This is a genomic window from Pseudovibrio sp. JE062 (genome assembly GCF_000156235.1).
Lineage (GTDB): Bacteria > Pseudomonadota > Alphaproteobacteria > Rhizobiales > Stappiaceae > Pseudovibrio.
Genome location: NZ_DS996807.1, coordinates 309,499 through 424,022, shown reverse-complemented (window position 1 = coordinate 424,022; position 114,524 = coordinate 309,499). Strand labels below are relative to the sequence as shown.

Sequence of the window (114,524 nt, the reverse complement as noted above, 5' to 3'; positions counted from 1 at the left end):
GAGCCAAGCGGGATACGGTTGTCGCCTCGCTGAGTTGGAACCGGTACGGCACGCTGCCTACTTCGACTGAGACCAACTCCATGCTGTTCCGCTATTTTGCACGGCAGGCAGCGCATCAGTTGGAGCAGACCAGCTCGCGGGTGCTGGAAGAGATCAAGATCCGGTCAAGGCGCTTGCAAGCTTATGCGGTTTTGTTGGTGGCAAACATGATTGCCATGTCGTCGTTTGCTTTGTTCATCAGCCTCTACAAGAGCACCTTTGATGACTATGGCTATGGCTTTATTGCCATGACGATTTACAGCCTGAGCCTGAACTTCATACTGGCTGCCATCCTGTTCTACATCATGAAAAACCTCTATCTACCACCGCGCATATTCGGGCTTGAATTCACGCATCTACCGAGCCAGTTCGGCTATGGGCTGGTGATGACCATTCCGATCATTCTGGTGATGGCAGGCGTCCGTTACATCGTTCACCCCTCAGAAGAGTCCTTTTCCTTTTACTTCCTCAGTCATCAGGTCCAAGGACCATTTATGGGATGGCCGGAGTTCGCCTTTGCGATTTTTTATGCGCTGGTGATGTGCCCAATCCAGCAATTCATCGTGCGGTGTGGTATGCAGGTTCCGGTGACTGCAGCGCTGGGTCCACATAAGATTTCTTCGGTCTTCTGGGGTAATTTTGCTGCTTCTGTTGCCTTCTCCATCATCCACCTACCCTACTCCAAGCTGGCCGTTCTGCTGACCTTTATGGTGAGTTTTTATTGGGGGCTGATGTTCCAGCGGCGGCGGTCCTGGATAGCTGTTTCAACCAGTCATGCCATTGCGGGGCTTGCTGCGTTTTACTGGTTTGCCCTGCTGCGCATCGCATAGAAAAGGCGCCCGAGGCGCCTTCTCCATTGTTACTATATTTTCAACCAGATCAGCTATCAGATGGCTTTTCTTCTTTGCCATCGCTTGCTGCCAGTTCGCCGCCAGTGCCTTTGGCTGCACGGCCTTCCTCGATGGTCCAACCAGCTTTTTCACGCATCCATTGGAAGCTGACATAAAGGGTTGGAATGAGGAAGATACCGATGGTTGCTGAGAACAGCATACCAGCCAGCACCGGAACGCCCACAGCAACCATTGCACCTGCACCCGGACCAGATGCGATCACCAGTGGCACCAGACCTGCGGAGAACGCCAGTGATGTCATCATCACCGGACGGAAACGCAGGCGGGCACCTTCAATGGCAGACTCATAGAGCCCCATGCCATCAATGCGTTTTTCAAGTGAGAACTCGTTCATCAAGATCGCATTCTTACCAGCCAGTGCAATCAGAATGACCATACCGATCTGCGCATAGAGATCGAAGGCTAATCCGAAGATCCAGAGACTGAGCAAGGCACCTGCCAAAGCCGGGGCCACAGAAAGCAGAACCGGTATTGGTGTGTTCCAGCTTTCATAGAGCGCCACGAGGAACAGGTAGGCGAACAGGAATGCCAGACCGAGCACCAACGCTGTTTGGCCTGCAGCTTCTTTCTGTTCCAGTGCCAGACCGGTCCATTCATAGGCATAGCCCTTCGGCAAGGCTTCGGCGGCCACGCCTTCCATTGCTGCAAGAGCTTCACCCAGGCCAGCTCCCGGAGCCGCGTTGCCGTTGAAGGACACTGCACGGTAGTTGTTGTAGCGGGTGATGGTGTTTGCACCTCGCGACAGCTCCGTGTGCACGACAGAAGATAGCTCCACCATCTCACCGGTGTCCGAGCGAACAAAGATGGTGCCGATATCTTCAACACCAGAGCGGTACTTCTGTTCAGCCTGCAGGCGGACGGTCCATGTCCGGCCATAGAGGTTGAAGTCGTTGATGTAGTAGCCGCCCAGCGTCGCCTGCAATGCGTTGTAGACGCTGGCGATGTTGAGGCCAAGCACCTGCGCACGTTCACGGTCCAGCTGTACATTCAGCTGAGGGGTGTTTGCGTTGAAGGTGGTGAAGAACGACGCGATATCAGGTGCTTCATTCGCTGCCACGATCAGTGAGCGGGAGATCTGCGCAAGGACTGTCGGGTCCTGACCTTCCAGCGCCTCCATGATGAATTCGAAACCACCTACGGTGCCAAGACCATCAATCGCCGCTGGGTTGACTGGGAAGAAAGTTGCTTCGGGAATACCTGCCAGCGATCCGTATGTTCGGTAGACGAAGGCGAAAGAAGACAGCTCACGAGACGGACGTTCTTCGTAATCTTTGAGTTTGACGAAGAAGACACCCGCGTTTGGTGAAGAACCGCCACCAGCCAACAGATCGAGACCAATGATCATGGTGGTGGAGTCCACCGCCGGATCCTTACGAATGATCTCATCAGCTTTGCGCATGACTGCTTCTGTCCGGTTGCGAGACGCTCCCGGAGGCAGGTTGACCAGCACCATGGCATAGCCTTTGTCTTCATCCGGCACGAAGCCATCTGGTGTGTTGGACACAATCAGGAAGCCAAAGAGTGCGAAGCCAACAACCGCAGGCAAAGAGTACAAAGACATCTTTGCGATGCGTTTGATGAGGTTCGCGTAGCCGTGACCGACATCATCAATCTTCTGAGAGATTTTGGCCATCACGCCCGTCAGGTTCTCTGACTTCATCAGGATAGCGCAAAGTGCCGGAGACAGGGACAGCGCGTTGATGGTGGAGATGACCATAGCTGCGGAGATGGAGACCGCGAACTCGCGGAAGAGCACGCCGGATGAGCCCGGCAGGAAGGCCACAGGCACAAACACCGAGAGCAGCACCAGCGTGGTGGCGAGTACGGGCGCTGCAATCTCACCCACGGCTTTGGACGTTGCCTGCGCCGGTGTCAGGTCTGGGTGCTCGTGCATAATGCGTTCAACGTTCTCAACGACGATGATCGCATCATCCACCACGATACCAATGGCAAGCACCAGGGCCAGCAATGAGATCGTGTTGGCCGAGTAGCCCATCATATAAGCTACTGCGACTGCGCCGATGATCGACACCGGCACCGCAATGAGTGGGATGAGCGTTGCCCGGAACTTGCCAAGGAAGACGTAGACCACAATGGTCACAAGCACGAAGGCTTCCAGCAGGGTGTGGATCACCTTCGAGATCATCTCATTCACGAAGAGAGAGGTATCGAAGACAGAGATGTAAGTGAGATCTTCTGGAAAGCGTTCTGCCAGATAAGCAATGCGCTCATTGACGGCTTCTGACACTGCCACCGCATTTGCGCCCGGTGACAAGTAAATGCCAATCATCGCTGTTGGCTGCTGATTGTATTCTGCCAGCACGTCAAAGGAGGCACTGCTGAGTTCTACACGGGCCACGTTGCTCAGGTGGACGACAGATCCATCCGGATTGGCGCGCAGAACGATATTCTGAAACTCCTCAACGGTGTTCAAGCGGCCTTTTGCCGTGACCGTAAGCTGGAGTTGCTGGTCCGCTGCCAAAGGTGCGGCACCAATACGGCCTACAGCTGCCTGCTTGTTTTGGGACTGAACAGCAGCGATGACGTCTTCTGCTGTCAGATTGAGAGCTCTGAGTTTGACCGGATCCAGCCAGATGCGCATGGAGTAATCCTGCGCACCAAATACGCTGGCATCCCCGACGCCCGGAATACGCTTCAGTTCGTCTACGATGTTGATGGTGACGTAGTTGGAAATGAAGAGGCCGTCGTGGGTTTGATCCGGAGAGTAAAAGGAGATCGCCTGCAGCAGGTCACCAGCCTTTTTGGTGACGTTGACACCCTGATCCCGCACTTCCTGTGGGAGCTTACTCTCGATGGTGCTTATTCGGTTCTGAACGTTCACCGCGTTGATGTCGGGATTGGTGGTCAGATCGAAATAAACCGTTAGGGAGTAGGTGCCATCGCTGGATGAAGACGACTTCATATAGCGCATGCCATCCACGCCGTTGACCGCCCCTTCGATGGGCTGGCCCACACTCTCTTCCACCGTCAACGCATCTGCACCAATGTAGGTGGCGCTCACCTGCACGGTTGGTGGGGCGATTGTTGGATACTGAGAGACCGGAATGGAGAAGATCGAGATCGCGCCGACCACGACGATCAGGATCGAAATCACCATCGCCAACCGCGGTCGGCGAATAAACATGTCATAGATCATGGTTTACTGACCTGCCAGCTGCGCGTTGACTTTAATTCCCGGACGGACTTTCTGAATGCCGGAGGTGATCACCAGATCGCCTTCTTCCAGACCACTGCCAACGATGACGAGGCCGTTGATCTGATCAACAACGGTGATACGCTGCTGCTCCACTACATCTTCGTTGTTCACCTTCAGCACGTATGGACCTTCCTGATCCAGCAGCAGTGCGGATTGGGAGACGACGAGCACGGGGGCTGCATCTTTTGGGTTGGCGACCACATCAACCAGCTGATGATCGAAGAGGACATGATCAGGGTTCTCGAACACAGCATAGGCGGTGACGGTGTCAGTGCCCGGATTGGCTTCCGCTTCCAGGAAGTCCAGCTTGCCGTCATGTTGATAGAACTTGCCGTCAGACAGGCGGATGCGAATGAGGATATTGTCTGTTTCCAGATTATCTGCCCGCTGCGCCTGCAGGATCAGCGCCTGAGGGACAGGGAAGGCAACGCGGATCGGATCCAGTGAGGTGATGGTTGCCAGTGTGCCGCTGTTGGCGTTGACGTAGGCGCCTTCTTTAAACGCAGAGGTTCCTATCTGGCCATCCAGTGGGGCACGGATTTCGGTGTAGCTCAGATCAAGCTCGGAGAGTTTGAGGTCTGCCTGACGGAGAGCGAGGGTGGCGTTGGCTTCTTTGAGGTTGGCGCGGGCGGTGTCCAGTTCTGAAACCGAGATCGTGTCCCGATTGACCAGCTGCTCCTTACGGTCGAAGTCGACCTTTGCCAGATCCACCTTGGCCTGAGCGCTTTCCAGATTGGCCTGCGACTGCTCAACGGCGAACTCGTACGGTTCCTGCTGAATTACGTAGAGAAGATCGCCTTGTTTGACAGTTTGGCCTTCCTTGAACTCCAGCGGCTCCAGAAACCCACCGACACGTGCGATGAGGGCGACCTGACTGATTGCCTCGGTACGCCCTGCAAAAACGCGTTCTTCTTCAATAACTTCTTTGCGCGCAGGTTCTACAAGCACACCCGGTGGCGGGGGTGCTGCCTCTTGCGCGTTGACCACTCCTGAAATGAGGAAACTGCCAAGAGACGCCACTAGAAATGAAGCGGCGACTTTACGAGCAGATGAAATCAAACTTCCATTCCGGCCGGCAGGGAATTCAATTTTATTTTTCATTTTTTACTCTTACACATTGAGAATTGCTGGCAGCACTTGCCTAACATTACCCTAGGGAAGTGACTCAATCCTTGATGGCTTGGGCACAGCTGGAGTCTTCGCTGCCGAGGTGCCCTGGCGACGTTGCATTCAAGTCGGATTGAGAAGTGAAGTTCTCCTCTCACTTTCGTGAGGGAAAGCCCGTGACCGCTGTCACAAAAAGCGGTTTCTAGGTGTTTTTACACTCACTCGCCTGTGCCAGTTGTACAAGCTGTTGGGTGTCTTCCCAGAACATGCGCCGCGTTTCAGCATCCAGAAAATGCTTGTCTGGTGGGTATTTGGTACCGCATTCGTAGAAGCCGCCGGTCTTCTCCGCAAAATCCTGCGAGAGCAGCATGTGCATGGCTGGCAGTGCTGCGTAAGGCGCGGACTTACCGACCAATGAGCTCTTCATGCCCAGCCAGAAGCGCCTTGCTGCGCTGTAGCCCTGTATCTGTTTGGTGAGGACAAGACCGGGGCCAAAGGCGTTGATGCAGATCTCGGTGTCTTTCAGCTGCTCTGCGATTTCTGCAAGGAAGAGAAGGTTGCAGTTGGTGTGGGCCTTGCGACGTTCCCAGTTGCTGAGGTTACAATCCGAATTGTTGAGCAACGTCATGTTGGGCAGCTCAAACCGGGTGGCAGGGCTGGCGAAAGAGACGACACGGGGTGCTTTCTGCTTCTTCAGCAGAGATGTGAGTTTGTTGAGGAGTTGGAACCGGCTGAGGTAGATGACAGCAAAGCCTGCCTCAATCCCCTCTTTTGTGATGCCGTGAAAGCCAGGGATTTCGCTGGCGCAGAGGACAACACGGCTCAGGTCTGGCAGCTTTTGCTGTATCTCGTTGGCGAGGCGATCCACCTCGGAGATGAGCGAGAGGTCTGCAACAAAGCTGCGATGGGAGCGATTAGGGCCAGCTTCGCCGACCTCCTTGAGGACGGATCTCAATTTATCCTTAGAACGACCTACGAGGACCAGACTTTGGCCAGCATCTGCCAGTCGGATTGCAAGTGCCCTGCCGATGCCATCCGTTGCGCCCGTTACCAGACAGGTGTTGTTGGTTGCCCGCCATTCCTCCAAATACCCGGGAGGTGGCGGCACCGGAATGGCCTTGGCTTTTTTCATGCCGGAAGTAGAGCAGAAACCCTTTAATCAGTTGCAGAATTTTTCGATAAACTCACTGAGGGAAAACGTAAGGGTTTACTTGCCACTTGGCCGCCAGCCTTAGCGGAACGTCTGCGGTTGCAGTTCACACGAAAGTTTTTGCGCCGGGATCTTGAGTGACTTTGCAGAAAACCCCAGATTTGCTAGTAGATTTTGATCGGGCATCACGTCGGGATTAGGGGATTTAGATTTATGCAGGAAGCAATAACCGATTTCAGGGGCGCTTTGCGACGTCTCTATTTCGGGCAGACCACCGCAGCGCGTTCCTGGCGCATCGGGCTGTTGATGTTCGATGTGGTGACGATCCTCTACTTCGTGCTTTCTGCCACGCTTCCACAGTTGGAAAGCTACCCACGACTGGACTGGGCTATCGGCTTCATTCTGCTGGTTGATTATGGCTTCCGCCTCGCGATTGCCCTGCGGCCCTTCAGAGCGGCGTTTGACAGCACGGCGCTTGCGGATCTGATTGTGATCCTTTCGCTGTTTGCAGAGGCATTTATCGAGAACCTTGGCTTCCTGCGGGTGATCCGCATGCTACGGTTGCTGCGCTCCTATCATGTGGTGAAGGATTTGCGGGAAACGTTCTCGTGGTTCAAAGAGCATGAAGAGATCATCAACTCAGCCCTGAACCTGATGGTTTTCGTGTTTATGGTGAGCGCGGTTGTTTATGTGATCGAGGCGCAGCTGAACCCGGACATCAACTCCTACATGGACGCGCTGTACTTTACCGTCACCACGCTGACGACGACTGGTTATGGCGACATCACCATGACGGATACGATGGGCCGCGGGATTACGATCGTTATTATGGTGTTTGGCGTGGCGCTGTTTTTACGGCTGATCCAGACCATTTTCCGTCCGTCGAAAGTCAAATACGCCTGTCCTGATTGTGGCCTTAATCGTCACGATAATGACGCCGTTCACTGCAAGCATTGCGGCAATACCTTGCACATTCCCACGGAAGGGGAATGGCAGTAGGCCCTTTCGCGGTAAGCCGTAAATGACGGCATCATTTTTGAGAGTAAGACCGCCCTTGAGGCGTATGTTAGCATAATCAAAATTAATCTCGGCAATTCGTGGATTTAGCCATGAATTTCAAAGAGTTCGATCCGAGAAACCGGCAAGAAGTGGAATGGGCATGAGCCTTATTACAAGTGCGATTACGTTTGCTACTGTGGTTATTTCAGGGTTGGTTCCCAATGCAAGTATGGCTGAGGAAGCGACCTGTGGCGTGACAGCGCCGTGTGAAGTTGAGAGCGGTGAATACTATATTGCACTTCCGGATTCTCCTGCCTCCGATGAACAGATTGGCGCCATAATCTACCTACACGGGTGGAAGGGCAAAGCTGATCGCGCCATTGAGAACAAGGCTCTGCGCAACCTTGCAAACGAGCTTGGCGTGGCTTTGATCGTGCCGCAGGGCGTTGGCGGTTCCTGGTCTTATCCGGGCTCCCCAAGTCAGGATCGCAACGAGTTCAAGTTCTTCGATGAGTTGTTGGCAGACGTTTCCGATCGTTTCCCGATTGATCGTGAGAAGATCCTGCTTTCCGGCTTTTCCATGGGCGGCTCCATGGTTTGGAATCTGGCCTGCTATAAAGGCGAAAACTATGCCGGTTTTGCTCCGATTGCCGGTGCCTTCTGGGATCCTATTCCAGAGAAATGTCCGTCTCCATTGACCAACCTGTACCACACGCACGGTGTTGAAGATAAAACCGTTCCGATGGTGGGCCGGGCCATTGGCGCGAACTGGCGTCAGTCTGATGTGTTTGACAGTCTGGATGTGTGGAAGCGGCAGGCTGGTCTTTATGGTACTGAGCCAACGTCCATCACTGCGGGTGAGCTGGAGTGTGATGTGTGGTCTGCTGAAGGTGAGAAGCTGGAGCTTTGCCTTCATGATGGTGGCCACTCCATGAAAGCCAACTGGATCCGCCGTGCATGGCTTGATCTTGCCAACACCAAGCACTGGTAAAACCCACAGGTCCATCACGCTGGAAACTGTAAATTTCACGGGTCATCACGATACTGTGTGATTTTCCAGTTTGTTGTGGTGGGCCTTTTCCGAGTGCTCTAACGTCTCTCCAAAATTTGCTGGATTGCTGCATGTGACAGGGTCAGTCACCCTCCATTTGCGGCCAATCTTGCCTCAATACCAATGGATTAGACGGTTTGAATTCTCAACGAGACGGTGAACAGCACCACTCTTCCAACAACGCCAAAGGGCCACTGGATGGCCTTGTGGTGCTTGACCTTTCCCGCATTCTGGCAGGCCCAACCTGCACCCAGCTGCTGGGTGACATGGGCGCTGAGATCATCAAGATTGAACACCCGCAGCGCGGTGATGATACCCGCAAGTGGGGCCCTCCTTTCCTGAAAGGCAAAGACGGGGCCGACACTGGCGAGAGCGCCTATTACCTCAGCTCCAACCGCAACAAGCATTCACTTGGCATCGACATGCGCTCCGAAGAAGGCGTGGAGATGCTGAAGGAGTTGGCGGCGACCGCCGATGTGGTTATCGAGAACTTCAAGGTTGGTGACCTTGCCCGCAAAGGGCTGGGTTATGATGATCTGCGCGCGAAAAATGATCGCCTGATTTATTGCTCCATCACCGGTTTTGGCCAGACAGGTCCTTATTCTCATCGTGCAGGCTATGATGCGCTGATCCAAGCCATGGGCGGGATTATGAGCATCACGGGCCTCCCTGAGGAGGAAGGTGGTAGCCCAACCAAGATTGGTGTTGGCATTGCTGATGTGATGTGTGGCATGTACGCCTGCAACGCTATTCTGGCGGCTCTGCATCACCGTGAGAAGACCGGTGAAGGTCAACACATCGACATTTCCTTGCTCGACTGTCAGGTGGCCTGGCTGATCAATCAGGGCCTTTCTTATCTGACGGATGGCAACATCCCAAAACGGCTTGGTAATGCACACCCGACCATCGTGCCTTATGAGACCTTCCCGGCCTCTGACAAGGACTTCATGGTGGCTGTTGGCAACGACGCGCAGTACCAGCGTTTCTGTGAGGTTCTGGGTTGTCCGGAACTGAGCACTGATCCACGCTTTGCAACCAATGCCGACCGTGTGCGCAACCGCTCAGAGTTGGTGCCGTTGCTGCGCCAGTTCACGATAAAGCAAGGCGCTCAGCATTGGACAGATGAGCTTGAAGCTGTTGGTGTTCCGTGTGGGCCGGTGAATGATCTGGCCGGTGTCTTTAGTGATCCGCAGATCCTGCATCGTGGCATGAAGATTTCTCTGCCACATAAGCAATCTGAAGATGGTCAGGTCAGCCTGATAGGTAACCCGATCAATTACAGCAAGACGCCGGTTACATACCGGAAAGCGCCGCCGACCCTTGGTGAGGACAGCCTTGAAGTGCTCACCAAATATCTGCAAAAAACTAGAGAAGAAATTGACGATCTCGCAGCTCGCGGTGTCGTGTCACTGGGAGATTCATAATTATGCGCGGTGCTGATCTTATTGCTCAAAAACTGCATCAGGCCGGTAGCCAGTATGCCTTCGGTATTCCGGGTGGCGAAGTTCTGGCCCTTATGGATGCGCTCAACCTTGCCGGATTGAAGTTCAATCTGGTGAAGCATGAAAACGCAGGTGGTTTCATGGCTGAAGGTGCATGGCATGGCCTTGCCCGCCAAGGCACAGATGCACCTGTTGTTCTGTTGGCAACGCTTGGCCCGGGTGTGACCAATGCGGTCAACGTGGTGGCCAATGCTTTTCAGGATCGTGTTCCGATGATCTTCCTGACAGGGTGTGTGGATGCAGCTGAGGCTGAGACCTACACCCACCAGGTGATGGACCATCAGCAGTTGCTGCGCCCAATCGTGAAGGCCAGCTTCAAAGCCTCCGCAGGTGCGTTGAACGCCATGATGGACAAGGCGATTTCCATTGCCATGTCCGGTCAGCCGGGCCCCGTGCACATTGACGTACCGATCTCTGTCGCAGAAAGCGAAAGCACTGAAACACAGAAGGCGCCGAACTACGGTGTTCGTGCTGCCCAACTGCCATTTGGTGATGTACTGGAGCAGGCACGTGATCTGCTGGGCTCAGCGCAGCGCCCTATTGCGATTGCTGGGGTTGATGCGGTCAACGTGGATGCTGGCAACGAGATCGAGGCTTTCTGTGAGGCCTATCAGATCCCGCTGATCACCAGCTACAAGGGCAAGGGACTCATCCCAGAGAACCATAAGCTTTCGCTTGGTGGAGCTGGCCTTTCGCCAAAAGCCGACAAGAGCCTGATGCCATTGCTGGCGGATGCTGATCTTGTTGTGCTGATCGGGTATGACCCAATTGAGATGCGTGTGAACTGGCGTAATCCATGGAGTGAAGACACTTCAGTGATTGAACTCACACCTGTGCTGCGCAGCCATGGCATGCACCATGTGAGCCATACGCTGGAAGGTGACATCAAGCCGACCCTGCTTTCACTCACACCAGAAGATGAGACTGGTGTTGTTCCTGAGGAGAGTGACTGGCTTCGTGACCGGATCGCACCTGCCAAAGACAAGCTGAAGGCAGACTTTGCTGCGGAAGAGAGTGGCTGGGGTCCGGCGACTGTGTTCCACGGCCTTCGTGAAGCCCTGCCGGATACCACTGTGGCCACAGCTGACAGCGGCGCGCATCGTATTCTGGTGAGCCAGATCTGGGAGAGCCTCTACCCACGCACCATGCTGCAGAGTTCTGCGCTTTGTACAATGGCTTGCGCGTTGCCGCTTGGCATCGGGCATAAGATGGCCAAGCCGGAAGATCCAGTTGTCGTGTTTGTTGGTGATGCTGGCCTTGAGATGGGGCTTGGTGACCTGGCCGTTTTGCGTGACATGCAGGTGCCGTTTATTGTCTGCGTGCTGGTTGATGAAAGCCTGTCTCTGATTGAGCTGAAACAGCGTGCCAACCAGAACCCTAATCTGGGCGTAGACTTTTCCGCCACCAACTTCCCTGCCCTTGCAGATGCTTACGGCGGTCATGGTGTTTGGGTGGATGATGCAGAGAGCCTGAAAAAGGAAGCGAAGGCAGCGCTGGAACGCGACACCTTCACTGTTCTTGCTTGCCGCATCGACCGCAGAGCCTACGACGGCAAGCTATAGAATATGCAGTTGATCGTGCCTCAGGTGTTGCCTGTGGCACGGTCTGCAATACGCTGGAAGACCACGTCCAGCTCCTCGCTCAGCGAGACCAAATCCTCAGATGCAGTGTCCCGATATGGCTGGAAGACGAAGCTTGGTGTCTTCCATGAGAGCGTTGCGGACCCATCTGGATTTTCCGTCAGATAAAACCGGATAGGGGCCTCAATGCCGGCCTGTACGCTGGCTGCCAGCATGCGGCGGGCGAAGTCATTGCGGAACACGCCGATGACGTAGTTGCCGGGGATTTCGAAGCCGTTGGCTTTGGCACCACGGGATGCACTCGCCATGCTGACCAGCAGCATGTCTTCCTCACGAATAGCTTTCTTGAGCGAATCCAGCAGTTCGTCGATTGCCTTGGTAGTTTCGATAACACGCCAGCCATTGCGCGGAAGGACCTTCCCCTGCTGCGCTTGTTCTGTTGTGATTTGAGCTTGTGATGGTTGAAAGGCGGCCATAACGAACATCAATGTTCCAACAAAGCCAAGCACACCCGTCAGAATTTTCATGGTTCAATCCTTCTCGTAATGAAATGAGTTTAAAAGCGGGAGTTGAACAGGCTGTTGTTCAGCCTCCCTCGATTTTAATAGGCCCAGTTTTAGTCGTATGCAGAGCTCAGCTGTCACTTTGCAGTAACGGGCGCCGGATCCATGCCGATCAAATGACGGACACGGGTTCCGACCATGGAGCCGGCGAAGGCAAAAACAAGCCATAACCAGCCATGTATGGAACCTGAGGTTATCCCCCCAAGGTAGGCCCCGATGTTGCACCCGTAAGCGAGGCGTGCGCCGTAACCGAGCATCAGGCCACCGACAATCGCGGTACCAGCATCTCTGAGGTTGATCTTCTTCACCGGATTGAACTTGCCAGCCAGTCCAGCAGCGATCAGAGCTCCCAGCACGATGCCGAAGTTCATGACCGATGTTGAATCTGCGAAAACCGATCTTTCAATTGCTGCGACCTGCCATTTCCAGTAGGGCCAAGTCTCTACCGGGATGCCAACTGCGTAGAAAAACTTTGCGCCCCAGAGTGCAAAGCCGGAGGTAACACCCCATGGTCGGCGCAGCACAATGAACGTAAGAACGCAAACCAACGCCAATATCAACGCACCCAGAACATAGCCCCACTGCCCCTGTAAAAAACCAGTCGTCTTGCGGGGTTTCTCTAACTCACCCCATTGTTTTTTCTCAATAAACACCGAGAATATCGCAAAGGCGATGAGCGGCAGAATCGTGATCATCAGCGCGGGGACCACCCCAAAACCGCGCACAAGCGAAAATGCCGGTAATCTTGGAAGAGAATTCCAGAACGGAAGGTGCGCTGTCGCGATCACACTGCCTAAAACGAAGAAGGCAAGGGTGATCACCATGCGGGATGAGCCACCTCCAACAGTGAACAAAGTGCCTGATCCACACCCACCACCAAGTTGCATTCCGATGCCGAAAATGAAGGCGCCAACGGCGGCTCCAACACCGAAGGGAAACACGAAGCCCCCGGTTGGTAAGCCGATGTCTGATCCGTATTGGAGAAGTGGGAAACTTATCAAGCAAACCAATGAGATAAGCAGGAATTGAGCGCGTAGCCCCTGCCCTCTTCGCTGGGTAACAATCCGGCGCCAGGCAGCGGTAAATCCAAAGCTGGTGTGGTACAAAGCAAGGCCTGCCAGTGCCCCTATCAGCGCAGCTCCGAAGACGCGCCAGCCGCTGTTTTCCAGTCCCAACACGGCAACCACCGCCAAAGCCATCAGCGCCCCAATGACGATTAATGTTTGTGGGGACTGAATCTGTTGATCGATATTAGTTTGTTGATAGCTACCGGTATCCGCCATGAATTCGCCACGTACTTAGTCTCTCTTGGGGCAATGACATTGCACAGTGGAGGCTAACTAGAAAATCAAGAAGCAGTGAACACTATTTTAACCAGCAAACAGAAGATTATCAAAGGGTAATAAAATACAGGTATAATAGAGCCAAATATCTAAAATCTTACTTATTATCACTATTAATAATAGTAGGATTTTACAAGAGAGCTTCTATTTGCCGCATATTTTTTCTTACTCATTAGAATGGTGTTTTCTATTTCTTCATGAGGTTGAACTATATTTTCTACATAAACAAAGCTTGCTGATATTAAACACCTTTTTGTGTGTTGAACGTCATCGCCAGTTTTGAAAGGGTTCTGATCAACAGATTTCCTGGCAGACCTGTGTCGTTAGCAATGTGAACCCAATGGCTTATCTCATGAGCATTTGCACATTGCACGAATTACCGGTCGCCCTAACCACGGGTCGCATCCATGCGCATTGATGACCAGTTCGAATACGCGGTAACACTCTCCGATAAGGGTGCATTAACACACTGGAACAACACTATTCTTGCGTTCCTCGCACATAGTGCAGCAACGCCGGAGCATCTTGCGAAAACACTGGAGGCTGATCCAGATTTTGCGCTGGCTCAGGCCGCTCGTGGCCTGTTCTGCCTTCTGCTTGGCAGACGCGAAATGACGGCAACTGCTTTTGAAGCTTACGCAATTGCAGACAAGTGCCGCAGAGATACTCAGATTACAGATCGTGAAGAAGCTGTTGTTGAAGCTTTGAACGATTGGCTTCAGGGCGCCCCAAGCAAAGCTGCTGATCGCCTTGACGAAATGCTTCTTAAATACCCACGCGATGCTCTTACTCTCAAGCTGGTACACGCCATTCGCTTTGTGCTTGGCCAGCCATCCCGTATGCGCTCCTCCATTGAAGGTGTGATTGGCGCTTACGAAGAAGACCACGTTGCCAAGGGTTACGTTCACGGCTGTTACTCCTTCGCGCTTGAAGAAAGCGGCGATTTTGAGAGAGCCGAACGCATTGGTAAAGAAGCTGTCGCGCTTCAAAATGACGATGCCTGGGGCCTGCACGCAGTCGCTCACGTGCTGGACATGACCGGCAAGACCGAAGAAGGCATCAGATGGCTCGACGACCAGCCACAGGCCTGGGAACACTGCAACAACTTTGGCTATCACGTCTGGTGGCACCTTGCCTTGTTGCATCTGGACCGTGGCAATGTGGAGCGCGTTTTCGAGCTCTATGACCAGAAATTCCGCAAGGATCACACTGACGATTACCGCGATATCTCCAACGCTGCTTCCATGCTGGTTCGCCTTGAGCTTGAGGGCATCAAGGTTGGGCACCGCTGGGAAGAACTGGCGAGTATCAGTGAGAAGCGTATCGACGATTCCTGCAATGTTTTCGCTGACTTGCACTACATGCTGGCTCTGCTGGGCGATAACCGCCGTCAGTCATCTGACCGTCTTTTGGCTCGCATGCGCACCTTTGGTGAAGAAGACATCAATGAGATGGGGCATGTGACCAAAGTCGCCGGTTCTCCAACAGCTTCCGGCCTGATGCAGTTCAAGAACGGCAACTACTTCAGCGCTTATCATCACCTTGCAGAGGCACGTCCGCTGCTTCGTACAGTTGGCGGCAGCCATGCTCAGCGCGATGTGTTTGAACGCATCACGATTGAAGCTGCCTTGCGTGCTGGCCTTTGTCAGGAAGCAAAACGCATGATTGATGAGCGCACCCGCCTGAGAGGTGGCTCAGACACCTATGGCGAAACCCGCATGGCTCAGGCGACCCGTATGATGGAAGCCACTGACCTTATGCAAAGTGAACACCTGCGATTCCGCATGGGATAATTGAAGGTGCAGCTTCGGGGGATTTCGGAGCTGCATTTTACGACTTATAGTTTTTAGTTTCAGAGACACCGTGAACAAACACAATATACCGCCGACACCTATGAAAACGGCAAGCCGCCAAAGAGATCCTCGCCTCGACTTCTTCCGAGGCATCGCAATGTTCATCATCTTTATAGCCCACCTGCCTGCAAACGGGTGGGCTCTTTGGATTCCGGCTCGTTTCGGCTTTTCCGATGCTACCGAGATATTTGTGTTCTGCTCCGGAATGGCCTCAGCTATCGCATTTGGTCGCGTGTTTGAACTGCATGGCCTTGCTATGGGAAGTGCTCGCGTGCTCTTCCGCGTCTGGCAAGTTTACTGGGCGCATATCTGCTTGTTCCTTGCAGTTGCAGGCATGCTTGCTTTCCTGCAAATCAACGGCTGGACCAGTGATGACTATGTAGGCAAGCTGAACCTCTGGCACTTCTTTGAAGATCCAATCTTCCAGCTTCCAGGCCTGCTGACGCTGACCTACGTGCCAAACTACTTTGATATTCTGCCGATGTATCTGGTGATCCTTGCGATGCTGCCAGTGATTATGGTTGCGTATTACAAGGTTGGCCGTGGAGCGGTTGCTGCGATCATTGCTGCTTTCTGGTTGATTGCAACTTTCAGGCTGGTCGACTTTCCAGCTGAGCCTTGGTCAGATCGTCGTTGGTTCTTTAATCCGTTTGCTTGGCAGCTGCTGTTCTTTACCGGCTTTGCTTTCATCAAAGGCTGGATTCCAGCACCACCAGTCAAGAAACGCCTGTTGTTCCTGAGTGCTTCGATTATCATTCTGACAATTCCGTTCGCTTACTTCCGCATTCTCAATGAAGTGCCTGAGCTTCGCCGAATTGCGAATGATATCAGTGATCTTACCGTGAAGTCTGAGATGGGTATCCTGCGCTACATCCACTTCCTCGCTCTTGCTTATGTGGCCTGGGTGGCTGTTGGTGAAGGCGGACACCGCCTGCTCATGGGTGGTTTTGGTGGCAAAGTTGTTCGCGTGATCAAGAAGGTTGGGCAGCAGTCTCTGGCTGTATTCCTCGCCAGCCTTATCCTCGCGCAGGGCCTTGCAATCTTCCGCGATGAGCTTGGCCTGAAGGGCACCATCTCTGGTGGTATTTTGGCGAACCTTCTTGGTTTCGCTGGTCTGATCGCCGTTGCTTACACAGTTGCGTGGTTCAAGGGTGAACCTTGGAGAAAGCCAAAGGAAAAGCCTGCTTCCTAATAGATCTTGCTTTTCAGCATAGAAAAAGAAGAGCCGATTGCGTGAGCTCATCAAACGCAATCGGCTTTTTTGTTGGAATGCCTGAGGTTCCTTACTCAGGCAGAGCTTTCATCGTGTAGCCGCCGCCCTGTTTGCTTTGGCTAGTTCCATCTCAACCCTACGCTGCTCCTTGCTGAGGCCTTGTAGCTCAAGCGGTGTTTTCTTCTCTTCTGGCAGAGCCCAAAGACCTGAATGTTTGAAGTACATGCCAAGCACTGGTTTTGACGTGATCATCGCAAACGGGACGGTCAGCAATGGCCCAAGGATTACTGGCAGCAAGAGCCATGTATCGGCCAATAAGTAGTCCATCATCCAAATGACGCCACACAGACCGAAAAGCGTTTGTGGCCAGAACTTCTTGGCTGCAAGAACCAACGGAATGCCGTGCGGCTGTCGTGCCTGCCCGCCCCATTGGGTTTTTCGGCCAGCAAACAGCTGGGCAATGAAGATGCTGTGCGCGATTGCCATAACAGGTGCCAGAAGCATGGAGTAAACCAGCTCAAAGAATGCACTGATGAACACTGAGAGAAAACCGCCATATTCCTTGCGTTCACTGCGAACTGTGAGCACGTGGGCCAGCGTTGCCAGTTTGGGCGCAAACACCATACTCATAACGGTTATGATCAGGATGGTGCCATAGAATGGATCAAACGGCATTGTCCCGGGTGCTGCGATAGATGCAGTAATAATCGCCATCGCTATGAAGGTAAGCCATGCAGGCGAGCCGATGAACATCAGGATCGCCAAGGCAAGCTGAATGCGGCCTAGCAGTTTAAAGCCCGGCTCACGAAGCAGCTTGAAGTACTGCAGGTTTCCGTGGCACCAGCGCAAGTCTCTGCGGATAAACTCAATCAGATGCGGCGGGTTTTCCTCGTAGCTGCCGCCTTCAACAGGCCAAACGCGGACTTCATAGCCTGCATTTGCCATCATGGCGGCTTCGACTTGGTCATGGCTCAGGATTGGGCCGCTCAAAGCATCCGTCCCCGGAAGAGGTTCCAACAGACAGTGCTGTGTGAACGGCTTGATGCGGAAGATTGCGTTGTGCCCCCAATACGGACCGGAAGAGCCTTGCCACCAAGCAGCACCCAGGGTGTAAGAGCGCATGCCGAGACGCATGCCCCATTGGAAGACGCGGGTGAAGAAGGAGTTGGTCGATAGGCCCAGTACCAGTGTTTGCAAGATGCCCAAACGCGGGTTCACATTCATCTTGCTCACAAGATGACATAGAGCTTCTGCGGAAAGGAAACTGTCGGCATCCAACGTGATGGCGTACTCGTGCCGATCACCCCAGTTGCGGCAGAAATCCTCGACATTCCCTGCTTTGAAGCCGGTGTTTATTTCTCTTCTGCGGTAGAGAACATCGATGCGATTTTGCCAACGTGCTCTGAGAAGAGAGAACTCTCTCATTTCCTGCCGGATATGATCGGGGTCGTTGCTGTCACTCAGGATGTACAGGGAGAAGCCATTCAGCTGCTCCAGACGATCCAGATCCTGCAACATTGCTTCCAGCTTGGCTGCGACCTCAGGCGAATCCTCGTTTCGCACGCATGAAAGCAAGGCAGTTTGCTTGTTCTGTAACGGCTTTTTCAGGTCCAGCGTACCGAGAGGCGTTCCGGCGTAGACTTGTGCAGTGGGATTTGAGGAGAACCTCATCAGCACCAAACCGATGACTGCATGCCAAAAGCCAATAATGAGCCACGGTAAGGTTACCAGAAATGCGAGAAGCATCACGACTTTTGAAAGGGCAAAACCACTGGAGAACAGCGTCAGAACCATGATGGTGGTGAGCGCTGCCAAAGTGGTGAGAACAAGCCCTCCAAAGATCAGTCTGCGCCGGTATAAGCGCTTATTTTCCTGATGCTTGTCGATGATGTTGGTGGAGAGCAGCTGGTCAACAAGACGAGTGTGGGCGTTCTCTTCAGGAACCCGTGATTGTTTTGTCATGTCCTACCCAAATTATTATTGTTTTTAGAGGGACCTACATTTCTGCTAGTTTCCTTTGTTCACGTTTCCCTAGAGTATATTTGTGAAAGTTTAGCGATCCGGGGAGCGGGTTTCTTGTCTGAGATAGCCAGAGCGCTTTGGTATACTGCGCCTCAAACCATTGAAATAAGAGAGGAAAAACTCTCTAAATCATCTGGTAACCGTGTTTACTTAAAAACCCACGCTTCTGCGATCAGCCGGGGTACGGAGGCCATCGTTTTCAGCGGTGATGTGCCGGTGAGCGAGCGCGAGCGGATGACTGCGCCATTTCAGGAAGGCACCTTTCCGTTCCCCGTTAAGTACGGGTATGCAAACGTTTCCGAAGTGGCTGAAACAACAGGTGATTTGAGAGCAGGCCAACGGGTGTTTTCCCTCTATCCGCATCAAAGTAATTTCCTGCTTTCCGCTGAAGCGCTCTACCCTATTCCAGAGAATTTACCGAGTACACGAGCAACATTGGCTGCCAATATGGAGACTGCGCTCAACATCATCTGGGACGCGGGTATTCTGCCTTGCTCCCGCGTTGCTGTTGTTGGGACCGGGACTGTTGGCTCTCTGGTTGGGTATTTGTGCGCCCGTATTGCGGGTGTGCAGGTGACCATGATCGATGTGAACCCAAAGCGGCAGGACATTGCAGATGAGTTCTCCTGCGATTTCGCTCTGCCCGAAGTTGCGCCAGAAAATCAAGATGTTGTGGTGCATTGCAGTGCGTCTGAGTCTGGCCTCAACACAGCTATTCGTATCGCAGGCAGAGAAGCCAAGATTGTGGAGGCTTCCTGGTACGGTTCACGCCCATCTGGCCTGGTACTTGGCGGTAGCTTTCACAGCCAGCGCCTGAGCCTTGTCTCCTCGCAGGTGGGGCAGGTCGCTCCTGTCATGCGGCCACGCTGGACGCATCGCAGGCGGATGGAAGCTGCTATTTCTCTGCTGAAGGATGAGGTGCTGGATACATTGCTTGCTCCAGCCATCGAGTTTGAGAAAGCCCCACATGATCTGAAGGATGTACTTTCCGGCAAGAAGGATACTCTTTGCCAACCCATTGTTTACTCTTAGTTTTGCAAGGATTTTGAGATGTACTCAGTCGAGATCAGCAATCACATTATGATCGCGCATAGCTTGAAGGGCGAGGTTTTTGGTCCCGCCTCTCAGCTCCACGGGCTGACTGCCCACGTTCATGTGGCTATTTTTGCTGAAGAATTGGATGAGAATGGGATCGTAATTGACATTGGTAACGCATTGGATGTGCTTGCCGAGATCCTTCATCCGTTCAACTACAAGAATTTAGATGACCTGCCTCAGTTCAAAGGCCGCAACACCACTGTCGATTTTCTGTGTAGCTACATTTACCAGCGCGTGTGTGATGCTGCTTATCTGCATAAGTTGGGCCGCGAACCGGGCGAACTTAGCAAAGTGCGCGTAACCATCTCCGAAAATCCAAATGCCCGCGCCTCTTATGAAGCGCCACTAACTGCATCCGAGGCTCATGAGTAACGTGCTTCCATCATTTGAAACAGCGACAACAACACAACAAAAATCCTGCTACTTCGTGTTTCCGGGAGACCTCAACACACCAACGGGTGGTTATCGCTATGATCGAGAGATCATTCGCGGGCTGCAAAAACACGATTGGAAAGTCTCACTCATCAGTCTTGAGGGGGATTATCCTACTCCATCAAATGGCGATAAGAAGCTGGCGCTGGATGCACTGGATGAGATCGAAGCTTCAGCTCTAATCATCGTGGATGGGCTGGCCTTGGGTGGTTCACCAGAGCTTGCGTGCAAGATCGCTGAGCACTCCACTCTGATCGCTCTGGTACACCATCCGCTGTTTCTGGAAAGCGGGATTGAGCCTGACTTGGCAAAAACTCTGCGGATTGCAGAGACAGAGGCGCTGACATTTGCAGAGCACATCATCGTCACCAGCCCTTCAACCCAGAAGACGCTTGTTGCTGAGATGGGTGTTCTTGCAGAGAAGATCAGCATCGTTTTGCCAGGTGTTGATCGTCCTGATGTATCCGCAACTGTTCAAGTAGCAAAAGAACCGGTTGCAACCAGCAAGTTACTTTGTGTCGGGTCTCTCGTTCCCCGCAAAGGACAGCTTCATCTCGTTGAGGCGCTGGGACAACTGAAGGATCTCGACTGGCATCTGGATCTGATTGGAGAAACGAAGTTTGACCCTGAATACACGAGCCAGGTGCGCACGCAGATCAAGCGGCACGGTTTGGTGGACCGTATCCGAGTGCATGGTGGCATCCCGAAAGCTGAGCTAACTGATTTTTATCAGAGCGCCGATGTCTTTGTGCTTCCAACCTACTACGAGGGGTATGGAATGGCATTTGCGGAGGCGATGAGCTTTGGTTTACCGATTATTGCCAGTGGCGAGGGAGCTGTGGCGTCTACAGTTCCGCCAACAGCTGGTTTTCATGTTGGGGCAGGAGATCCAGTGGCTCTAAGCAAAGCAATCAAGGCCCTGCTTACAAACGAAGAACTGCGTTCCAAACTTTCCGAAGGCTCGTTGGCTGCTGCGGATACATTGCCAGATTGGAACGACAGCGCCAAAGCATTTGCAAGCACATTGGAGGCTCACCTTTGAGTGGATTTTCTTCTGAGTGGCTCTCACTGCGCCGCAAAGCTGACCGGCGTGCACGCAACAAAGACATTATGCAGAAATTCTGCAATTGGTTGGTGGAGCATGCCCCCAAGGACGGGCCTCTCAAGCTGATTGATGTTGCTGCGGGGACTGGATCTTTTCTGCAGGATTTGGCTGAGCATATCGGGCCGAACAGGGAGCAGATCTGGCTGCTGATTGATAACGACCCTGAACTGCTGAAGGTTGCGAAGGATACACCTCCTCCTTTCCCTCAGACCCGTACCAGAACTGACCTCTGTGAGCTGACTGACGCAGGCTCACTGGAAGTTCTTGAAGGCCATCACGGCGTTGTCACATCAGCCTTCCTTGATCTGGTGAGTGCGCATTGGCTGGATAGTTTCGTAGCGCGTATGCGACAGTTGAAGCTGCCTTTTCTTGCTGGGTTGTCTTACAACGGGATATTGCTTAGCCAGCCGCATCACCCAACAGATCGGCTCATTCAGCGAGCTTTCAACCAGCATCAAGCAACTGATAAAGGGTTTGGTTCAGCTCTCGGACCGTTGGGTGGGTTCCATGCGCACGAACGGTTGCTGAAGGCAGGCTACACCTGTTTCACAGGACGATCGGACTGGATCTGTAAGCCAGAGGAAGATGAACTGCAGCTTGAGTTGATTAAGGGATGGGCTGAGGCTGCGCGGGAGATCGGCGTTCCTGACAGTATTGTTGATGATTGGCTGGACTATCGCCTGACTGCTATCGGAAAAGGTAAATCGCAGTTGCAGGTTGGTCACGTTGATATTGTAGGCCTTCCACCGCTCTAACAGCACAGAAGCGGTGGCAATATTGATTAGCTTTAGATTCCAATGCTTTTTAGAAGCAGTGCTTGTGTAAGCATGAAGAGGCGTGGGCAGCGGATTTCCTGATTATCATAGAGGCTGCGCAGTTCTTCAAAGGACAGTTCAACAACCTCAATATCTTCATCATCATCCAGATTTCGGCTTTCGACGTTGAAATCACCAGAGGTGTATTCCGCCAGGAAGAGATGCGCCCGCTCTGCCAAGCGTGCCGGATTGATGAAGACATTTGCGATTTTTTGCAGATTTGTCAGCTGACAGCCCAGCTCTTCCTGCGCTTCTCGCTTGCAGGCTTCTTCAATGGAGAGATCGCTGATCTCAATCCCGCCAGCACAGGCTTCCAAGATGATCTCTTCTTCCATGATGTAAGGCGCCACACGCAGCTGTTTGACCAACAGCACAGTCTTCGCAGTGGGATCATACGCCAGCACTGCGATGGAATCGCCGTAAACCCAAACCGGATCTGTGGTGATGTGTTCCCGACCATCTTCATGGACAACACAAACCTCAACTTCTTCAATCTGCCCTTTAACTTCGAGAAGAGAGGTGCGTCTGATGAGCTCTGGCATGCGTGCGTCCTTATTCGGAGATTCACGCAAGTTTATAAGTGCACTTTCTGGCGAAAGGAAATGCTTTTCCGCCTAAAGCAGGTGTTAGTTGTTTAGGCTCAGATCAGCAAGCATATCAACGCCGAGTAGGTGCCATGTCACGTCTGGTCGGATTGCTTGAGCCAGATAGTCGATGGCTGGGAGTTGCAGGCCACGTGGGCCGGATCCAATGATCAATGGGGCGATCATGAGGTGCAGGCGATCGATCATTTTCAGCTCGATGAAGCGAGAGAGTGTCCATGCTCCACCCTCCACCAGAATGCAGCGGAACTCACGCAAGGCATGGCGGATTTCAGCGCAGGACAGGCGGCCTTTTGCATCTGGCTGGAGCTGGAAGCATTCAACGCCTTCCGGATAACGAGCGTGCGCATCCGTTCGTGTGATCACGATACGGCGGGTGCTGTTATCCTGAAGCAAAGTGCTGTCTCTTGGCATCCGGCCATAAGGGTCGATGACAATTCGGGCAGGATGACGTCCACTAACATGTCTGACGGTGAGCTGAGGATTGTCTGCTACAGCAGTGCCAACTCCAACAACCACTGCATCACATAGGGCACGTAATCTATGAAGGTGGATCAGAGCCTCTGAGCAACTCACATAATTGGAGTCGCCCGTTACAGTAGCAATCCGGCCATCAACAGACTGACCTAACTGGCCGATAACAAACTGTTTTTGTGCTTGGCACAAAGGTGCGAACACACTGCCGTAACCTTGCAGATCTGGTGCACGCCTTTCAACGGACGCGGCTAAAACCTCCTGCCATTCTTCCGGAGACAAGATACCCGGCGACTGAGCTTGTGGCTTTTCGCAGGTCAGCTGAGAGCCGTTCACTTGTTCTTGCAGATGTGTTGGCGTTGTATGGCCCCTGTCCATCAAGCCCCCTTGTTTTACCGAGTTCACAGCCCACCTCACCTGAGGTTAGCCTAGTGGTAACGAACCTTGATTAATCTGTCGATCAGGAGATTGCAGGGGCTCTAGAGGAACCTCTGGGATTATCAGGAGAACAGAACATGGCCCATCAAGTTGCCGGATATTCTGCCATGGCGAAGACTTATCATTGGATCGTCGCCATTCTGGTTTTCATCATGGTTCCGATGGGTCTGGTTATGACCGATCTTGGGCCGGGCGCTCTTCAGAACACGCTTTACTTCTACCACAAGAGCATCGGTATACTGTTGTTTTTGCTGGTGGTTCTGCGTCTGTTGCAGCACTGGATTACGCCAGCACCTCCACCGCCTGCCTCCCTTTCGCCGGCACTGCGGATTGTTTCACGGTCGGTGCATGGGTTGCTTTATTTGGTGTTGATCGTCAATCCCATTCTCGGATGGATTGGGCTTTCTCTCTACGGTGCACCTATTCCATTCTTCGGCTTGTTTGATCTGCCCAGCTTAGTGCCGCAGGATCGTCCGAATGCAGAGGGTATTCTGGACTTTCATGCCACCGTTGGCGTTGTTTTTGCTTGGCTTATTGCCTTGCATGTGCTTGGCGCATTTTATCACTGGCTGATCGCAAAAGACGGCATCATTGAGCGCATGACCACGGCGCCCTATCAGAAGCCTAAGAACTGATCGAGGTTGTTTGCTCTGTGCCAACGCACATTCGCAGAGCATTCAGGGCTTCATCAATGGAAGAGCACTTTACGCCACCATTGTGCTCAGGGCGCTTGATCATGGCGACAGGTAAGCCCAGCTCTCGTGCAGCCTTGATTTTTCCATAAGATGCTGATCCACCACTGTTTTTACTGATGAGCCAATCGACCTGCAACTCTTGAAACAGCTTAGCCTCTGCTTGCCAGTCGCTGTTTGGCAGGCCTTCGATGTAGTTTGCGTTTTTTAAGGCGTTGGTTTGCGTTGGTATGTTGAGAGTGCGGATGATGAAGGTAAGATCCGGACGGTTTTTAAGCGGTACAGTCACTTTTGAACTTGCTGCGAAGAAGACTTTTTTATCTGGAGGAACCAACTTCAGAGCTGCTTCAACAGTCCCAGCAAACTGCCAGTTATCGTCTGTTTCCTGTTTCCACGGCGCACGCTCAAACCGTATCAATGGTAGGGAAAGACGTGTTGTTGCCTCAACCGCATTTTGAGACATCTGGGCAGCATACGGGTGGGTTGCGTTGATTACCGCTGCTATGTTCTGAGTTCGAAGAAACTCTGCCAATCCTTCTGCACCACCAAAGCCTCCGGTTCTGGTTGGTGCCATTAGATCTGCTGGGTTACGTGTCACGCCTGCAAGCGAGGCGATGAGTTCATATTTTGAAGTGGCAACGAGAGCCTCAACCAGTTTCCGCGCATCTTTTGTACCGGCGAGCACGAGGACTTTCGGTTTCTTGAGCATCATGACTGCTCCAGTTGAAGGGGTTCGTTGGCTGGCGCGTGGCCTTGAACCTGACCTTGTCGATCAACCACGATAATCTCGACACTCACTGGAGCTCCACGGAGGATGTTCAAAGCTGCTGTTTGTGCACGCAGAGCTATGGCTTCTCCGATTTGAAGCCCCTCTTTTGCTGCTTGCTGAGCGACGTATGAGACGAGTCTTGCTTCTCTGGTTTCTTTAAGAAGCGCGTCGGAAGCACCAGCTTGTTGCAGCACATCGGCCAGAGCGGTGAAATCTACAGCAGATCGGGCTGAGTGAAGGTCCATGGCGCCTTGGGCGAATTTTGTCAGCTTTGCTATGCCGCCGGAGATCGTCAGTTTGGGGACCGGGTGCGCGCGCAGATACTTCAAGAGGCCGCCAGCGAAATCTCCCATATCGAGATAAGCCTGCTCCGGCAGATTTGGGTAGTAAGCGCGCAGGACATCTTCAGATGTGGCACCTGTTGCAGCGGCAACATGGGTGAGGCCAGTGGCACGTGCAACATCAACTCCGCGATGGATTGAGGCGATCCAGGCTGCACAAGAGAAGGGACGGACGATACCTGTCGTTCCAAGAACTGAGAGGCCGCCGACAATGCCGAGCCGTGGGTTCATGGTTTTTTGCGCGAGTTCCTCACCGTTTTGGATCGAGATCTCGACATCAACAGCCATTGAAACTCCATAAGCATCCGCTAGTTTTTGCAGTTCACTGGTGATCATCTGGCGTGGGACAGGATTGATTGCGGGTTCACCGACCGGGATTGGCAAGCCCGGCTTTGTGACAGTGCCTACGCCAGCACCGGCAAGGAAACGGATTCCGTTGGCTTGGGCGTTGGGCCTTACAGTGACCTGAATACAGGCTCCGTGCGTGACATCCGGGTCGTCTCCAGCGTCTTTGATGATGGCTGCTGTTGCTGCGTTTTCTTCCAGCTTTTCGAAAGCCAGAGCGAAGGCAGGTTGCTCTCCGCGAGGCAGCATAATGGTGACCGGATCAGGGAACTCACCCGACAACAAAGCAGCATAGGCTGCCTTGGCTGCGGCCGTTGCGCAGGCACCAGTTGTCCACCCTGTTCTCAGTTTTTTCTGCCCGGTTTCAGCCATGTGGCGACTATACAGATTTAGCGGGAGATACCAAGCAGAAGGCTTTGGACTTCCAATTGGTTTCCAATTAAATTGCTACGCAAAATCACATAATATGCGAGAGCCGCTTGATCGATATCTCCCTCCCCCAATTTGAATTTCCAGTTCTTGAAACCGGATGGGTTTGGCTCGCGGGTGCCGGGCCTGGTGATCCCGGCCTTCTCAGCCTGCATGCGTTGAATGGCCTGCAACAAGCTGACGTTATTGTTTATGACGCACTGGTAGATGAGCGCATTCTTCAATTGGCCGGGAATGAGACTGAAATCATTTACGCGGGAAAGCGCGGCGGGAAACCCTCCCCCAAGCAGTCCAGCATCTCGATTAAGCTGGTGGAACTGGCAAAATCTGGCAGGCGTGTGTTGCGGCTTAAAGGCGGTGATCCGTTTGTGTTTGGTCGCGGTGGTGAAGAGGCGCTTGCGCTGGTGGAAGCCGGAGTTCCTTTCCGTATCATACCCGGCATTACGGCGGGTGTTGGTGGGCTAGCCTATGCGGGCATTCCTGCGACCCACCGCGGGGTTAATCAAGCAGTTACGTTCCTCACAGGTCATGATCAGAATGGGGTTGCGCCAGACCAACTGGACTGGGATGCTCTTGCCAAAGGATCACCCGTGATCGTGATGTATATGGCGATGAAGCATATTTCGCTGATTACAGAAAAGCTGATGAATGGTGGACGAAGCGCTGCCGAGCCTGTTGCAGTGATTTGCAACGCCACGCAACAGCATCAACAGGTACTGGAAACTACGCTTAGTTCCTGCGCTGATGACATTGCGAAGAGCGGATTGAAGCCGCCTGCTATTGTCGTTGTGGGTGATGTCGTAAATTTGCGAGAGCAATTGAACTGGATTGAGCCAGCTTTGGCTCGCACCTCTCAAAAGGAAGAGGAACCTGCCCTATGACCATCGCGAAGGGTTTCGTCATTGCAGCGCCATCCTCAGGGTCTGGCAAAACAACCATTACTCTGGCGTTGCTGCGTGCTCTTCGTGATACCGGGGTTCGGATCTCCTCCGGCAAATCCGGGCCAGATTACATCGATCCGGCTTTCCATAGTGCTGCTTCCGGTCGTCCTTGCCTGAACTATGATGCCTGGGCCATGTCACTGGCTCAACTCTCTCTCAACGCCACAGAGCAGGAAAAGCACAGCGATATCGTTGTGATTGAAGGAGCGATGGGCTTGTTTGACGGGGCTGCGGATGGTTCCGGCTCTGTTGCTGAGCTTGCCGTGCATCTGGGTTTGCCTGTTATTCTCGTGGTGGACTGCAAGTCTCAGGCGCAATCAGTCGCGGCACTGGTTCATGGTTTCCTGACCTATCACCCGCACTGCCACATCGCCGGTGTTATTCTCAATCGTGTCGGCTCTGAACGGCATGAGCGGATTTTGCGGCATGCGCTGGAGCAGCTGAATGTGATCGTGTTAGGAGCCTTCTATCGCTCTGAAAAGCTGGCTCTGCCAGAGCGGCATCTTGGCCTTGTGCAGGCGAGTGAACGTGAGGATCTGGAAGAGTTTTTGAATGCGGCAGGTGAGGTCGCGGCTGAAAGTGTCGACGTGCCAGCGCTGATGCGATTGACGAAGGTGCTTGCTATTCCCGCAAGAGAGAACAAAGAGCTCACTGGCATCTCGCATCTGCCACCACTTGGACAACATATTGCGATTGCTAAAGATATTGCTTTTGCATTCAGCTATGAGCACCTGCTGAGTGACTGGCAAAAACAAGGCGTTACCCTCTCCTTCTTCTCTCCGCTGGCAGATGAAGGCCCATCCGCTGACGCAGACGCAGTGTTCCTGAGTGGCGGTTACCCTGAGCTTCATGCTGAAAAGCTCTCTCATTCCAACGGCTTCAAGAGTGGAATGAAAACGGCGGCCGATGCAGGCAAGCTGATTTATGGTGAGTGCGGCGGGTATATGGTGCTGGGCGACGCTTTGACGGACAAAAGTGGTCAGTCCCACGAGATGCTTGGTCTTCTGCCGATCGAAACCAGCTTTGCAGACCGGAAGCTGCACCTTGGTTATCGCAAGCTCAAGGCAACTGAAGCTGCTGGTGCATCTGGCTTCCCCTGGCTCAAGCCTTTGGGAGCCCATGAGTTTCATTACTCGACATTGACTGTTAAGTCAGAAGCTCCATCCCTCTTTGCAGCTCAGGATGCTGAACATCATGAGCTTGATCCTTTGGGCCACATTAATGGGCGCGTAATGGGATCATTTGCTCATGTGGTGGCTGAAAGAAGCGAAGAATGGTGGTCCGCTTCTTTCTGATTGAGCTGATCAGGCTGTCGCTTTTGCCTTCTTTTTTGGCCTCAGAACATGCACGTGGTTGGCGTCATAGAGCGCGCTATCACGAAATTCCTTGCCCGCTTTCAAGGCTGGACCAACAAAGATAAGCGCAGTTCTGGTGATCTTTGCGGCTTTTGCCTTCTCACGGATATCGGCCAGGGTTCCATGAATGAATGCTTCATCAGGCCAGCCCACGCGATAAGCGATGATTACCGGGCAATCCTCACCGTAAAGCGGGGAGAGCTTGCGGTAGATCTCGCCCAAGTTTCTGACAGATAAGTGAATTGCCAGAGTGGCCCCTGAACGCCCCAAGGTTTCCAGATCCTCACCCTCAGGCATGCCAGAGGATTGCATTGAAGTTCGGGTGATGATGATGCTCTGCGCGATTTCCGGAATCGTCAGTTCCGTTTTCAACGCAGCCGCAGCTGCTGCGAAGGCAGGAACACCGGGCGTCACATCATACTCAATGCCCAGTTCATCCAAGCGGCGCATTTGCTCTGCAGTTGCGCCGTAGATGGACGGATCGCCGGAGTGGACACGAGCGACATCCAGCCCTTTTTCGTGAGCCTTCGCGATCTCGTCGATGATCTCATCCAAGGTCATGGAAGCTGTATCCATGACGAGCGCATCATCAGGCGCAGCTTCGACAATTGCAGGTGGCACCAGTGAACCGGCGTAGAGACAGACTTTGCAGGTTTCGATAAGCCTCAGCGCCCGCACAGTGATCAGCTCAGGATCACCCGGCCCTGCCCCAATAAAATGAACCGTCACGCTACAGTCTCCGTTTCTTTTGTCGGTGCGTCGATCTTCTTGGCATAGCCACGCGGTGTGTAGACGAAGTGCAGAGACTGACCGTCCCCGCCCAATCGGGTCTGGCTGCATCCCACAATTACGGTGGTCAGCATGTCCACATCATCGACCTTAAGATCCTTCAAGGTGGTCGTGGAGATGGCCTCATCCTCACGCCCGATGTTGGAGCCAAGAATGACAGGTGTGTTTTCTGGGCGATGTTCGAGCAGCTTTTCTCGTGCCCATGCCAGCTGCGTGCGGCGGCGTTTGGAGACTGGATTGTAGAACCCAATCACGAAGTCACCGATGGCGGCTCCTTCCAGACGCTGCTGGATTGTCTCCCATGGTGTCAGAAGATCTGACAGGGAGATGGCGCAGAAGTCATGGCCGAGCGGCGCTCCAATGCGGTTACTGAGGGCAATCATGGCTGAAATACCCGGAGCAGACGCAACTTCAACGCGGCGAGCCGCATCGCTGACACCACCGTTTTCCTGCGGGCGGTCCAGCAGTTCGAAGACCAGAGCACCCATGGCATAGACGCCAGAATCTCCAGAGCACACCAGTGCTACGTTATGGCCCTGCCCTGCTCTTTCGAGCGCGAAGCGGACGCGTTCTTCTTCAGCGCCCAGAGGGAAAGCATGGCGTTGCTTGCCTCTGATGAGTGAGGAAACCAGATCCAGATAGAGGCCGTAACCAACCACTTCATCCGCTTCGGCCAACCAACTGGACGCTTCCGGCGTGCGCCACGCTTCCTGCCCCGGACCGATGCCGATCACGTGTAGGCGGCCTCGAGCGCGGCCAATCTTTTCGTGATTGATTGGAGCGGATGCTTTGGCAATGGCGACTGTGGCGTTGGCGGTTTTCTGCTTTTCCAACACGAGCACGCCGAATGACTCGACACCGGCCAGGGCAGAGCCTTCACTGACGCCATAGCAACCGACTTCAGCAAAAACCACATCCGATGGATTTTGCAGGCGCTCCTTATGTTCGTTGAGTTCCTCAGCTGTGAACAGGCGGAAAGGCTTGTTGTAGCGGGCGGCGAGTTTGTTCATTGCCACTTCATCGGCCTTCAGGTCGATGCTGGCAAAGGCAGCAACGGCGCCGATTGAGATGTTTGCTTGTTCCAATCCCTTCTGGAGAAGATCATCAAGCTCTTCCAGCGAACACCCTCGAGAGCAGCCAAGACCAACCACATGTGTTTGCGGGTGGAACACCAGCTTTCCGTGATGTCCATCCTGAGGTTCTTCTGTCGCAACAATCTCCAGATCCGCATCCTCAGCGACAGGAAGGGTTGCAGCTTCCAGCCAATCTGCTTGCCCTGAGAGTTTCACGGTATCACCTGCCAGCATGTGAGCCATCACGGATTTGGCGTCTGTTGGATTGGCGAGTGTCCAGCCCTCTGGGGGATCATCCAGCGCGATGCCAAAGACATTATCGCCTGCCGTGGTGATGGCAGCGTGACCTTTTAAGATCTCCGCAATCTCATGGGCGAGGGCATTTGCTCCGCGGTGGCCACCCAGCAGGGGCACAACGCTTGAGCCGTCTTCAGATACCGCAATTACCGGCGGTTCATTGCGCTTTTCTGCCAAGACTGGCGCTAGGGCGCGAATGAGAATACCGGCAGCACAGATGCCGATGATTGGTGTGCCTGACTGGAACAAGGACCGCAGATGGTCCATCGGCTCCGAGAAGGAGAGATGATAATCGACGTTGGGCTTTGAGCCACGTCGTGCAAAGCCGTGAATGAGGCTTTCATCCAGAACAGTGGAGAGCTTCTGAGCCGTTTTTAAAGCGACCGGGCTGATCACAACGATTGCGGGTGCAACGTCCATGCCTCTTCTCCCTTATAGACAATTATCATTGAAAAATACGGTGCGGTTTCGTTTGGATAGTCCGCCAAGCGGGACACCACCATTTCCGGCAGGGTCGCACGTTCGACGTATCCGGCAGCACCAAGTAATCCCAGTTTTTCGAGCAGAGCTTTCACGCGGGGCAGATGGCGCCCAACCTTCATGATGACGAAGGCATCTGACTGCATAATCCGCTGTTCCAGTTGCTCATCTTCCAACGGGCCCGGAATGATCGTGAGCACCTCATTGCGAGCTGCGAGTGGTCTTCCCAAAGCAGCAGCGCAGGCATTTACGGATGAAACGCCCGGCACGATTTCGCAGTCGAAGTCTCCCCTCAAGCGCTCGTAGAGGTACATGAAGGAGCCATAGAGGAATGGATCGCCTTCGCACAGGACGACGACATCCTCACCAGCTTGCAGCTTGACCGAGATTGTCTCTGCCGCCTGATCGTAGATTTCCTTTGCAGGGAACCGGTCGACCTTCATTGGCATTTCAATCGGGATCTCAGAGGTTCCCTCTTGGATGTACTGCGCGGCTATCTGGCGGGCGAAGCTTGGCACTCCAACGGCTGCGGGATAGGCGAGTGTTTTTGCGGAGCAAATGAGCCGGTGAGCTTTCAATGTCAAAAGCTCAGGATCTCCTGGTCCAAGACCAACGCCATAAAGCGTACCAGTCATGACTTCACCAAGCTCCATTGTGTCACCGGCATCAAAGGATGCCAGCCCGTGAGACCGCCGATGGGATCCGCTCTGGAGATTGCAATCCGGCACAGTTCTCCGCCGAACTTCTTCCAGCCCTCGGCCAACACCTGCTCTCCTTCCAGAGTTACAGCGTTGGCAACCAAGCGACCTCCTGATGGCAGTGCGTCAAAGCATGTTTTGAGTATACCTGTTGACGTGAGGCCACCTCCAACAAAAATCGCATTTGGCTGCGGCAAATTATCAAGTGCCTCAGGGGCTTTGCCCTCAATGAGTTGCAGCTGAGGCGTGCCCAGAGCAGCAGCGTTGCCACGAATGAACACACGCCGCTTTTCCAGCGGTTCAATGGCAACGGCCTTTGTATCTTTTGCAGCGCGGAGCCACTCAATGCCGATGGAACCGCTGCCTGCGCCGATGTCCCACAGGAGCTGGCCCGGAATAGGGGCAAGTTTGGCAAGCGTGACTGCGCGCACTTCCTGCTTGGTCATCTTGCCATCGTGCCGGAATGCAGAATCCGGCAGGCCTGGCGTGCGTGACAAAACAGGCGTGTTGGGGATTGGCTTGACTTCAATTGCGACGGTGTTCAGCTCTGCGGCTTCGCCATTAAACTCTTCAGCTTCGCAGGAGCTTACTTTCTCCTGAGGGCCGCCAAGATGCTCAAGAACAGTTAGTGAGCTCGCCCCGTAACCTTCATCTGCGAGCAGATCAGCAATCTCTCCCGGAGCTGCGCCGTTTGATGTGAGCGCGATGATCCGTGCTCCCGGGTAGAGGAAACCGCGCAGGGTATCCAAAGGCCGTCCATGCAGGCTGAGTGTTTCTACATTTTGCAGAGACCACCCCAAGCGGCTTGCGGCCAACGAGAAGGCTGAGAGATGCGGAATGACCTCAATTTCCTCAGCGCTGAACTGGCGATGAAGCGTTGCGCCGATACCGAACCATTGCGGATCTCCGGTCGCGAGGACAACCGTGTTCTGACCGCGGTGCAATGCAAGCTCTTCAATGCCTTTTGTCAGGGGAGATGGCCATGCCTTCATCTCACAGGAGATATCCTGCGAGGCTCCATTCAGAAGCTCCAGGTGTCTGGCTCCGCCATAAATCAGAGAAGCCGATTGCAGGGCTGATTGGGCTGCTGGGGACAGGCCATCAAAACCATCCTCCCCAATACCAATGATTGTGAGCCAAGGTGCAGTTTGACTGCTCATTTTGATGCCTCCGGGCTCTTTTCTTCGGGCAGGCCTGCGGCCATCGCATTGACTGCAGCTGCTGCAATTGCGGAGCCACCTCTGCGCCCCGAAAGGGTCAGAAACGGTATGCCGAGCGTGCTTTCTGCTAGCGCTTGTTTCGACTCTGCAGCACCAACAAAGCCAACCGGGAAGCCGAGAATAGCTGCCGGTTTTGGGGCGCCTCTGGCGATCATCTCCAGCAGATGAAACAGAGCCGTCGGCGCATTGCCGATGGCAATCACAGCGCCATCCAAATGCGGTTTCCAGAGTTCAACGGCAGCAGCTGATCTTGTTGTGCCAAGCTGTTTTGTCAGTTCAGGAACCACTGCCTCGTTCAAAGTGCAGACAACCTGATTGTTTGCCGGCAGATATTTACGGATCACACCGTGAGCAACCATCTCCACATCTGTCAGAACAGAAGCGCCATTTCGCAAAGCTTCATTGGCCTTAGCGACAACGTCTTCAGAATAAGCCAGATCCTGCGGGATGTCGGTCATCCCACAGGAGTGGATCAGGCGAACAGCGATAGGTCTCAGGTTTTCTGGCAGGCTTTCAAGTTCGGCCTCCCCCCGTACGATAGAAAAGGACTGCCGATAGATTTCGGCAGGATCCTTAATGTAATCGTAGGGTGCCAGAACCTCATCATTCATGTTCTGGCCCATACTCAGGCATCATCCTTCAGCATGGATTTTGGCCCGAGAGGGTGATCTGCATGCGGATACGGATGATGATGGTGATCATGCCCGTGGTCATCACCATGATGGTGGTGGTGGTGGTGATGATGTCCATACCCGTGGCTATGGTCGTGAGAATGGCTGTGCGCATGATCATGGGAGTGCGCACCTTTGCTGTCGCATTCACCTGTGCACGTCACATCGCATAGCTTGCACTCAGCCTCATCACCCAAGCCTTCCACGTGGTGGTGGTGGCTTTCCTGCGGCAAGCCGATCTCTGCTTCAAATCCGAGCACCTGCTCTCTGTATTTACAGAGCTGGCAGTTCATGTTGTTGGAGCCTTCAAGGATCTCTGTGACACGCTCCTGCATTGTGTCGATGACCTTCGGGTGGTCGTTGAGATAGCCAGCTTTGATGAACTCGATATCTGGATGGCGCGCGGCAACATCATCGGTGAAGTTGTAGATGCGCTGAACCAAGACGCCGGTGAACAGGAAGTATGGGAACACGATGATCCGCTTGTAGCCAAGCTTGACAGCATGCTCCAAACCGGGCTCAACCAGCGGGAAAGTTACACCGGAGTAGCAGGTTTCCGCCCAACCAAAGCCGAAGCCTTCCCAAAGCATGCGGGTGATCTTGGCAACGTTGGAGTTTGCGTCCGGATCTGATGCGCCGCGGCCAACAACCATCAACAAGGTTTCTTCCGGTTTTACATCAGGACCTGCTGCATCAATGGCTTCCTGAATGCGCGCACCAGCGGCCTGTACCATGCGGGTATCGACGGCAAGCTCGCGGCCATACTCAATAGACACTTCAGGATGCTTGGCCTGATAGGTGTTCAGCACGGAAGGAATATCATTCTTCGCGTGCCCTGCAGCAAACAGCATGCCCGGAACAGCCAGAATGCGCGTGCAGCCCTGCTCTCGCAGATTGTCGAGACCTGAATGGATCACTGGGTTCGCAAATTCCAGATAGCCATAGTCCACTGGCAACTCAGGAAATCTTTCACGAATACCTTCTGCAAGGCGTGCAAATTCGGCGACTGCACCTTTGTTTCGACTGCCATGTCCGCAGATCATGACGCCGAGTTTTTCTTCTGTTTTTTTCGTCATTATGCTGGCTCTGCTTCTGCGCTTTCTGGAGTGAGACCGCCATCGGTCTCGGCGGCATCTGGCGTGGTTTCTTCAGCAGATGCGGATCGCTTTTTGGCTTTGGCTGCTAATCCAGCGATGATTGCTGCGCCGGTGACAGCAGCGATACCAATCCAGTGGCTGTGGCCTGCAAGCTCACCCAAATGGCCAGCATGTGCAAAGGCAGCAGACGAGGAAAGACCCATTACTCCGGCAAGGAGCACAGGCTTCAAATAATAAGACATGTTCTATCTCCAACATGCAGCAGTGCCTTCCATTGCCAAAGGCAACAGGGGGTTCCGCTGTCATTTAAGGAGACGTCGCAAAGACAATAGATGGACCGACGAAATAGAACATCGGCCGCGCACCAACGGTCCGCAGCTTCACACATTACTTCGTCAGACAGCTTCGATTCTGGTCCCCGATGTGGGTCGACCGCCCCCGAAATCCATTTCAGTCCGTCACGGGACGCCGTCCATAGTTTTACGTGGAGCACGCTAGTTGCCCCCCCTGGAGATAGCAAGCTGATAATTTGCGCAATTGGTCGATACCAGAGGTTTTCTTAGGTGCAAAATTACGGGGAACTTGATCGAAGTGTTTGACTTACACCTGCATCTGGCATTGCTATTATAGACAGGCCCCAGCCTATTAAGAGGGTCGCTTTTGTGGAGAATGCGTTATGAAAAAAGAGCTTGTCCTCACCGTCGTTGCTGATGACCGCCCAGGTCTGGTTGGTGAAATCTCCAAGGTGGTTGCTGATCACAAGGCAAACTGGATCGATAGTTCCCTTTCACGTTTGGGAGGTCAGTTTGCAGGGATTGTTCGTGTGCATGTTGACAAAGCACAGGCAGCGGATCTCTCAGCAGCTTTGATCAAGCTTGAAACGCTGGGTCTGACCATCGGCATTCACGAGCACAATACGGGTGATGCTCCAGCTGGTGCTCATGCGCTTCTTCATATTCTGGGGCAAGATCAACCCGGTATGATCAGCCGCGTTTCCAGCGTACTGGCGGATTTGCATGTGAGCATTGAAACTCTGGAATCATTGGTGGAACCGGGTTCCATGAGTGGTGATCTGATGTTCCGCGCAAATGCCCGCATTATCATTCCACCTCACCTGTCTCCGACGGAAGTGTCTGAGGCGCTTGAAGGAATTGCGGCTGACCTGATGATTGACGTTGAACTCAATGAAGCAGCAGTAGAAGAGGACTGATCTCTTACTCGCATCACGTTGTTCTCAGATCTCTCCCGGGTAACTACGTATTTCCCCTCGCTCCATGCCGGAATTTACGTTAGTTATGGCTGTTTGGTTCAATTCCCGGGGAAGATCTGATGCAAGAGACTGTACGGACGATTACAGCGCTTCGCGGCCATGTGTTTCAATTTAGCGGCGATCCGTTTTGCGATAATCCGGCAGAGGCTCTGACTGACTGGTCTGATGGACTTGTCGTAACTGAAAACGGCAAGATCACCGCTGTGGGCGATGCAGCAGAGCTGCTGAAGACATTGCCGGATGATGCGGTGGTTCATGACCACAGCGGCCAGTTCATTCTGCCGGGTTTCGTGGATTGCCACGTCCACTATCCGCAGACTGAGGTGATCGCCTCTTATGGCGCACAGCTGATTGAGTGGCTGAACACCTATACTTTCCCCGCTGAATCCAAGTTTGGCGATATCGATTATGCGCGGCGTGCTGCTGATGTTTATTTGCAGCAGAGCTTTGCCAATGGCATCACCAGCGCTTCAGTTTACTGCACCATTCACCCTGAATCTGTTGATGCTCTGTTTGAGCAGGCTGCGCGTTACAACATGCGTATTGCTGCCGGTAAGGTGATGATGGACCGCAATGCGCCAGAAAACCTGCGTGATACGGCTCAGACTGGCTACGATCAATCCAAGGCATTGCTGGAGAAGTGGCATGGAAAGGGCCGTGCGCTTTACTCCATCACGCCACGATTTGCGCCTACCTCCACGCCAGAGCAAATGGAAGCGACCGGTGCACTCTGGAAAGAACACCCTGAGGTGCTTTTGCAAACCCATACCTCTGAAAACCGTCAGGAGCTGGAATGGGTTGGTGAGCTTTATCCTGAGCATCCTGACTATGTTGGTGTTTATGAGCACTTTGGATTGCTTGGCAAAGGCTGCATTCTTGGGCACGGCATTTACCTGAATGACCGTGAGAAATCGCTCATTCACGAAACAGGAACATCAATCGCTCACTGCCCAACCTCGAACACCTTCATTGGTTCCGGCTTGTTTGATGTGCGCGGCTCGCATTTTACACATGAGCCGATCAGCGTTGGCCTGGCAACGGATGTGGGTGGTGGCTCCAGCTTTTCCATGCTGACCACCATGCGGACAGCTTATGAAGTGGCTCAGTTGCAGGGATACTCACTGCATCCGGTACAAGCGTATTATCTGGCAACGGTTGGCTCGGCGAAGGCGCTCTATCAGGAAAACAGGATCGGTAACATCAAAGTGGGTATGGAAGCTGATTTTGCGATTATTGATCCGCTTTCAACCCCGCTTATCAGGCATCGGATGGCATACGCCAACAACGTGATTGAGCAGCTGTTTATCCAGATGATCCTTGGTGATGATCGCGCCATTGCAGCCACTTATATTGATGGCAAGCGCGTGTACTCTCAAGCAGCTTAAGCATTGAGTGGGACTGGTTGAATGATCAGTCCCGACTGCTCGTATCGGCAGTTTCAAGGCCCTTCCCGAAGTGGAAATAGCACAGCAAGTAGCAAAGCAACGTTACAGCTGCTGCGGTGCCAAAGACAAACTCGTAGCTTTGCGTGAACAGGAAAATTGAGCTAGAGATGGACATGCCGATTGTTCCGCCCAGCATCTGAGAGGTGATCATCACCCCACTCGCTTGGCCTTTTTTTGTCAGCTCCACAGAGTCTACCGATGACTTCATGGAAGGCAGGAACAACAGTGGCATGGCTGCCCCCCATGCAAGAAGCGCTGGCAACAGCAGCCAGTAGTCGTCCTGTGCGATGAAGGCGGTAAGCCAGAGTGTGGCGCTGGAGAGCACGAAGAGCCCACACATTGCAGGGGTACGAACTCCAAACCTATCAACGCATACGCCGCTTAAGCCTGCGGTTGCCGCATTCATCACGACTGCGGACATCAACGCAAGGCCGGCGAAGAATGGGGCAAAGCCGAGTTTATCCTGAAAATACAATGCTCCAAAAATGAACATCACGATTTTGGAGTATTGCGCCTGAAAGACAACAAAGGCTGCCACAGCGAAGGACGGTTTTCTGAAGAAACGCACCTGTATGAGTGGTGCTTTTCTGCGGAGTTCATTCCAGACGAAGATCGTCAGAGCAGTCACTCCGATAATGAAAGACAGCAGGATATCTCTTGAGGACCAGCCCCATTCGGGCGCTTGCATGATGGCCAGAACGAAGAAGAACAGCCCGACAAGCAGCGTGATGAAGCCCAGCCAGTCGAAGGAATAGTTTGAGATATCCCGATCTGGTCCATGAGCGACCCGGCCTTTCAGTGGAGCAAGGGCAATCACCAAACAGACAATCAGGACAAAGGGCGGGTTGATCCAGAAGATCCAACGCCATGAGAAGTAACTCGTGAAGTACCCACTCACCAGCGGCCCTGAGGACAGGAAAATCGTGGCGATGGAACCAAAGATACCCAGCGCAAATCCTCGTCGTTCAGGTGGGAAAATACGAGAGATTGCAACGATCGGAAGAGGAAACATGATCGCGGCGCCAATGCCCTGCACCACTCGTGCCCCAACCAGAAAACTTCCGTTTGGCGCAAAGCCGCAGGCCAGTGAGGCCAGACCGAAGATGATCATGCCCGACAGGATCAGATAGTTGATGTTCACCAGATCTGCGAGCTTACCGCCCAGCGCAACCAGTGCCGCAAACATCAGCAAATAGGAGTTTACCACCCAGTGCGCCTGAGTGAGCGTCATGCCGAACTCTTCGGAGATGGTTGGCAGCGCTAAACTGACGACCGTCTCGTCCAACAGTGTTAAGCCGAGGATGAAGCTCATGGCAGCCAAGAGCACCCATCGGTGTGTCACCGAAGGCATACAGTCATCATGAGAGTGATTTTGAGTTAGCTCCGTCATTGGCCACCGGCACCTCTGGGGGCCGATGCCATTGGGCGCAGCCACTTGCGAGAGCTTCTAGCTACCACGACGGTGAGAAACCGCTTAAGAGCGCACTTTGGTATACGCTTAGCAGAGCCCTAAGGCTCGGGCGACAATTGCACAGATCACCCGAGCCTCAAGAATGTCAGTTCCGGGATTTATTCACCTAGAGCAAGGCCTTCGCGGCGTGGGTCCACCCCACCTTGCAGGCCATCAGCTGTAATCACAATTCCGTGCAGACCGGAGTTGAGATCACGGACGTTGGTTTTGTAACCCATCGCATCCAGAGCTGGTTGCAGCTTTTCGGCTGCGGTGCCTTTTTCAAGGTCATAGGTGCCAAAGCGGTTGACCAGATGCGGCATGGAGATCGCTTCCTGAATGTTCATGCCCCAGTCCAGATTTGCGACCAGTGTTGTTGCCACATAGCCAATGATGCGGCTGCCGCCTGGAGAACCAACAACAACAAATGGCTTATCATCCTTCATGACGATTGTTGGTGCCATGGAAGAACGTGGACGTTTGCCCGGTTCAACACGGTTTGCAATCGGCACGCCATCACGGTGAGTGCGGAATGAGAAGTCTGTCAGCTCGTTGTTGAGCAGGAAACCGTTGGTCATCAGGCGAGAGCCAAAGCCGTTCTCAATGGTGGTGGTCATAGAAACAGCATTGCCGTTCGCATCCACAATGGAGAAGTGACTGGTGGATGGCAGCTCGATGCTTTCATCATCAGCCAGCAGCATGGCGTGATCCCAGGTTGGGTTGCCCGGTACGACCTGTTCTTTAGACAGCGCTTTATCGCCGCTCAGAAGCTCAGCACGCTCTTTCAGATAAGCTGGTGCTACAAGGCCTTTGGTTGGCATTGGCACGTAATCGCTATCCGCCATGTAACGACCACGGTCCGCAAATGCGAGACGTGATGCATCGCCAATCAGACGCCATGCATTCGGGTCGCCAGAGTTCATGGAAGGTAGGTCGTAGCTGTTGAGCTGACCGAGGATCTGGCCAACAGTCAAAGCACCAGATGATGGTGGCCCCATGCCGCAGACTTCATAAGCCCGATACTCTGCACAAACCGCAGCGCGCTCTTTGATCTTGTAGTTTGCGAGATCTTCAAGGGCGAGCTTTCCTGGATTGCCTTTGGCAGACTGAACAGTCTCCACAATCGCTTTTGCAATAGCGCCCGAGTAGAAGCCATCAGCACCATCTTTGGAGATTGCTGTCAGTGTGGCTGCATACTCAGGGTTCTTGAGAAGATGCCCAACCTGAAGAGGTTTTCCGTCTGGCAGGAAGTAGTTTTTTGTTGTCTCGAAGCGAGAGAGACGCTCCTGATCCTTGGTGATCAAAGCGTTCAGGCGTGGAGAGACCTCAAAGCCGTCCGTTGCCAGCTTGATCGCAGGTGCGACTAAGTCCGCCCACGGCAATGACCCCAGCTTTGCGTGGGTATCATAGAGCAGCTTGACGGTACCCGGCGTTCCGACTGACAGACCACCGACAACAGCATCATAGAACTTGAGCGGTTCGCCGTTTTCGTTCTGGAACAGCTCTGGCGTTGCAGAGGCTGGAGCGGTTTCGCGACCATCATATGTGGTCAGCTTGCCTGTTTCAGCATCGTAGTAGACGAGAAAAGCGCCGCCACCGATACCTGAGGACTGAGGTTCAACCAATCCCAACATCAGCTGCACGGCAACCATTGCATCGATGGCGTTGCCACCTGCTTTCAGGACATCAAAACCAGCCTGAGATGCATGCGGGTTTGCGGCGACTACCATAAATTTTTGCGCAGTCACCATTTGCTTGTCGGAGATGCCGCTTGCCATTTCCGGCGCGACGCTGTCTGCTGCCTCCTGCGCCTGAGCAGGTAGAGCTAGCCCTGCTGCCAATAAGGCAGAGACCCATAGTTTTTTCATTATTTTCCCTCCTGAAGCGGGCAAATTCCCGCTGATTAGATTAGATCTTCAAATTCACTTTCTTTTTTCAATGCAAAATCCAAAATTCCGCGAACATGTTCTGTGGTGCTATCAATGACCGGAGCGGAAATATCCTCCTGTCCCACCAACAGCCCAAGTTCCGTACAGCCCAGAATGACGCTGTCTGCGCCCTGATCCTGAGCCTTCCTTACAATCTGCAAAAGAGTGCGGCGAGAATCCTCGTTAATCTGCCCCCGACACAACTCATTATATGCAATGTCATGGACGACGGCTTGCCCTCCATTGTCAGGGACGACAACCGACATTCCATGGAGTTCTTCTAATCGCTTTACATAAAAATCATGTTCCATCAAATAACGTGTTGCAAGCAAAAGTGGTTTTCTGCGTTTTACCTTTTGAATGGCAGTCGCAGTTGTTTCAGCAATATGAATGAATGGGATCGTCAAACCATCCTGGATGTAGGAGGCGACTTTGTGCATTGTGTTCGCACAGATCACAATGCAATCAGCACCGGCACTTTCTAACTTATGTGCCGCCTGTTTTAGCAAGCTGCCCGCTTCTTCCCACTCACCGCGAGCAAGAAGCAATTCGATCTGAGAAAAATCGAAGGACCACAATAACAGCTCAGCAGAGTGAAGCCCGCCGAGCCGCATACGTGTTTGCTGATTTATCAGCCTATAATAAGTAGCAGTGCTCTCCCAGCTCATTCCTCCCAATAAGCCAATCGTTTTCATTTATTCCTCGACATAAAATACTCGTCGCAGGAACTATGTTGGCAAATTGTGCCGACTTAGAGAAGGTCGTTTTTTGTGCAGTCGAGCTGGGAGACCTTATTTAAGGCACTCTGCAGGTGATGTCCTCACCATCTTTTGCTTCACAGCATGCCCACTCGGTGTACTCACCTGTACATGCTTCGCCACCTACAGAACGACGATTGCAGAGTTTGTTCGTCTGGAAGGTATAGCGATCATCGGTATCGATATCAGTGAATCTATGGATGGGTCCGTTTGGAGCTTCCGGTCCGATAGTGACCTGAACTTCGCAAAGCTCGGTATCAGTTGTATCCAGAGTGATGGAGGTTGCGTTCGCTTTTTGACCCAGCGCTAACACTAGGAAAAGAGCCGAAAACACAAAGAGGCCAAACCAGAGGGGGCGCTTGAAACACAGGGACATTATCTTCACCTTTAGTATTTTTCTATTAAAATTGAATAGAAATTACCTATTCAATTCTGAAGTGAAGGTAGCTGCCAGCTGTAAACTTAAGCCGCAAAGTGGGCGGTGAATTTTCATAAGATTACAATAAAGTAACCCAGGATAAGTCTATTGCCACTTAGTCATGTTCACACCCGGGTCAATTCCTAGTGTATTAATCCCACGGGCCGCAATTTCTTTGAGCATATCCTCTTTGTTTTGCATATCTGCATAAAATGGAGGCACTGGTGGTGTGATAATTCCACCCATCCGAGTCACCTTAAGCATCGCTTCCAGATGACCTTCATGCAACGGTGTCTCACGAGGAACGAGAACCAGCTTGCGGCGTTCTTTCAGAACTACATCTGCTGCACGGGTCAGCAAGTTGTCAGAGAATGAGTAGGCCACACCTGACAAGGTGCGCATGGAACAGGGCGTGATGATCATGCCATCGGTGTGGAATGACCCACTGGCGATTGAGGCAGTCATCTCATCGGGTGCGTATGTGACAGAAGCCAGCGCGCGCAACTGGTCAACACCATCATCGCCAAGCTCATGTTGGACAGAGGCAACCGCACCTTTGGAATGAACAAGGTGTGTTTCAACATCCAATACCTGCAGGATTTCCAGTGTCTTCAGAGCAAGTTGAGCTCCAGATGCTCCGGAAACTCCAACAATGATGCGCTTGGCCATGCAGATTACTCACTTCCCTCAGAAGAACCTGATTTCTCTGCTGGAGAGATAGCATCGTTTGGCTGATCTTTGTTCTGTTTTTTCGGCAGACCACCGGGGAACAGTTCATCCCAGCGGTCTTCAACCTTCTTGGTCAGCTCTTCTGGCATGCGCATGACTTCAGGCCAGTCGGTGCGTGTTTCAGAACCGATCTTGGTTGTCGCGTCGATACCAAGCTTCCCGCCCAGCCCTTCCATACCGGATGCGAAGTCCAGCGTATCAACCGGAGTCCGGTCCAGAACGACAAGGTCACGAGATGGATCCATGCGCGTGGCGACTGCCCACATCACATCGCTCCAGCTTCTGCAATCAATGTCTTCATCAACTGTAATGATCAGCTTTGTCATGGTGAACTGAGGCAGCAGAGACCACATGCCCATCATGACGCGACGCGCCTGACCCGGGTAGCTCTTCTTGATTTTGAGAACTGCAATTCGATAGGAGCAGGCTTCTGGCGGCAACCACAGATCGACGACCTCCGGGATCTGTTGCTTGAGGAGTGGCAAGAAGACATCATTCATGGTTTCAGAAAGAACAGCTGGTTCGTCGGGCGCTCTGCCGGTGAAGGTGCTCATGTAAACTGGGTCCTTGCGGGCACGGATACCCGACACTTTGAATACTGGGAACTGATCAGGGTCGTTGTAATAGCCGGTGTGGTCGCCAAACGGGCCTTCTTCGGCTGTTTCGATCGGTTCAGCGAAGCCTTCCAGAACGATCTCCGAGGATGCTGGCACGTGCAGGTCTACGTGCTTGCATGGGATCAGCTCCGGTCTGCCGCCAGATAACACTCCAGAGATCATCAACTCGCTGACGTCTGACGGTGTTGGGATCACGGCAGACAGGATTGTGGCTGGATCAGCGCCTATGACAACAGCGACAGGCATACGCTCACCGCGTGCCTGCCAGAGGCGGTGATGTGCTGCTCCGCCACGCATGGCAAGCCAACGTAGGATGGCTTTGTCCTTGCCAATAACCTGAGCACGGTAAATGCCGAGATTGTATTGGGAGGGATCATCTTTTCCCGGAGGGCGGGTGATGACGATGCCCCACGTGATCAATGGTCCAGCATCATTTGGCCAGCACATCTGGACCGGCAGCTGCTCCAGATCCACCGGCATATCAATCAGCGGAGAGGATCTTAGGCGTTTCGGTCTGGCGGCCCATGCTGCTTTTGCGACGGGTAAGGCGTCGATGAAGCCTTTCAGGCCCTTTGGTGGTTGCGGTGAGCGCAGGTAGGCCAGCAGCTCGCCCAAGGCAGGCAGTTCATCGGGCGCACAGCCAAGGCCAAGAGCGACGCGTTCGCGGGTGCCGAACACATTCGTAAGCAGCGGCATGCTGCTCTGAGTTCCTGAACATGTGAGTGCATTGTCGAACTGAAGAACCGGACCGCCCTGCTCAATCACCTGACGATGGATTTCGGTGGCTTCGAACTGAGCCGAGACCGGAGCCTTTACTTTTACAAGCTCCTGCTGTGCTTCTAACACATTGAGAAAGCTGGAGAGTGTCTCGAACTTCTTTTCTGTACGCCAATACATTCCATTACCAGATCAAAGGGTCGCTACCAGATTACCGCGGCCAACTTAGGATCTGTCCACCGGGTTAACACAGATTTGAAGGCAGTAGCCTTTCAGTTCCTTGACCTCCATCAATGATGAGTGCCGCTAGGATTAATAGGAGAGGATACTGATCAGTGGAGATTAAAGTATGTTCTTTAAACCGGACCGAGGCCTGTTTCCTCCTGCCCTGCAAAAAGCTCTCGGCATCTTGCCGGTTCCTCCGCTTGGCTTTGCTCTGACCAAGGCAGTGCGCCGGCTTGCCCGCACCCGTCCAGATCTCTTTGAGCGTCTGGATATCTACAAACGCTCGCATTTCATTATTGATCCGATTGATATCCCGCACGTGTTCCGCCTAATTCCAAACGGAGAGCACGCAACTGTTGAGATGTTCAAGCGGAAAGATGCTCCTGAAGGTGCTGCACGCATCTCCGGACCGCTCATCGTTCTGCTAGGGCTGGTTGATGGCACCTATGATGGTGATGCTGTGTTTTTCACCCGCGATCTGGTGATTGAGGGCGATACGGATGCCGTACTTGCCCTTCGCAACACCATGGAAGAAGCCGATCTCTCGCCTGCTGAGTTCCTGGGTTTCAATGGTCGTCCGCGTGAGGTCGTGGATGGGGCAACCAACAAGACATTAGATCATCTGCGCCGACTACTCGACGCACCAACTGCCACTTCCTGATTGCCGCTGCAGGGTGGGAGCGCCCTGCGCGAACCAAGTGGTTCACTCTGTTATTTTCTGGAAGGTGTTTTATGCTTGGACAGCGCAACGATAATAATCCGTCGCTGGAGCTTGTTTGCCCAGCCGGTACACCAGCTGCTCTTAAAGCCGCCGCAGAAGCGGGCGCACACAGCATTTACTGCGGTCTGCGCAACGAAACCAACGCACGTAACTTCCCCGGTCTGAACTTCTCTGAAAAAGAGCTGAATGCCGGTGTCCGTCTTGCTCACAAACATGGCTCGCATGTTCTTGTGGCTGTGAACACGTTTGCCCGTGCAGGCGATACGCATATCTGGAAGCGCGCCGTAGATGCTGTTGCTGCTTCTGGCGCTGATGCGATCATCGCGGCAGACATTGCCGTGCTTGACTACGCTAAAGAAAAGCACCCGGACCTGCGTTTGCACCTCTCCGTTCAGGCGGCTGCTGCAACGCCTGAGTCCATCAGCTTTTATCAGGATACCTTTGGTGTTCAGCGTGTGGTTCTTCCGCGCGTAATGTCCGTTGAGGAAATCGTCAAACTCAACAAGGAGATCACGGTTGAAACCGAGGTCTTCGTTTTTGGTGGCCTCTGTGTGATGACGGAAGGGCGCTGTGCGCTTTCTTCTTACGCAACCGGTAAGTCTCCAAACCTGACCGGCGTGTGCTCTCCTCCTGGCGATGTTTCCTACGATGAAGATGGAAGCAATCTCTATGCGCGTCTGGGTGGTTTCACCATTGATGGCTTTGGTGAAGGCGAAACAGCTGGCTACCCAACACTTTGTAAGGGGCGCTTCAAGGCAGAGGGCGAGACCTCTTACTTGTTTGAAGATCCTGTCAGCCTGAACGCGGCGAGCTTGTTGCCACGCCTTCAGAAAGCCGGCGTGACTGCTTGTAAGATTGAAGGTCGTCAACGCGGTAAAGCCTACATCTCTCAAGTGGTGAAGGCCTTCCGTGCGGCAGTCGACGCCATGGATGCAGGCGGCAACGCAGAAGAAGAAGTATCCGCCATGTTGAGCGCGATGACTGAAGGTGGGCGCGAAACCACCGGCGCTTATAAGAAGATCTGGAGATAAGGACAGAACATGAGCAAGATTGAACTTTCCTTAGGTCCCAACTTCTTCAACTGGTCCAACGAGAAGCTCGTCGACTTTTACGCCCGTATTGCAGATGAAGCGCCTGTTGAGCGCGTTTACATCGGCGAGGTGATTTGCGGTAAGCGTATGCCGTTTAACGACAAGGTGTGGCCAGAGATTTATGAGCGCCTTGCCAATGCAGGCAAGACCGTTGTGTTCTCCACCATCGCTCTGCCCGTGACTGTTCGTGACCGCAAGTCCATCAGCGCGCTTTCTGAAGATGGTGAACTGGTCGAAGCTAACGACATTGCTGGGGTGCACAAGCGCTCTGGTCAGCCGTTTGTGGGTGGTCCGTTCCTCAACATCTACAACGAGCAGACTGCGAAGGTTCTGGTGAACCTGGGCATGGAAACATTCTGCCCGCCTGTTGAGTTGCCGATGAAGTCGGTTGAGGCGATTGCGCAGGCCCTGCCAGATCTGACGATTGAGCTGTTTGCATTTGGCCGTCTGCCATTAGCTGTTTCTGGCCGCTGCTACCACGCACGTGCGCACAAGCTGCATAAGGATAACTGCCAGTTCATCTGTGATCGTGATCCGGATGGCATGGACGTGACAACTCTGGATGACCAGAAGTTCCTTGCAGCAAACGGCATTCAGACTTTGTCTCACAGCGTGCAGGCGATCACGATGAACCGTGATGAACTGCTTACCAAAGGCATTGGTCGTTTGCGTCTGTCGCCTCAGGACATCGACATGATTGCAGTTATCGAGATCTATCGTGATCTGGTTGATGGCAAGATTGAGAGCGCTGAAGCAGAGGCACGTTTGCAGGGACTGCCACTGCCAGGAGCTCTGGCGAACGGTTATGTCACCGGCAAGCCGGGCCACCTATGGCAGGCTGATTAAGTTCAGATCAGATTTCACAGGAAAGCGGGGCTTTGGCTCCGCTTTTTTATGAGGGGACCATTCCGCCCATAACATCAAAGATCATTTTGCAGATTTGCTCTGCCGCTTCCGCACGCAGGCTTTTCTGAAACTCGACAGCTTCAGCTGCTTTTCCTTCTTTGATGAACTTTAACAGTTCCCAATGCTCCTGAGCGGAGTTTACAGGTGCGCCATGTGCCTTCAAGAGCATGTTTCGTGCACGCTGGGAACGATCCCATAACTGCAAAAAAACTGTCTCCAAGTGCACATTACCGCTGAATTTGACGATGTCTTCGTGGAACTTCTTGTCAGCCGCAGCCCAGACGCTTAGGTCGCCGCGTTCTAACGAAAGGTCCATCAGCGTGACGGAGTCTTCCAGAGCGCGGGCCTCTTTTTCATTGATCGGCTTTTCGGCGAGTTTTCGGATCGCAAGGCCTTCAACAACCTCAAGGATCTCGTAGATCTCCGAAATGTCGCCAACCGTGATTGGAAGAACGCGCATGCCCTGACGAGGGCGCATTTCAACGAGGCCATCCTTCTGCAACATCAGCATGGCCTCCCGCACCGGGGTGCGGCTCATTTCCAACTGGGTAGCAGCTTCCTGTTCAAGCACCTGAGTGCCGGGGCCGAGCCGGTTCTCAAGAATAGCCTGCTTCAGTTTTCGATAGGCGATAGAGACGTTAGACGTGGACGAAGGCATTTCCAAAATATGGGTTCGAGTAAAGATCGTTTTTCTCTACCATCCCCCCTTTGAGTTGTCGATATTTCCGCTAAGTAATAGAAAATTGCACTACACACATAATATCAATTTTATCTATAAAAACCATAGAGTTCAGTGATTCACTCTAATCAAAAATGATTACTGCATATCGGACGGGATCAACAGTTTATCCCTGCCAAGCCGTGACTGCGTAATACACAAATAGGTATCTGGCGACTTTGCCGATAGCAACCAGCACCAGAAAATTCATAAATTTCATGCGTAGCGTGCCAGCAATGACTGTGAGCGGATCACCGATAATCGGCACCCATGCGAGCAGCATTGAGGCCTGACCGTAACGCTTAAACCAGCGCACTGCTTTCTTGTATTGATGCTCTTTGACCGGAAACCAGGAACGCTCTTTGTAATGTGACAGAAAGCGACCGCAGTACCAGTTGAAGACAGAACCTGCAACATTGCCCAGGGATGCGGAGGCAATCAGGATCACCGGGTCCCATCCTCCAGCCAACAACAGGCCACTGAGGGCAGCTTCTGAAGAGCCGGGAGCGAGCGTTGCAGCTAGAAAAGAGAATGCAAACAAGCCGCCATAAACACCCAGAGCCACCAACATCTTAAGAAAAACTCCAAATCACTTGAGCAGTAATATTTCACAGTGTATTGAGCGTGTCCCCCACGCAGGCTATGAAGGTGCTCAACTTTTACCTGAGCGCATTCTTGTTGTCTGGTTGCAGCCAATCAAACGGAGTGCGCAGCAGGAGCTCTATTCAAAGACAATCAGTTCGGAAATAAGGCATTCCGACTAGTTGCGGGGGAGAACATGGATAAGCAACAGAAAATAAGTGTTGTCGACATGCATACTGGTGGTGAGCCACTTCGTATTGTGACTGACGGCTACCCGGAGATCCCCGGCGAGAGTATTCTGGCGAAGCGCAGATTTACCCGAGACAATCTGGATCATCTTCGGCACTTCTTGATGTTTGAGCCTCGCGGCCATTTTGACATGTATGGCGCGATCCTTGTTGAGCCTTCCCATCCGGACGCTCATTTTGGCGTACTGTTCATGCACAACGAAGGCTACAGCACTATGTGCGGTCATGCAGTGCTCGCTCTGGGCCGTTATGCGATCGATCATGGGCTGGTTGAGGCGAAGTCTCCTGTCACCGAAGTACGCATTGAATGCCCATGCGGTCTGGTGGTCGCGTCCGTTGAAGTTGAGAATGGCGTGACGGGCGCAGTGTCCTTCCATTCTGTGCCCGCGTTCCTGCATTCACGGGATGCAACCGTAGATGTGAAAGGGTTGGGCGAGCTGACTGTTGATGTCTCTTACGGTGGCGCGTTTTACGGGTTGGCACCGGCTTCCGCATTTGGGCTGGATGTTCAGAAATCACGAACAAGAGACCTTGTTGATGCGGCGAATGCGGTAAGCGATGCGATCCGCGCGGCTGTTACTCTTCAGCACCCTGATGATGCGGACCTTGCATTCCTCTATGGCACCATTCTCACTGATGGGAATGACGCTTACAGCTCTGATCCGACTGCCAATATTTGTGTGTTTGCGGACAGCCAAGTGGATCGTAGCCCGACAGGTTCTGGTGTGACTGCACGTTTGGCTGCGCAAGCTGCAAAGGGCCTGATCAGCAAAGGCCAAACCCGTCGGTTTGAAAGCCTGATCGCAACCAGCTTTGAAGGCACCTATTACGCAGACACCAAGTGCGGACCACATGATGCCATCGTTGCTCAGGTGGCTGGCAAAGCGCATTACAGCGGAGAAGCGACATTCTGGCGGGAAAATGATGACCCTGTTGGTAACGGCTTCCTGCTGAGATAACTCGCTGTAGTTTTTCAGGTTTCGACCGAGTTTCGAAAAATGACGGGTTCCGGTTTCTCAGTTGAGAGCGGAGCCCGTTGTTTTTTGCTGGAAATCGCATCAGGTTAAAGCTAGAAAATACAAAGAAATTCAAAAAGATAACCGAAACTTTTCGGTAGCAATCGGGGGTGGGCAGCGATGGTGGCTGATCCTAAGCGTTTTCTGAGTGACCTGTTCCATGCAGCCATTGAATCGGCGCAACCGGAAAAATGCATCCCTAATTTCTTGCCGGCTCACCCCAAAGGTCGTCTCATCGTTATTGGCGCAGGTAAAGCCTCCGCAGCCATGGCGCGTGCAGTGGAAGACAACTGGGACGGAGACCTCAGCGGACTTGTGATAACGCGTTATGGTTACAACGTTCCCTGTCAGTCTATCGAGATCATCGAAGCGGCCCATCCTGTGCCTGATCAAGCTGGACTGAATGGCGCAAAGCATATGCTGGAGCTTGTCTCTGACCTCTCAGCTGACGACACCGTTCTTTGCCTTATCTCAGGTGGCGGTTCCTCCCTGCTGCCGCTGCCGTTTGATGGACTTTCACTTGAGGACAAGCAGACCATCAACAAAGAGCTTTTGCGGTGTGGGGCGACCATCAGTGAGATGAACTGCGTGCGCCGGCATCTCTCCCAGATCAAAGGGGGGCGTCTGGCTGCAGCATGCCATCCGGCTAAGGTGATCAACCTGCTGATCTCTGATGTTCCCGGTGATGATCCAATCAACATTGCATCGGGGCCAACAGTGGCTGATCCGACGACTTGTGCGGATGCTCTGGCGATTGTGGAGCGCTATAAGATCAAGCTGCCAGCTAGGGCGCTGGAAATCCTTGAAACGAGTGCTGGAGAAACACCGGATGCAGCTGATCCGCGCCTTACCAATGTTGAAACACACATGATCGCAACGCCTCAGATTGCGTTGGAGGCAGCTGCAGCTCTCTCTGAGCAGCAAGGAGTTTCGACTTACATTCTGGGTGACAGCATTGAAGGTGAAGCCTCTGATGCGGGTGTGGTGATGGCGGGCATTGCCAAGCAGGTCGCTGCTCGTGGACAACCGTTCAAAGCGCCATGCCTGTTGCTTTCCGGTGGAGAGACAACGGTGACAATCAAGGGGAAAGGCCGAGGTGGGCGGAATGTAGAGTTCCTGCTGTCTTTGGCCGTTGCGCTGGATGGGCAGAAAGGCATCTATGCGCTTGCCGGAGACACAGATGGTGTGGATGGAATTGAGGAGATCGCGGGAGCCTACTGTGATCCAACCACCCTGGAGCGCGCATGGGCTGATGAGATCAATCCGAGGCTTTCCCTTGCCAACAATGATGGACACGGGTTCTTTGAAGCCATTGGTGACAGCATCATTACCGGCCCAACGCTGACGAATGTAAACGACTTCCGCGCGATCTTTATTGAAGCGGTTTAGGCCGTAGCGTTCATATTATCTCTCAGATCGTTCAGGCTTATGGACGAATGAGCTTTTCGCGCTCATAGTGTGAGTATGCTTGATACGCTTAGTGACATCCTCACCCGCCTTGATGTGAAAGGCACGCTCTATTTCCGCACCTCCTTTACAGTGCCATGGGGCGTTGCTGTGCCTTCCTATGAGAATGTCGCGCGCTTTCACTTTGCGCATCGCGGTGATTGCATGGTGCGTGTGAAAGAGACTGGCAAGAAGGTTCTTCTGGCGCAGGGCGACTTGCTGATTGTTCCGCATGGCGCTGCGCATGATATCTATTGCGGTCGCTCTGAAGAGGAAGTCATCCTGCCACTGGATCGTGTGCTGGAGCTTTCCGGATACAGTGGCGAAGGTGTTCTGGTTTATGGCGGAGAGCAGGATGAGCGGGAAACTCAGCTGATCTGCGGCCATATCTCACTTGCCAGAAATGCACGTCATCTGATTTTTGATCAGTTGCCGGATTACATTCACATTGCCAATTATGGAGAAGCTGCCGGACGTTGGATGGAAGCTACACTGCGTTTGATTGGGGATGAGACCAACGGAACGCGGATGGGGGGTGATCTCATCGCGTTGAAGATGACGGAAGTGTTGTTTGCTCAGGCTCTGCGCAGCTTCATTGAGCAGGAAGGTGAGAAGCACATTGGCCTCGCAGGCTTTGCTGATCCGCAGCTCAGCAGAGCTTTGGCTGCCTTCCATAAATCACCTGCACGCGAGTGGAGTGTGGAGGGGCTTGCGCGAGAAGCCGGCCTTTCCAGAACCGGGTTTGCAACGCAGTTTTCTAGCAAGATGGGGCTGACGCCGATGCAGTATCTGACGAGCTGGCGGATGCAGATTGCGCAGCAAGGCTTGGTAGACGACAACATGAGTGTTTCAGAAGTGGCTGCTCTTGCCGGATATGCCTCTGAATCTGCATTTACGCGGGTCTTCAAGAAAGAGGTAGGGTTAACACCAGCGGCGTATCGCGCTACTCATTGACCATATTCCGCTTAATTGTACTTATCGGCTCTCTATTCTGAACGATCTGCACATTCCTTTGAACGACCTGAAATTGAGCAAAATGAGGGCTCCTCCTAATCTGACTGTGCCCAAAACGAAAGACCTACACAGTCAAAAAGGAACTCAGTCATGTCCCTCCGTTTCGTCACAAAAAGCATCCATGCTTATCTGGATTATCCTGTCGCATTTGCCCTGATCGGACTGCCCTTCATTCTGGGGCTCGGTGCGACCAATCCGTTTGCGCTTTGGCTCTCCGTTGGAGTTGGCGCTGCTGCGTTGATTTTAACGTTGCTAACAGATCACCAGTTTGGTGTGCTCCGCGTGCTGCCTTACAGCTTCCATCTGGCCGTTGATGGCGCGGTTGGTGCGCTCTTCCTGTTTGCCCCGTTCCTCTTCGGCTTTACCGGATTGGATGCCGCCTATTACTGGGCTAACGGCATTGCGGTTGCGATTGTTGTGAGCCTGCACAAACCAGAAGCCGAGATGGCACCGGCATAACGCATGGCTTTACCCCGCTTCCCTCTTCTACAGAACCGCAGGCGTTATCATGAGCCTGCGGTTTTGTTATGTTTCAAGAATTAGCAAGTGCAGGTTCAGAGTAGCCCTTCCAGAAGCTGTACTGCACAAAAAACAAGCTGCTGCGATAGATGAAGTCGGCGAATATGACACCTGCGAGGCTGTAGTTCATTAAGACGCCGAAGACATAAGCAAGCGGCAGGAAAACAAGCCATTGAGTGACGGCAGAAACCGTCCAGACACGGCCAAAAAGCTGAGCACCCTGAAGGACATAGTTTGCCACGGCCCCTGCGATGTTGAGCGGCAGTATTAAGCAGGAGAGCGTGAAAACCAAGATGAGTTGCGGCTCATCCAAAGCTTCTCCAAGTAAGAGGATCAGGAGGTCCTCTGAAATCAACATGACGAACAAGGCGTAGATCACGATTGGATAGGCAGCGCCGGAGATCATCTTCATGCCGACCTGTTGCGCTCCGGATTGATCTTTAGCGCCGACAGCTTGGCCAATCTGACTGATCGCGACACTTCCCAATGCATTGGCTGCATAAATCGGGATGAGGGTTGCCTGTGTGATCACTTGATAAACGGCCAGAGCCAGCACACTCAGATGCCCGACGATCCAATAGCTGGTGAAGATCCCCAGAGCATAGATTGTGCTTTGGGAGGCAGATAGGAATGCTTTGCCGACGATCTCCATTATCAAAGGGAACGACAGTGCTCCGACCCTTAGTTTCTGGCGAGAGATCGCTTGCAGAGCAGCCAGTACATAAAACACTGAGGCCAGTGCAAATGCGATGAACGTGCCGAAGCCAATGCCAGATACGCCAAGGTTCGGGGCCCCAGCCCAACCGAATGCCAGCACGACAGTCGCGACTGCGTTGACCACCTGCGTGCCTATGCCGATGTAGGAGACAACCCATGCTTTGCCAACAGAGATAAGCAGGCCACGGGCTGAGCTGCACACGTAGTAGAACGGTGTCGCATACAGGAGATACTCCAGATACTGCCTTGCGGCTGTACGGACCTCTGCATCCGGGTTCATGAATATGAGGATGTCTTCAAGGAAGTATATCGAAGCCGTTGTCAAAATGAGCGCCAGGCTCACTCCCAGCACCAGACAGACAACAAACGCATCCAACACTTCGTTGTTTTTTCGACTGGTCAGAAAGCCTGCGGTGAAAGACTGGATGGCAATCGAGAAGCCGTTTGAAAATGAGAACAGCACAAAAAACATCATGCCACAGATACCTACTGCGGCGACGGCGGGAGCACCGAAGAAGCTGGAGACGTAGGTGTCTGTCCAGTTGGTGAACAAAGCGGCGCTACCGGTGAGAAAGAGCGGTAAGGCCTTCAAATACATATGCTTGAACGAAATCATCGGTGCTGAAATGGCTGAGTAAAAACTGGCGGGACTAATTGAGTCTAGGCTTGTCAGCATACACCGTTCCCGCGAGGGCGATAGGTGAAAATAAGTAATTCAACCTATATTTTGCTTCGCATTTTCCCACTGAAGCTCTTTTCTGCATTTTCTGAAAGTAACTGTTCCGATCAGCACAGTAGAACATCTGTAGAAGTGTCACTCTCGTCTACATTGAGACCTTCATTCCAAGATCTCTTCTACTCATGGTGAGGAGTATGCCATGACTGAGACGACTGCCTTTGACGAGTTGGTTCAGGCGTTTTCATCCAGTTTTGATCTGGACCTGCCAGAACCGTGTAATGGTGCCTATTTCTTCTGCGTTGATGAACGCAGCCATCTGATTTTATGCCAACATCATGCGGACTTCATCATGATGGCGCTGACGAGCGGCTTGCGCAAAGTGGACCTTTCTGCTGAGCAGGCGCTGATGCTTTTGAAGAATAACGGCAACGCCTTTACCCAGCCGCACATTATCGCTTCGATTACCGGCCAGCGTGTTTCTCACTGGACTGAAGTGTCCGTTAGTGGCGGTGTTGAGCTTATGCGCACAGCGTTTGATTTGCTGCTGGATGCGAATGCGCAGCTGGAGCGGGCGCAGCCATCTGCCGAAGACGATATGATCGACGAGATTCATGTTCCGCTTCCAAAATTCGGGTCGGACATGGTGATCCTCAGTTCGTGATCGCTCTGAAAAATCAATGGAATTTACTGTTTTGGTTTTGGTGCACTGGCACTCCTGATCAACTGGAGGCCAGCACCTGAAGTTTATGAGGTGTCCCATGGGCCGTTCTCCTATTCATTCAAAAGTTTCGCAGCCTCAGATCAATCCGGATCAACAAGGGGCAACACCGAAAAAAACAACCAGCTCTCATAAAGGGCACAAGTTGGGTCATGCCGAACCGAAGAACGTGCATCGTCTGCTGGATCAACTGGATGAGCTGAATGGCACATCCACTAAGCACAGCCGTCCGGCGAAGGCGGGTGCAAGAGACCCGCAGTTGCGTCCGCTTGCCTATCACAAACACCATAAGCCAGAGGGTGAGCCCACCCACCCAACGGATGGCATGTCGCGCGCGCAGAAAAAGGCACGGTATGAAGGGTATCGGTTGCCTCAGGAAAAACTGATAGGGCATGGCACGACATCAGCTCAGGCGGGTGCCAAACCTGTTCCGACCAAGGCAGAATCTCCGCTCGCAACACATGCCAGAACGCTTGATCAGATAACCTCTTATCCGGATTTGAGCGAGTATGTGATTGTTGAAGCTCCGCAGCCAGAGAGCAGTGGTGCTTCTGCTGTCGCTGGACCATCACAGGTCAGCACTCCGCCACAGCAGAAAGCCGCGGAGCAGCCATTTGCTCCATCACCGCATAGTGAACCGCTGGAAGTGAAGCCGCATCCGGCCATGCTGGCTATGCAGGAGCTGGATCTGGCTGTGAGCCCGGAACTGGAAGCGCAGTTCAACGCCTATCAGGAGAAGAAAACAGCTTTCATCAATGATCCGACAGGCACCGCCCATGAAGGGCCTGAGGCTGCAGCCTGGCAACGCCGTATTCGCGGTTTGCTAGGCATGGAGCAGGACAAAGCTGACACGTTTTTGCGGATGCAGTTCAGAAGTGGATTGGATAATGACGCGCGCGCCTTGGCCAAGCAAATCTTTGAAGACGCTGCTCATGATCCGCGGTTTCTTGCCTTCCTGAAAATCGCGGCACTGGCAGCCCCTGAGGATTTATCCAGCAATCACAAAGAGCTGCTGGTTTTCTTGAGCCAGAACCTGAAGGCTTTGAATAAGGATGTTGTTGGTGATGCGAACGCATTGATCCGTCAGAACGCATTCAGCAAAGGCGTGATCGAGGCAGTGCAAAGTGCGCGCTCAAATGCTGTGACCGAGCAGGATATTCAGTATCTGGATAAGATGGAGAAGGAAGCCATTGCCTTCCGGCTCGCGACTTCTGAGCAAATGGCGCAGGCGTTAAACGCCAGTAATGATGCACTTGCAGCGATGAGCTTTGGCGATGCGATTTTTGCCAGCACAGCAAGCCTGTCGCATGAAAATGGCCGTGCCCAGTACGCTCTGGCCAGCTTGCAGGAGGTGGCTTCTCATCTGACAGAGCAGCATCTGGCCAAGCACAACAGCATCAGGAAAGCAGAGGCATGGATTGCCAAACAGCCATGGGCATCCCTGATTTCGGTCTCTATCCGCAAAGATGGTGGCTACTACGACATCGACACAAATCTGCGTCATGACCCTGCTGCGAGAACAGTCGGCAACAGCACGTTTTATGACAACACCGATGTCGGGCCGCAGGAAGGTTTGACCAAGAGCGCCTTGCGCGACAAACCTCAGTTGGTCCTGAATGGTTTGCGCTCCAAGGAGATGATGGAGGCATTGAAGCTGACGCCAACAGGCGAAGAGGGCGTTGATGATCTGGAGATCGTTGAGAAGCCAAGTGATCTGGCTTTGGCGTGGGGCAGCACTCTGGTTGCGGCTCAGCAGCGGGGCGACGATATCTCTAAGATGCTGCCGGATTACTTCGTTCTGAAGCAGGTTCGTTATCACAAGATCGAGGGTTTCCTGATCGAGAACGACATGCTGGAGCCTGCATGGGTGGTTGAGTACAAGCCTGCCTCTCACACACTCTCTGAGATCAGCAGAATGAGAGGTTTGCCGCAAGCAGCTGCGAAGAATTTGGCTGCGTTGACCATTAACATGAACGAGTTGAAGGCTAATCAGACTGAGCAAACCGGCAAGCTCACTGAAATGAGAGAGCGGTTGGATACGTTCCTGAGCACTAAAGGCAATGGCTTGCTGATGAGCTTCGGCAAAGCGCACTTTGCTTTGGACAAGCTGATGGAGCACGTACGCGATGAAGTTCATGCGCGGATTGGCAAATCTGGCGGCAGCCTGAACAAAATCCAGAAGTGGGTTTCTGAGCAGCCGTGGGCAGCTTTGTTTGATGTTTCCGTTACACGGCCTGAGGGCGGCAAGAAGAGTGAGTATCTGATCTCAGTTAAGCAGAAGACAGATCCTGAGCCAGCCAAGCCAACGGTAAAAACCATCGCTGTTGAAGATCCGGAAGCTGAAGCAACCGCTCAGCAGCCTCGTGATGAGTTCCCAGGCTTAACTGGCTCCCTGCGGGCCTTGCTGCTGCCGGAAAATCGGGGGAAGTTGATCCTGAAGCCAACGGGTGAGACCAGCTTGGGTAAGGAAATTGTCGAGAAACCAAGCAAGCTGGCCCGTACGTGGGGCGAGTTGCTGGCAAAAGACAGAGATGCTCAGGAAGAGCTGCCTGATTTTCTGGAGTTGCGTGAAGTTCAGTATCACAGCGAAACCAAAAACATCTTCAGGAAAGGTCATCTGAAGACCTGCTGGGTCTTAGAGTTCAAGCCTGATGCTCTGAATGCTGGTAAGAGCTAATGCTTGGGGAGTGCGGTTCTCTGACTGCACTCCCATATTCAATGGTTAGCGCTTGTAGATGATTGGGAACCAGTCCTCACGCAGGATCTGACCCGGCTTCATGTCATGGCCCGGGAATGGTGGAGATGTCCGGCCCGGACGTTCAATGTAACGTGCGTCATCGCCTAACAGGCGCAGTGAGAACGCACGGCGGCGCTGTTCTGTTGTGTTACCGCGGGCTCCATGCAGTGTGTAGTAGTTGAACGCGACAGCATCACCCGGTTCCATCTCCCATTCACGGATCGGCATGCCTTCTGCATCCGGGTCCGGGATTGGCATGTACTCGTCACTGTCACCGTAGAAGTTTTCTTCTGAGAGCCAACGGATTGGCAAGACAGGCTTTTCCCAGAGGTGAGAGCCTGCAACGCTGCGCAAGGTGGCATCGGTGACTGGGTCCATTGGGGACCAGAAGCTGACGGTCTGTTGCCCTTCCACGAAATAGTAGGGGCCATCCTGATGCCATGGTGTGGTCTTGGAGGTTCCCGGCTCTTTTACAAGCACATGGTCATGGAACATCTGGACTGTTTGGGATTGCATCAGGTCGGCGGCGACTTCTGCTGCTGGTGAGTTGTTCACCACCTCAACAAACTCTGGAATGCGCTGCCAGTTGCAGTAGTCATCGAAGAAGCGACCGCCCTCGCCTTCTTTCAGGTTTTCCGCTGCATACTCACCCGGCTCAGTCATATTTCGCTCGATACCAGCCCGGATCAGGTCGATGTGATCCTTGAAGAGGCCCTTGATCAGAACGACACCTTCGCGCTGATAGGTATCGATATGCTCCTGAGTGATAAGTGATGATGGCATGGTCCCGTCCAGTCTGTTAGCGAAGCCGACAGTCTGGACGAAGAGTTACCCGGGATAAATACAACTTATGCTAGGCGATCTGGAGATTTTCTCAGGCAATCGTTGCGAAGGGCTGACCTACTTTGACCAGCATTTCCTTGCCCGCCGCGCTGTTGGCGACGAGATCTTCGCAGAAGTTCACAGTACCCGGCTCAAACACGACAACGACAGTTGAGCCGCCGAACTTGAAGTAGCCCTTCTCGTCCATTTTTTCGACGCGGCCAGAGGTTTTGGTGTTTACGATACTGCCGACACCAAACGCACCGACTTCCACGTAGCACATGGTACCTGCGGCTTCTGTCTCAATAAGGGTGTAGCTGCGCTTATTCTCACCGAACACATCCGGACCGGCGCCCAATGCGATTGGGTTTACGGAGTGATAGGCCCCTTGCAGGTCCTTTGCGTCTACGATTTCGCCAGCACATGGGAAGTGGTAGCGGTGATAGTCCGCAGGGCACAAGCGCACAATTGCCAGCGCGCCGCCGATGTAGCGCTCTGAGATGCCTGGCAGCATTTTGCGGATGGAGAATGGATGACCTTTGACTGGAACGAAGGTGTCTTCATCCAGCTTTGGAAACACCAGAACGCGCCCATCTGCCGGACTGACGATGCTGTTGGCATCGTTATCATACGGGCGGGCATCCTCTTTCAGGTGACGGATAAAGAACTCGTTGAAAGACGCAAAGCTTGCCTGCGGGTCTGCAAACTCGGCTGTGTCAATGTTGAGCTCATCAATGGCGCTTTGGATTTTGCCGGTTGAGAGCGAGCTGTCGTAATACCAGCCCATCGCCTTGCTGAGGGCTGCAGAGCGGAACAGTAGTTTTTCGATCAGGCTGGAGCTGGAATCCTGATAGGCCCAGCGGATCCACTTTTCTCCCAGAACCGTTTCTTCAAACTCTTTGCCGGTTTCACGGTCGATAACGATAATGGGTTGTTTCTCAGACATCTGGCAGCCTTACTCGCAAAAGAACGAGGCTTTACTAGGTGAGATACCCAAAGAAGGCAAGTAACTCTCACTTTTATTTTAATGTCTGCCCGCAGGTACAAGTCTCTCTTCACCAGTTCTTTCAAATCCCGGCGTGAACGCCTGAATCTACGTCATTTCCAGAGTATCCGAGACTAAATTACAGCCAGTCGATCTCATTCACTGCGGAGTTTCCGATGCCAGAAAACAAGCTCACACCCGAACAGCATCAATGGGCACAGAAGGTCTACCGGCACTTGCAGTGGAAGTTCCCGTTGGTGGAGGGAGACCCGCATGAAGACGATGAGCTTGAGGAAATTCCGCTGGATGATGTGGAGCTTAACACCTCTTCTCCAGGTAACACGGAAGATGCTGTCGAGGAGCCTGTTTCTGAACTGGAAGCCCGGAAGAAGGCGCATGATGCGGAACTGAGCAGCCTTTATAAGCGCCTGAAGCGTATCAGAAAATCTATCGAAGTCGCGGGCAAACGCAGCAAGGTGTTTACCGAAGAGGATGAAACGCAGGATCTGTTTGAAGCCGCCAAGGCGCTTGGTGAAGAGCAAATTGCTTTGGCAACTGAGGTTTCTGGCCAGAAAGATCAGGATGGTTTTCATGATCTTGGAGCAATCAAGGGTCATCTGGATAAAGCCGATCACTACCTGAAGACCATGCAGGCCGCCTATCAGAAGGGTCAGGGAACAGCCGTTGAAGAGCTGGAAGACCTGAAGAAGACCGCCGCGCGATATCAGCAGCGTGTTGAAGAGCTCCACAAAGAACGCGCTCCTTTGACAAACTGGAGCGTTGATCTTTCCGCAGTCGATAGTGCCTACAGTGCAGCGCTGGACAACTTCACCGAGATGAACCGCGCTATTTCAGGCTACGTGGTGTCAGAGGTCAATCGCACTCTGGATGTGGCGAAAGAAAAGCTGGCACAGCTGAAGGAAGCGACTGACAGTGCGAAGCGTTATGCAGATGCGAGTGGCACCGAGCTGTTGCTCAAGGTTTCAATTGCAGAGCGTACCATCAAGGATCTGAGTGAGCAGAGCATTACGCTGGATGATACGCCGGATCAGCTGGGTGCATTCAACAAGGCCCATGATGAAGCTGTCGCTGAGGCCAAGAAGGCCAATGATGCTGTTCTTGGCAAGCGTGGCCGGGATTGTGAGGCCGCATTGACGAAAGCGGACAAGGCCATTTCTCAAATGCAGCAGATTTTGTTGCTGGCACGCACAGCCGCTGCGGGGAGTGAGTTTGCGCCATCTGACAACGTGGATGAGACCTTCCTTCAACAACTTGCCGATGATGTTTCAAGGCAGGAGAAAATCGTCGATGAGCTCAACGGCCAGCGTGATCTGGTCAAGAACCATGGCATCAACTACCCGTCCTTTGAAGCGGCTTACCAGTCTGCGCAGACGGGGATCCTTGGAGCACAAGCGGCTTTGCTGGCGCGGAACGGATTTTCGGCACAGGCCAGCATTCATGATGTGCGTGATGCTGCTGAGGACATGAAGGATTACATTGCGGAAGCCGAAAGTGCACTTGAGGTTCTTGCTGAGCAAATTCGGGATTTGCGAAGAGCACTGGAGCCGTTGGCCGACAAGCGCAGGGACTTTGAAAAGTATGCGCAGGCCGATGAGAAATTTGGCGGAAAACAACTTGGCCGGTTTGATGCGGTTTGTGCAGAAGTGTCGGCACTGATTGATTATGCCGAAGTCTGCATGCAAGGCCAGCGCGTTGAGGAAGCGGATCAGGCCGTTGGCAACTCCCGCAATGGTTTGAAGAGACTGGAGAAGGAGGCGAAGAGCCTGCTTTGGATGCCTCAGGTCAGCAGTGCGGCAACGGAAGACGAAGCGCGTGAGATGCTGGAGAAGGCCATTGCGCGTGTGCGGGCTGATGTTCAGGATTACGATAAGATGCGCAGCGTTTTCCGGGACAATGAAGAGCTCAAGATCTACGCGAACCTTTTTGACAAGGCTGCTGATTATGTTTCTCAGGCAGAAGATCAGCTGGCGAGAAAGCGGTTTGCGAATGCAGAGGATGCACTGGACAATGCGCGTGTCACACTCGATTCCATGGAAATCGCCTATGAGCGCGGGGCTGATACGGCTGCAAAGGTGGAAGGGTTCCTTGCTGATGTTGAAGCTGCCAAAGACCGGATTACTGCTGTTTATGACCAAGGTATGGCCCTGCAAAACCCGGATCATAAAAATGACTTCCTCAGTTACAACAGCATCGCTACAGACTTCGCCTTTCAGGTAGAAGGCCTGATTGCAGAAGGCAGAGTGAAGGATGCCCGTGCAATCCTGAGCAACCTGAAAGTTGCACTTGCTAATCTGGAGCGGTGTGTCACCCAAAAGCCACCAAAGAAAAAGAAAGCAAAAGCTGAACCAAAATCCACTGAGACGCCAGTTCAGGAGCAACAGGCACAAGCGGAGGCAGTTGATCCTAAAGCGGCTGAGCAAAAGGAGTTGGGGCAGCAGCTGGATCAGATCCGAAATGCGATCAACACGATCTTCAGTCAGGCCCGACCCCATTGCGTCGACGAGTATGTGAAAGATCTGGAGGAAGCCTACGCCTCAGCGATGCAGCAGCAGGAAGAAGCAAGTACTGCTCTGACAACAGGAGATCTGGAAGGGGCTCGCCAGTCGGCCTCAGCGGCCAAGCAGGTTCTGAGTGTCATGCAGACCATTCAGGACAACAGCCGGCAGATCCTGACCTCCCTGCTGAATGGTCTTTCTGAAGGGGCGACATATTACGATACGCTGATTTCCGGCATCTATCAGAAACGAGCAGAGTTTGATGACTGGAATGTCGACCTGGCGCAGTTTGATAACGCTCACAATCGAGCGCAAGAGACATTGCGCAATCTTCATAAAGCCATCAAGGATCAGATCGCGGAGCATGCCAAGGCCCTGCTCGATAAGCTGGAGGATGATAAGCAGGCTTTGGAAGAAGCTTATACTGAGACCTGCGAAAGTCGAGATATGTTGCGATCTGATCTGATCATTCAGGTTTCTGACAAGCAAAGCGAACTCTCACAGCTGTTTCCCCAGCAATACCGCTTTGATGGGAATGAAGCTTTGCTTGAGCGCTTTGCCAAGCAACACGCTATGGCTCTCGTTTGCGCGCAGGTGATGCTGGACAACCTGAAGGCCGAGAATGGCAAGGAAGTTGAAAATCAGTTCGCCAAGTTTGATGAGTGCGTGGCAAATCTGAAAGAGATGCTCAAAGAAGCTCCGCTGCCTTCTGCTGAGAACCAAACACCAGAGATTGATGAGGATGAGAGCATCTCGATTGGCATTGAGCAAACCTATCGGCAGCTCAAATCCTTCGGAAAACGCAAAGATCTCTTCAAAAACAAAGAGGACCTTGCTGAGTTCAACGCCCTCGTCAAAGAGGTTGAAACTTATCTGCAAGAAGCCGAAGCTCAGCTGGGTGGGCGAGATGCCAAGAGTGCCTTTGATAAGGTGGAGGCAGCCATGGAGAATGTACGGGCTGCCTTTGAGCGCGGCCAGCGCACTGCTGCAACGCTTGAGGCCTATCAGATCAAGGTTGAGGAGCTGGCAGACACCATCAACCAACTTTTCGGCCAGCGCGGTGTCATTCAGGACGAAGATGACATGGCTATCTTCGTCGATCACAACGAGACAGCCAGCGAAGCTGCTTACAAGAGTGAGAGCTTCCTGAAAAACGGAAAGATCACCGAAGCTGAGGTTCAGTTCGGCTTTCTGCGCAGCCTGATTGCCAGCATGGAGCGGATCCTCAAGCAACAAGTCACCAAACAACGCAAAGGCATCTTCAAGCGGCGGGGAGCTGTTCGCCACGGTAAGAAGAAATAGCGCCTTCAGTCCCGGATTTCAGCGGCATTTCAAGTTGTGCTGGAAGCGGTGTTTGAAGACGTTTGGAAACCATTGTCTGCAATTCTGGCCCGACGCTCTTGCATTTTAATTCGGGATTGGAACGCAGAATGAGACGCTATTTCACGACAGGCCTATGCCTGATTGCCATTGCTGGTCTGGCGGGATGTCAGACAACGACGCCTGGTCAGGGTCGTTTGGGTGGTAAGGACGTTCAGTTTGAGGTGACCGAGAACTTCTTTGGCGGTGGTGGCGCAGCGACGACTGCCACTCTGCCGGATGGCGAAGTGTTTACGGGTAAGCTTGTTACAGCGAAGAGCGAGACCACCAACATTGGTGAAAGCGACTTCGGCGGCTTTGATGATTTCGACGACTTCGATGATTTTGACGGGTTTGATGACGGGCCGTTCCTTGTCTCAACCTTCTCGACCACCTACAGCCCTTATGCGCGTGGCGTGCTGTTCAGTGCCAAACGCAGCATGCGCTGTGTCGTGACGCTTTCCAACCCAGCCGGTGGCTTCTCTGACGGCGGTGTCGGGCAGTGTAAGCTTTCCAATGGTGGAACGTTCCCGGTGGAGTTCTAGCGAGCGAAATCTTTTCGTTATTGTGCTTTTTGTGATTGCTGGTCTCATAGCCCCTGACCTACAGCCGGTTCAGGGGCTTTTGGCTGTGGTGACTGTAGTGTTTGAACTCATTTTCTGACAGCCGAACCCGACATTCAATTATTCGGGATTGGTGAATTACAATGAAGACTATTCTAAAAATCGGTGTGTGCGTTGCTGCATTTTCAGCTTTGGTGGGCTGTCAGTCGACCACGACGGGGCAAGGCCGTGTTGTCAGCAAAGATGGCAAGAACTCCCAGAGCGTGACGTTTCAGGTGACCGAAGAGCTTCTCGACAATGGCGCAGCCTCTGTTGTGGCGACACTTTCCAGCGGTGAGTTCTTCACCGGTAAGCTGGTGACTGAGAAGAAGCAGACTGAGAGCGTTGAAGACGGTTTCTTCTATGAAGATGACGACGATGACTTCTTCACCTCCAGCTCTTCCACCACCTACAGTTCCAAAGCCAAAGGTGTACTGTTCAGCGCTGCTCGTTCCATGCAGTGTCAGATCACCCTGAGCAACCCAAGCCTCGGGTTTGCAGATGGCGGCGTTGGCCAGTGTAAGATTTCTACTGGCGAGACTGTGCCGGTTCAGTTCTAAGTACACGCTTCGAAAAAGCCTGAGAAGCCCATTGCCTCTCAGGCAAATTCAGCAGAGGTTATGCCTCTGCGCACTCTCTATGCTTGTTAGGTTTTGGTGAGGTCCAGCGCGCAAGGATCGAGCAACTCCGAAATCTTCTCGCTACTTCCCTGCACATCTTCTATGTGGCTGCGCACAGTATCAAACAGCGTCAGCAACGCTTCATATTCCTGCGTTTTTGCTTCTTGGCTATTGTAAAACAACCTTCTATTTCAGCTGAAGCTCTACCCAAATACGAACATTGCGATTAACAGTCTCGACAGTTATCCTTTTTGGGTTTCTACAACTCTAAGCCTGTCGTTTTTGATGAAAGTGTTTTGATGTCAACTGATAGTTCCCTGCCTCGCGGCACATTGGCGATTGAACTTATCCGAACAGTTCTTAAGCAGATAAAAAACGGCAAGGAACCTCATGAAATTGAAACAAGTGACTCTAACCAAAACGCATCGCCTGTCGTCAAAAGTTTGATCGATCTAGGTTTAGTAGATCACCTTTCAATCGTAGCAGCTCTTCAAAGCGAGGCGAGGTCAGGGACTTATTTCTTAACTGATAAAGGTCTTAAATGGCTTCGCACCTATGACAGATGGGAGCGCTTCAAACATGAAGTATCTAAGTGGCAAATCCTTTGGGGTATAATCTTGGGAATTTCAATCAACATGATTTCTAATTTAATTTGGCCGTACATTCTAAGCTTCTTATCTGTGTAACAAGGCTCTCAAAAGCTAATAAGAGAGTAATTTGAACGATGTTGTTGAGGAGAATGCTATGTCTGAGTTCAGAAAGTTCTTCCTAACTAAAGATAAAAACAAAGGCGATTGGGTGTTAGAGCAAGAAGGTTCAGGGCGGGCCCGAAGACGATTTTCGACCAAGGCCGAAGCCACAGCTGGCGGTGTTTTGGAGGGTGCCCTAGGTTCAGCTGGAGGCTCTGTGCGTATCCGTAAAGAAAACGGCCAAATACAAGAAGAACGCACTTTTCCACGCGCCAAAGATCCTGAAAAGAGTCCCGGTTAAGCTCAAATAAGCAACAAATCAGTTTCAAGCTTTTATTGTACCACACCTATATAGTTGCCCCCTCACTCAACCTTTTCCGGCATGCCTTTGCCGTTGTTCCACCAGCGGTTTGGGTTGGTGCTGTTGGGGTTGTAGGCGGCGCGGCTGGCCCAGTCTTCGCGGAGGAAGATAACGGGTTCTTCGTAGTGGTGGACGTGGATGATGGCGTCCATGACTTTTTCGAGGATTTGCAGGTCTCGCTCGATGGAGATTTTGAGCTCCACCATGGGGTAGGTCTCTGTCATACCGGCCTCAAAACCATCCACGTGGGTTGTGGTGGTGGAGTTTGGTTCTGGCTGAGAGGTTTCCTTGCCGATTGCGGAGATGCTTGCGTTGCGCTGGTAGCGGCCAAAACTAAGCGGGTGCACTTGCATGACGGCATCCAGTATGCGGTCCGTGTCTTCCGGCAGTGTTTGGATTTCAATTGTCCAGACCGGTTCAAAACGGCCTGATTTGGCCTTGTATTCAGATAGATCGCTCATCATCCCCTCCCCTCATTGTTGTCCTGCGTTTTGCCGCGAAATGTGCCGTAGAGCCCTACGATACCGACAGCGCTAATCAGCAAGCCTGCGATGACGTTGAACAGGGTGCCATCATAAAACGCAGTGTAGGCGAAGTAAGCGCCATAGCCGCTGATGAAGCAGGTGATCAGAACGTACAGAACTTTGCGGAAATTGCGCATGAAGCAGCCTCGCTCGCTGGCAGGAACCTGAGGGAGCCTAACAGATTCCCTCGTGTTTGCATCCACGAGTGATCAGAGAGCTCCTTCTGAAAGTGTCGCTTTTTTTCAATACGCGTGGGTTGTGGCTAGTTAGGTTTCTTCTCAGGAAAACAGGAGAGATTCCATGCACTTGAAATACGTCATCATGTACGTTGAGAACCCACGCGAGACTATCGACTTTTATTGCAAAGCCTTTGATGTGGAGCCCGGTCTGATCACCGAAGAAGGTGATTATTGTGAGGTGAAAACCGGAGAGACAACTCTGTCGTTCTCTTCCTTCAAGCTGATGGAAAGCCTTGGCAAAAATCCTTCACAGGCAGATGCGAGTAATCCGTGCTTTGAGGTTGCTTTCCAGACTGAAGATGTGGCTGGCGGCCTTGCAAAGGCGTTGTCAGCAGGTGCTGAGCTTGTGCAGGATGTGAAGGAAGAACCGTGGGGGCAAACGACCTCCTACGTGAAGGACATGAACGGTTTCCTGATCGAGATTTGTTCGCCGGTGACAGCTCCGGCTTAAAATTAGCCAAAGGCGATGGATTGGGCTTGTTGCTTGAAGCTTGTGTTTGCGGCGAATTGCATGGGCGAGACGCCAAACCAGCGTTGGAACTCGCGGCTCATGTGCGCCTGATCAGAGAAGCCGTTGTCGAGGGCGAAGTCCGCCCAGTTTTCGACGGTATCAACGCGTCGGGCAGCTTTGCGGATGCGGGCAAGCTGACGCCAGTAGACCGGTGAACGGTTGGTGTGGCGCGCCAAGGTGCGCTGCAATGTTTTGAGCGTCACCCCCAACGCTCCTGCGGAGGCGGCAATGGACACTTGCTCCTCCGCAATGCAGCCCAGCGCTTCAGACACACGTGTATTGAGACGGGTATAATCCGCAAGCAACTGATAGATGGTGGCTTCATCCCATGACCCCAGCCCCTTCAGCGCTGCGAGCAATGCTGGCTCATTGACCTGCGTGCCCGGCTTAAGGCGAAAACCGATCATCCGATTGACAGTGATGCGATCGGTTTGGTGGGGTTCGTCAAACAGCTCAGAGACCTGCCAGGCAGGGCAATTGCCTTCCACTTCGGTGACAATCAGATCCCGACAGCCATCTGGCAGGATTGGACCGGAGACGCCCAGTTGTCCGGAATGACGCCAGACCTGAGCGAGCGTTTCAGGCAAAGACGTGCTGGTTTGATTTTGCTGCACACCTTCCCTCCCTTGTTCGCTTCGTGGTCTGCCTTCAGCAATTTGCCATCAGATCAACGGGGGAGCAAACAGATTTACTCCCAAAACCTGATCTCTTTGGCTCTATGCTTATCCCTCCTTAGTGGCGATGAAAACATCTCGGTTCGGAAACTGTCTGACAGCTCTGGATTGCTGATTGAAGTGCGCTGTCAGCAGGTAATCCGGATTGCTGGCAAGCCATTCTGACAGGTCGATGGCCTGATACTCACCGGTGTTAAAGGCAATCAGAATGCGCGCCTTTTCTGTTCCTGTGTTTTCAATGGAGTGGCCGTAGCCTTGCGGGATGTAGCCGACATCTCCTTTACTCAGAGTTTCAATGGCATAGCGGCCTTTAGCGCCAAACATGGTGACGCTGATGCTGCCTTCCATCACATACTGCCATTCATCCGCATTGGGGTGCCAGTGAAGTTCTCTTAGCGCACCTGGATCAAGCTCCAAAACAAGGCCGGTGATGGTTGTTGCAATGGGGAACTCATTCTGGCTGACACGCCATATACGTCCACCCTTGCGCGTTACCTTGGGCTCTTGTTTCAGGAGGCTGTATTTGTGCGCTTCCGGAGTAGGATTGAACTCCCCCTGATGGGGCAGCGTGGGTTGCTCCGGAGGGATGACGCCGTTGACAAAGTAGGCTTCTGATTTGGGGAAGTTGTCGAACGCGCTTTCAGGCATGCCAAGGTTCTTGGCCAGCAGGTTCTTCGGTGTGTGGCCCAGCCAGTCTGTGATGCTGAAGGTGCCGAACTCTGAGAAGTAGCCGTTATCAAAGATCAGAATGAAGTGGCAGGGTTCATCGCCCAGGCATTGGATGGAATGTCCGTGCCCTCTTGGAAAGTACCAGACGTCACCGGGTTCAAAATCATCCGTTGCGGATTGACCATTGGGATTGATGACTGTGGTCCGGCAGCGGCCATCCATGACGAAGGCCCACTCTGCGGCTGTTGCGTGCCAGTGCAGCTCGCGGGCGACACCCGGTTCCAGCTTCATGGACACGCCAGCGATGCCTGTTGAGATGGGGAACTGTTCGACAGTGGCCTCTTTGCCAAAGCTGCCGCCATCGACACGTCCGGTGGTTTTCTCCAGCTCGAACTTGAATCTCGGGAGTTCTTTGTTTGCCAGGTCTGGTTCGGGAACGTTGTTCCAGAATGGCCCTGATGGATACTCAGCTGCGGAGGCTTGTGTTGCTACTGCTCCGCCAACACCCGCTGCCATGGCAGCTTTGAAAAAGTCCCGTCTTGATGCGCCAGACATGATGCCTCCCTACGATCAGGAAATGCAGCGCGCACATATTATCACGGTGTGGTTTGTGGGCAATGATGAGATGGTAGGGCACCTCACAGGCGAGGCGAAATGCTGGCGTTAGTGTTAATCAGTCGTGCCCAGCCAAAGATTACGGATTTTCATTTGAATGCGGCTTGTATTGCGAGGAAAATAGACCTTGTAGGGCAACAACTTGCTGCGCCCCTCTGATTTCCTGATGCCTATTGCAAAGATTGGATCGCTCATGTCTGTCGATGTTACTCAGCAATACAAGACCAGCTCAAATCTTAGAACCCGCGCGAACCTGCACCGGCGTTATGCCAATAAGAACTGGTTTGAGTGGGCTTACAAACACATGGGGTTTCGCGAAAACAGCAAGATCGCAGACATTGGGTGTGGCACAGGCTGGTTCTGGACAGCCAATCAACATGTGCTACCAAATGGGCTGGATGTTTCGTTGCTCGATCAATCCGCGCAGATGGTGGCAGAGGCCAAAGGAGCTTTGGAAGCGCTTTCTGCCGTGCAGCGTGTTTCCGGTTATGTTGAAAAGGCTGAAGCAATCCCGTTTGAGGATGCTTCCTGCGATATGGTGATGGCGATGCACATGGTCTATCACCTGTCGGATCCCGATAAAGCCATGGATGAGATGCAGCGTATCCTGAAACCAGATGGGCAGCTTGTCATCTCGCTTAACAGCCCCTCCAACCTGAAGCAGATTTATGAGATCAACAGCCGCGTGTTTGATGTGGCTCCAGTTGACCCTTCCACTGTGATAGCACCACCTGCTGACGTTGCAGGCCAGCTGCAGCAGCGTTTCAACTCAATCTCTCTGCTGACTTATAAAGACATCTACGAGATTGATGACGCTGAGACCGTGTTCGCAACCCTGACGTCCTACCCTCCCGGCAATGAGGCGACGGAGGCACAACAGACTCAGCTGCGTGCTGAGATCAGCAAATCTCTGGAAGAGCACCACGGCGTTATGAGCTCACCGCATGAGGTGCTTTTGCTTGTGGCGCAGGAGCCAAAGGCGGTTTGATTACCGCTCTTCTTCATCGGAGAGGTAGCGTTGTAGCTTGTCTTTGTTGGCGACTTTGAGTTCGCGGCCTCGTTTTTCGACGAGGCCCAGCTCGATCAGTTGGCTGACAGCGCGGCGGTAGACGCGTTCTGAGCAACCGAAGCGTTCAGCCTCCCGGAAGACACGTTCAAACTGGATTGGGGGCTTGTTGCCCAACTCGCGGAGCATCAGGTCTTTGGCGATGTTGTAGGCCAGCGGGTACATGAAGTGCGATGTGACCCGATCCATCACGCCCTGATAGGTATCTGCCAGACATTGGCTGAGCCAGATACCCACATGCGGGTGCTGAACAAGTAATGCTTCCAGCTCAGCAATCGGGATCACTCGAACACTGACCGGACCATCGCAGCGGATATCGAACTGGATCGGCTTGCCGGTGAGGAACTCAATCTCTCCGTAGAGGCGATCCTCTATATTGAAACGGCCATGACTGAAGCGACGACCGTTGGCTGCCGTGTAGCTGACCGTACAATATCCGTCATCGATCCAATAGAGGTGCTCAAGGGTCTGGCCTTGCCGGAGGAGGTATTCTCCAGGCTCCATATGGCGCAAAAGGAACGGGCCAGATTTGATCCATTCCAAGACTTCCTTATGTCCAATTTCAGCGAGCGATTTAATTGTCATTTTTGCATTATTTAATTCAGAGATGCGGACAATTGTCCTGTTTTTGAATCGGAGATATTTCTACCTTTCTCCTTGCAAGCTGCATAGGAGAATCTTGATGACACCGCATATCAACGCCCAGACTGGAGACTTTGCTGAAACAGTCCTCATGCCGGGTGATCCGCTTCGCGCAAAGTATATTGCAGAAACCTATCTGGAAAATGTACGCGAAGTTACTAACGTGCGTAACGTGCTTGGTTTTACTGGTGAATACAAGGGTAAACCACTTTCCGTTATGGCGCATGGTATGGGTATGCCATCCATCTCGATCTATGCACATGAGCTGATCAACTTTTATGGCGTCAAGCAGCTCATCCGCGTCGGCAGCTGCGGTGGTGTTGATGAAGAGCTGAAACTGCGCGATCTGATCGTTGCAACCAGCGCCAGCACCAACTCCGCGATGATCCGTGATCGCTTTGCAGGCTATGACTATGCTGCTGCTCCGGATTTTGAACTGCTGAAGGCTTGTTCTGAAGCTGCGAAAGAGCTCGACCTCTCGCCGCGCTTCGGCAACATTCTCTCTGGTGACCTGTTCTACGGTTCCAATCCAGCTCTGCTGCCAGCCATGCAGAAAATGGGCGTTCTGGCAGTGGAAATGGAAGCTGCGGCCCTGTTTGCGATTGCTGCGGAGTTCCGCGTGAAAGCACTGTGCGTGCTGACCGTTTCTGATCACCTGATCACTGCAGAAGAGACTTCTTCCGAAGAACGCCAGACCAGCTTCAACCAGATGATGGAGCTCGCTCTGGAAACTGCTTATGCAACAACACCTGAAATGGCTGACGCATAATGAATATGGAACTTGTAGGCTATCTGGCCTCAATCACCGTGATGACTTCCCTCCTGATGGGCAACGTCCTGTGGCTTCGTGTGATCAACATGATCGGTTGTATCCTGTTCACCATCTATGGTGTTGCAGTTGATGCTTACCCGGTTGTTTTGCTCAACGGCATGTGCGTGTTCATCAACATTTACCACTTGGCAAAATTGAGAAAGCAACAACAACAAGCACTTACGCCAGCAGAAGCGTAAGGCACTCGCCCCCATCAAGCCAAGGTATTTGTAAACTCAAGAGCCCTGAGCGTCCTCCAAGACGCGCTCAGGGCTCTTTTTCTTTTTATCAGGCCAGTTCCGGCTGCAGCAGCTTGCATTTTCAGCTAGCGCCGCTCTCCCTGCCACCTTCAGCTGCGAAAACGCGGTATAGCAGGGTGACATTTTCGGCTGAAGCTGCTTTGCCAAAGGTGAGCTGTGGTTTCCCAGTTTCATCTAAGGCTAGCTTGTAGAGCACTAAATATCGTGCTTCGAGAAAGCTTTGAAATGCCTCGGCGGTGTCATTTTCAGCAAATGTAAGCTGTATTCCCCGATGTGAGTGTGACGTCACCTTTGGCTCCACAGATGCCAAGGTTGAAGTTTGATCGTCTAACACAAACTCAGCTTCCATCATTGCACCACTTTCAGATCAACTAACAGCCAGACCTGGTCCCAGCGGTTTAGTCTTTCTTCTGGAGAGAGTGAGGCTGGGGAGACTGGTTGTGCGTGGGGCAAGACTGGGTAGTCTTTGAGGAGTGGGGCGCGGACGGCGCCTTTGAGTTGGTCGTTAATTTGGCAGGTGACGGCAATCATGTCGTTGCAAGCCGGGCAGAATAGGATAGTTGCCTGTTGGCTTCCCTGCTTTTCTTCAGTCAGCGGCTGCGAAGCTTCGATGAGAAGCTCCCCTTTGGGGTGAGACAGGTAGATGCCATCGTGTTGGGTGCAATAGTCGCAAGAGCATCGGCGAGGCGTGTACTCGCTGAGCGGCTTATGCAGTTTCAGCTTCACGTGCGTTCCACCGCAGGAACATTGGCCGTGGCTTATCTCATGCATTGCGATGCTTCCTTGCTCGTTCTTCCGTCCCAAGAAGGTATCGTTCTGCCCGCACTCATTGAAGTTTATTTTCATTATGGTCTATTATTCACTTCATGAATTTAAGCAGTATGGATCTCAACCTGCTTCTGGTGTTTGAAGCAGTTTACTCGGAACGCAATCTGACACGGGCGAGCAAGCGACTGAACCTGACGCAGCCTGCTGTCAGCAATGCACTGCGTCGTTTGCGGGATACCTTTCAGGACCCTCTTTTCATCCGCACTGCGGACGGCATGGTACCAACAGATCTGGCGGAGCAGTTGGCAGGTCGTGTTCTGGATGCACTGGAAATGCTGCGCAGTTTTGAGAGCCGCGAGAGCTTTGATCCAGCAGGGCTTTCGCGAGATTTTCGTATCTCTATCAGCGACTATAACGGCATGCTGGTTTTACCCCGTCTTCTGAAGGAACTGGCTGAGCAAGCACCAGGTGTCAGCATCACCACCTCGCAAATACAGCGCGCGCATGTGAGTGAGCACCTCAGTACAGGGCAGGTCGATCTGGTTCTTGCCCCGAAGCAAGACGTCGCCAACCTTTCCTATGAACCTCTGTATTCCGACGACTATGTGGGCGTGGCTTCGGCACATTACGGGCCTGAGGGTGGCCAGATGTCATTGGAGGAGTACTGCCAGCGCGAGCACCTGCTGTTTTCGCTGGAGGGGTATGGCAGAAGCACTGTGGATGTTGCTTTGTCCAAACTTGGCAAGAAGCGCAAGGTGGTTTTGCGCAGCTCTCACGTGCACACGATCCCCCATGTTCTTGAAGGGTCAGCGTTCATTGCGACCCTGCCCCGCCTCATAACGCTGGACTACCTGAAGCGGTTTGAGCTGACCAGTTTCAGCCTGCCTTTTGAGCTGAAAGGGCATGAAGTCGGATTGCACTGGCACGCAAGGCAGCATCACGACCCGGCTCATGAATGGCTGCGCGGGTTGATCAAGGAGCTGTTCGCTCACTAGCGGCTTGAGCCTCAAGTATGTGCTTGTAGTAGATTTCGCCTCGTTCAGCGGCGAACATGTCGACGATGAGGCCTTGCGTGGCAAGCATCAGCAGGGTCACGCCTATAGCATTGGCGTGGGCATTGCTGAACAGGAAGAACAAGGCGAGACCGCCCAGAGCAAATGCGATCGCGAGAGGGTATGTGATGCGGAAGATCTTCTCAAACCCTTCCACACGTTGCTTTTCTTCTGCGATGAAGCCAGCAGGGTCTTCGTGGTACTGCTCTGAAAACGTGGTCATGCGCTGGGTGTTGTTGGCCACTCCAAAGATACCCGTTGTGGAGCCAATGGTGCCCAACACGATAAGAGGGATCATCATAGCCTTGGCGCTTGGTGTGGAGCCAAACCAGCCGAAAGCAATGCCGGAGAGCAAAATGACTAGGCCTGCAGTGCCAAAGATCGATGCTTCCAGAATTTCGCCTTTGCACCATTGCAGCGTGTAGTGAATGAAGTCCATCTGGCCCTCGCATTTTCATTGCGGCACCATTTAAGTGAACATCGTTCTCTTGTCAATTACGGGTTAATTCGCAGTCCTGATGCTTTTGGTGATGTAGTCCATGAAGACTTTGATCTTGGGCGAGATGAGTTCCCGTTTCAGATAAATAGCGTAGGTGGATGTCTGCTGGCCATGAGGGCTGAAGGTTAGATCTGGGAGTACCTGAACCAACTCCCCTGTCGCCAGTTCCCGGCGTACGGCCCAGTGTGGAATGAGGGCCAGTCCTCCGTGGTTCAGGATCAACTGCTTCTGCCCGTTGACGCTGTTTGTTTCCAGAGTGTCGCTTAAGGTAAGTCTCTCTATTTTATCTGAGATTTGGAACCAGTTAGCCCAGCCTGCATAGCCGTATTTAATCGCACGATGTTTGGTCAAATCCTGCGGAGTTTCGGGAGTCCCTGCCTGTTTCAGATAGGTTGGGCTGGCGCAGATGATGAAGTTGTTTGGCAAAAGGTGGCGGGCAATGAGAGAGGAATCTGCCAGAGATCCACTGCGGATTGCCACATCAACGCCCTCCTCAATCAGGTCCACGACCCGCTCTGTCAGTTCAACCTTGATCTTCAGTTTCGGATACTCCGACATAAAGGCCGGAACCAGCGGCAAGATAACGGTTTCTCCAAAGCCGACAGTGGAGCTGATGGTGAGCGTGCCTTGAGGCTCCTGTTGCAAGTCACTGATTGCGCGTTTGGCTTCATCAAGATCAGAGAGGATCTGCCGGGAGTAGCTGTAAAACCGAAGGCCTGCCTCAGTGGGAGAAACCTTTCTTGTATTGCGGTTTAGGAGACGAACACCGAGTTCTTCTTCAAGGCTGGCAATCTGACGGGAGATGGAGGAGGGCTGCAAATCAAAGCGGCGACTTGCTTCCGTGATGCTTTGCTCCTCCATGACGGCGTTGAAGTAGGCAATGCGCTTCATCATGGTGGCTTCCTCCGATTTCAAACACTCATTATTGCCTTATACGCAAAAATGATTTGTTTAAAGCCGCATTGTTCTGCATCAGCCGCAAAAATAAGGTCGCCTCACCCATAACGAGTGAGGCTTCTTATGAAAGCGATGATTTTGAACGGTCTGGGCGCAAGCGATGTGTTTGAGCTGGCTGAACTGGAAAAACCAAGAGCCACTGCCGGGCATGTTGTTGTGAAAGTTTGCGCAACGAGCGTGAACCCGTTGGACACGATGCTGCGGTCCACTGAAACACCGTGGTCGGAGAACCTTCCTCAGGTTCTGCATGGCGATGTTGCTGGCATTGTTGAGGAAGTTGGCGAAGGCGTTACACGCTTCAACGTTGGTGACCGTGTGTATGGCTGCGCGGGTGGTGTGGCTGGCATCAATGGCGCTTTGAGTGAGTACATGCTGGTTGATGCGGACCTGATGGCTCACAAGCCCAACTCATTGACCATGAGACAGGCAGCAGCGCTTCCGCTGGTTTCCATCACAGCCTGGGAAGCACTGGTGCAGAAGCTGAGGGTTTCAGCGGATGACAAGGTGTTGGTGCATGGCGCAACAGGTGGTGTTGGCCATATCGCCGTTCAGCTGGCAAAAGCGCTGGGAGCGAAGGTAACGACCACATCTCTTGCCAAGAACCTTGCAGCCGCTAAGAAGCTAGGTGCGGATCATGTGGTGAATGCGGAGGAGACATCAGTTGCGGAGTACGTTGCTCAGCACACCGGTGGCGAAGGGTTTGATGCGGTGTTTGACACCATCGCCGGTGAGCACATTCAAAAGAGCTTTGAAGCAGCGCGCATGAACGGCGCGGTTGCTACAATCTTGCCGATTGCCGATGTGTTGCAAGTGGCCCTGAAGGGGTTGAGCTTCCACAGTGTGCTGATGCTGATCCCGATGGTGACGGGTAAGAACCGCCGCGTGCATGGTGAGATTTTGGAGCAGATTGCCAAGCTGGTGGATGAGGGCAAAATCACTCCGCTGTTGGATGAGACGGAGTTCAGCGTGCTGGATGTTGCCAAAGCCCATGACAGGCTGCAATCCGGTGAAGCCGTAGGCAAAGTTGTCATGAGTGGCTTCCACGCTGAAGCCTGACGTTTAAACATCACCACCAGTGCGCATCAGATGCACTGGTGGTTTCCTTTTGTCCCTCTAATCCAGCAGAACGTTCCGGCGGGCTTCGCTGGTGCGTTTGGTGGAGAGGAGAAGGTTGGTTTCACTGGCGGAGATGCCGTCAATCAGGCGGATGCGGCGCAGCACATCGTCAAAGTGCACCAGCGTGTCCGTGCCCAGCTCCAGGATCAGATCCCACTTGCCGTTTGTGGTGTGCAGTGCGGAGACCTCAGTCATCTTGTTGAGCTGGTTGACGATGCGCTGGGTGCCTTTGCCCTCGATCTTGATCATCATTATGCCACGAACAGGTTGTTCAAAGACATCGCCCCGCAGCACCACTGTGTAGCCGAGGATATCACCAGCTGATTTCAAACGCTCCATGCGTGCGCGCACCGTTGAGCGAGATATCTTCAGCTCAAGGGCTAGATCAGAAACACTCGCCCGCGCATTCCTACGTAGTATCGCGATGATTTTTTGATCTATATCATCCAAAGTGCGTAACCTTACTTACCATTCTGGCCAATGCGACCACCATTTTGATCACAATGCCAGCTTTCTACCGCCACTTCCACAAGGATAATACCCCATATTGGAATTAAACGGGAAGTGGGAATGAAGAATACCGTTGTGCTCGTAGGTACACCTGTACAGACAGGAACCAACATTCAGGGCTGCGTGATGGGCCCGGATGCTCTGCGAACTGCCGGACTGCAAGGCTCCCTTGAGGCACTGGGCTACTCCGTTATAGACCGGGGCAACATTTTACCAGAGGCAAGTCCTGATCGGGTTCATTCCAACAGCGCTATCCACCATTTGAGCGAGACAATCAGCTGGACATCTAAGCTGCATGATGTGGCTCTGCATGAGATGCGTAAAGGGCACCTGCCAGTTTTCCTTGGTGGTGATCACTCCATGGCGGCAGGTACCGTCAGCGGTATTGCCCATGCGGCGGCAGAGGCTGAAGAAGAGCAGTTTGTGCTTTGGCTGGATGCGCACCCGGATCTCCATAATCTGAGCACCACCAGTAGCGGTAATCTGCATGGCACGCCCGTGGCTTATTTCTGCGGTCTTCCCGGTTTTGAGGGGTATTATCCGGAACTGAAGACGGCGATTAAGCCAGAAAATATCTGCATGATGGGTTTGCGGTCCGTCGACAATGCAGAGCGGGCTGCCTTGCAGAAAACCGGTATTGAGACCTACGACATGCGCCGGATCGATGAGAACGGTGTGGTCAAGCCAATCAACGAGTTTCTGGAGCGTGTGAAGGCAGCCAATGGCCGTCTGCATGTGAGCTTTGACGTGGACTTCCTTGATCCAGATATCGCCCCTGCGGTGGGGACAACGGTTCCGGGTGGCGCGACCTTCCGTGAAGCGCATCTGATCATGGAGATGCTCTGTGACAGCCAGCTGGTGACTTCCGTTGATCTGGTGGAACTGAACCCGTTCCTGGACGTCCGCGGACGCACAGCAACCCTGATGACGGATCTGGTATGCAGCTTGTTTGGCAAGCAGGTGCTGGACCACCCAAACCGCGCCTGATCTCAGTCACATAATAAAAGATAGGTATCCCCATATGGTCCAGTTCGTAAGCGTTTCTAAAATTTTGGATTTGGTCAACAAACACGGTGTCGAGAATGTCCTGAAGGGCATGACCGAGTATGTGGAGCAGGATTACCGGCGCTGGCCGCTGTTTGACAAAACACCCCGTGTTGCAAGCCACTCCAAAGTTGGCGTGATCGAACTGATGCCGACCAGTGATGGGGAGCTTTACAGCTTCAAATATGTGAACGGCCATCCGAAAAACACCAAGGAAGGCAAGCAGACCGTCACAGCCTTTGGCATGCTAGCAGATGTGGATACGGGCTATCCGTTCTTCCTTTCCGAGATGACGGTTTTGACGGCTCTTCGCACGGCTGCAACCTCTGTGATGGCGGCGAAGCATCTGGCGCGTCCGGATTCCAAAACCATGGCGATCATCGGCAATGGCGCTCAGTCCGAGTTTCAGGCACTGGCGTTCAAGGCGGTGATGGGCATTACCAATCTACGCCTTTACGATACGGATGCGGAAGCGACGGAGAAGTGTGCGGCGAACCTTGATGGGAAGGGTTTCACCATCACCATCTGCCGCAGCTCTGAAGAGGCGATCACGGGTGCGGACATCATCACCACCGTGACTGCGGACAAGCAGAAAGCCACGATCCTGACTGACAACATGGTTGGTTCCGGCGTGCACATCAACGCGATTGGTGGCGATTGTCCTGGCAAGACCGAGCTGCACAAGGACATTCTGCTGCGTTCCAAGATCTTCGTGGAGTTCCCGGAACAGACCCGCATTGAAGGCGAGATCCAGCAGCTGGACGACGACTATCCGGTTGTTGAGCTTTGGGAAGTGATCACCGGTGGTGCGGAAGGGCGTACGAGCGAACGTGATATCACGCTGTTCGACTCCGTTGGCTTTGCCATCGAGGACTTTTCCGGCCTGCGTTACATCTACGATCTGGTGAAGCAGGACGAAACAACCCAGGACCTTGAGATGATCGCTGAGCCAGCTGATCCACGCAATCTCTTTGGTCTTCTGGAGGTAAAACAAGCTGCCGAGTAAGAGCAGCGGTCATCGTTAAACTTTCCCTTGCCCGGGGTTTGTAAGCGCCTGCCCACCTAGCAGGCGCTTCTTTTTTGCGTTGTTGGCTTAGTGGCTGAGCAAAGGCTGACGACTAAGGTTCGGCGCGGCTCCTGATCAATTACAGGAGCGTCTCGATGTGAACTCTCTGTGCTTCTTCCCAGATCGCATCAATGAAGATGCTGATGGTCTCGCGCAGTTCAACGCTGTTGTTTGGATCAACCTGTTCAGCAAGGAGCTCATCAAACAATCCTGCTTCGACAATTCGACCTTCCACGGTTTCTGCAATCTCGGAAGTGTATTTTTCTGAGATAAACTGCGTGATCACATCGAGGGTATCCACGGCGGCCTGTCTGATCTCATTGTCAGGGACAGAGAAGTTTCCTGTCAGCAAGTTTTCCGGAAGCACAGAGGCCACGTCATGGTTTTCTGGTATTGCTGCTTTTGCGTCGACTTTTGCAACAAACGCGGCCGTATCTTCATCCAGCCCAGTGCTGTTAGAACTGGACGCTGCATATTTTGCAGCAGTCACTTCGTGCTCGGAAATTAACACGGCGAGTGGATCGCTGTTCAACTTTTCATCTGCATAATGAACACCGGTTATGACCTGCCTTGATGTCAGGCTATGGTTTTGGCCAGCTGTGAAACCGCAGGCGTTGCAGGCCTTTTCGTAGGCTTGTGTTCCGAGGGTTGCACCATACTTGTCCTGAAGGGCAGTCCGGAACGCTCCCTGATCTGCTGCTTTTTGAGAATCCAGGTTGCCCTGCAGAGCAAGCCAGGACACAAACCGCCCTTTAACTGACGTGCTTGCCAGACGGGGGAGTACGTCTCCGCCTTCGACTGTCAGCTTTTGAGAGGAGGCTGTATTGGTCGCGATGGTCTGGAAGTTACTCAAGCTTACTGAAGTCATAGTGCTCATCCCATTCTGCTGGTCTCTGTTTGCAATGGGATCAGGCTAACGTTAAGTCAGAAGCACTCCTGTTCTGTTCATCACAGCGGCCCTGACACCTCAATCACAACTCTGTCAGGGAGGCAAAAACAGCGCGCAAAACGTGGATATGATGTGAGCATCTGCCTTAAATGCAACCTTGCTGCTGTAACCACTCTGAACTACACCTAACTCTTTCTGTGTGACCTCACATTTTCGGAAAGGCTATGCTGCTGTGATTACCTGTTATGTGCATTATGAGTTGGAGCCGGGGAAGGTTGCTGAGTTTGAGCATTATGCCAAGCTTTGGATTCCGCTGGTGGAGAAGTTTGGTGGGCAGCATCATGGATATTTTCTGCCTCATGAAAGCGCGAATGATCTGGCGCTAGCTCTGTTCTCGTTTCCATCCCTTGCAGCCTACGAGCAGTATCGCAAGGATAGCATGGAGGATGAAGACTGCCAGAAGGCCTTTGCCTATGCTGAAGAGACACAGTGCATTCGCCGCTATGACCGCCAGTTTTTGCGGCCAGTGCTGAAGTAACTCAGCGAGTGGCGCCAGAGGCGAAGCTACTTGGTAAACTTCATCGCGTACTCGACGATCTTATCGCCAGCGATGAGCAACTGGAGTTTTTTGGCGTCTCGTTTGACCTCTATAGGGCATTTCTTTGAGGCTTCCGCTTTGATTTCCGTGAGCTTTTTGTCGAGGGCGGCGAGTTCGCGTTCGGCTTTTCGGAAGTCATCCCGCTTTTTGCTGGCTTTTTTCCAATGAGGGGCCAGCTTTAGCAGGTTTTGTTCAGCGGCTTCATAGTCCGGATCGTTATTGAGCTTTTGAACATCGCCTTTGTTTTTCTTGCGCGCTTCATTCATCTGGGCGACCAGCTTGTTGTAGAGCTTATCCAGATCATCAAAGCCGCTGCTTTCGCGTTCCAGAGAGTTTTTGAGGCGCGTGAGCTTTCCGTGTGCTTCTGAAACCTTCGAGACCTTTGGTGAATCTTCGACAGCTGCTTCGTACTTTTTGTCGAGGAAGGTCTTGCTGCCCAGCTCTTTGTCGAAGTTGGTTATGTCCACCCGGCTAATACTGTGTTTGTGATCCATCTTCTGCTTAAGATCAGAGAAACCACTGCGAAATTCAGCAAGGTTCTTGAAGGTTTTCAGGGTTTTTCCGGCCATTTCTGTCACCTGTTTTTGCTCTGGCAAAACGCTAAAGCAAAACAAGCAGGCCCAAAAGAAAGAGGTCGTCCGTTAGTTAAGCAAAACAGAACCGGAGATGACAAAAGCAAACGGTGCGATGTGCGCATTTACTCCTGTCGCGGCATCAAGTCCTTCGAAGATCTTCAGCCACGCACACTCATTCCTTTGAGAATTTAAAGTGGGAGGGTTGAGTAAAATACTATTTCCTCAAAACCTGAAATATCCTAGTAGTTTTTCAGGGCATTACAGCAAGGGCCTGCCCCTTTTGATTTTCCCATCCCCATTCCTTAGAGCGCTTTGAGCAATACAAAGCGCATGCGCAGATTTGGTTTGTCAAAATGAATAGCTACATCGCTGCTTGTCAGAAGATCGCGAAAGACTCCGTCGGCTTGTTCTGGATTATGGTCAAGACCATGGTTCCGGTGATGATCTTCGTGCGCATTGGCATGGAGTTTGGGCTGGTTGATTATCTGGGCGTGGCACTGGAACCACTGATGGGCCTGATGGGATTGCCGGCTGCAACCGGTCTCGTGCTGGCCGTTGGTTTGTTGGTGGGCACCTACTCCGCTGTGGCCGTGATGATCAGCATTTTGCCGCTGGTAGCGCTGAGTGTGGCTGATGTGACGGTGCTGCTTTCTGTTGTTTTGATCGCCCATGCCCTGCCGCTGGAACAGAGCATTTCCCGCCGTGCTGGGATCAGCTTTATTTTTTCCTCCGGCCTGCGGTTTGTGGTGGGCATTGCCTACGGCATGGTGCTGAATCTGTTTTATTCCGCAGGTGGTTGGCTACAGCAGCCGATTGAGCTTTCTTGGCTGCCTTATACGCCAACCATTGAAGAGACCTGGCTGGAGTGGAGCTACTCCAGTGCCTCCGTACTCTTCAGCATGTTCTGGATCATTCTGGGGCTGATCATCTTCCTGAAACTGCTGGAACTGTTGAAGGTGACGGATCTGCTTGGTTGGCTGCTTTCACCTTTGCTGCGCATTATGGGCATCAGCAAGGCGGCGACGCCAATCACCATGGTGGGTGTTTTGCTTGGGCTTTCCTATGGTGGTGGCCTCATCATCAAAGAAGCACAGGAAGGTAAGCTTTCTTCACGCGATGTGGTGCTGTCCCTCTCCTTCATGGGCATTTGTCACGGCTTGATTGAAGATCCGCTGGTGATGATGGCGTTTGGCGCACACTGGTCCGGCGCATTGGTTGGCCGTTTTGTGTTCTGCGTTGCGGCGATGGCGCTGATTGGTCGCCTTATCCAGATGATGCCAGAGGATGCGTTCAACCGGTTCCTCTATCGCCCTGCCAAAACAGCCAAGGCGGTTGGCTGATCTCCTCCCTTCTTCGTGTTTCTGAGGTGTAGTTACGTTTCAGGAACACGGCTCGCTTAAGATGTTTCGCAGTGAGCTGGGCCGGCATGGTCTGGCCTGAATGCGGAAACACGTGCATGAGCAAAACGCCTCCTCAAGAAAAGCAAACGCCTCATGAGGCTTGGTTTGAATCCCGATGGTGGTGGCGGGTGAAGATGTGGCTGCAATGGACCAGCTGGCTGCAGTATCTGCCCAATCTGGTGGTGGCGCTACTGCTATTGGTGCTGGCTGGTCTTGGTGCTTTGATTGGGTGTTGGCCGTTTGTGCTGGTGGATCTGCCGCTTGTTCTTGCAGCGCTGCTGTTTCTCAATCTGATCTTCGATGTGGTGACGGTTCGGTATGACTTTCATCCGGAAGAGCCATTGCCGACCAACCTTGAGCATTTGGATGCGTTTGAGGTGATGCGGGCGCGGGTTTCGTGCCGGTCCTTTCAGAAGCGGTTGATGAGCGAAGAGTATCGGCAGATGGTGCTTTCTCTGGCAGAGCAGAACAGCAGGCCGGAGAACTGCTTGAGCCCCTCCCCCATTCGCTTTGAGTATGTCGACAATCCGCTGGTTGTTTGGCCTGCGGTTGGGACGCGGGAGTTTCTGGTGGCCATTGCACCGCGTGAGTATCACGAGATGGCTGTGGTGGATGTGGGGCGCAGTTTGCAGAAGGTGGTGATTGAGGCCACGCGGCAAGGGCTGGCGACGTGCTGGATTGGGCCGGGGGCTGACCACAAGAGCATCATCAAGCATCTGGGTGCACGGTTTGATCCTGAAAAAGACCACATCATCTGCGTTTGTGCGTTTGGGTACCGGTCTCGTTACATCCCGCTCGCAATCCGCCTCATTCTGAAAACACAGCGGCATCGGTTGGATGTGCAGGAGCTGTTTTATGCGGACACTGACTTTCACAAGCCACTGAATACGAACGCGCGACCTTATCGGGCATTTGGACGGTGTTATGAGGTGTGCCAGTGGTCGCCGTCTTCCTACAACGCGCAGCCAACGCGTGCTGTTGTGCTTGCTGAGAATGCGAAGATACAGCGGGTGGATTTTTGTGCGGCGACGCATTCACGGTACTACGCCATGGTGGCGCTGGGGATCTGGCTGGCAAACTGGGAATGCGGGTGTGAGGCGCTTGGCAAGGTAGGGCGGTTTGAGCAACTTGCCCCAGAGATGCGCGGCAAAGAGCCGTTTCCAGATTTGCCGCGCTATATCATCTCATGGGTGCCGGAGGAGGCGTCTTAGACCCAGCGTACTGACTTTTTCGGAGCAGCCTCAGAGGATGGCTCTGATGACTTCAGGATCGGTTTGAGCGGAGCTTCTGGCTCGCTATGCACGAGCTCCAGAGCAGCGGCATCGCTGTCAACCTTGTCCAGACGGGCCTGCTCAAACAGTGCTTCCTTGATAATGTCGTCAAAGCTCTCCACGGTGACTGAATTGAGGAACGCCTGATCCTCCCGGTTGTCAACCAGACGCTGGATGGCATGGTCACGGATTTGGGGGATGTTGGCAGTGAAGAACGGCGCGGTTGCATCGCTTGCCCAGCTGATGCCCGTTAGGCCGTGCTGTTCAGCCAGTACAGGGAAGTTCTGCCAGTTCAGCTGTCGTGACAGATCATGGATAGCGACTTCTGCATTTTCTGGCAGAGAGCGCAGGAAGTTTTGCTCGGCGTAGTTCCAGACCTGTTTTTCGAAGCGTTCAACTGCGATCTTCATTGGATGAGGCACCTCTGAGATTTTCAAAGCATCTCCCTTCTCCAGGGGGCGTTGATCACGCAGCACATCGCGGTAGATGCTTTGCAGCAGCTCTTTGCCCCATGCCTTAGAGGTGGCGTCCTCTGCGATGAGAGGATCGTATTTCTTTGCAATCTCCGTGCTCAGGCGGGCCATCAGCTCCCGTTCCACGTGGAAAGGGTTTCGCTCCGTGTACTTGCCATCCGCACGGGCGGCGAGCAGTTCGGTGTTGCTCTCCGGGTTCTCGATGATCTCGCTTTGGAAAGACGGGATGGTCTGATGCTCTTTGTTCTGTACCAGTCCGTTGATCGGGTTGCGCTTTACATCTTCGGAGAGCGCTTTTGTGCGCACAGCTGAGCCTTCATCGCCCAGCACCCGGCGCTCTGCGAAAGTGACGCCTTCCAGCACCTGTTTGGCCGTCAGGCTGTGGCTTTTGTCTGAGGTCTGGCCGCAAGCTCTGCATGCTGCTTCATAGGCTTTCTCGCCCAGCGTTTTGCCGTAGTGGTTGGTGAGTGCCAGACGGAAGGCGCCCTGATCTTCCTGCTTCTGGACTTCTCCAGCCGCTTGCTGTTTGACCCAGGTGACGAGCCGACCTGCGATTGCGGTGCTGGAATGGGCCTTCACCTGCCCCTCAGCAATCGTGAGCTTGCCATCCTGCGGAATGCTGTGTGCGGCAGAGACGAAACTGTTCAAACCAATCGCTGTCATTGTCCAACTCCCATGGTGTCAGCGGCCCGGGCAACTGCCCTCCCACCTTTCAGAGTAGGCAATGGTTTTGCGGGTGACTGTTCTGACCGTCACAGGAAACGACTGGATTTCGTAGGTGCAAATACGCAGTTACCGCTATTTGTCATGCTCCTTCAGGAAGGCATCTATGATCTCGTGCAGGCGTTTGCCGTCGAAGCTGGGAAAATGACCGCCGTGGATGGTGCGGACCGGGAGGTCAGCCAAGCGCTTCATGCTGGCGATGTAGTCTGTCATGTTGGAGTGGTAGCAGTCTGTCACCAACGGCCCATCATAGACGATGTCTCCAGCGATCAGGGTTTCGGTTGCCTTCTCCCACAAAGCGATGCCGCCCGGTGAGTGGCCGGGTGTATGGATGACTTCAAAGTGGCGATCACCGGTGGAGAGCACTTCACCATCTTCCAGCAGGTGGCTGGCTGGTGCCGGTTCGACAGCGTATGCGGAGGACTTGTAGGGTTCTGGCGGGAGAGCGTCGAAGATATCGTCTGCAACACATCCTTCGACCAGCGTGTTCTGACGGGTTGGGTGGGCGAGCAGATCGGCCTCTGCTTTATGGACCAGACGGTTCGGGAACTCGTGTTGGCAGCCGATATGGTCAAAGTGAGTGTGGCTGGCAACGGCCATCACGGACTTCTCTGAGGTCAGGGCCACATGCTCCCGCAGGCTAACAACGCCCATGCCGCTGTCCACGAGCAGATCCTTATGGCGACCGCGCACATGCCAGATGTTGCAGCGGTAGAATTGCTTGATGTAGGGCTCATCAATCAGCGTAATGTCATCTGCCAGTTTCGTGGTGCGATACCACTTCTCCGCCGGAATGCGTTCCACCGTTCATCCCTCCTGCTTGATCAGAGCAACTTAATAGTTAAGAGGTTTTTTTGAATGAGCGCAAACCTACTATAATCACGATAATACCAACCAACTTTCCAGCTAACCCAATTTTTACAAAAGACCCTCCGCCTTCCAAACCAGGTGTTTCTACAATATAGCCCCCAAAATGAAATATGAATCCAAAAACGATTAAGATCAAAACTCCAACAAATGTAACAACGATTCCATTAAGTACTCTCATAAAAATCCCCTTCTAAAAATTAACTTGAAAACAATTCACCAATTACGACCAATAAACACGAATAATTATTATGTTTATCATGAGTAATATAAAATGATTAAAACACTAATACTTATAATTAATGAAATACCACCACCCCGACTCAGTAACCCTATTTGGCTAACTTATTACTCACCAGAAACTTCACAATAATACAAAGTCAGACAAGGGGGATAACTTATTTTGGTAGGACTTTTCCGCCCCACAGGGGGCTGTGGGACGGAGGAACGCAGGAAAAACGTATTTAACGCAAATGAACGCACATTATAACGCAAGGGTGATTTGGCGGGTGTTGTCCCCGTTTTGGGTGGTGCGGCTTGGAGAGTAATCCGCGGCATTCACAGATTTTGGGCGACCTTCCAGAGAGAGGTTGGTGATGCGCGGGGCGGTTTCGGCGATGACCTTACCGCGGCGGATCACAGCGAGGCGGGTGGCCTTCATGCGGATGGCTTCGATTGCGTCTTCTGCCTGCAGCAGCACGAAGTCCGCATTGCCGCCGACTTTGACGCCGTAGCCTTCCAGCCCCATGATCTTTGCGGAGTTGGTGGTGACGGCCTCATAGCAATAGCGGATGTCATCTCGGCTGGAGAGTTGGCCGACATGGAGGCCCATACCTGCCACTTCCAGCATGTCAGCGTTGCCCAGCGAGTACCATGGATCCATCACGCAATCATGACCGAAACCGACGGTGATGCCGTAGTCTCGCATCTCACGCACACGGGTCTGGCCACGGCGTTTTGGATAGGTGTCGTGACGGCCCTGAAGCATGATGTTGATCAGGGGGTTGGCGATGGCACAGACATCCGCTTCTGCCATCAAAGGCAGCAGCTTGGAGACGTAGTAGTTGTCCATGGAATGCATGGAAGTGAGGTGTGATCCGGTTACCCTGCCCTGTAGCCCTAAGCGCTGGGTCTCGTAAGCCAGCGTTTCGATATGGCGGGAGAGCGGGTCGTCAGATTCATCGCAGTGCATGTCTACCCGCAGGCCGCGCTTTGCTGCGATCTCCATGAGGGCATTCACCGAGCGGGCACCGTCTTCCATGGTGCGCTCAAAGTGTGGGATGCCGCCGACTACATCCACGCCCATATCCAGAGCCCGGAGCAGGTTGTTCTCAGCAGTTGGGGAGCGGTAGAAGCCATCTTGCGGGAAGGCGACCAGCTGCAAATCGATATAAGGCGCAATGCGTTGCTTCACGTCCAACAGGGCTTCCACACCTAGCAGACGATCATCACAGACATCCACGTGGGTTCTGATAGCCAGCAAGCCCTGAGAGACTGCCAGATCACAATAGCGCAGAGCTCGCTCGACAACCGCATCAATGGTGAGCAGGGGCTTCAGCTCGCCCCAGAGGCTGATGCCTTCCAGCAGAGTACCGCTTTCGTTCATTCTTGGCAGACCAAGGGAAAGGGTAGCATCCATATGGAAGTGAGGATCAACGAAAGGCGCTGAAACCAGTTGACCCTGAGCATCGATCACGCGTTCTGCTTCTGCGGTGATGTCTTTTTCAATCGCGGTGATTTTGCCAGTTTTCACTGCAATATCGACGCCTGTTTCGCCTGTGGTCAGGACTGCGTTTTTTACGAGTAAATCCAGAGACATAAACATTGCCTTTCTTGTTTTCCAGCTTAACGCTGACCACGGAAATAAGGTTGCAGCAGTGCGCGTGGGTAGTCTGCTTTGCGGGCCACGAGCACCAGTGCCACGATGGAAAGCAGGTACGGGATCATCAGGAAGACCTGAGAGGGGACCACCGCGCCAACCTCATTTTGCAGGCGGATCTGGAAGGCATCAAAAGCGCCAAACAGCAATGCGCCCAACAGAGCCTTACCCGGCCTCCAACTTGCAAACACCACAAGTGCAATGCAGATCCAGCCGCGTCCGTTGATCATACCGAAGAAGAAGGCATCGAAGGCGGACATGGTGAGGAAAGCGCCGCCCAGTGCCATGAGCGCAGACCCTGCCATGATTGCGCCGATACGCAGCGCGAAGACCGACAAGCCCTGCGCTTCAACAGCGGATGGATTGTCGCCCACTGCGCGGATCGCGAGGCCAAGCGGGGTGCGATAGAGCACGTAGCTGACCAGCAGGACCATAGCGAGCGCCAGGAAGGTCATGGAAGTTTGCTGGAACAAAGCTGGGCCGATGAATGGCAGGTCAGACAGCACCGGAATATCAAGCGGTTGGAACGCTTCAATACGCGGTGGGCTGGAGACTTTTGGCAGCGCTGTGCGATACGTGAAGTAGCTGACCGATGTGGCAAACATAGTTATGCCGAGGCCGGAAACGTGTTGTGACAGGCCCAGTGGTACGGTGAGGATGCCGTGGAGCAGACCAAAGAACGCGCCTGCCAGTGCCGCGACGAGGACGCCCCCCCAAAGCCCAGCGCCCAGCCAAACGGCCATCCAGCCACACATGGCCCCAACCACGAAGATGCCCTCAATACCGAGGTTCAGCACCCCTGCCCGCTCACAGACCAACGCGCCGAGCACACCGAAGATGAGCGGAGTGGCGATGCGGATGGCAGCAGCCCAGAAGTTGGCGGAGAGAAGAATATCAATATATTCCATGGCTTATGCCTCCCCTTTGGCTGCAAGTGGTGTCTTCTTCGGCTGCACAAAGCGGATTTTGAAGCGCACGAAGAGGCTGGAGATCAGTACGCTAATCAAGGACATGGCGACCACGAGATCAGCAATGTAGCTGGAAACGCCCATGGCGCGGCTCATGCTGTCTGCCCCTACAAAAACGGCTGCGATGAACACAGCAGCGATGACCACGCCAACTGGCGATAAGCCTGCCAGCATGGCGACCACGACACCTGTGTAACCGAAGCCTGGAGAGATATCGGAGGTCAGATAGCCTTTGAGGCCAGCGACTTCGCTGACACCAGCAAGGCCTGCCAGCGCGCCGGAGATCAAACCCACCTTGATGAAGGTGGATGTGACTGGAATGCCTGCGTGTTTTGCGGCGGAGACGTTTTCACCCGTTGCACGGATTTCAAAGCCCCAGACACTGCGTTTCATCATGATGTAGATTACAAGTGCGGAAACCAGAGCAATAACAAGGCCCCAGTGGATGCGCATGCGAGGGAACATCTTGGGCAGTGTGGCGGCGCTGGTCATTGGTTCTGACTGCGGCCAGCCCATGCCCATTGGATCTTTCATTGGGCCTTCCAGCATCATCTGCACAAACAGCAAAACAACGAAGTTGAGCAACAAGGTGGTGACGACTTCATCTGCTCCTAGCTTCGTTTTCAGCAGGGTTGGGACAAGCATCAGCGTGCCGCCTGCAATCATACCTGCCAGCATGATCAGCGGGATCATAATGTAGGCAGGGGCTGAGATGGCGCCGGAACCAACTGCGACAGCAGCGAGTGCGCCCACATAGAGCTGGCCTTCTGCACCGATGTTCCAGAGCTTGGCTCTGAAGGCCACGCTGACAGCCAGGCCAGTGAATATGAGCGGGGTAGCACGAGCCAAAAGCTCAGATAATGCGAACTTGGAGCCGAATGCCCCCTTAAAGATATGCCCGTAGGCGGCGAAAACTTCTCCCCCTGCTGCCGCGATGGGGATCGCCGCAAGCGCGAGTGCGGTGATTCCAGCGACAATCGGCAGAGCCAATGCAAAGAGAGAAGAGACATTGCTGCGAGGTTCAAACCGGATCATGCTGCTTGTTCCCCTTTTGCGGAATGTCCTGCCATCATCAAGCCGACCTGTTTTTTATCCAGCTTTTCTGTCTCTACTGGCTCAGAGATATGCCCGCGGTGGATCACAGCGATCCTGTCGGATAACTGGAAGAGTTCGTCCAGATCCTCAGAGATGAGAAGGACGCCAGCGCCTCTGTCCCGTGCCTCCTGAAGACGGCGGTGTACGTCCGCTGTTGCGCCCACATCCAGCCCTCGGGACGGCTGCGCGGCAAGGACGATATCGGGCTGCTGGTCCAGCGTTCTGGCGAGGACAATCTTTTGGATGTTCCCGCCGGAAAGCAGGCGAGAGACAGCAAGCGGGCCAGAACAACGGATATCATAGGCCTTGATAGCCTCCTGAGCACGCTTGCGAATTTCGTTGAAACGGAGAAGGCCGAAGCGCTGGTATGCGGGCTTTCGGATTTCCTCCAGCACGAGGTTTTCCTCCACCGACATGGCACCCACGATGCCGTCGTGATGGCGGTCTTCCGGGATGCGGGCTACGCCGGATTTGATCGCCGCGGCGGCACTGGCCTTAAGCGGTTTGCCATTGAGCTGGACATGACCAGCAGTTGGTGTTTCCAGCCCGGAGATGACCTTTGCGAGTGTGCTTTGGCCGTTGCCAGAGACACCTGCCAGGCCGATGATTTCCCCTTTTCGGAGGGAGAGATTAACGTTCTCAATCTGCTCGCGGCCCTCTCCAGCGCTGACACCTTCAAAAATCAGCGTTTCGTCTTCCGGATAGCCGGGTTTGCGTTCTGCGGTTTGGACTGAATGCCCGACCATTACCTCAGCCAGCTGATGGCGATCACACTGCGATGTTGGAAGGTCTGCAACAATCTTACCCCCTCTCAATACCGCAACACGGTCAGATGCGCCCAGCACCTCTGCCATCTTGTGGGAGATGAAGATAATTGCCATGCCTTTGGCGGCAAGCAGTTTCAAGGTTTTGAAAAGACTATCGGATTCCTGTGGCGTGAGAACCGCAGTGGGCTCGTCCAGAACCAGAATGCGGGCATCGCGGTAGAGCGCTTTGAGGATTTCAACGCGCTGTCTTTCCCCAACTGCCAACTTTGAGACGCGCAGATCCAGATCCACTTCGAGGCCGGAACTTTGCATCAGCTCCTGCAGTTTTGCCCGTGCCTTGGAGCGGCTGAAGCGGCGTGCAAACAGGCTTTCCGTGCCCAGAACGATGTTCTCAAGCCCCGTCAGGTTCTCAGCCAGCGTGAAGTGCTGGTGAACCATACCTATCCCCGCTTCAAGGGCTGCCTGAGGAGCGCCGGGCTCCAGATCTACCAGAATACCAGAGGAGTGACGTACCATGACACGTCCTTCATCAGCCACATAATGACCGAACAGGATATTCATGAGCGTGGTTTTGCCCGCTCCGTTCTCGCCCAGCAACGCGACTATTTCCCCTGCATGCAGGTCCAGATTGACGTTGCCGTTGGCAACCAGATCACCAAAGATCTTGGTTATGTTTTGAAGAGATAAAAGCGGATGCTCACTCTTAGTTTCTGGCATGGGATACCCTTGGACTGAAGAGGTTATGCGCGCGGCAGACGGAGAAGACGGGCCAGGTTATCCCCCGGCCCGACCTGCATTAATTGGAGGACTTTGGCTCTTCGTCGTTGATTTCAACGGTGAAAGACCCATCCAGAATGCTCGCTTCAACAGCTTTGACCTTGCTCAGCAGGTCCGCGTCCACCAGCGCTTCATCAACCACCAGCGAACCACCGCCATGACCCATGAAGGAGTACTTGCCGTAGTCCTCAGCCTTGAAGTTATTCGCTTTTACAGCTGCAATCGCTACATCAACGGTTGGCTCCATATGCCAGATGGCAGAGGCGAGGATGGTGTTTGGATAGTCAGCAGCGGTGTCGATCACATTACCGATGGCGAAGATGCCTTTTTCCATCGCCGCATCAGATACGCCGAAGCGTTCTGCATACAAAACATCAGCACCAGCATCGATCATCGCATATGCGGTTTCTTTCGCTTTTGGCGGGTCGTACCAGGAGTTGATGAAGTTGACGGTGAAGGTCACGTCCGGATTGGTTGCCTTAGCACCATTCATGAATGCGTGCATGAGGCGGTTGACTTCCGGAATGGCGAAGCCACCGATCATGCCGATTTTGCCAGACTTGGACTTCGCGCCTGCGATCATACCGGAGAGGTAGGATGGCTCGTGGATGAAGTTGTCAAACACGGCGAAGTTTGGCTCAGCAGCCGGGAAGGAAGAGCCCATAAGGAAGGCTGTTTCAGGGTATTCAGCTGCTACATTGCGCGCTGCGCGTTCTACTGCGAATGCTTCGCCGACGATGAGCTGGTGGCCCGCTTCCGCGTATTCACGCATGACGCGCTCATAGTCTGTGTTGGCTGTGTTTTCGGAGTAAACATAGGTGATGTCACCGCGCTCAGCAGCTGCGTTGAGGGCCTTGTGAATACGGCCAACCCATTGCTGTTCAACAGGAACGGTGTAAATCGCTGCGACCTTGAGAGGTTCAGCAGCCAAAACTTTTGCCGGAGAATAAACCGCGATTACGGCCGCAAAAACAGCCACGGCTGCAAGAACATGGCGTCTCACAAAACCGTTCAAACGTGTCGCAAACATGCACACCCCCTGAAATCAATAATTTGTGCAGGGCTGCAGATCAGACTGCAGCCGCAATCTGCCCTATCTCGTAGTGAAAGTGAAAATGTCCTGATCAGGACGAAGGCATTAAAAATGGCTGTATACGAGACAAAGCGGCTAATGACTAGATGCCTCAGAAGTATTTTTTGCATGACGGCACGTAAATCAATGCAGAACACACAGTACTTTTCTTATGGTATTCAGTTATTTATCGACCGCATAAATATTATTAAACCACTATATAGCTGTGGATTGAGCCAAGTGACGATAAAACACTCGAATCGAAGCAACATCTTGAAATTTTACTTTTCGGTCAAATAATTTCAATCAATAATATTTTGCAATATTTTCCATAGATTGAAAAATAGCGCAGTGCGCCCATTGATTGCTCCAAGTGCTTATAATGCACGCAGGTAGAGCTCTGATTTCATGCAGGATTTGGAGTGTAGTGCTCAACAAGCGAGCAAAGCGCGCCTTTTAGATACATGAAAGAAATTTGGGAATAGTTGTGGGGGATGATGGCTTTGGGCTGCCTCGAAGGCGTGGAGAAGTGCCGTGGCACTTCCCGAGTTTTGTGAGCTTGCTCAGCTCATGAGGTCACCGTTGCGGCTTCCCAGTCGGTCAGGATCTGCATGATCTGACGGCTGTCTTCCATGCTTGGCGCCGGGCTTCCAAGCGCGGTCTTTCCAGCTTCAATTGCTTCGCGGATTGCTCTGACCTGATAGAGGAACGCATTGCCTTCCGCTGTTACGGTGCGGGTGTCGCCCGGTTTTTCGTAAGGGGTCACAGTGAAACTATTCCCCTCCGCTTCCGGTAGCCATGGGTTGGAATCGAGCACGAGGCTGGCTTTGGATCCCAATACCGTGAAACCGGCATGCAGACCATAGTCTTCAGCGGTGTGGAGCTGACAGACAACACCGTTGTTCAACCTCAAGGTTGCTGCGGACTCGCAGATATTCCCGTCCGCACCACGACGGCCCATCGCGGAGATCTTATAGTTTTCAAAGACATGGGTCGGGAACGCCGTCTGTAACAGCAAGTGCATCAACGAGGTCGGATAGCAACCGAGGTTGTACAATGCCCCCTTGCTGTGCGGGTTCACGAACTGAGCGATAGAAGCGCAGTACTGAGCAGTGATAGACTGGATTTCCCCCAGCTCGCCAGAGGCAACCACATCACGAATAGCAGCAGCGAACGGATGGTTCAGGTACATCAGACCTTCAACAAAAAAGACTCCATTTTCAGCCACAGCTTTCAGCGCCTGATCTGTCTTTTCCATATCCACGGAAAGTGACTTTTCGCAGAGGATCGCCTTGCCTGCATTGGCCGCTTTGATCACGTACTCATGGTGAATGTGATTAGGGAGCGCGATGTAAATGATATCAACGGCTTCGTCTTCAATGAGCTCATTAAAATCATCAAAAGTATGCTCAACATCGTACTTCTCTGCGAACACTTTCAGAGGTACTTCTGTGCGGCCTGCAACGGAATGAATCCGCGTAGAACCTTCCGCTTGAACTGCATCCGCCATGGTCAGCGAGATGAAGCTTGTTCCCAGAAAGCCCCAGTTCAGTTTCGACATTGTTTTTCTCCAGAACACAGGATCCCGAGAACATCACGGGACGGACTCCGAAAATAACCCTAATCATATTTCAGCAGAGAGAAAACACCCGAGATCGACGGCTCATGGATTATCCAAGTTTATCGATAAAAGAGCAGGTAACTCTCAGAGTTTACTTACAATTTTACTGAACTAAGGGACTGTCCGTACCAAGTAAATCAATGCCTTTGATTTCTGCGGATCCTGCCAGAATTGTGATGTATTGAGAGACTGCTTTGGACCAACTTGCAGCTTCCAACCATGCTCTGATGGTTTCCTCAACATGTTCAAACGGCAGAGTGTTGCCATCAATTTTCCGGTTCAGGAAAATGATATGATAGCCAAACTTGGTTTCGATTGGATGCTCTGACAGTTGTCCAGCCTGCATCGACTGAAGGGCGACTTCGAATTCAGGAACCGTGCTTCCCTTTGTCAGCTGGCCCAAATTTCCGCCAGTTTCCTTTGATGGACAGGCGGAGTACTCCATAGCCAGATCGGCGAAGGTCTCGGGTTTATCCTGAAGAAGCTTGATCACATCATGGGCGCGCGCTTTGGCGATGCTGCGGGCTGTGAGTTGGTCCGGCCCAGCTGCAAACAGGATATGGCTGGCCTCATAAATCGGCTCGGAGCTAAAGCGGGACTTGTTGTTCTCATAGTAACGCAGGCACTCATCCTGAGAAGCAGACGGGATATCAACTTCCTGCTCAATCAGCTCTCTGATAGCCGCGTCTTCTTCAGTTTCACTGCCATCTTCATGCTGCTCTGGTGCAGCGATGATGTTTAAAGCCCGTGCCTGCTGCAACAGGAGCTCTCGGACCACAAGAGCTCTCGCAGCTGCTTGAACCGCCTGACCAGGGTTTTCGGCGGGGTGGTTCTGAGCTTCGGCCAGAATATCCTGCTCCGATATCTGGACACCATTGACCACCACATCTGTGATGATCGGCTTGCTCTTGGGTGGCACTTTGGTGCTCGGCAGGTCCATGCCTGCCTGAGCACCTTCACTCAGGTTCGGGTTTGTGTAGAGATTGGCCATTTCACCTCACTCTGCTGGATGACGTGAGTTTGTGGAGTTGCGCTCACGTACGATCTGATAACCGGGACGCCACAGGTATCTTGCCGGCACGCTGAGCATGTGCACCAGGCGTGTAAACGGGAAGATGAGCAGGATCGTCAGGCCGAAGAAGAGATGTAGTTTGAAGATCCACGAGACATCAGAGACATAGGTCGCGGCATCACCATTGAAGGTGAAGATGCCCAATGCCCAACTCATGAACTTAACCATTTCTTCCCCATCCAGATGCTGAAGCGAAATCGGGATAGTTGCCAGACCGAGCAGAAGCTGGAACGCAAGTAGGCAGATAATGAAGGTGTCCATCGCGCTGGAAGCTGCCCTCACCCGCTCATCATAGAGCCTGCGATGAATAAGCATTCCTGCACCGACAATCGCCATGAGCCCAGCAATGCCGCCAACGACAACCGCCAGAACCTGCTTGGTTCCATGCCCAATCCCAAGCGCATCAAAGATCGCGATGGGGGTTAGCAAGCCGAAGAGGTGGCCCAGGAAGATAATGATCACACCCACATGGAAGAGCACAGAGCCCCAGACCAGTTGTTTGCGGCGGAGAAGCTGGCTGGAGCCTGCCCGCCAGCTGTAGGGTTCTCTGTCGTATCGGATGATTGTTCCAACAATCAGAACCGAGAGGGCGATGTACGGGTAAATTCCGAAGAACAACGTGTTGAAGAAGCCAGACATATCTAATGATCCCCCTGGATGTTCTGTGGGGTTGCGTCGGGCGGGCGTCTGTCCGCGGCTCTCATTTGCATTCTCAACCGGTCAGGGCCACAGCTGCCTTCCCCTGCATTGCCGCCAAACTTGACGACTTCTTCCTGCCAGATGCGATCCATTGCTTCGAGGTCGTTTGGATCATCATCCGGCTCGGCAAGGATGTTGGAGAGGAGCTCTTTTGATGGCTGTGCCTTGCTGATTTCAGCAACAGCTGCAAACGCGTTGGCGTAGATTGAACCCTTCTTTTTGAGGCGTAAACGGAGCGCCTCAAAGATATGGGCTGTCTGGCCAAGCAGTTCCTGCGCCTCTGTGAAGGGCTGGTGTGCGAGGTACTCTAAGAAGAGCGGGATGTAGTCCGGGAGTTCTGTGGTTTCTACCGCAAATCCGTTCTTCAGGTACATCTCACGCAGGTCTACAAGAGCCTGCCCGCGATCTCTGCTTTCACCATGCACGTGTTCAAACAGGTGTAGAGAGTGAGAACGTGTACGATCGAACTGGAACACATAGCGTTCCTGCACCTCGTACAGATCTTTGCCGGCCAGATCATCGCATAGATTGCAGATCATTTTCTGGCCTTTTGCCGAGAGCAGGCGGTCTGAGTTCACCGCCTCTTTCAGCGCTGGTAGATCATCCAGCAGCTCCTGCGTTGGGTAGTTGAGCAGGAGCGAGAGGATTTTTAAGGAGACAATCATCCGCGCATCTCCTTAAACACATCAGTTGGAGTTTCGACTGCCTTCTTGCGGGAGCCGCCGAACAAGTCGGTTCCATCACTGCCACCGGAGCAACCATTGCCGAAGGAGAAGCCGCAGGAGCCGCGAACATCGTAGGCATCCTCGGAAATTTCTCTGTGCGTGGTAGGGATGACGAAGCGATCTTCGTAGTTGGCGATCGCCATGATCTTGTACATGTCTTCAATGAGTTCAGGTGTAAGACCAACTTGCTTGGCGATCTCCTCATTGACCACGCCATCGATACTCTTGGACCGCATGTAAGAGCGCATAGCGAGCATGCGTTCCAGCGCAGAGACAATAGGCTGGTCCTTGCCTGCAGTGAGCAGGTTGGAGAGGTATCGAACCGGAATGCGCATACTCCGGACATCCGGTAGCTCACCGTCCCATCCAATCTTGCCAGCTTCAGCGGCGTTCTGGATTGGAGAGAGAGGTGGGATGTACCAGACCATTGGAAGCGTACGGTACTCTGGATGGAGTGGAAACGCCACTTTCCAGTCGATGGCCATCTTGTAGATTGGTGAAGCTTGGGCGGCTTTGAGCCAGTCTTCAGGAACACCATCTTTGCGGGCCTGCTCGATCACCTTTGGATCATGTGGATCAAGGAAGACCTTGAGTTGCTCTTCGTAAAGATCCTTCTCATCCTTGGTGGAGGCTGCTTCTTCAATCTTATCCGCATCATAGAGGATCACGCCCAGATAGCGGATGCGGCCCACGCAGGTTTCTGAACAGACAGTTGGCTGCCCGGACTCGATGCGGGGATAGCAGAAGATGCATTTTTCTGATTTGCCAGAGGACCAGTTGAAGTAGATCTTCTTGTAGGGGCAACCAGAGACGCACATACGCCAACCACGGCATTTTTCCTGATCAATCAAGACGATGCCATCATCTTCACGCTTGTAGATCGCACCGGATGGACACGCTGCAACGCATGTTGGATTGAGGCAGTGCTCACACAGGCGTGGCAGGTACATCATGAAGGTGTTTTCGAACTCGCCGTAGATTTCCTTCTCAACACCTTCGAAGTTGTAATCCTTAGAGCGTTTGGAGAACTCGCCACCGAGAATTTCTTCCCAGTTTGGACCCCATTCGATCTTTTCGATCCGCTCACCGGTTATCGCGGACTTAGGCCGTGCCGTTGGGAACTGAGCACTTTCAGGTGCGCCCTGAAGGTGTTCGTAGTCATAATCAAACGGCTCGTAATAGTCGTCGATTTCCGGCAGGTCCGGGTTGGCAAAGATCTTCGCCAGAATGCGCCATTTGGCGCCCATTTTGGGCTGGATTTTGCCGTTGCGTTTGCGAACCCAGCCACCGTTCCAACGTTTCTGGTTCTCCCAGTCTTTTGGGTAGCCAATGCCGGGTTTGGTTTCAACGTTGTTGAACCAGGCGTACTCGACACCTTCACGGTTGGTCCAAACGTTTTTACAGGTCACTGAACAGGTGTGGCAGCCAATGCATTTATCCAGATTCAGCACCATTCCGACTTGTGCGCGGACTTTCATTCTGCTGCCTCCTGACCACTGTCATCCAGTGGTTCTTCCATCCAGTTCACTTCTTCCAGTTTGTGAACCACAACGAACTCATCGCGGTTGGAGCCAACCGTTCCATAGTAGTTGAAGCCGTAGGATTGCTGGGCGTATCCGCCAATCATATGCGTTGGTTTGGTCACGGCTCTGGTGACCGAGTTATGGATACCACCGCGCTGTCCGGTGAGCTCTGATCCCGGTGTATTCACGATCTTTTCCTGAGCGTGATACATGTAGATCGTGCCTTCTTTCATGCGTTGGGAGACCACCGCACGGGCGACGAGCGCACCGTTGATGTTGAAGACTTCAACCCAGTCGTTGTCCTCAATATCGGCTTTCTGCGCATCAACTTCAGAGATCCAGACCACAGGTCCGCCGCGGTTGAGCGTGAGCATCAACAGGTTGTCAGTATAGGTGGAGTGGATGCCCCACTTCTGGTGCGGAGTGATGAAGTTGAGCACCAGCTGCTTTCTGCCCAGTGACTTATCGTCGATGACAGGCTTGATGCCTTTGGTGTCTATCGGCGGCCTGTACACACAGAAGCCTTCACCAAAGGCACGCATCCAGAGGTGATCCTGATAGAGCTGCTGGCGCCCGGAGATGGTGCGCCAAGGGATCAGCTCGTGCACGTTAGTGTAGCCTGCATTGTAGCAGACGTGTTCGGATTCCAGGCCAGACCATGTCGGGGAAGAGATGATCTTGCGTGGTTGGGCCACGATATCGCGGAAGCGGATTTTCTCTTCTTCCTTCGGCAAGGCCAGATGGGTGTGGTCTCTACCGGTAAACTCGGAGAGTGCAGCCCATGCTTTCACGGCAACTTCACCGTTGGTTTCCGGAGCCAAAGACAGGACAACCTCGGTTGCATCGATATCTGTCTCGATCTTCGCGAAACCTTTGGTTGGGCCGTCTTCCAGAACCTCACCATTGAGGCCTTTGAGGAGTTCAACTTCGTGCTCGGTGTTCCAGCTGATGCCTTTACCACCATTGCCAAGCTTGTCCATCAACGGACCAAGAGCTGTGAAGCGCTTGTAGACATTGGGATAATCACGCTCGATCACCACAACATTTGGCATTGTCTTACCCGGCTGTGGTTCGATATCGCCTTTCTTCCAGTCCTCTACATCAAATGGCTGGGCAATCTCGCCTGCGGTATCATGTAGGATCGGGACAAGGACGACGTCCTTTTCTTTGCCGAGGACTTCCTGCGAGACCTCAGAGAATGACTTGGCAATGCCCTTGAAGATTTCCCAGTCACTGCGCGCTTCCCAAGCAGGGTCAGCAGCGCTGGAAAGTGGGTGAATGAAGGGGTGCATGTCTGAGGTATTGAGGTCGTTTTTCTCGTACCATGTTGCTGTTGGCAGCACGATATCGGAGTAGACCGCTGTGGTGGACATACGGAAGTCCAGCGTGACCAACAGGTCGAGTTTTCCTTCTGGCGCGTTGTCATGCCAGACAGCCTCCTTGGCGCGTTGGCGGCCTTCTTCCCCTAAATCCTTGCCCAGTACACCATGTTCGGTACCAAGTAAGTGACGGAGGAAGTATTCATGGCCTTTACCAGAGGAACCCAGCAGATTTGAACGCCAGACAAACAGGTTACGCGGCCAGTTGGCTTCGTTATCCGGGTCTTCGCAGGACAGTTTCAGGCTGCCTGATTTCAGTTCCTGAGCAACGTAGTCTTTTGCGTCTTTTCCGCTTGCTTCTGCGTCTTTGGCGACCTGAAGTGAGTTGGTTTGAAGCTGAGGCGCTGATGGTAGCCAGCCCATCCGTTCTGCTCGGATGTTGTAGTCAATCAGCGATGCATTCCAATCGCCCTCAGGCGCGGTTGGGGAGATAATCTCATCCACCTTCAGTGTTTCGTAGCGCCATTGGTCTGTGTGCGCGTAGAAGAAGGAGGTGGAGTTCATATGCCGTGGTGGGCGGGCCCAGTCCAAGGCAAATGCGAGGGCTGTCCAGCCAGTTTGTGGGCGGAGTTTTTCCTGTCCCACATAGTGGCTCCAGCCACCACCAGACTGACCGACACAGCCGCACATCACCAGCAGATTGATGATGCCGCGATAGTTCATATCCATGTGGTACCAGTGGTTCAGACCGGCACCGAGGATGACCATGGAGCGTCCGTTGGTCTTCTCCGCATTAGTCGCAAACTCGCGGGCGGTTGTGATGATGTGATCTTTAGGAACACCGGTGATCTTCTCTGCCCATGCAGGAGTGTAAGGCAGCTCTTCATCATAGGATTTGGCGGAGTTTGGATCATCCAGACCACGATCTAAGCCGTAGTTTGCTACGAACAAATCAAATACAGAGGCGACGAGCGTTTCGCCTTCTGTCAGTTTGAGTTTTTTGACAGGAACCTTGCGGACCATGACGCTGTCATGGTTGGTGCCTTCAAAGTGATCGTGTTCGAGATTGCCGAAGTAGGGGAAAGCGACTTCGGCGATCTCATCGTGATCGGCTTTGTCGATGAAGGACATGGCAAGGTCTGTGTCTTTGCCTGCACCATCCTTCTCTTCCAGATTCCACTTACCTTTTTCCCCCCAGCGGAAGCCGATGGAACCATGAGGGACCACAACTTTCTTCGACTTGCGATCGATGGCAACGGTCTTCCATTCCGGATTGTTTTCTTCGCCCAGCTTGTCAGCAAACTCTGAGGCTCTGATGAGGCGTTCCGGAATGTATTTGCCGTCTTTCTTAACGAGGCGAACCAGCAGTGGCATATCGGAATATTTACGGCAGTATTCTTCGAAGTAATCCGCCTGCCTGTCTAAATGATATTCCCGCAAAATGACGTGACCCATGGCCATCGCCAGCGCGGCATCTGTGCCCTGCTTCGGATGAAGCCAGAGGTCAGAGAACTTTGCAGCTTCTGAATAGTCTGGAGAGACCACAACTGACTTGGTGCCTTTATAGCGAACCTCGGTGTAGAAGTGCGCATCTGGTGTGCGGGTCTGCGGAACATTGGAGCCCCACAACATTAGAAAACCAGCGTTGTACCAATCAGCGGATTCAGGCACATCAGTCTGCTCACCCCAAGTTTGCGGTGAGGCTGGAGGCAGGTCGCAGTACCAGTCGTAGAACGACATGCATGTGCCGCCAAGTAGTGACAGGTAACGGGTGCCAGCTGCGTAGGAGATCATCGACATGGCCGGAATTGGCGAGAAACCAACAACACGGTCAGGGCCCCATTTCTTCGCGGTGTAGGCATTTGCTGCCGCGATGATTTCGTTGACCTCTTCCCACGTGGCCCGCACGAACCCGCCGTGTCCGCGCACCTTCATGTAGTCTGAACGCTTAGCTGGGTCTTCCTGAATGGCAGTCCACGCAGCTACAGGTGATTTCACCGTACGCTCCTTGCGCCAGAGCTTGATAAGGCGAGAGCGGATGAGCGGGTGTTTTACGCGGTTTGCGGAGTAGATGTACCAGCTGTAACTGGCACCACGGGAGCAACCGCGCGGCTCATGGTTCGGCAGATCTGGACGCGTGCGTGGGTAGTCCGTTTGCTGGGTTTCCCATGTGATGATCCCGCCCTTCACGTAGATCTTCCAGGAGCAGGACCCAGTACAGTTCACGCCATGGGTTGAACGTACGATCTTGTCGTACTGCCATCGCTTTCGATAGCTGTCTTCCCAGTTTCTGTTCTCGTTCGTCGTAACACCGTGCCCGTTTGCAAAGGTACCAGTGTCCTGTTTTGCGAAAAAGTTCAGTTTATCGAGGAGTAGAGACATCTGAAATGCCCTTCACTTTATTTGCTTAGCACGGAACGGATGCACCCTTGCGGGTGTAGAAGAACCAAGTGATCACCAGACAGATCACGTAAAAGATGCCGAATGCCCAAAGCGCAGCATCCGGACCACCGGTGTAGGCGATGGATGTGCCGTAGGCTTTGGGGATGAAGAAGGCACCATAGGCTGCGATGGCGGAGGTGAACGCGATGATTGCTGCGCTTTCACGCTCTGACTGACGCAGGTGAGCTGTTGCATCCAGCTCTGGCATCAAGAGGCCGACCTGTTGACGCATTATGGTTGGGATCATCTGGAAGGTGGAAGCGTTGCCAACACCTGTCAGGAAGAAGAGTGCCATGAAGCAGGCAAAGAAGCCCCAGAAGGCACCCGGCTCTGTTTTGATCGACAGGAAGAACAGCACACCACCAACGGCCACTGCCATAAAGAGGAAGGTCCAGAAGGTTACACGGCCACCGCCATACTTATCTGAAACCCAACCAGTACCTGCACGGGACAACGCGCCGACAAGTGGGCCGAGGAACGCATAGGAAAGTGCATTCACTTCCGGGAACTGAGTTTTCATCAGCAGCGGAAAGCCTGCTGAGTAACCAATGAAGCTACCGAATGTGCCTGTGTAGAGGATACACATGATCCAGTTATGCGCTCTGGAGAAGATGATGGATTGTTCTTTGAAGCTCGCCTTTGCATCGGCGATATCGTTCATACCGAACCATGCTGCCAGTGTCGCCAGAACGAGGAAAGGAACCCAAATAAAGCCAGCATTCTGGATCCAGAGTTGCGATCCACCTTCAAGGACTTGGGGAGCTCCGCCAATCGCGCCGAAAACGCCTGCAGTGATGACAAGCGGGACAACAAACTGCATGACGGACACGCCAAGGTTCCCGAGGCCAGCATTAAGTGCGAGCGCATTGCCCTTCTCTTTCTTCGGATAGAAGAAAGCGATGTTGGCCATGGAAGACGCGAAGTTGCCGCCACCAAAACCACACAGCAGTGCCAAAAGCAGGAAGATCGCATAAGGAGTTTCAGGGTCCTGAACCGCGTAGCCGATGCCTAAAGCTGGCAAGAGGAGCGAGGCCGTGGTCAGTGTTGTCCAAAGGCGGCCTCCGAAGATCGGCACCATGAAGGAATAGAAAATCCTGAGCGTTGCACCGGAAAGGCCTGGCAACGCTGCCAGAAGGAAAAGCTCGTCTGTTGTGTAATCAAACCCAATGGCAGGAAGTCTTGCAACAACAACACTCCATACCAGCCACACAGAGAACGCCAGCAGCAAAGCTGGAATTGAGATCCAAAGGTTTCGTGAGGCAATCGCCTTGCCTTTGGTCTCCCAAAAATCCGGTTCGTCCGGCCTCCAATCAATGAGTGTGTGCCCTGCTTGGGTTTTATCATCAGACATACATTTATTCCTTTTGGCTACATGCCCTCCCTAGACCGGTGTCCAGAAAGGGCTTCGCTGGTTATGGGTATTTGTCTGCACCTGCTGGTCCGTCAGGGCCTTCGACAGGCTCTTCCGGAAGATCAGAAAGATCGGTTTCCTCTTGTAATTCTGGGTAACGCTTGCGCTCCATTCTGCGGATGGCGACATGCATCCACACGGTTGAGACGGCGACGATGATGAAGAGAAGCATGAAGGGGGCTGTCCAAACGCCGGTCCAGTCCAACAGGATGCCGAAGGCAATTGGGAGGAAGAACCCACCAAGTCCGCCAATCATGCCAACAAGTCCCCCCACCGCGCCGACGTGATACGGGTAGTAAACCGGGATGTGTTTGTAGACTGCCGCTTTGCCAAGGCTCATGACGAAGCCCAGCACGACGGTTACGGAAACAAATGCCCCGACACCAAGGCCGAAGGTGAACTCAATCGGGCCTTCGATGCCGCTGACAACATAAGAGGTTTCTGGATAACTGAGCAGAAACAGACAGATGAGTGAGACAATGAAGGTGAGGTACATGACAAAGCGGGCACCCCACTTGTCAGACATCCAGCCGCCCAGCGCTCGGAAAACAGACCCTGGCAATGAATAAAGGCCGGCGAACACACCAGCCGTTGTCAGCTCCAGTCCATAAGCGCCGGTGTAATATCGCGGCAAGAATGACGCGAGTGCCACGAAGGCACCGAAGACGAAAAAGTAATAGGTCGCAAAGCGCCAGACTTGTAGGTTCTTGAGCGGTGCGAGTTGCTCTGCTGTGGAGACGGCTTGCTTGCCTTCTTTCTTTCGCTCTTGCTGTGCAGGGTCATCTTTACTGATCAGATAGAAAAGGACTGCCGTGATCGCCAAAACAATGGCGTAGACGCGGGCGGTGCCTTCCCACCCAACAGCGACAACGAGAAAGGGAGCCACGAAGTTGGTAACGGCAGCGCCTACGTTACCAGCACCGAAGATGCCAAGAGCGGTGCCTTGCTTCTCTTTTTCAAACCACTGCGAGACGTAGGCGACGCCGATAATAAAAGAGCCGCCGGCCAATCCGAGGCCCAAGGCGGCGAGAAGAAAGACTTCATAGGTTTGCACTGAGGTGAGTAGCCAGACACAGACAGCGGTGATGAGCATCTGCAGCGGGAACATAATTCGACCGCCAAACTGTTCTGTCCAGACACCTAGAAAAATACGACTGACAGAACCGGTAAGTACCGGGGTCGCGACCAGCAGGCCGAATTGCGTATCTGACAGGCCAAGCTCGCCTTTAATCCGTACGCCGATGATTGAGAAAATAGTCCAAACTGCAAAGCAGACAGTAAAAGCAAAGGTACTGAGCCCCAATGCTCTGTATTGATCTGAGCGAGTAACACCCTCAAGTGAATGCATAGTATTTGTTCCTGAATTCTAGCAGGTAAGACAATCCACATAGAATCTCAGGAGCATTAGCACTCAAAAGTAGAGTAACACCTAGAAAGAACAAGACTAAACGAGTAAAATTGAAATACAACTTGGAGTAAAACTATGTTTTATTTCCACCCTGCCTTCGACGAAAAACGCCTATCCAGAGCACTGTGATGCTGATATGCTTCTGTTTGAGGCGGAGATTTCGAAGATAAAGCAATGTCTTACATCAACAATGTCAGGATGTTCGTGCGTGTGTTTGAGCTTGGCAGTATGTCGGCTGCGGCGCGGGACATGCATGTGTCTCCGGCAGTGGCTTCTTCACGCATTGGAGAGCTTGAGAAGCACCTGGGCATTCGCTTGTTCAACCGCACCACCCGTACGATCCAACCTACTGAGCAAGGTAGCATTTTTTACCCTGGTGCCCGCAAGATGCTGGAGGCGATGGAAGAGGCGGAAGCTGCTGTCCATGAGGTGACAAACACCCCTCGTGGCTCGATCTTCATTTCCGCGCCACTGGGCATAGGGCGACGTTTGATCGCACCGCTTATTCCTGAATTTCATGAGGCCTACCCGGAGATCCACGTGCGTCTCAGACTGTCTGATCGCCCCCTCAACATCACGGGAGAAGGGCTGGATCTGGCATTCATTCTGGGACAGTTGCCAAATTCTGAAATGCGGCTGAAAAACCTTCTGGATTGCCCGCGTGTGTTGTGTGCTTCACCTGCTTATCTGGACCGTCGTGGAGAGCCGAAGCAAGGAGCAGACTTACAGCACGGTAAGCACGACTGCTTGCTGCTGCAGTTCCCCGGTTCCTCTGAAAACCGCTGGGTCTTGCAGACTTCTGAAGGCAAACAAAGCTTTGCGGTGGGAGGCCCGTTCACCTCAGATGATGGCGATGTGCTTGTAAACTGGGCATTGGAGCATCATGGCATCATCAACGCACCACTGTTTGATGTGGTGGACCATTTGCTCAGCGGTGATCTTGTTGCCATCTGTACAGCCACCCCTCCTTCCAATGTGCATCTAGCATGCCTGTTCCCACATCGGCGCTATCAAGATCCTAAGATCCGGCTATTCCTCAAATTTGTGAGTGCACGTTTGAAGGCGTACCTAAAAGACAAGAGTTCTCAATACACTGCTCATATGCAAAACGGATAAGATCACACCTTCAGAGTAGCTTTAGGCCTTTGTTTTTTCTAGGTAATCGCGAAACACTTTCAAAATTTATTTGATAATGCGATTCATTTATTAGGCTAAACTTATAGTTGGGAGGAGTTTGGTGGGCCTGCCAGCTGATGAGCTTTCAGGACACGGTTTATGCCAGCACGTATGCCCAGTGTCTCAAACATTGCTACGTCGGTCCCTAATCCGACGAGAGCACCTCCCCCTGGCAAGGAATTCAAATCAATTCGGGTTGCTTCGCTCTCTCACCTCTTAGGTGCAGGAGCGTCGTAGAAGGAACAAACATAAACTATGAGTACCCAAACACTGCCCCCTCGCGTCTTTGATGCGCCTTCCGAAGGTATGTCGCCTTCGTCATTCTATGCTCCCTCAGGTGGCTTGCCGCCACAAACGCAAGTCATGACGGACCGGGCAGTGTTCACCAATGCGTATGCTGTCATTCCCAAAGGCGTCATGCGCGATATCGTGACATCCAATCTGCCTTTCTGGGAAAAGACACGTGCCTGGATCATTGCCCGCCCGCTCTCTGGCTTTGCAGAGACCTTTTCTCAGTACATCATGGAAGTTCAGCCGGATGGGGGTTCTCTCAAGCCTGAGCCTGACCCAGAGGCACAAGGGGTTATGTTTGTTGTTCAGGGCGAGATCACAATCACGCTGGGAAATGAGCCGTTTACGCTGACAGAGGGCGGTTATGTCTATCTGCCCGCTGGTGCAGACTATGAAGTTTGCAATAACGGCTCTATGCCAGCTGTGTTTCATTGGGTTCGTAAACGTTATGAGACGGTTGAGGGCATTCCGAGACCTGATGCACTGTTCACTCACGAGAAGAACGCTGTGGTCGCCCCTATGCCGGACACTAACGGTGCCTGGACCACCACCCGGTTTGTTGACCCGAATGACATGCGCCACGATATGCACGTGAACATAGTCAACTTTGAGCCCGGTGGCTGTATCCCTTTTGCAGAGACTCACGTGATGGAGCACGGTCTGTACGTTTTGGAAGGTAAGGCTGTATATCGGCTCAACAATGACTGGGTTGAAGTGGAGGCCGGTGACTTCATGTGGCTGCGCGCTTTCTGTCCGCAGGCTTGTTACGCTGGCGGTCCGGGGCGTTTCCGTTATCTGCTTTACAAAGACGTGAACCGCCATGCTCCTCTTGGCTCGTTTCAGAGGTGATCAGCCATGAGTGAGCAGGTCACCACAGAGCGCACTATCAGGATTGAGAAGCTCACCGCTGAGACCTTTGCTCCGTTTGGCGAGCTGATTGAGGCTGGTATGACATCGCCCATCCTGATCAATGAAGGCAGATGTGAGCGCTTTACTGATCTGGCGGGCGTTGAGTTTATTGGCGGACGCGCGGGTGTGAGCCTGTTTCAGGCTGAGCTACGCAGCTTGCCTCACACACTGACCATGCTGGAGCGGCATCCCTTGGGATCGCAGTGCTTCATTCCCATGGCGCAATCAGAATATCTCGTCATCGTTGCAGAGGATGAAGGTGGACGGCCTTCAACCCCGCGCGCGTTGTTGGCGAGTGCGACCCAATCCATCAATATCAAACGCAATACATGGCACGGCGTCCTGACCCCCATCAAAGGTTCAGGATTGTTCGCCGTAGTCGACCGGATTGGGGACGGTAACAACCTAGAAGAACACTGGCTGAAGGAGGCCTACCTGATAACGGAATAACACTGTGCGTCATTAGTAGGAGGGGACTAAATGACCAGCAATTCCATCGGGACACCAGAACAACTGCGTGATCCCAACTATACGCCTGCCTTACACAAGGCGGTTCCGCTTGGCATTCAGCACGTGCTTGCCATGTTTGTTTCAAACGTCACGCCAGCTATCATCATTGCAGGTGCTGCCGGTTTTGGATTTGGCTCTGATGCGGGGGCGCAGGGCTTTCCGGACATGACCTACATGATCCAGATGTCCATGCTCTTCGCAGGGATCGCCACACTCTTTCAAACCATCGGAATGGGCGCAGTCGGTGCTCGGCTACCGATTGTGCAAGGCACCAGCTTTGCTTTCATCCCAATCATGATCCCGCTTGTGGCAGGCAAAGGTGTTGAGGCGCTGCCCGCGTTGTTTGGCGGTGTTCTGATTGGAGGCTTGTTTCACGCATTCCTAGGCATGTTCATTGGCCGCATTCGCTTTGCATTGCCACCGCTTGTCACTGGCCTTGTGGTGACCATGATTGGTCTGGCGCTGGTGAAAGTGGGTATTCAGTATGCCGCTGGCGGAGTGCCTGCAATCAGCAAGCCTGAATATGGCAGCATGCTCAACTGGTCGGCTGCGCTGATCGTTATTCTTGTAACGCTCGGCCTCAAGTTCTATGCCCGCGGGATACTTGCTGTATCAGCCGTCGTGATCGGCATTCTTGCCGGTTATCTTTATGCGATGATGGTGGGCATGGTAACCATGGATGGTGTTGCCGCAAGTGTTAGCCGGTCTGCTTCTTTTGCTTTGCCAATGCCATTTGTTTACGGCTTTGACTTCAGCCTTGCGGCAATCATCGGCTTCTGCCTGATGGCATTTGTGAGTGCCGTTGAAACTGTTGGCGACGTTTCCGGCATCACCAAGGGCGGTGCGGGACGTGAAGCGACGGACAAAGAAATCCAGGGCGCGACTTACGCTGATGGCTTTGGTACTGCGATTGCAGGTGTTTTTGGAGGTTTGCCCAACACGTCCTTCAGTCAGAACGTTGGCCTGATCGCGATGACTGGCGTTATGAGCCGTCATGTAGTGACGATTGGAGCTCTGTTCTTGATCCTGTGCGGGCTGGTGCCAAAAGTTGGCGCGATCATCCGCACTATTCCGATTGAAGTGCTTGGCGGTGGTGTGATCGTTATGTTTGGTATGGTGGTTGCTGCGGGTGTCTCAATGCTGTCAGACGTAAACTGGAACCGGCGGAACATGGTGATCTTTGCGATCTCGCTTTCCATCGGTCTTGGATTGCAGCTGGATCCCAAAGCTGTTCAGTATCTTCCAGACACATTGCGCATCTTGATGACCAGCGGTTTGCTTCCAGCAGCACTCATCGCGATTGTGCTGAACCTTGTTCTGCCAGAAGAGCTCTCAGTTGAGGCAACAGAAGAAGTCTCAGGCGGTATGGCATCGCAAGATGATGCCCCAATGAAACCGGCAGGCTCCCAAGCCTAAAGAAATGCCCCTCGCCGCTTACAGGTGGCGAGGGGCGTTGTTTCTAAAGCTTTTGCCAGGAACCGCCGTTTTGAGAGCTTTTCACGGCGGTTTCGATGAACTTCAATCCATCGAGGCCATCTACGACGGATGGCAGTTGCTTGCCGCAGTCTGGTTCAGGTTGTCCTAAAATCCGCGCACTCAATACATCTGCGAACTCGTTGTAGAGTGTTGCGAAAGCTTCCAAATAACCTTCCGGGTGACCTCCTGGAATACGCGAGACGGAGTTGGCCGCATCGGTAGCATCTGGCCCACCGCGGGTGATGCGATAGCTTGATTTGCCAAAGGGTGAGTAGACTAGGTGGTTCGGATCTGCCTGCCCCCACTCAAGGCCGCCTTTCTCACCGTAAATGCGCAATCTCAGGCCGTTTTCATTACCCGGAGCAACCTGAGAAGCCCAGAGCATTCCTTTCGCCCCATTCTCGTAGCGCAGCAGCATCTGGACATCATCATCCAGCACTCTGCCCTCAACAAAACTGGTCAGTTCGGCCAAAACTTCCGTGGCTTTCATTCCCGAAACGAATGACGCGAGATTGTAGGCGTGCGTACCAATATCTCCGATACATCCACCAGCACCGGAGCGCTTTGGATCTGTCCGCCAGCTCGCTTGCTTTTGACCGGACTGCTCGATCGGCTCAGTCAGCCAATCCTGCGGATACTCCACCTGCACCAGACGAATTTTGCCAAGCTCACCTGCTTCCACCATAGCTTTCGCCTGCCGCACCATGGGGTAGCCGGTGTAGTTATGCGTAAGCAGGAAGAGCTTGCCGGTTTCCTCAACCAGCTGAACAAGCTTCTCACTCTCCTCACTTGTAGTGGTCATCGGCTTATCGCAGATTACATGAATGCCTGCTTTCAGCATTGCGCAGGCAGCCGGGTAATGCATGTGGTTTGGCGTAACAATCGCCACCACATCCACCGGATCATCCCGAAGCGGTTCTTTCGCTGCCATTTCTTCAAAAGATGTATAAGCACGATCAGGTGCGATGTAGAGTTCTTCTGCCGAAGCTTTGGCCCGCTCAGGATCTGAAGACAATGCACCGGCAACCAGCTCATAGCGATCATCCAATCGTGCAGCTATGCGATGAACAGCACCGATAAATGCGCCTTGACCACCACCAATCATACCCAGACGCAGCCGACGTCCCAGTTTCTTCGGAGCATCTAAAACTTGTTGTGATTCAGCTGCTTCAACGGTCATTATGCATTCTCCACATTTCCTAAGCTCTCAAACATCCGATAGCACCTCAACACTACCAGAGCCTGTAGGATCATTAGGTGTGTGATCTTCAATTGCAAATGGTCTTTCGCAAAAGTGATGGTCTTTTCAAGGAAACTATCTCAAAATCTGCATCTGATTTGCTGCAAGCTGAGGCGAGGACACAAATTCTCATGTCGAACACACAAGAGACTACTCAAGCTTACTATGAGGAGAATGCTGAGAGCTTCATCGCCCGTACCTTGCATCTGGATATGACTGAGCATTATCAGCGTTTTCTTAGTAGAGTTCCTGCTGGTGGCCGTGTTCTTGATGCAGGTTGTGGCTCGGGCCGGGATGCTCACGCTTTCAAGCAGATGGGTTTTGAAGTAGATGCTTTTGACGCCTCAATTGAGATGGCTAAGTCTGCGAGCAAACTCATCGGGATTGAGGTTCAACAGAACACATTCCAGGCGTTCAACAGTCCTCCAATCTACGACGCAATCTGGGCCTATGCTTCTCTGCTTCACGTTCCTTATGGCGAACTTCCTCTGGCACTCACCAACCTCAGCAATGCACTCAAAGACGGCGGTACCCTCTTCGCATCCTTCAAGCTGGGAGACGGCGAAATCTCACGAGATGATGGTCGCCGCTTTTCCATGATGACTGAAGATCACTTCAAAACCATTCTCGAAGAGGTTCCCAGCTTAGAGCTGCAAGATGCTCGTATCACACTAAGCAATAAGCCTTACAGTAAGGATGAGAAGTGGCTGACGATGATCATTGGGAAGAAAGACTGATATCCTCTAAAACACGATTGCTCTCAGAGACAAATTTCAGACACTTAATTAGTAAAAATAAAGACCATAGAAATGAAACAGTACATTCAATTTCTGATATTCGTTTTTCTCTTTGCCGCAACTCTCGGATCATTTGCACAAGCTGAGACTATTCGAGAATGCAATGCTCCTAAAGGCGTTTCTTACTTTCCTAACACAGCTACTTCAGACGAATGGGAGGATGATGGTTTCTCAAATGGATTTATCGCCTTAACTATCAAAGACAAGTCTGAGGTGGACATAATTTATCGCGATCTTACGGGAATACACAGTCTCAGAGCCGACGGCGTTACATTAGATGTGATTGGAACTGGTGAGCACTCACTGTCCATTCTAGCAAAACACAATCAAATGGTTCACGAACTCTATTCATTTGATCTGAAAAACAACCGCCTGTTCATCTCCCAACACAAACTTGAAGTACTGGTTGATAAAGTCTCGTCTTTTCAATCTGTGTGCAAATGACGAAAAAATAGAACGTTAATGGCGGAGAGTGAGTCCGCATTTCCACAGTCCGCGGCTTTCCTAGTAGCTCCGCCGAGTTCCATTTAAATTATTGATATTGATAGCATTTTAGTTTTCTCATACCGTACTACGCCGTAGCTATCCGACGCGATCCTAGTTTGAAGTGGGGGATCAAATGGGGGATCAGAGGCGAGGAAATCCGTATGAGAAGCATTCGTAAACCGCGTAAACAGTTGACAGCGCTAGCCGTAAAAAAATGCAACGATGCCGGGCAAATATTTTGACGGCAATGGCCTATACCTTCTCGTTAAAACCAGCGGAGCAAAACAATGGGTACAGCGCATTACAGTTCGCAGTAAACGGTGTGAAATTGGATTAGGGTCTTATCCTTTAACAACACTCGGAGAGGCACGAGATCAAGCATATGAGAACAAGCGCAAAGCACTAAAGGGAGAAGACCTGCTAGGCGCACGTAGGAAACAAAAAGCAATCCTGACTTTTGAAGCTGCTGCTCGGGAAGTTCACAAGGTGAACCTTCCTACATGGCGAAACGAAAAGCATGGCAAGCAATTTATCAGTACACTGGAAACCTACGTTTTCCCTAAAATCGGAACCTTAAAGGTCTCTGAAGTCAGTTCTGCTGATGTTCTAGCTGTCCTTTCGCCTATTTGGTTGAAGAAGGCGGAAACGGCACGACGCATCAAGCAACGTATCGGCATGGTCTTAAAATGGGCCATCGCAAAGGGCTGGCGGAAAGACAATCCTATAGATGCAATCGCTCAGGCACTACCTAAACAAGAAAAAACCAAAATACACCGTAAAGCGCTCCCCTATACGGAAGTTCAGCATTTCATGTCAGTGCTGGAACAATCCGCAGCAAGCCAAGCTGTTAAGCTTGCTCTTGAAATGACCGTTCTATCTGCCTGTAGAAGTGGTGAGGTACGCTTAGCGGTATGGGACGAAATAGATCTGAAGCAGAAGGTCTGGACAATACCAGCTTCACGTATGAAGGCAAAACAAGAGCATAAAATCCCCTTAACACCTCGTATGGTCGCGATATTGATGAACGCCAAGGAGTTGTTCGGCGACACAGGGTTCATCTTTCCGGGTGCGAAAGCAGGCAAGCCTTTCTCTGATATGACGATGTCTAAACTAGTCAGAGAACTTGGATTTGATGTGCATGTTCACGGTTTTAGAACAACGTTCAGGACATGGGCACAGGAACGCACAAGCATAGCGCGAGAAGTCGTTGAGAAAGCACTGGCACATACCATCAGGGATAAAGCAGAAGCTGCCTATGCTCGTTCAGATCTACTGGAGAAGCGGCGAGACCTTATGGAACGTTGGAACACTCATGTTCATCAAAGTGGAGCAAAAGTCATCGCATTTAAGTAGCGCAGTCAACATGTCCACACGAAGTACTTTCAATTTCACCTTACAAAACAATCTCTAAAGGCCTAGTTGCCAACTAATTCGCGGCATTCCTAGGTTTTCCTTGATTGTTTAATTTACGTAACGTAAATTAAACATGCTGAGCTGATCAAGCCAGATTTTCTTTCTTTCCTAAAATCAAAGTTCAACCAATCAACCTTGGAAGGGGAGACAGATGTCTGATTTCCATGATCGCTATCTTGCGCGACCTGAAGTTGAAGCAGTTCTAGGACTGTCCAGATCAACAATTTACAAACTGCTATCTGAAGATGATTTTCCGCCCCCTACCCGCCTCATTGGACGATCTGTCCGGTGGCGGTTGAGTGAAATTATGAGCTGGGCCGAAAATAAACGCAAAGCTCAAACTCCGAACTAACTAACCAAAAACCTGAAGCAGAAGAAACGCGCGCGTTACAACGTGCGCGGCAGGTTTTCTGCATCCAAAGTTTGGGGGCTACATGTCTCAACAGGTATATCCATATGACCGAAAATACATGCGTCAATGGAGGAAAGAAGTCATGAAACATGCAGAGCTAACAATAGCAGAGCGCCTCGTTGCAAATGTGTTGTCGGACACCTTTAATGCGAAAACAGGACGTGCCCATTACACGCTGCCAAAACTATCCAATCTGGCTGGCACAAGCCTCTCAGTTGTGAAGCGGTGCATTAAGAAGCTGAAAGATAAAGGTTTTATTTGGCCTGTTCGAACTATCAACGCGGTGGGGACCAAAGAATATCAATGTGAGATTCCACAAAGTACCGCTGGGGTCTGTGAGGAGCCCAACACAGGTCTGAGCAGACCCCAGAGTAGGGTCGCTAATGACCTCCATAAAACAAAGAAAAACAATAATTGTTATGCTGTTCCTGAGAATGATTCATTCTGGGCGCCGATAATCCAGCGGCTGCCAGAGGTTGAGAGACCATATCTGTTTCAGAAGCAAGGCACCCCAGCATATTGGCTGGTGACCCTAAACGATTTGAGGGCAATTTATGAAAAGCGGCAAGGAGCGCCTGAGCACGCGGCCTAATGCGTAAGACCTTTTCGGAGCAGGAAAGCTATTCTGCGGGCGATCTCGATGTCAGAAGGCTTCGAATGGGCCTCAGAGAGCATTTCCAGCTCTGTGCTTACCTCAGGTGCTTTGCGGTCTGACCAGTTGTCAGGATCTCTTGATTTCAAAAAGAACATCTGTGCAGTAACGTTGCCGTCCATAGCTTTTTGAAACAAAGCATTGCTGACTTTTGCAATCCCCTCGGCTTTACCCTGCTCTATAGCACTCAGAAAAGCACTGTGTTGTTTCTTTTTGCGGATGAGAGTTGTCTGATGGAAACCCAACACGTCAGCAATTTGACGTTCAGAAAGGCCTTGTGCTGCCAACTGGCGCACCTTTAGACACGTTTCATCTGTAATGACTATTGCGGGGCATCCAGACCTCCTTCTGACCATGACTAACTCCCTTCCCTATTTGCAATATTAGCAAAATGGAGTTCAGTCTTAAACTGGAAGTATACCTCTTTGCATAGACGACGCGAATTGATCGCATCATCTCTACATTTGCTCAGTTTTCCATCTAGCACCTTCATTTCAATCAGATACTACGAAGACGTAAAACACATTAGTTTTTAATGCAGTGCTCTCTGGGCATCGCGATGGCTTTAAGCAAACTGCTGAACTTTTTCAGCAGCACCAGCAATCCAACTGAATTTGCATAATTTTTGAGCGCAATCTGAGAGGGACGCTATAGCGCAGCCCAGCGCACTTTGATTACATGGAATGGCCTTGAGTGGCCAGTTTTCTCACTTTCTGGCACATTTCATCAATAATAACGATACTAGAACTGCCCGGCCTATTAGACGGCATTCCTCCCTCCTGTACCCATACGCAATATTGGTAAAACTCATTTTCTGGGAAAAGCTGTCTGCAGCAGAAGGCTTCGCAGCAAAAACAACCGTTACCCCACAAGTTTTCAAACGCGCCCCACCAGATGACCTAGCGGCCTGAATACTTTGATTCAAATTGTGTTGGCAGAAAACAAGAAAATAAAACGCCCAAGAAAGGAAATGACATGGAATCCGGTTTGAACCTGCCCCGGATCTTAGACACTGGACGAAATGACGAAGTGACCATGACCAGCAAGGAAATCGCAGACCTTTGCGGAAAACGTCATGACAACGTTCTAGTGGACATTAAAAAGATGCTCAAAGACCTGAACGGAGGTCTCCTGAAATTTCAGGAGACCTACATTGACCAGTGGAACCGGGCACAGCCTTGCTATCGCCTGCCCCGAGATTTCATCATGACGCTAGTCTCTGGCTATTCTG

108 protein-coding genes and 1 pseudogene (2 of these 109 only partly in view) are annotated in these 114,524 nt (G+C 52.8%); 51 read left to right on the top strand and 58 right to left on the bottom strand.

The window, feature by feature from the left end; translation table 11 throughout:
• A protein-coding gene (locus PJE062_RS09550; RefSeq protein ID WP_037036442.1) for a cyclic nucleotide-binding domain-containing protein crosses the window boundary here: on the top strand, positions 1-869 show its 3' portion. 463 nt of this gene lie to the left of the window's left edge; the window shows 869 of its 1,332 coding nt (coding positions 464-1,332); its start codon lies beyond the left edge, outside the window; the stop codon is at positions 867-869.
• A gap of 49 nt (positions 870-918) precedes the next feature.
• On the opposite strand, the gene PJE062_RS09545 is transcribed toward PJE062_RS09550, so the two are convergent.
• From PJE062_RS09545 to PJE062_RS09535, 3 genes are all read right to left on the bottom strand, one after another.
• Entirely contained in the window at positions 919-4,107 is a 3,189-nt protein-coding gene (locus PJE062_RS09545; protein WP_008548372.1) for an efflux RND transporter permease subunit, read from the bottom strand.
• A gap of 3 nt (positions 4,108-4,110) precedes the next feature.
• Positions 4,111-5,268, bottom strand: a complete 1,158-nt coding sequence (locus PJE062_RS09540; protein ID WP_208982232.1) for an efflux RND transporter periplasmic adaptor subunit — start codon at positions 5,266-5,268, stop codon at positions 4,111-4,113.
• A 208-nt stretch (positions 5,269-5,476) separates the two neighbouring features.
• Positions 5,477-6,406 carry an SDR family NAD(P)-dependent oxidoreductase gene (locus PJE062_RS09535; RefSeq protein WP_008548354.1) on the bottom strand — a complete coding sequence of 310 codons (930 nt, stop codon included), beginning with the start codon at positions 6,404-6,406 and terminating at the stop codon, positions 5,477-5,479.
• A gap of 231 nt (positions 6,407-6,637) precedes the next feature.
• Here PJE062_RS09535 and PJE062_RS09530 point away from each other — a divergent pair, with 231 nt between their 5' ends.
• The 4 genes from PJE062_RS09530 to PJE062_RS09515 all read left to right on the top strand — a co-directional run bounded on the left by PJE062_RS09530 (position 6,638) and on the right by PJE062_RS09515 (position 11,538).
• On the top strand, positions 6,638-7,423 hold the full coding sequence (locus tag PJE062_RS09530) for a potassium channel family protein (protein WP_008548223.1): 786 nt from the start codon (positions 6,638-6,640) through the stop codon (positions 7,421-7,423).
• Between the two features lie 160 nt (positions 7,424-7,583).
• Positions 7,584-8,414 carry a PHB depolymerase family esterase gene (locus PJE062_RS09525; protein WP_208608941.1) on the top strand — a complete coding sequence of 277 codons (831 nt, stop codon included), beginning with the start codon at positions 7,584-7,586 and terminating at the stop codon, positions 8,412-8,414.
• Positions 8,415-8,611: 197 nt separating this feature from the next.
• The gene (locus PJE062_RS09520) at positions 8,612-9,898 is read left to right on the top strand and encodes a CaiB/BaiF CoA-transferase family protein (RefSeq protein WP_008548349.1); all 1,287 of its coding nucleotides are present in this window, start codon (positions 8,612-8,614) and stop codon (positions 9,896-9,898) included.
• 2 nt (positions 9,899-9,900) lie between these two features.
• Positions 9,901-11,538 carry a thiamine pyrophosphate-binding protein gene (locus PJE062_RS09515; RefSeq protein ID WP_008548224.1) on the top strand — a complete coding sequence of 546 codons (1,638 nt, stop codon included), beginning with the start codon at positions 9,901-9,903 and terminating at the stop codon, positions 11,536-11,538.
• A 20-nt stretch (positions 11,539-11,558) separates the two neighbouring features.
• Here PJE062_RS09515 and PJE062_RS09510 read toward each other — a convergent pair whose 3' ends face one another.
• Together PJE062_RS09510 and PJE062_RS09505 are read right to left on the bottom strand one after the other, a co-directional pair.
• Positions 11,559-12,083 carry a DUF302 domain-containing protein gene (locus PJE062_RS09510; RefSeq protein WP_008548580.1) on the bottom strand — a complete coding sequence of 175 codons (525 nt, stop codon included), beginning with the start codon at positions 12,081-12,083 and terminating at the stop codon, positions 11,559-11,561.
• A 113-nt stretch (positions 12,084-12,196) separates the two neighbouring features.
• Positions 12,197-13,402 carry a YeeE/YedE family protein gene (locus PJE062_RS09505; RefSeq protein ID WP_157039108.1) on the bottom strand — a complete coding sequence of 402 codons (1,206 nt, stop codon included), beginning with the start codon at positions 13,400-13,402 and terminating at the stop codon, positions 12,197-12,199.
• 467 nt (positions 13,403-13,869) lie between these two features.
• Between PJE062_RS09505 and PJE062_RS09500 the strand changes: the two genes are divergently transcribed.
• Both PJE062_RS09500 and PJE062_RS09495 read left to right on the top strand, forming a co-directional pair.
• Positions 13,870-15,255 (top strand): tetratricopeptide repeat protein, encoded by a 1,386-nt coding sequence (locus PJE062_RS09500; RefSeq protein WP_008548388.1) that lies wholly within the window; start codon positions 13,870-13,872, stop codon positions 15,253-15,255.
• Positions 15,256-15,355: 100 nt separating this feature from the next.
• Positions 15,356-16,507, top strand: a complete 1,152-nt coding sequence (locus PJE062_RS09495; RefSeq protein ID WP_008548616.1) for an OpgC family protein — start codon at positions 15,356-15,358, stop codon at positions 16,505-16,507.
• A gap of 108 nt (positions 16,508-16,615) precedes the next feature.
• On the opposite strand, the gene mdoH is transcribed toward PJE062_RS09495, so the two are convergent.
• Entirely contained in the window at positions 16,616-18,490 is a 1,875-nt protein-coding gene (mdoH, locus tag PJE062_RS09490) for a glucans biosynthesis glucosyltransferase MdoH (RefSeq protein ID WP_008548195.1), read from the bottom strand.
• A gap of 114 nt (positions 18,491-18,604) precedes the next feature.
• Between mdoH and PJE062_RS09485 the strand changes: the two genes are divergently transcribed.
• From PJE062_RS09485 to PJE062_RS09470, 4 genes are read left to right on the top strand one after another with little or no spacing between them, the layout of a single operon-like run.
• The gene (locus tag PJE062_RS09485) at positions 18,605-19,582 is read left to right on the top strand and encodes a zinc-binding alcohol dehydrogenase (RefSeq protein ID WP_008548647.1); all 978 of its coding nucleotides are present in this window, start codon (positions 18,605-18,607) and stop codon (positions 19,580-19,582) included.
• An 18-nt stretch (positions 19,583-19,600) separates the two neighbouring features.
• The gene (locus PJE062_RS09480) at positions 19,601-20,020 is read left to right on the top strand and encodes a 6-carboxytetrahydropterin synthase (protein WP_008548247.1); all 420 of its coding nucleotides are present in this window, start codon (positions 19,601-19,603) and stop codon (positions 20,018-20,020) included.
• Positions 20,013-21,122 (top strand): glycosyltransferase family 4 protein, encoded by a 1,110-nt coding sequence (locus PJE062_RS09475; protein WP_208982231.1) that lies wholly within the window; start codon positions 20,013-20,015, stop codon positions 21,120-21,122. The genes PJE062_RS09480 and PJE062_RS09475 overlap by 8 nt, the downstream gene beginning before the upstream one ends.
• Positions 21,119-21,940, top strand: a complete 822-nt coding sequence (locus PJE062_RS09470; protein WP_008548546.1) for a glycosyl transferase family 1 — start codon at positions 21,119-21,121, stop codon at positions 21,938-21,940. Before PJE062_RS09475 ends, PJE062_RS09470 begins: the two co-directional genes overlap by 4 nt.
• 32 nt (positions 21,941-21,972) lie before the next feature.
• Here the strand turns inward: PJE062_RS09470 and PJE062_RS09465 are convergent, their stop codons facing one another.
• Complete coding sequence (locus PJE062_RS09465) at positions 21,973-22,542, bottom strand: NUDIX domain-containing protein (RefSeq protein ID WP_008548552.1); 570 nt, start codon at positions 22,540-22,542, stop codon at positions 21,973-21,975.
• A gap of 84 nt (positions 22,543-22,626) precedes the next feature.
• Positions 22,627-23,454: a RibD family protein gene (locus PJE062_RS09460; RefSeq protein ID WP_008548781.1), complete on the bottom strand. Its 828-nt coding sequence runs from the start codon at positions 23,452-23,454 to the stop codon at positions 22,627-22,629.
• Positions 23,455-23,591: 137 nt separating this feature from the next.
• Here PJE062_RS09460 and PJE062_RS09455 point away from each other — a divergent pair, with 137 nt between their 5' ends.
• Positions 23,592-24,149 carry a cytochrome b gene (locus PJE062_RS09455; protein WP_008548704.1) on the top strand — a complete coding sequence of 186 codons (558 nt, stop codon included), beginning with the start codon at positions 23,592-23,594 and terminating at the stop codon, positions 24,147-24,149.
• On the opposite strand, the gene PJE062_RS09450 is transcribed toward PJE062_RS09455, so the two are convergent.
• Together PJE062_RS09450 and PJE062_RS09445 are read right to left on the bottom strand one after the other, a co-directional pair.
• Entirely contained in the window at positions 24,139-24,918 is a 780-nt protein-coding gene (locus PJE062_RS09450) for a cobalt-precorrin-6A reductase (RefSeq protein ID WP_037036437.1), read from the bottom strand. The two genes, PJE062_RS09455 and PJE062_RS09450, sit on opposite strands and share 11 nt — an antisense overlap.
• Positions 24,915-26,033 (bottom strand): cobalt-precorrin-5B (C(1))-methyltransferase, encoded by a 1,119-nt coding sequence (locus PJE062_RS09445; protein ID WP_008548762.1) that lies wholly within the window; start codon positions 26,031-26,033, stop codon positions 24,915-24,917. Before PJE062_RS09445 ends, PJE062_RS09450 begins: the two co-directional genes overlap by 4 nt.
• A gap of 107 nt (positions 26,034-26,140) precedes the next feature.
• Here PJE062_RS09445 and cobA point away from each other — a divergent pair, with 107 nt between their 5' ends.
• Together cobA and PJE062_RS09435 are read left to right on the top strand one after the other, a co-directional pair.
• A complete protein-coding gene (gene cobA, locus PJE062_RS09440) occupies positions 26,141-26,971 on the top strand; it encodes a uroporphyrinogen-III C-methyltransferase (protein ID WP_008548437.1) in 831 nt (276 codons plus the stop codon).
• Positions 26,968-28,326, top strand: a complete 1,359-nt coding sequence (locus tag PJE062_RS09435) for a cobyrinate a,c-diamide synthase (RefSeq protein WP_008548765.1) — start codon at positions 26,968-26,970, stop codon at positions 28,324-28,326. Before cobA ends, PJE062_RS09435 begins: the two co-directional genes overlap by 4 nt.
• Positions 28,327-28,335: 9 nt before the next feature.
• Here the strand turns inward: PJE062_RS09435 and cobM are convergent, their stop codons facing one another.
• From cobM to PJE062_RS09400, 7 genes are read right to left on the bottom strand one after another with little or no spacing between them, the layout of a single operon-like run.
• A complete protein-coding gene (gene cobM / locus PJE062_RS09430) occupies positions 28,336-29,115 on the bottom strand; it encodes a precorrin-4 C(11)-methyltransferase (RefSeq protein WP_008548413.1) in 780 nt (259 codons plus the stop codon).
• Positions 29,112-30,965 carry a precorrin-3B C(17)-methyltransferase gene (gene cobJ / locus PJE062_RS09425; RefSeq protein ID WP_008548801.1) on the bottom strand — a complete coding sequence of 618 codons (1,854 nt, stop codon included), beginning with the start codon at positions 30,963-30,965 and terminating at the stop codon, positions 29,112-29,114. The genes cobM and cobJ overlap by 4 nt, the downstream gene beginning before the upstream one ends.
• Positions 30,938-31,660 carry a precorrin-2 C(20)-methyltransferase gene (cobI, locus tag PJE062_RS09420; RefSeq protein WP_208982230.1) on the bottom strand — a complete coding sequence of 241 codons (723 nt, stop codon included), beginning with the start codon at positions 31,658-31,660 and terminating at the stop codon, positions 30,938-30,940. Before cobI ends, cobJ begins: the two co-directional genes overlap by 28 nt.
• Positions 31,657-32,883: a bifunctional cobalt-precorrin-7 (C(5))-methyltransferase/cobalt-precorrin-6B (C(15))-methyltransferase gene (locus PJE062_RS09415; RefSeq protein WP_008548654.1), complete on the bottom strand. Its 1,227-nt coding sequence runs from the start codon at positions 32,881-32,883 to the stop codon at positions 31,657-31,659. Before PJE062_RS09415 ends, cobI begins: the two co-directional genes overlap by 4 nt.
• On the bottom strand, positions 32,880-33,566 hold the full coding sequence (locus PJE062_RS09410) for a precorrin-8X methylmutase (protein WP_008548262.1): 687 nt from the start codon (positions 33,564-33,566) through the stop codon (positions 32,880-32,882). The genes PJE062_RS09415 and PJE062_RS09410 overlap by 4 nt, the downstream gene beginning before the upstream one ends.
• Positions 33,567-33,568: 2 nt before the next feature.
• Entirely contained in the window at positions 33,569-34,690 is a 1,122-nt protein-coding gene (locus PJE062_RS09405) for a sirohydrochlorin chelatase (protein ID WP_008548636.1), read from the bottom strand.
• Positions 34,690-34,953 (bottom strand): DUF6732 family protein, encoded by a 264-nt coding sequence (locus tag PJE062_RS09400; protein ID WP_008548751.1) that lies wholly within the window; start codon positions 34,951-34,953, stop codon positions 34,690-34,692. Before PJE062_RS09400 ends, PJE062_RS09405 begins: the two co-directional genes overlap by 1 nt.
• A gap of 434 nt (positions 34,954-35,387) precedes the next feature.
• On the opposite strand from PJE062_RS09400, the gene PJE062_RS09395 reads away from it, so the two are divergent.
• Complete coding sequence (locus tag PJE062_RS09395; RefSeq protein WP_008548327.1) at positions 35,388-35,921, top strand: glycine cleavage system protein R; 534 nt, start codon at positions 35,388-35,390, stop codon at positions 35,919-35,921.
• Between the two features lie 119 nt (positions 35,922-36,040).
• Positions 36,041-37,366, top strand: coding sequence for a guanine deaminase (gene guaD, locus PJE062_RS09390; RefSeq protein ID WP_008548330.1), 1,326 nt, complete (start codon positions 36,041-36,043; stop codon positions 37,364-37,366).
• A gap of 25 nt (positions 37,367-37,391) precedes the next feature.
• Here the strand turns inward: guaD and PJE062_RS09385 are convergent, their stop codons facing one another.
• From PJE062_RS09385 to PJE062_RS09360, 6 genes are all read right to left on the bottom strand, one after another.
• Entirely contained in the window at positions 37,392-38,777 is a 1,386-nt protein-coding gene (locus tag PJE062_RS09385; protein WP_208982229.1) for an MFS transporter, read from the bottom strand.
• Positions 38,778-38,995: 218 nt separating this feature from the next.
• Positions 38,996-40,744 (bottom strand): gamma-glutamyltransferase, encoded by a 1,749-nt coding sequence (ggt, locus tag PJE062_RS09380; RefSeq protein ID WP_008548309.1) that lies wholly within the window; start codon positions 40,742-40,744, stop codon positions 38,996-38,998.
• A 35-nt stretch (positions 40,745-40,779) separates the two neighbouring features.
• Positions 40,780-41,499 (bottom strand): aspartate/glutamate racemase family protein, encoded by a 720-nt coding sequence (locus tag PJE062_RS09375; protein ID WP_037036434.1) that lies wholly within the window; start codon positions 41,497-41,499, stop codon positions 40,780-40,782.
• 100 nt (positions 41,500-41,599) lie between these two features.
• Positions 41,600-41,938: a hypothetical protein gene (locus PJE062_RS09370; RefSeq protein WP_008548363.1), complete on the bottom strand. Its 339-nt coding sequence runs from the start codon at positions 41,936-41,938 to the stop codon at positions 41,600-41,602.
• A gap of 147 nt (positions 41,939-42,085) precedes the next feature.
• The gene (locus PJE062_RS09365; protein WP_008548492.1) at positions 42,086-42,649 is read right to left on the bottom strand and encodes a UbiX family flavin prenyltransferase; all 564 of its coding nucleotides are present in this window, start codon (positions 42,647-42,649) and stop codon (positions 42,086-42,088) included.
• A 5-nt stretch (positions 42,650-42,654) separates the two neighbouring features.
• Positions 42,655-44,223, bottom strand: coding sequence for a UbiD family decarboxylase (locus PJE062_RS09360; RefSeq protein ID WP_008548366.1), 1,569 nt, complete (start codon positions 44,221-44,223; stop codon positions 42,655-42,657).
• Positions 44,224-44,392: 169 nt separating this feature from the next.
• Between PJE062_RS09360 and PJE062_RS09355 the strand changes: the two genes are divergently transcribed.
• The 3 genes from PJE062_RS09355 (at position 44,393) to PJE062_RS09345 (ending at position 46,926) form a co-directional block, all read left to right on the top strand.
• Positions 44,393-44,929: an SCP2 domain-containing protein gene (locus PJE062_RS09355; protein WP_008548529.1), complete on the top strand. Its 537-nt coding sequence runs from the start codon at positions 44,393-44,395 to the stop codon at positions 44,927-44,929.
• Positions 44,930-45,000: 71 nt separating this feature from the next.
• Positions 45,001-46,020 carry a peptidase U32 family protein gene (locus tag PJE062_RS09350; protein ID WP_008548238.1) on the top strand — a complete coding sequence of 340 codons (1,020 nt, stop codon included), beginning with the start codon at positions 45,001-45,003 and terminating at the stop codon, positions 46,018-46,020.
• A 9-nt stretch (positions 46,021-46,029) separates the two neighbouring features.
• Complete coding sequence (locus PJE062_RS09345; RefSeq protein WP_008548506.1) at positions 46,030-46,926, top strand: U32 family peptidase; 897 nt, start codon at positions 46,030-46,032, stop codon at positions 46,924-46,926.
• A gap of 46 nt (positions 46,927-46,972) precedes the next feature.
• On the opposite strand, the gene PJE062_RS09340 is transcribed toward PJE062_RS09345, so the two are convergent.
• Both PJE062_RS09340 and PJE062_RS09335 read right to left on the bottom strand, forming a co-directional pair.
• Entirely contained in the window at positions 46,973-47,644 is a 672-nt protein-coding gene (locus PJE062_RS09340; RefSeq protein ID WP_008548542.1) for a GntR family transcriptional regulator, read from the bottom strand.
• Between the two features lie 187 nt (positions 47,645-47,831).
• Complete coding sequence (locus PJE062_RS09335; RefSeq protein ID WP_008548222.1) at positions 47,832-48,275, bottom strand: YqaA family protein; 444 nt, start codon at positions 48,273-48,275, stop codon at positions 47,832-47,834.
• Positions 48,276-48,482: 207 nt separating this feature from the next.
• On the opposite strand from PJE062_RS09335, the gene PJE062_RS09330 reads away from it, so the two are divergent.
• From PJE062_RS09330 to PJE062_RS09315, 4 genes are all read left to right on the top strand, one after another.
• Positions 48,483-49,493, top strand: coding sequence for a proline racemase family protein (locus PJE062_RS09330; RefSeq protein ID WP_037036431.1), 1,011 nt, complete (start codon positions 48,483-48,485; stop codon positions 49,491-49,493).
• Positions 49,494-49,670: 177 nt separating this feature from the next.
• A complete protein-coding gene (locus PJE062_RS09325) occupies positions 49,671-50,939 on the top strand; it encodes a glycerate kinase (protein WP_008548741.1) in 1,269 nt (422 codons plus the stop codon).
• A gap of 75 nt (positions 50,940-51,014) precedes the next feature.
• Positions 51,015-51,950, top strand: a complete 936-nt coding sequence (locus PJE062_RS09320) for an AraC family transcriptional regulator (protein ID WP_008548198.1) — start codon at positions 51,015-51,017, stop codon at positions 51,948-51,950.
• A gap of 150 nt (positions 51,951-52,100) precedes the next feature.
• The gene (locus PJE062_RS09315; protein ID WP_008548818.1) at positions 52,101-52,469 is read left to right on the top strand and encodes a hypothetical protein; all 369 of its coding nucleotides are present in this window, start codon (positions 52,101-52,103) and stop codon (positions 52,467-52,469) included.
• A 73-nt stretch (positions 52,470-52,542) separates the two neighbouring features.
• Here PJE062_RS09315 and PJE062_RS09310 read toward each other — a convergent pair whose 3' ends face one another.
• Positions 52,543-53,922 carry an MATE family efflux transporter gene (locus PJE062_RS09310; RefSeq protein ID WP_208982227.1) on the bottom strand — a complete coding sequence of 460 codons (1,380 nt, stop codon included), beginning with the start codon at positions 53,920-53,922 and terminating at the stop codon, positions 52,543-52,545.
• A gap of 202 nt (positions 53,923-54,124) precedes the next feature.
• Here PJE062_RS09310 and PJE062_RS09305 point away from each other — a divergent pair, with 202 nt between their 5' ends.
• Together PJE062_RS09305 and PJE062_RS09300 are read left to right on the top strand one after the other, a co-directional pair.
• Positions 54,125-54,586 carry a hypothetical protein gene (locus PJE062_RS09305; RefSeq protein ID WP_008548829.1) on the top strand — a complete coding sequence of 154 codons (462 nt, stop codon included), beginning with the start codon at positions 54,125-54,127 and terminating at the stop codon, positions 54,584-54,586.
• A 97-nt stretch (positions 54,587-54,683) separates the two neighbouring features.
• Positions 54,684-57,320, top strand: coding sequence for a hypothetical protein (locus PJE062_RS09300; protein ID WP_008548443.1), 2,637 nt, complete (start codon positions 54,684-54,686; stop codon positions 57,318-57,320).
• Between the two features lie 45 nt (positions 57,321-57,365).
• Here the strand turns inward: PJE062_RS09300 and PJE062_RS09295 are convergent, their stop codons facing one another.
• A complete protein-coding gene (locus tag PJE062_RS09295) occupies positions 57,366-58,163 on the bottom strand; it encodes a phytanoyl-CoA dioxygenase family protein (protein ID WP_008548457.1) in 798 nt (265 codons plus the stop codon).
• 91 nt (positions 58,164-58,254) lie between these two features.
• The gene (gene asd, locus PJE062_RS09290) at positions 58,255-59,148 is read right to left on the bottom strand and encodes an archaetidylserine decarboxylase (RefSeq protein WP_008548344.1); all 894 of its coding nucleotides are present in this window, start codon (positions 59,146-59,148) and stop codon (positions 58,255-58,257) included.
• Positions 59,149-59,363: 215 nt separating this feature from the next.
• Between asd and PJE062_RS09285 the strand changes: the two genes are divergently transcribed.
• The 3 genes from PJE062_RS09285 to PJE062_RS09275 all read left to right on the top strand — a co-directional run bounded on the left by PJE062_RS09285 (position 59,364) and on the right by PJE062_RS09275 (position 64,224).
• On the top strand, positions 59,364-63,005 hold the full coding sequence (locus PJE062_RS09285; RefSeq protein ID WP_008548589.1) for a hypothetical protein: 3,642 nt from the start codon (positions 59,364-59,366) through the stop codon (positions 63,003-63,005).
• Between the two features lie 128 nt (positions 63,006-63,133).
• The gene (locus PJE062_RS09280; RefSeq protein WP_008548727.1) at positions 63,134-63,607 is read left to right on the top strand and encodes a hypothetical protein; all 474 of its coding nucleotides are present in this window, start codon (positions 63,134-63,136) and stop codon (positions 63,605-63,607) included.
• A 161-nt stretch (positions 63,608-63,768) separates the two neighbouring features.
• Complete coding sequence (locus PJE062_RS09275; protein WP_008548465.1) at positions 63,769-64,224, top strand: hypothetical protein; 456 nt, start codon at positions 63,769-63,771, stop codon at positions 64,222-64,224.
• Positions 64,225-64,310: 86 nt separating this feature from the next.
• Here the strand turns inward: PJE062_RS09275 and PJE062_RS26520 are convergent, their stop codons facing one another.
• The gene (locus tag PJE062_RS26520; RefSeq protein WP_008548254.1) at positions 64,311-64,466 is read right to left on the bottom strand and encodes a hypothetical protein; all 156 of its coding nucleotides are present in this window, start codon (positions 64,464-64,466) and stop codon (positions 64,311-64,313) included.
• 117 nt (positions 64,467-64,583) lie between these two features.
• Here PJE062_RS26520 and PJE062_RS09270 point away from each other — a divergent pair, with 117 nt between their 5' ends.
• Together PJE062_RS09270 and PJE062_RS09265 are read left to right on the top strand one after the other, a co-directional pair.
• Positions 64,584-64,970 carry a hypothetical protein gene (locus PJE062_RS09270; RefSeq protein WP_037036429.1) on the top strand — a complete coding sequence of 129 codons (387 nt, stop codon included), beginning with the start codon at positions 64,584-64,586 and terminating at the stop codon, positions 64,968-64,970.
• Positions 64,971-65,028: 58 nt separating this feature from the next.
• Positions 65,029-65,274, top strand: coding sequence for a DUF2188 domain-containing protein (locus PJE062_RS09265; RefSeq protein WP_008548306.1), 246 nt, complete (start codon positions 65,029-65,031; stop codon positions 65,272-65,274).
• 62 nt (positions 65,275-65,336) lie between these two features.
• Here the strand turns inward: PJE062_RS09265 and PJE062_RS09260 are convergent, their stop codons facing one another.
• Together PJE062_RS09260 and PJE062_RS09255 are read right to left on the bottom strand one after the other, a co-directional pair.
• The gene (locus PJE062_RS09260; protein ID WP_208982226.1) at positions 65,337-65,795 is read right to left on the bottom strand and encodes a hypothetical protein; all 459 of its coding nucleotides are present in this window, start codon (positions 65,793-65,795) and stop codon (positions 65,337-65,339) included.
• Positions 65,795-65,995, bottom strand: a complete 201-nt coding sequence (locus PJE062_RS09255) for a hypothetical protein (protein WP_008548251.1) — start codon at positions 65,993-65,995, stop codon at positions 65,795-65,797. Before PJE062_RS09255 ends, PJE062_RS09260 begins: the two co-directional genes overlap by 1 nt.
• A 163-nt stretch (positions 65,996-66,158) precedes the next feature.
• Here PJE062_RS09255 and PJE062_RS09250 point away from each other — a divergent pair, with 163 nt between their 5' ends.
• Positions 66,159-66,548, top strand: coding sequence for a VOC family protein (locus PJE062_RS09250; RefSeq protein ID WP_008548478.1), 390 nt, complete (start codon positions 66,159-66,161; stop codon positions 66,546-66,548).
• Positions 66,549-66,550: 2 nt separating this feature from the next.
• Here the strand turns inward: PJE062_RS09250 and PJE062_RS09245 are convergent, their stop codons facing one another.
• Positions 66,551-67,222 carry an AraC family transcriptional regulator gene (locus PJE062_RS09245; RefSeq protein ID WP_008548740.1) on the bottom strand — a complete coding sequence of 224 codons (672 nt, stop codon included), beginning with the start codon at positions 67,220-67,222 and terminating at the stop codon, positions 66,551-66,553.
• 108 nt (positions 67,223-67,330) lie between these two features.
• Positions 67,331-68,506 (bottom strand): cupin domain-containing protein, encoded by a 1,176-nt coding sequence (locus tag PJE062_RS09240; RefSeq protein ID WP_247643111.1) that lies wholly within the window; start codon positions 68,504-68,506, stop codon positions 67,331-67,333.
• 226 nt (positions 68,507-68,732) lie between these two features.
• Here PJE062_RS09240 and PJE062_RS09235 point away from each other — a divergent pair, with 226 nt between their 5' ends.
• Complete coding sequence (locus tag PJE062_RS09235) at positions 68,733-69,554, top strand: class I SAM-dependent methyltransferase (protein ID WP_208982225.1); 822 nt, start codon at positions 68,733-68,735, stop codon at positions 69,552-69,554.
• Here the strand turns inward: PJE062_RS09235 and PJE062_RS09230 are convergent, their stop codons facing one another.
• On the bottom strand, positions 69,555-70,217 hold the full coding sequence (locus PJE062_RS09230) for a Crp/Fnr family transcriptional regulator (protein WP_014283647.1): 663 nt from the start codon (positions 70,215-70,217) through the stop codon (positions 69,555-69,557).
• Positions 70,218-70,314: 97 nt separating this feature from the next.
• Here PJE062_RS09230 and deoD point away from each other — a divergent pair, with 97 nt between their 5' ends.
• Positions 70,315-71,043, top strand: a complete 729-nt coding sequence (deoD, locus tag PJE062_RS09225) for a purine-nucleoside phosphorylase (RefSeq protein WP_008548225.1) — start codon at positions 70,315-70,317, stop codon at positions 71,041-71,043.
• On the top strand, positions 71,043-71,285 hold the full coding sequence (locus tag PJE062_RS09220) for a YgjV family protein (protein WP_008548770.1): 243 nt from the start codon (positions 71,043-71,045) through the stop codon (positions 71,283-71,285). Before deoD ends, PJE062_RS09220 begins: the two co-directional genes overlap by 1 nt.
• A gap of 121 nt (positions 71,286-71,406) precedes the next feature.
• On the opposite strand, the gene PJE062_RS09215 is transcribed toward PJE062_RS09220, so the two are convergent.
• Together PJE062_RS09215 and PJE062_RS09210 are read right to left on the bottom strand one after the other, a co-directional pair.
• A complete protein-coding gene (locus PJE062_RS09215; protein WP_037036424.1) occupies positions 71,407-71,697 on the bottom strand; it encodes a hypothetical protein in 291 nt (96 codons plus the stop codon).
• A complete protein-coding gene (locus tag PJE062_RS09210) occupies positions 71,694-72,116 on the bottom strand; it encodes an aldehyde-activating protein (protein ID WP_008548757.1) in 423 nt (140 codons plus the stop codon). Before PJE062_RS09210 ends, PJE062_RS09215 begins: the two co-directional genes overlap by 4 nt.
• 110 nt (positions 72,117-72,226) lie before the next feature.
• On the opposite strand from PJE062_RS09210, the gene PJE062_RS09205 reads away from it, so the two are divergent.
• Positions 72,227-73,108: a LysR family transcriptional regulator gene (locus PJE062_RS09205; protein WP_008548555.1), complete on the top strand. Its 882-nt coding sequence runs from the start codon at positions 72,227-72,229 to the stop codon at positions 73,106-73,108.
• On the opposite strand, the gene PJE062_RS09200 is transcribed toward PJE062_RS09205, so the two are convergent.
• Complete coding sequence (locus tag PJE062_RS09200) at positions 73,086-73,604, bottom strand: hypothetical protein (RefSeq protein ID WP_008548190.1); 519 nt, start codon at positions 73,602-73,604, stop codon at positions 73,086-73,088. The two genes, PJE062_RS09205 and PJE062_RS09200, sit on opposite strands and share 23 nt — an antisense overlap.
• A 63-nt stretch (positions 73,605-73,667) precedes the next feature.
• Positions 73,668-74,558: a LysR family transcriptional regulator gene (locus PJE062_RS09195; RefSeq protein WP_008548609.1), complete on the bottom strand. Its 891-nt coding sequence runs from the start codon at positions 74,556-74,558 to the stop codon at positions 73,668-73,670.
• A gap of 126 nt (positions 74,559-74,684) precedes the next feature.
• On the opposite strand from PJE062_RS09195, the gene PJE062_RS09190 reads away from it, so the two are divergent.
• Positions 74,685-75,677 carry a zinc-dependent alcohol dehydrogenase family protein gene (locus PJE062_RS09190; RefSeq protein WP_008548756.1) on the top strand — a complete coding sequence of 331 codons (993 nt, stop codon included), beginning with the start codon at positions 74,685-74,687 and terminating at the stop codon, positions 75,675-75,677.
• Positions 75,678-75,734: 57 nt separating this feature from the next.
• Here PJE062_RS09190 and PJE062_RS09185 read toward each other — a convergent pair whose 3' ends face one another.
• The gene (locus PJE062_RS09185) at positions 75,735-76,187 is read right to left on the bottom strand and encodes an Lrp/AsnC family transcriptional regulator (RefSeq protein WP_008548611.1); all 453 of its coding nucleotides are present in this window, start codon (positions 76,185-76,187) and stop codon (positions 75,735-75,737) included.
• A 120-nt stretch (positions 76,188-76,307) separates the two neighbouring features.
• On the opposite strand from PJE062_RS09185, the gene rocF reads away from it, so the two are divergent.
• Both rocF and PJE062_RS09175 read left to right on the top strand, forming a co-directional pair.
• Positions 76,308-77,234 (top strand): arginase, encoded by a 927-nt coding sequence (gene rocF, locus PJE062_RS09180; RefSeq protein ID WP_008548797.1) that lies wholly within the window; start codon positions 76,308-76,310, stop codon positions 77,232-77,234.
• A 34-nt stretch (positions 77,235-77,268) separates the two neighbouring features.
• The gene (locus PJE062_RS09175) at positions 77,269-78,297 is read left to right on the top strand and encodes an ornithine cyclodeaminase (RefSeq protein ID WP_008548748.1); all 1,029 of its coding nucleotides are present in this window, start codon (positions 77,269-77,271) and stop codon (positions 78,295-78,297) included.
• A gap of 139 nt (positions 78,298-78,436) precedes the next feature.
• Here the strand turns inward: PJE062_RS09175 and PJE062_RS09170 are convergent, their stop codons facing one another.
• Complete coding sequence (locus tag PJE062_RS09170) at positions 78,437-79,225, bottom strand: hypothetical protein (protein WP_008548613.1); 789 nt, start codon at positions 79,223-79,225, stop codon at positions 78,437-78,439.
• Positions 79,226-79,478: 253 nt separating this feature from the next.
• Between PJE062_RS09170 and PJE062_RS09165 the strand changes: the two genes are divergently transcribed.
• Entirely contained in the window at positions 79,479-79,784 is a 306-nt protein-coding gene (locus tag PJE062_RS09165; RefSeq protein WP_008548435.1) for an NIPSNAP family protein, read from the top strand.
• 26 nt (positions 79,785-79,810) lie between these two features.
• On the opposite strand, the gene PJE062_RS09160 is transcribed toward PJE062_RS09165, so the two are convergent.
• Positions 79,811-80,413 (bottom strand): hypothetical protein, encoded by a 603-nt coding sequence (locus tag PJE062_RS09160; RefSeq protein WP_008548736.1) that lies wholly within the window; start codon positions 80,411-80,413, stop codon positions 79,811-79,813.
• 359 nt (positions 80,414-80,772) lie between these two features.
• On the opposite strand from PJE062_RS09160, the gene PJE062_RS09150 reads away from it, so the two are divergent.
• Entirely contained in the window at positions 80,773-81,759 is a 987-nt protein-coding gene (locus PJE062_RS09150) for a nucleoside recognition protein (RefSeq protein ID WP_037036421.1), read from the top strand.
• Positions 81,760-81,875: 116 nt separating this feature from the next.
• On the top strand, positions 81,876-83,030 hold the full coding sequence (locus PJE062_RS09145; protein ID WP_208982224.1) for a nitroreductase family protein: 1,155 nt from the start codon (positions 81,876-81,878) through the stop codon (positions 83,028-83,030).
• On the opposite strand, the gene PJE062_RS09140 is transcribed toward PJE062_RS09145, so the two are convergent.
• From PJE062_RS09140 to PJE062_RS27080, 15 genes and pseudogenes are all read right to left on the bottom strand, one after another.
• Entirely contained in the window at positions 83,027-84,226 is a 1,200-nt protein-coding gene (locus PJE062_RS09140) for a hypothetical protein (protein ID WP_008548298.1), read from the bottom strand. The two genes, PJE062_RS09145 and PJE062_RS09140, sit on opposite strands and share 4 nt — an antisense overlap.
• Positions 84,227-84,361: 135 nt before the next feature.
• Positions 84,362-85,090 (bottom strand): MBL fold metallo-hydrolase, encoded by a 729-nt coding sequence (locus PJE062_RS09135; RefSeq protein ID WP_008548576.1) that lies wholly within the window; start codon positions 85,088-85,090, stop codon positions 84,362-84,364.
• 37 nt (positions 85,091-85,127) lie between these two features.
• Positions 85,128-85,334, bottom strand: a complete 207-nt coding sequence (locus tag PJE062_RS09130) for a hypothetical protein (protein WP_037036417.1) — start codon at positions 85,332-85,334, stop codon at positions 85,128-85,130.
• Between the two features lie 303 nt (positions 85,335-85,637).
• Positions 85,638-86,972, bottom strand: a complete 1,335-nt coding sequence (locus tag PJE062_RS09125) for an amidohydrolase family protein (protein ID WP_008548194.1) — start codon at positions 86,970-86,972, stop codon at positions 85,638-85,640.
• A 26-nt stretch (positions 86,973-86,998) separates the two neighbouring features.
• Positions 86,999-87,940, bottom strand: a complete 942-nt coding sequence (locus PJE062_RS09120; protein WP_008548391.1) for an ABC transporter permease — start codon at positions 87,938-87,940, stop codon at positions 86,999-87,001.
• Between the two features lie 3 nt (positions 87,941-87,943).
• Positions 87,944-89,035 carry an ABC transporter permease gene (locus PJE062_RS09115; RefSeq protein ID WP_008548460.1) on the bottom strand — a complete coding sequence of 364 codons (1,092 nt, stop codon included), beginning with the start codon at positions 89,033-89,035 and terminating at the stop codon, positions 87,944-87,946.
• The gene (locus PJE062_RS09110) at positions 89,032-90,579 is read right to left on the bottom strand and encodes an ABC transporter ATP-binding protein (RefSeq protein WP_008548720.1); all 1,548 of its coding nucleotides are present in this window, start codon (positions 90,577-90,579) and stop codon (positions 89,032-89,034) included. The genes PJE062_RS09115 and PJE062_RS09110 overlap by 4 nt, the downstream gene beginning before the upstream one ends.
• Before the next feature lie 79 nt (positions 90,580-90,658).
• Complete coding sequence (locus PJE062_RS09105) at positions 90,659-91,669, bottom strand: BMP family protein (RefSeq protein ID WP_008548524.1); 1,011 nt, start codon at positions 91,667-91,669, stop codon at positions 90,659-90,661.
• A 610-nt stretch (positions 91,670-92,279) separates the two neighbouring features.
• Positions 92,280-93,272 (bottom strand): Gfo/Idh/MocA family protein, encoded by a 993-nt coding sequence (locus PJE062_RS09100; RefSeq protein ID WP_008548676.1) that lies wholly within the window; start codon positions 93,270-93,272, stop codon positions 92,280-92,282.
• 163 nt (positions 93,273-93,435) lie between these two features.
• Positions 93,436-94,323: a peptidylprolyl isomerase gene (locus tag PJE062_RS09095; RefSeq protein WP_008548584.1), complete on the bottom strand. Its 888-nt coding sequence runs from the start codon at positions 94,321-94,323 to the stop codon at positions 93,436-93,438.
• 6 nt (positions 94,324-94,329) lie between these two features.
• On the bottom strand, positions 94,330-95,043 hold the full coding sequence (narI, locus tag PJE062_RS09090) for a respiratory nitrate reductase subunit gamma (RefSeq protein WP_008548281.1): 714 nt from the start codon (positions 95,041-95,043) through the stop codon (positions 94,330-94,332).
• 2 nt (positions 95,044-95,045) lie between these two features.
• Positions 95,046-95,768 (bottom strand): nitrate reductase molybdenum cofactor assembly chaperone, encoded by a 723-nt coding sequence (narJ, locus tag PJE062_RS09085; RefSeq protein WP_008548320.1) that lies wholly within the window; start codon positions 95,766-95,768, stop codon positions 95,046-95,048.
• Complete coding sequence (narH, locus tag PJE062_RS09080) at positions 95,765-97,306, bottom strand: nitrate reductase subunit beta (RefSeq protein ID WP_008548812.1); 1,542 nt, start codon at positions 97,304-97,306, stop codon at positions 95,765-95,767. The genes narJ and narH overlap by 4 nt, the downstream gene beginning before the upstream one ends.
• Positions 97,303-101,052, bottom strand: a complete 3,750-nt coding sequence (locus PJE062_RS09075; protein WP_008548675.1) for a nitrate reductase subunit alpha — start codon at positions 101,050-101,052, stop codon at positions 97,303-97,305. Before PJE062_RS09075 ends, narH begins: the two co-directional genes overlap by 4 nt.
• A 25-nt stretch (positions 101,053-101,077) precedes the next feature.
• Positions 101,078-103,871: pseudogene (locus PJE062_RS27080) on the bottom strand (nitrate/nitrite transporter).
• 234 nt (positions 103,872-104,105) lie between these two features.
• Between PJE062_RS27080 and PJE062_RS09060 the strand changes: the two are divergent.
• The 4 genes from PJE062_RS09060 (at position 104,106) to PJE062_RS09045 (ending at position 108,233) form a co-directional block, all read left to right on the top strand.
• Positions 104,106-105,047, top strand: a complete 942-nt coding sequence (locus tag PJE062_RS09060) for a LysR family transcriptional regulator (protein WP_008548256.1) — start codon at positions 104,106-104,108, stop codon at positions 105,045-105,047.
• A gap of 366 nt (positions 105,048-105,413) precedes the next feature.
• Positions 105,414-106,247 carry a bifunctional allantoicase/(S)-ureidoglycine aminohydrolase gene (locus tag PJE062_RS09055; RefSeq protein ID WP_037036517.1) on the top strand — a complete coding sequence of 278 codons (834 nt, stop codon included), beginning with the start codon at positions 105,414-105,416 and terminating at the stop codon, positions 106,245-106,247.
• A 6-nt stretch (positions 106,248-106,253) separates the two neighbouring features.
• Entirely contained in the window at positions 106,254-106,757 is a 504-nt protein-coding gene (locus PJE062_RS09050) for an ureidoglycolate lyase (RefSeq protein WP_008548302.1), read from the top strand.
• 30 nt (positions 106,758-106,787) lie between these two features.
• Positions 106,788-108,233 (top strand): uracil-xanthine permease family protein, encoded by a 1,446-nt coding sequence (locus tag PJE062_RS09045; RefSeq protein WP_008548408.1) that lies wholly within the window; start codon positions 106,788-106,790, stop codon positions 108,231-108,233.
• A 43-nt stretch (positions 108,234-108,276) separates the two neighbouring features.
• Here the strand turns inward: PJE062_RS09045 and PJE062_RS09040 are convergent, their stop codons facing one another.
• Entirely contained in the window at positions 108,277-109,473 is a 1,197-nt protein-coding gene (locus PJE062_RS09040; protein WP_008548843.1) for a Gfo/Idh/MocA family protein, read from the bottom strand.
• 191 nt (positions 109,474-109,664) lie between these two features.
• Between PJE062_RS09040 and PJE062_RS09035 the strand changes: the two genes are divergently transcribed.
• The 5 genes from PJE062_RS09035 to PJE062_RS09020 all read left to right on the top strand — a co-directional run bounded on the left by PJE062_RS09035 (position 109,665) and on the right by PJE062_RS09020 (position 113,233).
• Positions 109,665-110,270: a bifunctional 2-polyprenyl-6-hydroxyphenol methylase/3-demethylubiquinol 3-O-methyltransferase UbiG gene (locus PJE062_RS09035; RefSeq protein WP_037036515.1), complete on the top strand. Its 606-nt coding sequence runs from the start codon at positions 109,665-109,667 to the stop codon at positions 110,268-110,270.
• Positions 110,271-110,342: 72 nt separating this feature from the next.
• Positions 110,343-110,774 carry a hypothetical protein gene (locus tag PJE062_RS09030; RefSeq protein ID WP_037036415.1) on the top strand — a complete coding sequence of 144 codons (432 nt, stop codon included), beginning with the start codon at positions 110,343-110,345 and terminating at the stop codon, positions 110,772-110,774.
• A gap of 264 nt (positions 110,775-111,038) precedes the next feature.
• Positions 111,039-112,169 (top strand): site-specific integrase, encoded by a 1,131-nt coding sequence (locus PJE062_RS09025; protein WP_008548707.1) that lies wholly within the window; start codon positions 111,039-111,041, stop codon positions 112,167-112,169.
• Between the two features lie 211 nt (positions 112,170-112,380).
• Entirely contained in the window at positions 112,381-112,581 is a 201-nt protein-coding gene (locus PJE062_RS27075) for an AlpA family transcriptional regulator (RefSeq protein ID WP_008548313.1), read from the top strand.
• Positions 112,582-112,663: 82 nt separating this feature from the next.
• Complete coding sequence (locus PJE062_RS09020) at positions 112,664-113,233, top strand: hypothetical protein (protein WP_037036413.1); 570 nt, start codon at positions 112,664-112,666, stop codon at positions 113,231-113,233.
• On the opposite strand, the gene PJE062_RS25775 is transcribed toward PJE062_RS09020, so the two are convergent.
• A complete protein-coding gene (locus PJE062_RS25775; RefSeq protein WP_008548564.1) occupies positions 113,230-113,580 on the bottom strand; it encodes a hypothetical protein in 351 nt (116 codons plus the stop codon). The two genes, PJE062_RS09020 and PJE062_RS25775, sit on opposite strands and share 4 nt — an antisense overlap.
• A gap of 688 nt (positions 113,581-114,268) precedes the next feature.
• Here PJE062_RS25775 and PJE062_RS27070 point away from each other — a divergent pair.
• A protein-coding gene (locus PJE062_RS27070) for a Rha family transcriptional regulator (RefSeq protein WP_083793230.1) crosses the window boundary here: on the top strand, positions 114,269-114,524 show its 5' portion. The gene runs 89 nt beyond the window's last position; only the first 256 of its 345 coding nucleotides appear in the window; its start codon is at positions 114,269-114,271; its stop codon lies off the right edge, out of view.

Bases quoted from the DNA above. Each gene is read 5' to 3' on its own strand.
- PJE062_RS09545 (WP_008548372.1), bottom strand. From the start codon at position 4,107: ATGATCTATGACATGTTTATTCGCCGACCGCGGTTGGCGATGGTGATT.
- PJE062_RS09540 (WP_208982232.1), bottom strand. From the start codon at position 5,268: ATGAAAAATAAAATTGAATTCCCTGCCGGCCGGAATGGAAGTTTGATT.
- PJE062_RS09535 (WP_008548354.1), bottom strand. From the start codon at position 6,406: ATGAAAAAAGCCAAGGCCATTCCGGTGCCGCCACCTCCCGGGTATTTG.
- PJE062_RS09530 (WP_008548223.1), top strand. From the start codon at position 6,638: ATGCAGGAAGCAATAACCGATTTCAGGGGCGCTTTGCGACGTCTCTAT.
- PJE062_RS09525 (WP_208608941.1), top strand. From the start codon at position 7,584: ATGAGCCTTATTACAAGTGCGATTACGTTTGCTACTGTGGTTATTTCA.
- PJE062_RS09515 (WP_008548224.1), top strand. From the start codon at position 9,901: ATGCGCGGTGCTGATCTTATTGCTCAAAAACTGCATCAGGCCGGTAGC.
- PJE062_RS09510 (WP_008548580.1), bottom strand. From the start codon at position 12,083: ATGAAAATTCTGACGGGTGTGCTTGGCTTTGTTGGAACATTGATGTTC.
- PJE062_RS09505 (WP_157039108.1), bottom strand. From the start codon at position 13,402: ATGGCGGATACCGGTAGCTATCAACAAACTAATATCGATCAACAGATT.
- PJE062_RS09500 (WP_008548388.1), top strand. From the start codon at position 13,870: ATGCGCATTGATGACCAGTTCGAATACGCGGTAACACTCTCCGATAAG.
- PJE062_RS09495 (WP_008548616.1), top strand. From the start codon at position 15,356: ATGAAAACGGCAAGCCGCCAAAGAGATCCTCGCCTCGACTTCTTCCGA.
- mdoH (WP_008548195.1), bottom strand. From the start codon at position 18,490: ATGACAAAACAATCACGGGTTCCTGAAGAGAACGCCCACACTCGTCTT.
- PJE062_RS09480 (WP_008548247.1), top strand. From the start codon at position 19,601: ATGTACTCAGTCGAGATCAGCAATCACATTATGATCGCGCATAGCTTG.
- PJE062_RS09475 (WP_208982231.1), top strand. From the start codon at position 20,013: ATGAGTAACGTGCTTCCATCATTTGAAACAGCGACAACAACACAACAA.
- PJE062_RS09465 (WP_008548552.1), bottom strand. From the start codon at position 22,542: ATGCCAGAGCTCATCAGACGCACCTCTCTTCTCGAAGTTAAAGGGCAG.
- PJE062_RS09460 (WP_008548781.1), bottom strand. From the start codon at position 23,454: ATGGACAGGGGCCATACAACGCCAACACATCTGCAAGAACAAGTGAAC.
- PJE062_RS09455 (WP_008548704.1), top strand. From the start codon at position 23,592: ATGGCCCATCAAGTTGCCGGATATTCTGCCATGGCGAAGACTTATCAT.
- PJE062_RS09450 (WP_037036437.1), bottom strand. From the start codon at position 24,918: ATGATGCTCAAGAAACCGAAAGTCCTCGTGCTCGCCGGTACAAAAGAT.
- PJE062_RS09445 (WP_008548762.1), bottom strand. From the start codon at position 26,033: ATGGCTGAAACCGGGCAGAAAAAACTGAGAACAGGGTGGACAACTGGT.
- PJE062_RS09435 (WP_008548765.1), top strand. From the start codon at position 26,968: ATGACCATCGCGAAGGGTTTCGTCATTGCAGCGCCATCCTCAGGGTCT.
- cobJ (WP_008548801.1), bottom strand. From the start codon at position 30,965: ATGGACGTTGCACCCGCAATCGTTGTGATCAGCCCGGTCGCTTTAAAA.
- cobI (WP_208982230.1), bottom strand. From the start codon at position 31,660: ATGACTGGTACGCTTTATGGCGTTGGTCTTGGACCAGGAGATCCTGAG.
- PJE062_RS09415 (WP_008548654.1), bottom strand. From the start codon at position 32,883: ATGAGCAGTCAAACTGCACCTTGGCTCACAATCATTGGTATTGGGGAG.
- PJE062_RS09410 (WP_008548262.1), bottom strand. From the start codon at position 33,566: ATGGGCCAGAACATGAATGATGAGGTTCTGGCACCCTACGATTACATT.
- PJE062_RS09405 (WP_008548636.1), bottom strand. From the start codon at position 34,690: ATGACGAAAAAAACAGAAGAAAAACTCGGCGTCATGATCTGCGGACAT.
- PJE062_RS09400 (WP_008548751.1), bottom strand. From the start codon at position 34,953: ATGTCTTATTATTTGAAGCCTGTGCTCCTTGCCGGAGTAATGGGTCTT.
- PJE062_RS09395 (WP_008548327.1), top strand. From the start codon at position 35,388: ATGAAAAAAGAGCTTGTCCTCACCGTCGTTGCTGATGACCGCCCAGGT.
- guaD (WP_008548330.1), top strand. From the start codon at position 36,041: ATGCAAGAGACTGTACGGACGATTACAGCGCTTCGCGGCCATGTGTTT.
- PJE062_RS09385 (WP_208982229.1), bottom strand. From the start codon at position 38,777: ATGCCTTCGGTGACACACCGATGGGTGCTCTTGGCTGCCATGAGCTTC.
- ggt (WP_008548309.1), bottom strand. From the start codon at position 40,744: ATGAAAAAACTATGGGTCTCTGCCTTATTGGCAGCAGGGCTAGCTCTA.
- PJE062_RS09375 (WP_037036434.1), bottom strand. From the start codon at position 41,499: ATGAAAACGATTGGCTTATTGGGAGGAATGAGCTGGGAGAGCACTGCT.
- PJE062_RS09370 (WP_008548363.1), bottom strand. From the start codon at position 41,938: ATGTCCCTGTGTTTCAAGCGCCCCCTCTGGTTTGGCCTCTTTGTGTTT.
- PJE062_RS09365 (WP_008548492.1), bottom strand. From the start codon at position 42,649: ATGGCCAAGCGCATCATTGTTGGAGTTTCCGGAGCATCTGGAGCTCAA.
- PJE062_RS09360 (WP_008548366.1), bottom strand. From the start codon at position 44,223: ATGTATTGGCGTACAGAAAAGAAGTTCGAGACACTCTCCAGCTTTCTC.
- PJE062_RS09355 (WP_008548529.1), top strand. From the start codon at position 44,393: ATGTTCTTTAAACCGGACCGAGGCCTGTTTCCTCCTGCCCTGCAAAAA.
- PJE062_RS09350 (WP_008548238.1), top strand. From the start codon at position 45,001: ATGCTTGGACAGCGCAACGATAATAATCCGTCGCTGGAGCTTGTTTGC.
- PJE062_RS09345 (WP_008548506.1), top strand. From the start codon at position 46,030: ATGAGCAAGATTGAACTTTCCTTAGGTCCCAACTTCTTCAACTGGTCC.
- PJE062_RS09340 (WP_008548542.1), bottom strand. From the start codon at position 47,644: ATGCCTTCGTCCACGTCTAACGTCTCTATCGCCTATCGAAAACTGAAG.
- PJE062_RS09335 (WP_008548222.1), bottom strand. From the start codon at position 48,275: ATGTTGGTGGCTCTGGGTGTTTATGGCGGCTTGTTTGCATTCTCTTTT.
- PJE062_RS09330 (WP_037036431.1), top strand. From the start codon at position 48,483: ATGGATAAGCAACAGAAAATAAGTGTTGTCGACATGCATACTGGTGGT.
- PJE062_RS09325 (WP_008548741.1), top strand. From the start codon at position 49,671: ATGGTGGCTGATCCTAAGCGTTTTCTGAGTGACCTGTTCCATGCAGCC.
- PJE062_RS09320 (WP_008548198.1), top strand. From the start codon at position 51,015: ATGCTTGATACGCTTAGTGACATCCTCACCCGCCTTGATGTGAAAGGC.
- PJE062_RS09315 (WP_008548818.1), top strand. From the start codon at position 52,101: ATGTCCCTCCGTTTCGTCACAAAAAGCATCCATGCTTATCTGGATTAT.
- PJE062_RS09310 (WP_208982227.1), bottom strand. From the start codon at position 53,922: ATGCTGACAAGCCTAGACTCAATTAGTCCCGCCAGTTTTTACTCAGCC.
- PJE062_RS09305 (WP_008548829.1), top strand. From the start codon at position 54,125: ATGACTGAGACGACTGCCTTTGACGAGTTGGTTCAGGCGTTTTCATCC.
- PJE062_RS09300 (WP_008548443.1), top strand. From the start codon at position 54,684: ATGGGCCGTTCTCCTATTCATTCAAAAGTTTCGCAGCCTCAGATCAAT.
- PJE062_RS09295 (WP_008548457.1), bottom strand. From the start codon at position 58,163: ATGCCATCATCACTTATCACTCAGGAGCATATCGATACCTATCAGCGC.
- asd (WP_008548344.1), bottom strand. From the start codon at position 59,148: ATGTCTGAGAAACAACCCATTATCGTTATCGACCGTGAAACCGGCAAA.
- PJE062_RS09285 (WP_008548589.1), top strand. From the start codon at position 59,364: ATGCCAGAAAACAAGCTCACACCCGAACAGCATCAATGGGCACAGAAG.
- PJE062_RS09280 (WP_008548727.1), top strand. From the start codon at position 63,134: ATGAGACGCTATTTCACGACAGGCCTATGCCTGATTGCCATTGCTGGT.
- PJE062_RS09275 (WP_008548465.1), top strand. From the start codon at position 63,769: ATGAAGACTATTCTAAAAATCGGTGTGTGCGTTGCTGCATTTTCAGCT.
- PJE062_RS09270 (WP_037036429.1), top strand. From the start codon at position 64,584: ATGTCAACTGATAGTTCCCTGCCTCGCGGCACATTGGCGATTGAACTT.
- PJE062_RS09265 (WP_008548306.1), top strand. From the start codon at position 65,029: ATGTCTGAGTTCAGAAAGTTCTTCCTAACTAAAGATAAAAACAAAGGC.
- PJE062_RS09260 (WP_208982226.1), bottom strand. From the start codon at position 65,795: ATGAGCGATCTATCTGAATACAAGGCCAAATCAGGCCGTTTTGAACCG.
- PJE062_RS09255 (WP_008548251.1), bottom strand. From the start codon at position 65,995: ATGCGCAATTTCCGCAAAGTTCTGTACGTTCTGATCACCTGCTTCATC.
- PJE062_RS09250 (WP_008548478.1), top strand. From the start codon at position 66,159: ATGCACTTGAAATACGTCATCATGTACGTTGAGAACCCACGCGAGACT.
- PJE062_RS09240 (WP_247643111.1), bottom strand. From the start codon at position 68,506: ATGTCTGGCGCATCAAGACGGGACTTTTTCAAAGCTGCCATGGCAGCG.
- PJE062_RS09235 (WP_208982225.1), top strand. From the start codon at position 68,733: ATGCCTATTGCAAAGATTGGATCGCTCATGTCTGTCGATGTTACTCAG.
- PJE062_RS09230 (WP_014283647.1), bottom strand. From the start codon at position 70,217: ATGACAATTAAATCGCTCGCTGAAATTGGACATAAGGAAGTCTTGGAA.
- deoD (WP_008548225.1), top strand. From the start codon at position 70,315: ATGACACCGCATATCAACGCCCAGACTGGAGACTTTGCTGAAACAGTC.
- PJE062_RS09220 (WP_008548770.1), top strand. From the start codon at position 71,043: ATGAATATGGAACTTGTAGGCTATCTGGCCTCAATCACCGTGATGACT.
- PJE062_RS09215 (WP_037036424.1), bottom strand. From the start codon at position 71,697: ATGATGGAAGCTGAGTTTGTGTTAGACGATCAAACTTCAACCTTGGCA.
- PJE062_RS09210 (WP_008548757.1), bottom strand. From the start codon at position 72,116: ATGCATGAGATAAGCCACGGCCAATGTTCCTGCGGTGGAACGCACGTG.
- PJE062_RS09205 (WP_008548555.1), top strand. From the start codon at position 72,227: ATGGATCTCAACCTGCTTCTGGTGTTTGAAGCAGTTTACTCGGAACGC.
- PJE062_RS09200 (WP_008548190.1), bottom strand. From the start codon at position 73,604: ATGGACTTCATTCACTACACGCTGCAATGGTGCAAAGGCGAAATTCTG.
- PJE062_RS09195 (WP_008548609.1), bottom strand. From the start codon at position 74,558: ATGATGAAGCGCATTGCCTACTTCAACGCCGTCATGGAGGAGCAAAGC.
- PJE062_RS09190 (WP_008548756.1), top strand. From the start codon at position 74,685: ATGAAAGCGATGATTTTGAACGGTCTGGGCGCAAGCGATGTGTTTGAG.
- rocF (WP_008548797.1), top strand. From the start codon at position 76,308: ATGAAGAATACCGTTGTGCTCGTAGGTACACCTGTACAGACAGGAACC.
- PJE062_RS09175 (WP_008548748.1), top strand. From the start codon at position 77,269: ATGGTCCAGTTCGTAAGCGTTTCTAAAATTTTGGATTTGGTCAACAAA.
- PJE062_RS09170 (WP_008548613.1), bottom strand. From the start codon at position 79,225: ATGACTTCAGTAAGCTTGAGTAACTTCCAGACCATCGCGACCAATACA.
- PJE062_RS09160 (WP_008548736.1), bottom strand. From the start codon at position 80,413: ATGGCCGGAAAAACCCTGAAAACCTTCAAGAACCTTGCTGAATTTCGC.
- PJE062_RS09150 (WP_037036421.1), top strand. From the start codon at position 80,773: ATGAATAGCTACATCGCTGCTTGTCAGAAGATCGCGAAAGACTCCGTC.
- PJE062_RS09145 (WP_208982224.1), top strand. From the start codon at position 81,876: ATGAGCAAAACGCCTCCTCAAGAAAAGCAAACGCCTCATGAGGCTTGG.
- PJE062_RS09140 (WP_008548298.1), bottom strand. From the start codon at position 84,226: ATGACAGCGATTGGTTTGAACAGTTTCGTCTCTGCCGCACACAGCATT.
- PJE062_RS09130 (WP_037036417.1), bottom strand. From the start codon at position 85,334: ATGAGAGTACTTAATGGAATCGTTGTTACATTTGTTGGAGTTTTGATC.
- PJE062_RS09125 (WP_008548194.1), bottom strand. From the start codon at position 86,972: ATGTCTCTGGATTTACTCGTAAAAAACGCAGTCCTGACCACAGGCGAA.
- PJE062_RS09120 (WP_008548391.1), bottom strand. From the start codon at position 87,940: ATGGAATATATTGATATTCTTCTCTCCGCCAACTTCTGGGCTGCTGCC.
- PJE062_RS09115 (WP_008548460.1), bottom strand. From the start codon at position 89,035: ATGATCCGGTTTGAACCTCGCAGCAATGTCTCTTCTCTCTTTGCATTG.
- PJE062_RS09110 (WP_008548720.1), bottom strand. From the start codon at position 90,579: ATGCCAGAAACTAAGAGTGAGCATCCGCTTTTATCTCTTCAAAACATA.
- PJE062_RS09105 (WP_008548524.1), bottom strand. From the start codon at position 91,669: ATGTTTGCGACACGTTTGAACGGTTTTGTGAGACGCCATGTTCTTGCA.
- PJE062_RS09100 (WP_008548676.1), bottom strand. From the start codon at position 93,272: ATGTCGAAACTGAACTGGGGCTTTCTGGGAACAAGCTTCATCTCGCTG.
- PJE062_RS09095 (WP_008548584.1), bottom strand. From the start codon at position 94,323: ATGGCCAATCTCTACACAAACCCGAACCTGAGTGAAGGTGCTCAGGCA.
- narI (WP_008548281.1), bottom strand. From the start codon at position 95,043: ATGTCTGGCTTCTTCAACACGTTGTTCTTCGGAATTTACCCGTACATC.
- narJ (WP_008548320.1), bottom strand. From the start codon at position 95,768: ATGATTGTCTCCTTAAAAATCCTCTCGCTCCTGCTCAACTACCCAACG.
- narH (WP_008548812.1), bottom strand. From the start codon at position 97,306: ATGAAAGTCCGCGCACAAGTCGGAATGGTGCTGAATCTGGATAAATGC.
- PJE062_RS09075 (WP_008548675.1), bottom strand. From the start codon at position 101,052: ATGTCTCTACTCCTCGATAAACTGAACTTTTTCGCAAAACAGGACACT.
- PJE062_RS09060 (WP_008548256.1), top strand. From the start codon at position 104,106: ATGTCTTACATCAACAATGTCAGGATGTTCGTGCGTGTGTTTGAGCTT.
- PJE062_RS09055 (WP_037036517.1), top strand. From the start codon at position 105,414: ATGTCGCCTTCGTCATTCTATGCTCCCTCAGGTGGCTTGCCGCCACAA.
- PJE062_RS09050 (WP_008548302.1), top strand. From the start codon at position 106,254: ATGAGTGAGCAGGTCACCACAGAGCGCACTATCAGGATTGAGAAGCTC.
- PJE062_RS09045 (WP_008548408.1), top strand. From the start codon at position 106,788: ATGACCAGCAATTCCATCGGGACACCAGAACAACTGCGTGATCCCAAC.
- PJE062_RS09040 (WP_008548843.1), bottom strand. From the start codon at position 109,473: ATGACCGTTGAAGCAGCTGAATCACAACAAGTTTTAGATGCTCCGAAG.
- PJE062_RS09035 (WP_037036515.1), top strand. From the start codon at position 109,665: ATGTCGAACACACAAGAGACTACTCAAGCTTACTATGAGGAGAATGCT.
- PJE062_RS09030 (WP_037036415.1), top strand. From the start codon at position 110,343: ATGAAACAGTACATTCAATTTCTGATATTCGTTTTTCTCTTTGCCGCA.
- PJE062_RS09025 (WP_008548707.1), top strand. From the start codon at position 111,039: ATGCCGGGCAAATATTTTGACGGCAATGGCCTATACCTTCTCGTTAAA.
- PJE062_RS27075 (WP_008548313.1), top strand. From the start codon at position 112,381: ATGTCTGATTTCCATGATCGCTATCTTGCGCGACCTGAAGTTGAAGCA.
- PJE062_RS09020 (WP_037036413.1), top strand. From the start codon at position 112,664: ATGTCTCAACAGGTATATCCATATGACCGAAAATACATGCGTCAATGG.